This window comes from Longibacter salinarum, from assembly GCF_002554795.1.
GTDB classification, from domain to species: domain Bacteria; phylum Bacteroidota; class Rhodothermia; order Rhodothermales; family Salinibacteraceae; genus Longibacter; species Longibacter salinarum.
Genome location: NZ_PDEQ01000002.1, coordinates 576,714 through 692,056, shown reverse-complemented (window position 1 = coordinate 692,056; position 115,343 = coordinate 576,714). Strand labels below are relative to the sequence as shown.

At 58.2% G+C, this 115,343-nt stretch carries 79 protein-coding genes and 1 other RNA gene (1 of these 80 only partly in view); 32 read left to right on the top strand and 48 right to left on the bottom strand.

The features are described 5' to 3' along the window. Nucleotides 1-3,398 carry the 5' portion of a sensor histidine kinase gene (locus tag CRI94_RS06130; protein ID WP_098074770.1) on the bottom strand. Its footprint begins 229 nt before the window's first position, so 3,398 of the gene's 3,627 nt are visible here — the first part of the coding sequence; it begins with the start codon at nucleotides 3,396-3,398; the stop codon falls past the left edge of the window. 471 nt (nucleotides 3,399-3,869) lie between these two features. On the opposite strand from CRI94_RS06130, the gene CRI94_RS06125 reads away from it, so the two are divergent. From CRI94_RS06125 to malQ, 3 genes are all read left to right on the top strand, one after another. After that, nucleotides 3,870-4,394, top strand: a complete 525-nt coding sequence (locus tag CRI94_RS06125) for a PH domain-containing protein (protein WP_098074769.1) — start codon at nucleotides 3,870-3,872, stop codon at nucleotides 4,392-4,394. Nucleotides 4,395-4,470: 76 nt separating this feature from the next. Beyond that, a complete protein-coding gene (locus CRI94_RS06120) occupies nucleotides 4,471-6,309 on the top strand; it encodes a PH domain-containing protein (protein ID WP_098074768.1) in 1,839 nt (612 codons plus the stop codon). A gap of 154 nt (nucleotides 6,310-6,463) precedes the next feature. Beyond that, a complete protein-coding gene (malQ, locus tag CRI94_RS06115) occupies nucleotides 6,464-7,972 on the top strand; it encodes a 4-alpha-glucanotransferase (protein ID WP_098074767.1) in 1,509 nt (502 codons plus the stop codon). Nucleotides 7,973-8,057: 85 nt separating this feature from the next. Here the strand turns inward: malQ and pyk are convergent, their stop codons facing one another. The 5 genes from pyk to CRI94_RS06090 form a co-directional block, all read right to left on the bottom strand. Then, nucleotides 8,058-9,488: a pyruvate kinase gene (pyk, locus tag CRI94_RS06110; RefSeq protein WP_098074766.1), complete on the bottom strand. Its 1,431-nt coding sequence runs from the start codon at nucleotides 9,486-9,488 to the stop codon at nucleotides 8,058-8,060. 259 nt (nucleotides 9,489-9,747) lie between these two features. Next, nucleotides 9,748-10,899 (bottom strand): site-2 protease family protein, encoded by a 1,152-nt coding sequence (locus tag CRI94_RS06105; RefSeq protein ID WP_098074860.1) that lies wholly within the window; start codon nucleotides 10,897-10,899, stop codon nucleotides 9,748-9,750. A 172-nt stretch (nucleotides 10,900-11,071) separates the two neighbouring features. Next, nucleotides 11,072-11,866, bottom strand: a complete 795-nt coding sequence (locus CRI94_RS06100) for a TerC family protein (RefSeq protein WP_098074765.1) — start codon at nucleotides 11,864-11,866, stop codon at nucleotides 11,072-11,074. Between the two features lie 185 nt (nucleotides 11,867-12,051). Next, nucleotides 12,052-12,774 (bottom strand): GvpL/GvpF family gas vesicle protein, encoded by a 723-nt coding sequence (locus tag CRI94_RS06095; protein WP_098074764.1) that lies wholly within the window; start codon nucleotides 12,772-12,774, stop codon nucleotides 12,052-12,054. An 824-nt stretch (nucleotides 12,775-13,598) separates the two neighbouring features. Then, nucleotides 13,599-14,036 carry a hypothetical protein gene (locus CRI94_RS06090; protein WP_098074763.1) on the bottom strand — a complete coding sequence of 146 codons (438 nt, stop codon included), beginning with the start codon at nucleotides 14,034-14,036 and terminating at the stop codon, nucleotides 13,599-13,601. A 515-nt stretch (nucleotides 14,037-14,551) separates the two neighbouring features. On the opposite strand from CRI94_RS06090, the gene CRI94_RS06085 reads away from it, so the two are divergent. The 3 genes from CRI94_RS06085 (at nucleotide 14,552) to CRI94_RS06075 (ending at nucleotide 19,061) form a co-directional block, all read left to right on the top strand. Further along, nucleotides 14,552-17,791 carry a coiled-coil domain-containing protein gene (locus CRI94_RS06085; RefSeq protein ID WP_098074762.1) on the top strand — a complete coding sequence of 1,080 codons (3,240 nt, stop codon included), beginning with the start codon at nucleotides 14,552-14,554 and terminating at the stop codon, nucleotides 17,789-17,791. A gap of 126 nt (nucleotides 17,792-17,917) precedes the next feature. Next, on the top strand, nucleotides 17,918-18,445 hold the full coding sequence (locus tag CRI94_RS06080) for a PAS domain-containing protein (protein ID WP_098074761.1): 528 nt from the start codon (nucleotides 17,918-17,920) through the stop codon (nucleotides 18,443-18,445). A 124-nt stretch (nucleotides 18,446-18,569) separates the two neighbouring features. After that, nucleotides 18,570-19,061 carry a PAS domain-containing protein gene (locus tag CRI94_RS06075; RefSeq protein WP_098074760.1) on the top strand — a complete coding sequence of 164 codons (492 nt, stop codon included), beginning with the start codon at nucleotides 18,570-18,572 and terminating at the stop codon, nucleotides 19,059-19,061. 166 nt (nucleotides 19,062-19,227) lie between these two features. On the opposite strand, the gene CRI94_RS06070 is transcribed toward CRI94_RS06075, so the two are convergent. Both CRI94_RS06070 and CRI94_RS06065 read right to left on the bottom strand, forming a co-directional pair. Then, complete coding sequence (locus tag CRI94_RS06070; RefSeq protein WP_098074759.1) at nucleotides 19,228-19,911, bottom strand: response regulator transcription factor; 684 nt, start codon at nucleotides 19,909-19,911, stop codon at nucleotides 19,228-19,230. 413 nt (nucleotides 19,912-20,324) lie between these two features. Next, nucleotides 20,325-23,912 (bottom strand): PAS domain S-box protein, encoded by a 3,588-nt coding sequence (locus CRI94_RS06065; RefSeq protein ID WP_143815317.1) that lies wholly within the window; start codon nucleotides 23,910-23,912, stop codon nucleotides 20,325-20,327. A 698-nt stretch (nucleotides 23,913-24,610) separates the two neighbouring features. On the opposite strand from CRI94_RS06065, the gene CRI94_RS06060 reads away from it, so the two are divergent. From CRI94_RS06060 to CRI94_RS06040, 5 genes are all read left to right on the top strand, one after another. Continuing rightward, nucleotides 24,611-26,278 carry a coiled-coil domain-containing protein gene (locus tag CRI94_RS06060; RefSeq protein WP_098074757.1) on the top strand — a complete coding sequence of 556 codons (1,668 nt, stop codon included), beginning with the start codon at nucleotides 24,611-24,613 and terminating at the stop codon, nucleotides 26,276-26,278. Nucleotides 26,279-26,417: 139 nt separating this feature from the next. Beyond that, nucleotides 26,418-26,891 (top strand): PAS domain-containing protein, encoded by a 474-nt coding sequence (locus CRI94_RS06055; RefSeq protein WP_098074756.1) that lies wholly within the window; start codon nucleotides 26,418-26,420, stop codon nucleotides 26,889-26,891. 415 nt (nucleotides 26,892-27,306) lie between these two features. Beyond that, nucleotides 27,307-28,743: an AMP-binding protein gene (locus CRI94_RS06050; protein ID WP_179862184.1), complete on the top strand. Its 1,437-nt coding sequence runs from the start codon at nucleotides 27,307-27,309 to the stop codon at nucleotides 28,741-28,743. Nucleotides 28,744-28,752: 9 nt separating this feature from the next. After that, nucleotides 28,753-30,300, top strand: a complete 1,548-nt coding sequence (locus tag CRI94_RS06045; protein ID WP_098074754.1) for an HAL/PAL/TAL family ammonia-lyase — start codon at nucleotides 28,753-28,755, stop codon at nucleotides 30,298-30,300. Between the two features lie 38 nt (nucleotides 30,301-30,338). Next, the gene (locus tag CRI94_RS06040) at nucleotides 30,339-30,830 is read left to right on the top strand and encodes a DUF427 domain-containing protein (RefSeq protein ID WP_098074753.1); all 492 of its coding nucleotides are present in this window, start codon (nucleotides 30,339-30,341) and stop codon (nucleotides 30,828-30,830) included. Nucleotides 30,831-30,860: 30 nt separating this feature from the next. Here the strand turns inward: CRI94_RS06040 and CRI94_RS06035 are convergent, their stop codons facing one another. Further along, the gene (locus CRI94_RS06035) at nucleotides 30,861-32,033 is read right to left on the bottom strand and encodes a cystathionine gamma-synthase (protein WP_098074752.1); all 1,173 of its coding nucleotides are present in this window, start codon (nucleotides 32,031-32,033) and stop codon (nucleotides 30,861-30,863) included. Between the two features lie 236 nt (nucleotides 32,034-32,269). Continuing rightward, on the bottom strand, nucleotides 32,270-33,490 hold the full coding sequence (locus CRI94_RS06030) for a tetratricopeptide repeat protein (protein ID WP_098074751.1): 1,221 nt from the start codon (nucleotides 33,488-33,490) through the stop codon (nucleotides 32,270-32,272). A gap of 540 nt (nucleotides 33,491-34,030) precedes the next feature. Here CRI94_RS06030 and CRI94_RS06025 point away from each other — a divergent pair. Together CRI94_RS06025 and fahA are read left to right on the top strand one after the other, a co-directional pair. Further along, a complete protein-coding gene (locus CRI94_RS06025) occupies nucleotides 34,031-35,038 on the top strand; it encodes a hypothetical protein (protein ID WP_098074859.1) in 1,008 nt (335 codons plus the stop codon). Between the two features lie 63 nt (nucleotides 35,039-35,101). Beyond that, nucleotides 35,102-36,385, top strand: coding sequence for a fumarylacetoacetase (fahA, locus tag CRI94_RS06020; protein WP_098074750.1), 1,284 nt, complete (start codon nucleotides 35,102-35,104; stop codon nucleotides 36,383-36,385). 470 nt (nucleotides 36,386-36,855) lie between these two features. Here the strand turns inward: fahA and CRI94_RS06015 are convergent, their stop codons facing one another. From CRI94_RS06015 to fsa, 7 genes are all read right to left on the bottom strand, one after another. Further along, nucleotides 36,856-37,503, bottom strand: a complete 648-nt coding sequence (locus tag CRI94_RS06015; protein WP_098074749.1) for an NUDIX hydrolase — start codon at nucleotides 37,501-37,503, stop codon at nucleotides 36,856-36,858. A 191-nt stretch (nucleotides 37,504-37,694) separates the two neighbouring features. Beyond that, complete coding sequence (locus tag CRI94_RS06010) at nucleotides 37,695-38,141, bottom strand: Hsp20/alpha crystallin family protein (RefSeq protein ID WP_098074748.1); 447 nt, start codon at nucleotides 38,139-38,141, stop codon at nucleotides 37,695-37,697. Nucleotides 38,142-38,458: 317 nt separating this feature from the next. Further along, complete coding sequence (locus CRI94_RS06005; protein WP_098074858.1) at nucleotides 38,459-38,887, bottom strand: SufE family protein; 429 nt, start codon at nucleotides 38,885-38,887, stop codon at nucleotides 38,459-38,461. Between the two features lie 97 nt (nucleotides 38,888-38,984). Continuing rightward, nucleotides 38,985-39,857, bottom strand: coding sequence for a sulfurtransferase (locus tag CRI94_RS06000; RefSeq protein ID WP_098074747.1), 873 nt, complete (start codon nucleotides 39,855-39,857; stop codon nucleotides 38,985-38,987). A gap of 394 nt (nucleotides 39,858-40,251) precedes the next feature. Continuing rightward, nucleotides 40,252-40,962, bottom strand: a complete 711-nt coding sequence (otsB, locus tag CRI94_RS05995; RefSeq protein WP_098074857.1) for a trehalose-phosphatase — start codon at nucleotides 40,960-40,962, stop codon at nucleotides 40,252-40,254. A 110-nt stretch (nucleotides 40,963-41,072) separates the two neighbouring features. Next, nucleotides 41,073-42,437 carry an alpha,alpha-trehalose-phosphate synthase (UDP-forming) gene (locus CRI94_RS05990; protein ID WP_098074856.1) on the bottom strand — a complete coding sequence of 455 codons (1,365 nt, stop codon included), beginning with the start codon at nucleotides 42,435-42,437 and terminating at the stop codon, nucleotides 41,073-41,075. A 283-nt stretch (nucleotides 42,438-42,720) separates the two neighbouring features. After that, nucleotides 42,721-43,398 (bottom strand): fructose-6-phosphate aldolase, encoded by a 678-nt coding sequence (fsa, locus tag CRI94_RS05985; protein ID WP_098074746.1) that lies wholly within the window; start codon nucleotides 43,396-43,398, stop codon nucleotides 42,721-42,723. A 315-nt stretch (nucleotides 43,399-43,713) separates the two neighbouring features. On the opposite strand from fsa, the gene CRI94_RS05980 reads away from it, so the two are divergent. After that, nucleotides 43,714-45,003: a GlmU family protein gene (locus tag CRI94_RS05980; RefSeq protein WP_098074745.1), complete on the top strand. Its 1,290-nt coding sequence runs from the start codon at nucleotides 43,714-43,716 to the stop codon at nucleotides 45,001-45,003. Nucleotides 45,004-45,057: 54 nt separating this feature from the next. Here the strand turns inward: CRI94_RS05980 and CRI94_RS05975 are convergent, their stop codons facing one another. The 4 genes from CRI94_RS05975 to CRI94_RS05960 all read right to left on the bottom strand — a co-directional run bounded on the left by CRI94_RS05975 (nucleotide 45,058) and on the right by CRI94_RS05960 (nucleotide 50,266). Then, complete coding sequence (locus CRI94_RS05975; RefSeq protein ID WP_098074744.1) at nucleotides 45,058-45,828, bottom strand: J domain-containing protein; 771 nt, start codon at nucleotides 45,826-45,828, stop codon at nucleotides 45,058-45,060. Nucleotides 45,829-46,229: 401 nt separating this feature from the next. After that, nucleotides 46,230-47,780, bottom strand: coding sequence for an NADP-dependent isocitrate dehydrogenase (locus CRI94_RS05970; protein ID WP_098074743.1), 1,551 nt, complete (start codon nucleotides 47,778-47,780; stop codon nucleotides 46,230-46,232). A 383-nt stretch (nucleotides 47,781-48,163) separates the two neighbouring features. Further along, nucleotides 48,164-48,529 (bottom strand): Na-translocating system protein MpsC family protein, encoded by a 366-nt coding sequence (locus CRI94_RS05965; protein WP_098074742.1) that lies wholly within the window; start codon nucleotides 48,527-48,529, stop codon nucleotides 48,164-48,166. A gap of 150 nt (nucleotides 48,530-48,679) precedes the next feature. Then, nucleotides 48,680-50,266: a phytoene desaturase gene (locus CRI94_RS05960; protein WP_425437375.1), complete on the bottom strand. Its 1,587-nt coding sequence runs from the start codon at nucleotides 50,264-50,266 to the stop codon at nucleotides 48,680-48,682. A 429-nt stretch (nucleotides 50,267-50,695) separates the two neighbouring features. On the opposite strand from CRI94_RS05960, the gene CRI94_RS05950 reads away from it, so the two are divergent. Together CRI94_RS05950 and rnpB are read left to right on the top strand one after the other, a co-directional pair. Further along, on the top strand, nucleotides 50,696-51,472 hold the full coding sequence (locus tag CRI94_RS05950; protein WP_098074739.1) for a zinc ribbon domain-containing protein: 777 nt from the start codon (nucleotides 50,696-50,698) through the stop codon (nucleotides 51,470-51,472). A gap of 102 nt (nucleotides 51,473-51,574) precedes the next feature. Further along, an RNA gene (rnpB, locus tag CRI94_RS05945) (RNase P RNA component class A) lies at nucleotides 51,575-52,034 on the top strand. A 388-nt stretch (nucleotides 52,035-52,422) separates the two neighbouring features. Here the strand turns inward: rnpB and groL are convergent. Continuing rightward, nucleotides 52,423-54,090, bottom strand: coding sequence for a chaperonin GroEL (gene groL / locus CRI94_RS05940; protein ID WP_098074738.1), 1,668 nt, complete (start codon nucleotides 54,088-54,090; stop codon nucleotides 52,423-52,425). Nucleotides 54,091-54,200: 110 nt separating this feature from the next. After that, entirely contained in the window at nucleotides 54,201-54,491 is a 291-nt protein-coding gene (groES, locus tag CRI94_RS05935) for a co-chaperone GroES (protein WP_098074737.1), read from the bottom strand. A gap of 242 nt (nucleotides 54,492-54,733) precedes the next feature. On the opposite strand from groES, the gene CRI94_RS05930 reads away from it, so the two are divergent. Together CRI94_RS05930 and CRI94_RS05925 are read left to right on the top strand one after the other, a co-directional pair. Continuing rightward, the gene (locus CRI94_RS05930) at nucleotides 54,734-55,348 is read left to right on the top strand and encodes a DUF2085 domain-containing protein (RefSeq protein WP_245846093.1); all 615 of its coding nucleotides are present in this window, start codon (nucleotides 54,734-54,736) and stop codon (nucleotides 55,346-55,348) included. A gap of 238 nt (nucleotides 55,349-55,586) precedes the next feature. Continuing rightward, nucleotides 55,587-56,060, top strand: coding sequence for a DUF4199 family protein (locus CRI94_RS05925; RefSeq protein WP_098074735.1), 474 nt, complete (start codon nucleotides 55,587-55,589; stop codon nucleotides 56,058-56,060). Nucleotides 56,061-56,253: 193 nt separating this feature from the next. Here CRI94_RS05925 and mutY read toward each other — a convergent pair whose 3' ends face one another. Together mutY and CRI94_RS05915 are read right to left on the bottom strand one after the other, a co-directional pair. After that, the gene (gene mutY / locus CRI94_RS05920) at nucleotides 56,254-57,378 is read right to left on the bottom strand and encodes an A/G-specific adenine glycosylase (RefSeq protein ID WP_098074734.1); all 1,125 of its coding nucleotides are present in this window, start codon (nucleotides 57,376-57,378) and stop codon (nucleotides 56,254-56,256) included. A gap of 99 nt (nucleotides 57,379-57,477) precedes the next feature. Continuing rightward, nucleotides 57,478-57,882 carry a hypothetical protein gene (locus CRI94_RS05915; protein ID WP_143815315.1) on the bottom strand — a complete coding sequence of 135 codons (405 nt, stop codon included), beginning with the start codon at nucleotides 57,880-57,882 and terminating at the stop codon, nucleotides 57,478-57,480. Between the two features lie 28 nt (nucleotides 57,883-57,910). Between CRI94_RS05915 and CRI94_RS05910 the strand changes: the two genes are divergently transcribed. From CRI94_RS05910 to secG, 4 genes are all read left to right on the top strand, one after another. Next, nucleotides 57,911-59,722, top strand: coding sequence for a BamA/TamA family outer membrane protein (locus tag CRI94_RS05910; protein ID WP_098074732.1), 1,812 nt, complete (start codon nucleotides 57,911-57,913; stop codon nucleotides 59,720-59,722). A gap of 58 nt (nucleotides 59,723-59,780) precedes the next feature. Beyond that, complete coding sequence (locus CRI94_RS05905) at nucleotides 59,781-60,554, top strand: RsmE family RNA methyltransferase (protein WP_098074731.1); 774 nt, start codon at nucleotides 59,781-59,783, stop codon at nucleotides 60,552-60,554. A gap of 63 nt (nucleotides 60,555-60,617) precedes the next feature. Further along, the gene (locus CRI94_RS05900) at nucleotides 60,618-61,199 is read left to right on the top strand and encodes an NUDIX domain-containing protein (RefSeq protein WP_098074730.1); all 582 of its coding nucleotides are present in this window, start codon (nucleotides 60,618-60,620) and stop codon (nucleotides 61,197-61,199) included. A gap of 105 nt (nucleotides 61,200-61,304) precedes the next feature. Beyond that, nucleotides 61,305-61,691 (top strand): preprotein translocase subunit SecG, encoded by a 387-nt coding sequence (gene secG / locus CRI94_RS05895; RefSeq protein WP_098074729.1) that lies wholly within the window; start codon nucleotides 61,305-61,307, stop codon nucleotides 61,689-61,691. A 113-nt stretch (nucleotides 61,692-61,804) separates the two neighbouring features. On the opposite strand, the gene CRI94_RS05890 is transcribed toward secG, so the two are convergent. From CRI94_RS05890 to glmM, 3 genes are all read right to left on the bottom strand, one after another. Further along, nucleotides 61,805-64,213 (bottom strand): sensor histidine kinase, encoded by a 2,409-nt coding sequence (locus tag CRI94_RS05890; RefSeq protein WP_098074728.1) that lies wholly within the window; start codon nucleotides 64,211-64,213, stop codon nucleotides 61,805-61,807. Nucleotides 64,214-64,461: 248 nt separating this feature from the next. Next, the gene (locus tag CRI94_RS05885) at nucleotides 64,462-67,194 is read right to left on the bottom strand and encodes a bifunctional acetate--CoA ligase family protein/GNAT family N-acetyltransferase (protein ID WP_098074727.1); all 2,733 of its coding nucleotides are present in this window, start codon (nucleotides 67,192-67,194) and stop codon (nucleotides 64,462-64,464) included. Between the two features lie 75 nt (nucleotides 67,195-67,269). Continuing rightward, nucleotides 67,270-68,652 carry a phosphoglucosamine mutase gene (gene glmM, locus CRI94_RS05880; RefSeq protein WP_098074726.1) on the bottom strand — a complete coding sequence of 461 codons (1,383 nt, stop codon included), beginning with the start codon at nucleotides 68,650-68,652 and terminating at the stop codon, nucleotides 67,270-67,272. 269 nt (nucleotides 68,653-68,921) lie between these two features. On the opposite strand from glmM, the gene CRI94_RS05875 reads away from it, so the two are divergent. From CRI94_RS05875 to CRI94_RS05845, 7 genes are all read left to right on the top strand, one after another. After that, nucleotides 68,922-69,944, top strand: a complete 1,023-nt coding sequence (locus CRI94_RS05875; protein WP_098074725.1) for a COX15/CtaA family protein — start codon at nucleotides 68,922-68,924, stop codon at nucleotides 69,942-69,944. A 45-nt stretch (nucleotides 69,945-69,989) separates the two neighbouring features. Beyond that, nucleotides 69,990-70,955, top strand: coding sequence for a heme o synthase (cyoE, locus tag CRI94_RS05870; protein WP_098074724.1), 966 nt, complete (start codon nucleotides 69,990-69,992; stop codon nucleotides 70,953-70,955). A gap of 181 nt (nucleotides 70,956-71,136) precedes the next feature. After that, nucleotides 71,137-72,087: an ABC transporter ATP-binding protein gene (locus CRI94_RS05865; RefSeq protein ID WP_098074723.1), complete on the top strand. Its 951-nt coding sequence runs from the start codon at nucleotides 71,137-71,139 to the stop codon at nucleotides 72,085-72,087. A 49-nt stretch (nucleotides 72,088-72,136) separates the two neighbouring features. Then, a complete protein-coding gene (locus CRI94_RS05860) occupies nucleotides 72,137-72,919 on the top strand; it encodes an ABC transporter permease (protein ID WP_098074722.1) in 783 nt (260 codons plus the stop codon). A 161-nt stretch (nucleotides 72,920-73,080) separates the two neighbouring features. After that, complete coding sequence (gene rlmN / locus CRI94_RS05855) at nucleotides 73,081-74,181, top strand: dual-specificity RNA methyltransferase RlmN (protein ID WP_098074721.1); 1,101 nt, start codon at nucleotides 73,081-73,083, stop codon at nucleotides 74,179-74,181. 206 nt (nucleotides 74,182-74,387) lie between these two features. Next, nucleotides 74,388-76,679 (top strand): amino acid permease, encoded by a 2,292-nt coding sequence (locus CRI94_RS05850; RefSeq protein ID WP_098074720.1) that lies wholly within the window; start codon nucleotides 74,388-74,390, stop codon nucleotides 76,677-76,679. Nucleotides 76,680-77,246: 567 nt separating this feature from the next. Beyond that, complete coding sequence (locus CRI94_RS05845; protein WP_098074719.1) at nucleotides 77,247-77,531, top strand: FmdB family zinc ribbon protein; 285 nt, start codon at nucleotides 77,247-77,249, stop codon at nucleotides 77,529-77,531. 440 nt (nucleotides 77,532-77,971) lie between these two features. On the opposite strand, the gene CRI94_RS05840 is transcribed toward CRI94_RS05845, so the two are convergent. From CRI94_RS05840 to CRI94_RS05785, 12 genes are all read right to left on the bottom strand, one after another. Next, nucleotides 77,972-79,237 (bottom strand): fasciclin domain-containing protein, encoded by a 1,266-nt coding sequence (locus tag CRI94_RS05840; RefSeq protein ID WP_098074718.1) that lies wholly within the window; start codon nucleotides 79,235-79,237, stop codon nucleotides 77,972-77,974. A 94-nt stretch (nucleotides 79,238-79,331) separates the two neighbouring features. Beyond that, the gene (locus CRI94_RS05835; RefSeq protein WP_098074717.1) at nucleotides 79,332-80,858 is read right to left on the bottom strand and encodes a SusD/RagB family nutrient-binding outer membrane lipoprotein; all 1,527 of its coding nucleotides are present in this window, start codon (nucleotides 80,856-80,858) and stop codon (nucleotides 79,332-79,334) included. A gap of 102 nt (nucleotides 80,859-80,960) precedes the next feature. Further along, nucleotides 80,961-84,224, bottom strand: coding sequence for a SusC/RagA family TonB-linked outer membrane protein (locus CRI94_RS05830; RefSeq protein ID WP_098074716.1), 3,264 nt, complete (start codon nucleotides 84,222-84,224; stop codon nucleotides 80,961-80,963). Between the two features lie 907 nt (nucleotides 84,225-85,131). After that, nucleotides 85,132-86,187, bottom strand: coding sequence for a beta-ketoacyl-ACP synthase III (locus CRI94_RS05825; RefSeq protein WP_098074715.1), 1,056 nt, complete (start codon nucleotides 86,185-86,187; stop codon nucleotides 85,132-85,134). Nucleotides 86,188-86,617: 430 nt separating this feature from the next. Then, a complete protein-coding gene (gene tpiA / locus CRI94_RS05820) occupies nucleotides 86,618-87,388 on the bottom strand; it encodes a triose-phosphate isomerase (protein WP_098074714.1) in 771 nt (256 codons plus the stop codon). Between the two features lie 103 nt (nucleotides 87,389-87,491). After that, nucleotides 87,492-88,046: a class I SAM-dependent methyltransferase gene (locus CRI94_RS05815; RefSeq protein ID WP_179862183.1), complete on the bottom strand. Its 555-nt coding sequence runs from the start codon at nucleotides 88,044-88,046 to the stop codon at nucleotides 87,492-87,494. 436 nt (nucleotides 88,047-88,482) lie between these two features. Further along, nucleotides 88,483-89,874: a TlpA family protein disulfide reductase gene (locus CRI94_RS05810; RefSeq protein ID WP_098074712.1), complete on the bottom strand. Its 1,392-nt coding sequence runs from the start codon at nucleotides 89,872-89,874 to the stop codon at nucleotides 88,483-88,485. A gap of 194 nt (nucleotides 89,875-90,068) precedes the next feature. After that, complete coding sequence (gene gatB / locus CRI94_RS05805; protein WP_098074711.1) at nucleotides 90,069-91,595, bottom strand: Asp-tRNA(Asn)/Glu-tRNA(Gln) amidotransferase subunit GatB; 1,527 nt, start codon at nucleotides 91,593-91,595, stop codon at nucleotides 90,069-90,071. Between the two features lie 137 nt (nucleotides 91,596-91,732). Next, on the bottom strand, nucleotides 91,733-92,218 hold the full coding sequence (gene bcp, locus CRI94_RS05800; RefSeq protein WP_098074710.1) for a thioredoxin-dependent thiol peroxidase: 486 nt from the start codon (nucleotides 92,216-92,218) through the stop codon (nucleotides 91,733-91,735). A gap of 275 nt (nucleotides 92,219-92,493) precedes the next feature. Next, nucleotides 92,494-93,081 carry a GNAT family N-acetyltransferase gene (locus CRI94_RS05795; protein ID WP_179862182.1) on the bottom strand — a complete coding sequence of 196 codons (588 nt, stop codon included), beginning with the start codon at nucleotides 93,079-93,081 and terminating at the stop codon, nucleotides 92,494-92,496. 854 nt (nucleotides 93,082-93,935) lie between these two features. Next, nucleotides 93,936-98,186 (bottom strand): sensor histidine kinase, encoded by a 4,251-nt coding sequence (locus CRI94_RS05790; RefSeq protein WP_098074708.1) that lies wholly within the window; start codon nucleotides 98,184-98,186, stop codon nucleotides 93,936-93,938. A 51-nt stretch (nucleotides 98,187-98,237) separates the two neighbouring features. Further along, complete coding sequence (locus tag CRI94_RS05785) at nucleotides 98,238-98,687, bottom strand: DUF4783 domain-containing protein (protein WP_098074707.1); 450 nt, start codon at nucleotides 98,685-98,687, stop codon at nucleotides 98,238-98,240. A 552-nt stretch (nucleotides 98,688-99,239) separates the two neighbouring features. On the opposite strand from CRI94_RS05785, the gene CRI94_RS05780 reads away from it, so the two are divergent. Continuing rightward, a complete protein-coding gene (locus CRI94_RS05780) occupies nucleotides 99,240-100,202 on the top strand; it encodes a 2-hydroxyacid dehydrogenase (RefSeq protein ID WP_098074706.1) in 963 nt (320 codons plus the stop codon). A 30-nt stretch (nucleotides 100,203-100,232) separates the two neighbouring features. Here the strand turns inward: CRI94_RS05780 and CRI94_RS05775 are convergent, their stop codons facing one another. After that, complete coding sequence (locus CRI94_RS05775; protein ID WP_098074705.1) at nucleotides 100,233-102,740, bottom strand: endonuclease MutS2; 2,508 nt, start codon at nucleotides 102,738-102,740, stop codon at nucleotides 100,233-100,235. Nucleotides 102,741-102,964: 224 nt separating this feature from the next. Then, nucleotides 102,965-103,972, bottom strand: a complete 1,008-nt coding sequence (locus CRI94_RS05770; protein ID WP_098074704.1) for a sugar phosphate nucleotidyltransferase — start codon at nucleotides 103,970-103,972, stop codon at nucleotides 102,965-102,967. Nucleotides 103,973-104,663: 691 nt separating this feature from the next. Between CRI94_RS05770 and CRI94_RS05765 the strand changes: the two genes are divergently transcribed. After that, on the top strand, nucleotides 104,664-105,347 hold the full coding sequence (locus CRI94_RS05765) for a YiaD family glycine zipper/OmpA-like lipoprotein (RefSeq protein WP_098074855.1): 684 nt from the start codon (nucleotides 104,664-104,666) through the stop codon (nucleotides 105,345-105,347). Between the two features lie 337 nt (nucleotides 105,348-105,684). Beyond that, nucleotides 105,685-106,572: a tetratricopeptide repeat protein gene (locus CRI94_RS05760; RefSeq protein WP_098074703.1), complete on the top strand. Its 888-nt coding sequence runs from the start codon at nucleotides 105,685-105,687 to the stop codon at nucleotides 106,570-106,572. A 179-nt stretch (nucleotides 106,573-106,751) separates the two neighbouring features. Here CRI94_RS05760 and CRI94_RS17640 read toward each other — a convergent pair whose 3' ends face one another. The 6 genes from CRI94_RS17640 to CRI94_RS05735 all read right to left on the bottom strand — a co-directional run bounded on the left by CRI94_RS17640 (nucleotide 106,752) and on the right by CRI94_RS05735 (nucleotide 114,585). Then, complete coding sequence (locus CRI94_RS17640) at nucleotides 106,752-106,919, bottom strand: hypothetical protein (protein WP_179862181.1); 168 nt, start codon at nucleotides 106,917-106,919, stop codon at nucleotides 106,752-106,754. 141 nt (nucleotides 106,920-107,060) lie between these two features. Then, entirely contained in the window at nucleotides 107,061-108,452 is a 1,392-nt protein-coding gene (locus CRI94_RS05755; RefSeq protein WP_245846091.1) for a nucleotide sugar dehydrogenase, read from the bottom strand. Between the two features lie 315 nt (nucleotides 108,453-108,767). Continuing rightward, nucleotides 108,768-110,624: a hypothetical protein gene (locus CRI94_RS05750; RefSeq protein WP_098074701.1), complete on the bottom strand. Its 1,857-nt coding sequence runs from the start codon at nucleotides 110,622-110,624 to the stop codon at nucleotides 108,768-108,770. Nucleotides 110,625-111,155: 531 nt separating this feature from the next. Continuing rightward, entirely contained in the window at nucleotides 111,156-112,136 is a 981-nt protein-coding gene (locus CRI94_RS05745; RefSeq protein ID WP_098074700.1) for an NAD-dependent epimerase/dehydratase family protein, read from the bottom strand. Nucleotides 112,137-112,191: 55 nt separating this feature from the next. Continuing rightward, nucleotides 112,192-113,289, bottom strand: coding sequence for a non-hydrolyzing UDP-N-acetylglucosamine 2-epimerase (wecB, locus tag CRI94_RS05740; protein WP_098074699.1), 1,098 nt, complete (start codon nucleotides 113,287-113,289; stop codon nucleotides 112,192-112,194). 51 nt (nucleotides 113,290-113,340) lie between these two features. Beyond that, entirely contained in the window at nucleotides 113,341-114,585 is a 1,245-nt protein-coding gene (locus tag CRI94_RS05735; protein WP_179862180.1) for a glycosyltransferase family 4 protein, read from the bottom strand. Between the last annotated feature and the right edge of the window lie 758 nt (nucleotides 114,586-115,343).

The window sequence follows — 115,343 nt, the reverse complement described above, 5'->3', positions numbered from 1 at the left end:
TCTGCTCCCAGGCCAGGCCCTTCGTCCTCCACGCAAAAACAAATTTCATCCCCCTGGCGCTCGACGCGAACGAGTATTGGCGCTCCGTGCGGCGAGTACTTGATGGCGTTACTGATCAGGTTATTCATCGCCTCACGCAACTTCCGCTTGTCGGCCTCGACGATGCATGGCTCCGAGGGTACCGCTGCCGTCAACCGTTGCTGCTTCCGATCCGCCTGGTGCTGGAAGCTGTGCGTCACCCACTCGGCAAGAGCAGCGGCGTCAATCATCTCCATCTCCGCCTGAACCTGGGCCGACGATGCCGCAGATGCCAACAGATCATTGATCAGCTTGAGCGTGTCGTCAGCGGAGCTTCGAATCAGGTCCAGCTTTCGCCTCGCGGTCTCATCCACGTTGTCACGCTCAAGAAGAACCTCAGAGAGCGCTCGGATTCCAAACAACGGGTTCTTCAGGTCGTGCGCTGCAACGCCCAGAAGCTTCGACTTCTCCTCCACCGTTTCCTGGAGGACCTCGTTGCTTCGGACCAGCTCCGTGTTGTACACCTCCAGCTGTCGAGCCTGCTCCTTCACCTCCGCCGTGCGCCGCTCGATCACACGCTCTAGCGCCATCGCACGCCGTTCGAGCTGCGCGGATCGCCACTGAACAACGCCAAAGACGAGGCCGCCCATGAGGAAAGCGTAGGCTGCATACGCCCAGATGGTTCGATACCACGGTGGAAGCACCTCGAATGCGAAGCGGGCCGTGGACGCTGTCCATACCCTCGGATTCCGCGCTCTCACATCGAACTGATACCGACCGGGAGGAAGGTTCGTATATTCCTTCTTCGTTTCGCTCGTCCACGCCGACCAGTCCGCATCAAACCCGTCCAGTCGGTACTGATACTCCACGCTTTCCTCGTGCCCGTATCCCGGTGCAGCAAATTCGACGCGTACGGCATTGTCCGAGTATGGAATCTGCGTCAGACTCCGATCAGACCCACCGTCCGTCTCCTCATCAACCACAGATTTGATGGTTTCACTCGTGCCGGGTGCTAGCTGCTCCGGCTGAGTTTGAAGATCGCTGTCCCCGACAGCAGGAGTCTGTGTCGATCGGGTCGGTTTTACGCTGGCGAGCATGCCCATCTTCGGCGACGCCCCTTCGCCGCCAGGTACCTCTTCGAGTGACGGCAGATCCAGCTTTGCATCGCTAACCAGCCCAGTTTGCTGCTCATCGTCGGACAACCCAGGACGTGCGCCCGTCAGGCCTACCGAACCAACCCGACTCATCGGTTCTATATCGAGCGGTTCCGTTCCCCCGAACAGGACGGAGTCGGTTCGAATGAGCGATACACTTCGAATTAGTGTGCGAACCGCATTGTCTTTTCTGGGAACGTCGACGGGACAATGCGAAACGACTCCCTCCTCGCCGACTACCCAGAAGCGACCCGCGGATTCCGCGAGAGATGCATACGCATTGAACTCCGGCATGTACGCAAAGGGCATCCGGAGCGATGTCTCCGACTCGTCCTCTCGGTCGAGCCAGTAGGTGTCGGACTCGGCCGTCACCCAGAGATCGCCATCCGGGGCGGCCGTCAAACTCAGCACACGACCAGCGCTCGACGGTAGCCGTGACGCAATGCTCGTGTCGGGTTCGAGTGAAATGTGCCCCATCTCATCCCGGACCGGGCGCGTCACACCGCTTCGCGATACGATGTGGAGGCCCTCGTTCGGCACGTAGGCCATCCGGAAAACGTGCTGCGGATGCTGACCTTCCGATGCGATTTCGGTGACCATCGGTTGATTCTGGAGCCCGTCTGACGTCGACACATTCCACAACCCACCGTAGGCCGAGGCCGCCCAGAGGTCTCCCCTCGCATCCTCTTCAAGAAAGAAAATGCCTCGATCGAGACCCGGGATCGACGACTGGCTCTTCCATTGCCCGCTCTGGTACTGCATCGTTCCAACGCCGTCAATATACCCGACGTACACGAGGCCGTCCGTATGACGCGACGCGTGTAGGCCGTACGCTGTCTGGCTTTCCGCCACGGAACGAGCTTGTCCGTCGGCCAGCAAGAATACGCCACGGTCCGTTGCTGCGAGCAAACCACTCCGATGCGACAACAGCGAAAATGCCTGCGCACGAAGCGAACTCACCCGCTGGAATACGGGGCGCAAGGAGCCGTCGTCCGTCTCCTGTCGAGACAGACGGAAAACGCCAGACGTCGTCCCTACGTGCAACGCGTCGTCGTGCCGAACAATGGACATGGCAACGCCATCCAGCCCCGTTCGGTCGTCGAACATGCTGATGGGAAGCGTGATCTCTGCGCGAGCAATTCCACTCTCGTACGCCATCCAGAGGCCGTCCTGCTGATCCACGAACAGCGCCCGCACATCGTCGCCGATTAACCCTGCTCGTTTATCCAGGATGCGACGCGTACGTCCAGCGGGATCGGTAATGACCACGCCCCCCCAGAGCGTTGCGAAGGCATAAGAGCCATCGGGAAGGGCGGCGGCCGTGTACAGTTCGTTCGCGGTCAGAAAGCGGTCGATCTCAGTCGGAAATCGCTCAATTTCGCCGTTTCGGCGCAGATACAGCTTACTGTCGACCGTTCCTATGAGGAGGTCGTCATTCCCGTAAGGAAGAATAGCCGTGACGCTCGTGCCAGAGAAGGCCGTTCCTCCTGGCACCGGTTCGAGACGTTCATCCACGATGCGGTGCAGGCCAACGGACTCGCGTGACACATATACGGTATCACGCACGGCGAATACGCGGAAGAAGCGTGATCCATCGGATGTTGTCCACACATCCATCTCTTCGCCATCCCATCGGTAAATGGCGTTACGCGTCTGGAAGTACACGCCGTTGCTGACGGAAACGCCGCTTGCGGTATGACCAAAGTCCCGTAGTAACGGGGGAATCTCCCCTTCCAGCGAGACGAATTGCATCTGCCCCGCCGCGTCAGGGGCAAGGTAGCCAACCTCTCCGTACGCGCCCACGTAGATCCGACCGTCGGTGCCGCGGAAGACGGTCCGTACGAGCGTTCGGTCGTCCGTCGGGATGAGACGCCAGTTCGCGCCATCATACGACAACACGCCCGCGGGGTTACCGACGTATATAATGCCGCGATCATCTTGGGTGATCGCCCAGTTCTGGCTGGGCAGATCCGGGCCGTAGTCATCCGGTACGTAGTTCCGAAAAAGCGGATACCCCGGGATCTGGTGCGACGATGGTGCTTCATCCGCGGAAGCCGCCGAATCGAGGGACGCTGCCTCGATGGTAGCATCACGATCCGACGGTGCCACACGTTGCCCCTCTCTTTCAAACGCGTTCGTGTTCGCTGGCTGCAGGACAATCAGCAGGGCCACCAACGTGATGACCCCACGAACGCTTGCAGCAATGTAGCCTCGGGCAATGGGCATGAGCGAACGCTAACTTAACACGTGATCGGGCCGGACGCGTAGATCCACTTCCCACAAATATTGGCTTGTGGCGAACGAAAGGAGAAGAGACAGGGCAGATCGCACCCAAAAATATCGAAACGGATATCGAAGAAGCGATATATGGTGACGAAAGTACACGGAAGACGCGACAACGCCGCGTGCTCCTTTGGATAATGTTAAATACTCCAGTTGTGAATTCTGGTTGCATCCAAGTACGTAAACGTCCCTGTGTAAACTCATACGGTATTTCTTTCGCGAAACTGTCACCGATCGCGCCGACTCACACAATATTCTAATTATGAGTTGTTGACTGAGCGTCCCATCGATTCCGGCAGGCCACCCGGAAGTAGACCGCTACGTAGAAGTTGGTCTCCATCACCAACAGGGAAACCTCTGCGCGGTCGTCGTTTTCAACAACCGCACTGTTGCCTTCCCATCTCAGTCCATCGAATGGAGACTGACTCGCCGCCCCCTGAGACAACATCTTCCGACAACCTTCGGTCGCTCGAACCCTCGATGCGAACGGTCTGGGCGATCAAGCGAGGTGTTTTTGTTGCCTTCGTATCCTTTGCGGTTTTCTTCTACGATCTCGCGCATCTCTTCGGCACGAGCGCTCTTCCATTCGGAACGCTCACGGGCATTGTCGTCGTCCTCGGCACGGCGTATGCCCTTTTCTGGCCGCGCCTGCTGTATCGATCCTGGGGGTTCTCAATTCGGTCGGAAGAGATTTACATCGAACATGGCGTGCTGAACCATGTGCGGACCGTCGTTCCGCTCCGTCGTATCCAGCACCTCGACGTGTCGCAGGATCTTCTGGAGCGTGAGTTTTCGCTTGGGCGTCTCGTTGTCCACACAGCAGGGTCGCGATCGAGCGACGTCGTCATCCCGGGGTTGAACCTAAAGGAGGCCGAACGCATCCGGGATCGCGTGAAGCAGTTCATTCTGGAAGACCCACTTATGGAAGATCCGGTCTAGACAGAATCCGGTTCGACCCCTGCACCGGCGGTTTTAGGCCGCCGATACGTTCCAATCCCTGTGCCGCACTGCTGTCATGTCTTCGCCCCCTTCGAACGGTCCGAATCCGTCCTCCTCGGACGCTGCCGACCCACCTGACCATCTGTCGTCGGATACAGAGCGCGATCCTCAAACGTCCAGCAGGGACGCCATCGACGACCGCCCCGACGAATCGGCGTCTGCATCGATTGAGGAAGCCAACGATGCGGGCGATGCAGACGACTCGGATGGTAGGGAGCCCGCCACCCTCGGCGCGCTGCAGGAACCTCAGCGCCTGCATCCTCTCACGCTTCTGCAACGGTTCCTGGCCAGTCTCCCGGCCCTCGTGCTGCTTCTGCTCCCCGTGCTGATGAACCCCAGCTCGGAGAACGTCTTTTATCTATTCATGACGGCGGCCTTTGGACTTATCGCGCTACCGTCGATTCTCCTGCAATACTACCGGTTTAGCTACCGGCTGACCGAGAAGCAAATCATCATTCAAAGCGGGGTCTTCAACCGGCAACATCGAAGCATCCCGATCGAACGCGTTCAAAATGTGCAAATCGAGCAGAACCTCCTCGCTCGAATTGCGGATATCGCGAAAGTGAAGATCGAAACCGCCGGCAGTTCGGGTACGGAAGGCGTACTTGAGTATGTGAGCCTCAAGGAGGCCCACCGCATCCGACACGCGATCCGCTCCTTTCAGCGGGAAACCGTCGGGGAAACGGCGCCGATGGTGACGCCCGACATCGATACAGAGGACGGAGCGGGCGAAGTTGCCGCCGAAGAGATAAGCGATGAAGCAGAGATCCTGTTTCAGATGCCGCTGCAACGCGTTTTGCTTAGCGGAATGTTTCGGTTCTCGCTGATCTACATCGCGGTTGTCTTCTCCGTCTTTCAGTTCTTCGAGCCAGATACGCTTCTCAATTACGTTCTGGCGTCGCGATCCCAATTTCAGGCGATCGTTGATGCCGTGTACGCATCCCCGTTTTTTGCAGCGGTTATGACCGTGATGTTCGCCGCTCTGTTTGGCTGGCTGACGGGTATTGCAATTAACCTCAATCGGTACTACGGCTTTCATCTGTGGCTCGAGGGAGACAAACTCCGCAAGCGGCATGGCCTCTTTACCGTGACCGAGGGCACGATTCCACTCAAGAAGGTGCAGGCACTCATTCTGCACACCAACCCGCTGATGGAAGCGTTCGGGTGGTTTGCCCTCGAAGCGCAAACCATCGGACTCAACGTCGACGAGCAGGGACATCGCGTGATCGTCCCGTTCGCTCAACTCGACCAGGTGCGCCAGATCGGCAAACGAGTTCGCGATTTCGACCTGCAGGAACCGTTCGAGCGCGTGTCCCCACTCACGATTCGCCGGTCGTTCGTTCGTTATCTCGTAGGACTCAGCGTGATCGTGGTGCCGGCTGCTTACTTTTGGCCGCCCGACTGGCTGGCGCCAATGGGCGTGGCGCTACCCTACTGGGCGTATGCACTCACTCCGCTTCTTCTGCTCTGGGCCTACCTCCAGTACACCCATCATGGATACGCCGTCGATGACGAGGCTCTGTATGTTCGCCGCGGGGTCATTGGCCGCTACATCTGGATCCTCCCGACGGAAAAGCATCACGTCTTCTATACCCGAGCATCGGTCTTTCAACGACGACTGGGCTTGAAGTCCTTTTTCGTGGACACGGCCGGAGCCGCTAGCTTTGCGTATCCGGAGGTCATCGACGTTCCCGAGAATACGGCCGATAAGGCACTCGACCAATTAGATGACCAGTTCCACACCCTCTACGAAAACCGTATCCGCGCCGCAACGGGCTCCGCAGATACGCGGCTTTCTGCCGACGAGAGGCCCCAACTTCCCGACGACGCGCATAGCACCTGGGCCGACGAGTAGCGGTCCGGCTCGTCCAGCTAGCGCACCGTTGCTTCTACATCCAATTTCCCGGTATCCCGTGTGCGCAAGACCCGCGACGGTTCGGCATGCGGATTCGAGCGTCCAGTCTGCATCCTGCTCATTCACCGATTTGCTCACCTAACTTCCATCCACCGTGGACTCGCGACGCGTCAGCGGAATCCTCTTGCACGTCACTTCCCTTCCCGGCCCATACGGTATCGGCGACCTCGGCACATCCGCCCACCGATTCGTCGACCGACTCGCAGAAACGAATCAGCGAATCTGGCAGATCCTGCCGCTTGGCCCCGTGGGTCACGGTGCCTCTCCGTACTCTGCCCTCTCCACGTTCGCGAATAATCCCCTCCTGATTAGCCCCGAGCCGCTCCTGCGTGACGGAATTCTTGCAGAGGCGGACGTGGCTCCTCTCGCCGAACTCCCCCGGGACCACGTCGACTTCGAACGACTGCTTCCACGAAAGCGGCGCCTCCTGGAAACCGCCTATCAACGATTTCGGCAACAGCAGGGAGATACCGACGCATTTCGAACGTTTCGGGAGGAGAACGCAATCTGGCTGGATGACTTCGCGCTGTTCATGGCGCTCAAAGACACACACGACGGCGCGCCGTGGCACCAATGGGAGAAGGGCCTCGTCCACCGGGACGCCGACGCCCTGTCGCTCGCACGGGAACGGCAACAAGAAGCGATCCGCATGCACGCCTACTGGCAGTTTCTCTTCGACCGCCAGTGGTCGGCATTGCACGACCATTGCAAGCAGCAAGATATTCGCATCTTCGGCGACATTCCGATTTACGTTGCTCACGATAGTGCTGACACGTGGGCAAACCAGGACCTCTTCTACCTTGACGATGACGGTCAGCCGACCTCCGTCGCAGGGGTCCCGCCGGACTACTTTTCTCCCGAGGGACAGCGCTGGGGAAATCCGCTGTATCGCTGGGACCGCATGCAAGAGAACGGATTCAAGTGGTGGATCGCTCGCGTCCAGCAGATCTTGCAAAACGTAGATCTCGTGCGTATCGACCACTTCCGCGGCTTTGAGGCCTACTGGGAAATTCCAGCCGAAGAGCAAACGGCGATCAACGGGACGTGGGTCGACGGTCCAGGCTCTGACATTTTTGACGCGCTCAAACGTGCCATCGGGGACCTTCCCGTTGTTGCGGAAGATCTTGGCGTCATCACTGATGACGTCCGAGCGTTGCGCGACGAATTCGAATTTCCGGGCATGGCGATCATCCAGTTTGCTTTTGGAGGGGAGCCAGACCACAGCTATCTGCCCCACAACTACCCCCGAAACGTCGTCGCCTACACGGGTACGCACGACAACAACACGCTCCGCGGATGGTGGAACGGAGACATGCCGGAAAACGAGCGAGATTTTGCCCGCCGCTATCTCGCGACCGGAGGTGAAGACCTGGTCGATCGGTCGCTCCGCGCCCTTCTCAGCTCACCGGCCGACCGCGTCGTCACACCACTCCAGGACGTGCTGGAACTCGGTGCGGACGCTCGTATGAACACTCCTGGCGACGTGGGTGAAAACTGGCGCTGGCGCTGCACCGAGGATCAACTCAAGGACCCCCGCCTCGACAAGCTGGCCGAGCTCTGCTGGCTCTACGGACGAACCGAAACGGAGGAATCGGACGCATAGCATCGAAACCTTCGGACTAAAAAGGGACAGGAGAACGCCGTAGCGCTCCTGTCCCGCGGTCGTACGTGTCGAATGAGAGATTGCGCTACTGCACCCGGCTGACATGCACCATGTTCGTGCGGCCTCGTGCTGGCAAGGGCATCCCCGCCGTGATCACGACGTGACTTCCCGGCTCCACGAGACCCTGATCGCGAAGAATGCTGTGCACCCGAGCGATTCCTTGATCCGTATCCTGCTGGAAGGGAATGTGAAACGACTGGGTACCCCACAGCATCCCGAGCTGCCCGACCACGCGCTGGTTGTCGGTGAAAGCATAGATCGGCATGCTCGGGCGATGTCGTGCGATCGAGCGGGCAGTTGCCCCCGAGTTCGTCAGGCAGCAGATCGCCGCTGCGTTGACCTGCTCAGCGAGCCGACAGGCTGTAAAGCTCACGCTCTCCGTCACATTCTCGGTGCGCTCCAGGTGCCCCGGCGTCATCGACAGCGTCTGCCGGAAGTCGGTCCAATGCCGTTCCGCCCGGCGAATAATCTTGGTCATCGCCTGAACGACGCGAACGGGATCCGTCCCGACCGCCGTTTCCGCTGACAACATCACCGCGTCGCTTCCGTCGAGCACCGCGTTCGCCACATCGCTTGCCTCTGCGCGGGTCGGCCGCGGGTTGTCGACCATGCTCTCTAGCATCTGGGTCGCCGTGATGACCGGGCGCGCGGTCGCCATGCTACGGCTGATGAGCATCTTCTGCGTGCTCGGCACCTCCTCCATCGGCATTTCTATGCCCAGATCGCCCCGCGCCACCATGATGCCGTCGACGACCTCCAGGATCTCCTCGATATTCCGGACGGCCTCCGGCTTCTCGATCTTGGCGACAATGCTTACGTTATTCCCGGCATCCTCGATGAGGCCGAGCAGTTCCTCAACATCGGAGCGCTCCCGAACGAATGAGAGGGCCACGACATCCACATCCATCGAGAGCCCAAACTTGAGGTCCTCCCGGTCCTTCTCCGTGAGTGACGGGGTCGAGGTCCGAATATTCGGGAGGTTGACCCCCTTTCGCGACCGTAGCGGTCCTCCCTCCACCACCTCTGTGATGAGGTCGGTCCCCTGGATGTCGGTGACCTTCAATTCCAGGAGGCCATCATCGAGAAGGATGCGTCCGCCGATGTCTGCATCTTCGGCGAGCGTTGGATAGTCGATGTGAACTCGCTCGGCAGTCCCCTCCTCGACCGGATCGGGCGTAATCACGAGCGTCTGCCCCTCATCCAGCATTACGCTCCCGTCCTTCATCTGCCCGACGCGGATTTTCGGTCCCTGCAGGTCCTGCAATATAGTGACCGTCTTGCCCTGTCGCTTAGCCGCCTCCCGTACGGTGTGTATCCGCTCGGCATGGTCATCGTGACTGCCGTGGCTGAAGTTCATCCGCGCTACGTTCATCCCCGCCTCAATGAGGTTCTCTATGGTTTCCGAGTCGGACGAGGCAGGGCCAAGCGTGCAGACGATCTTCGTGCGACGATTCATAAAACTCAGGGACTAATCGGGAGAGCGAAGGGCGATGGCGGAAAACCAATCCGAAAGATAGTAGGCACCAACCAGAAATGCGTGCCCACACCGTGACTTCGAGTTAACAATGCGGGAAGTCGGAAGAAAGTCTTGATGCGACTGCGGGAATACAGCCGATCGTGTCGGCGGAGTCGCGTCAGTTCGACCCCGACCGATCCGACGGCGCAGGAACGGTGTTGTCATCGGCTTCGCCTCCGTTTTCTACGAGCGAGGCCGGTTATTCGCGTGCGGCCTGCGGCTGCGGTGCCATTTTTTTCCGCACATCCGCCGCCTCTCGCTGTTCCATAGCCGAGGCAACCATCACCAACTCGCCCACATTCTCGAGCGTCAACAGCCCGACCAGGTCGCCGTTATTCAAGACGGGAACTGTCGAACACTGCTCTTGACTCATCTTGGTGAAGACCGTATCGAGCATCTGGTCGTCACTGACCGTAAAGCACGGCTCTTCGGCAATCGAATCAACCGTGTCGGCAGCATCGTGTGTTGACAGTGCGCGGATGAGGGCCTGGCGGGGCAGGATGCCGACCAACCGTGGTCGCCCATCGTCGCCCGCCTCGACGATGGGGAAGTCATGGTCGCTGCCCGCAAGGAGTGCATCTACCGCATCATCCAGCGTCGCATCAATGGAGAGAGTGGTGAACCGCGTCATCATCGCGTTCCGAACGGTCGCGCCGTGCGTGAACGAGCGAAACATCGCCTGCTGCGACTCGCGCTGTGCACCGGCGTACACAAACAAAGCGATAAAGAGAAGGACCGGATTGAACGTGAGGACACCGAGAAGACCAAAGAGTATGGCCATGCCCTGCCCGATATTGGCAGCCGTCTGTGTCGCCTGCGCGTAGTCGGTGTTCAGAGCCAACAGGGCCCGCAGTACCCGTCCGCCGTCCATGGGGAATGCCGGCAACAGGTTAAAGACCGCCAGTCCGACGTTCAGCCACGCGAGCGTCGTAATTGGATCTTGCATTGGCTCAGCCAGCACGGACGGCGATAGCGGGCGTCCCGTGGCAAACACCAGGGCGCCGAGCACCACGGCGATCACGACATTGACCGCCGGCCCAGCCACCGCAATCCAAAACTCCTTCATCGGATCCGAAGGAATTCGTTCGAGCCGTGCCAGTCCCCCAATCGGGTAAAGCGTGATGCTCCGCGTGGGCACATCGAACGACCGTGCTGCAAGCGCATGACCCAATTCGTGAAGCACGACGCACGCGAAGACACCGAGGATGACACCGATGCTAGTCGCGGCAGATGCGGTCGGCCCGCTCTGCACGATAAAGAAGACGACGATGCCCACCACCAGTAACAGAAATGACCAGTGGAGGAAAATTCCAATGCCGAAGACGGAGCCGATCCTCAGGGACGTTTTCATATCCACCCGCAGGACTCTTTGAGAGAGGCAAGTATGTCTTAAACGAACGAAGAAAGGATCTCAGTTCCGCCGCATCACCTACTTTTGCAAACCGCGCCGAAAATAGTGCCCGGCTGAGTCGATTGCCTCGTCCATTTCGCATGCTCGCTACGATTAAACAGCAAACGGACGCTCACGTCTGACCCTCCTCTTGAAGGAGACGATGCACCGCTTTTCTCAGACGCGGCTGGTGAAGGTGAACCGGTTCTGGTTTTTTGGTTTTCTTTCCATTGGCACGCAGGTTCAGCATCTCCACAATAAGCGAGAACCCCATGGCCGAGTAAATATAGCCTTTCGGGATGTGCTCATTCATTCCTTCCGCGACGAGAGTCACACCGATCAGAAGGAGAAAACTGAGGGCAAGCATCTTCACCGTTGGATGCTCACCAATGAAGCGCGAGATCGCAGATGCTGAGACCAGCATAATGAGGACGGCGATCGTGACGGCAATGATCATGACCTCAACGCGCTCCGCCATCCCCACGGCCGTGATCACCGAATCCAGGGAAAAGACAAGATCCAGCAGAAAGATCTGCGCGATCACACTTGCAAACGAGGCGGCGTGTACGGCCGCATCGCTTTCATCATCGCCTTCTAGCTTCCCGTGGATTTCGTGCGTTGCCTTCGTAATCAGGAAGACGCCGCCGGCCAACAGGATCAGGTCTCGACCGCTAATTGCCTCTGCGAAAACCTCGAAGAGCGGCTGCGTGAGCGTCATGATCCAGCTAATGGATAGCAACAGCGCAATGCGCCCGAAGAGGGCCAGGCCAAGCCCGAGTCGCCGGGCCAGGGGACGCTTCTCTTTGGGCAGCTTGTTCGACAGAATGGAAATGAAAACGATGTTGTCGATCCCGAGGATGATTTCCAACACCGTCAGTGTGCCGAGGGCGATCCAGGCCTCCGGCGAAGATAACCATTCGAATGACATGAGCAAGTGAGCCTGGCGAAGAAGGGCATATGATCGCCTACCCGAACGGCTCTGCGATACCCGCCGGTTCCTTTTTAATCCGAATCTTGGTCATGGGAAGCGGCAGGATGATTTAAACGGATCGACGACCCCTTCCCCCGCCCCGCTTCAGCACGCTATGCGCAGTGCGTTCGGGATTGCCATTCTCACACGAACGAATAGGGCGCCCAGGGCCCGACGACCTCAACCGAACGGGCGGCTGGCACCGACACCTCGCCGGCAATTTCGCGAAACCGATCGACGTTCTTCCGGGGTACGAGAAAGGCAATCGAAACCGATTCTTCCGCATCGTGGCGAGGAGACGTTGAGACCGATGTGGCTAACGATCCCAGCGCTTCCCGGAACGGGGCGACAAGGGCCTCGGCCCGCTGTCGTTCACGCACGAGGCTCTGCTGTCGGGCGAGCAGGTACGCCGTCCCCGGACGATCACCGCGATACGATGGAATGCGGTCGTTTTCACCGTTCCCCTCAGACTTGAGCGAGAGACATATGCCCATTTCAGCCTGCCCGTCAAGCCGACCCAAAAGATCGGCATATAGATGTCCTTTTTCCTGCAATACGATCTCAGCCTGACCGTTGGAACGGACGAGGGTGCCGAAACGAAGTGGGATTAGCGGCCCACCCTGAAATGCCGTATCTACGACACGCTTGAAGGCCAAGACCTCCCCCATGGATGGCGACGAGATCACGGAGGAATCCTCTACCGGTGACGCGAGAACCGACAGGTCTTTTCCGGGAATGGATCGAATCGGCTGATCCTGCACGCCGGACATGTCGAATACATCTCGCAAGGTTCCTGCATCGGTCCGCTCCGGATCAAACATCGCGTAGAGCAAGAGTTGCGGCGCTTTTGTGGCGACGTCGGTCATACTGTATCTGGGAGAGGTCGAGGGGTAGAGAGAGGACACGTGCGAATTGAACGTGTTGCCTGGACGAACAGGCTTCTGGCGCTCCGTTGGTACCGCTTCCGACACGTGCAAACTTGTTACGTCCAACTCTCAGGGCATTGAGTCATGTACATGACGAGTGGCCTATTCTCATCCGCGTTGTCGTCAGACGCACACCGACACGACCGCTTTGCAGGGACGACCGGTTAGGACGGTGCAAACTGCCAAGAATCAGGATGTGGCCATTTTCTAAAGTGATGTCCACCACACCTTGAACCCAAATAAGACGCGAGGCATCCGAGGTATGCCTCGACATACGAACATCGGTGCGCGCGCAACAAAACGAGCCCAGCACTTCTATTCACGTGTGGACCGCTTTGTACAACGAACCCCAACGGGGAATACCGTGGGGTTGCGCAGGAGAAGCGGAACGCGCCCGGAAACGACGGGCCGTACCGTCTCAGCGGCGTGTGGTCATCATAGACCAGGTCTTCCGTCGATTGGCTAGATCGAACCAATTCCGTGCCACCTGATCGCAGGGTAAGGCTCGAGCGCGACTCGTGTCCGTCAAGGATCGATCGCCGGCAACACATCGGCGTTTCTCGTCAATAGTCGGGGATTCCGGCGCTACCTGAGGTGCCGAGACGTGATTAGACGTGGGCGCAATCTGTTAACCAACCGGGCTAGAGACATCCAGACCGGCAACCGGATAGCATGTTCTACCCAGCCCGTGACGTAGATACCCGATAGGTAGCGTGCACTTGCGCGAGTGCGTATCATGCTTCGACCGCTTGGCCGCAGAGTCCTTACTCATCGAACGGCTCGGCGAGAAAGTTCGTCAGGGAGTCGACGCGTGTCTGAGTGAGAAGCGGCTCGAGCGCCTGGACGATCAGACTGACGCATGTCGCGCGGTAAATCAGATCGTCCGCCGCACGTCCGTCGCGATCCGTCTGATGCTGAATTTGCGTGTTCAACATCATCCAGTGTGCCTTGACCTCAACGTACTGGATGGCGACACCGCGTTCCAACTCTTCGATCGAGTCGATCTCCATCAAGGTCCGGTACATCCGGTTTCGCAGGCCAGACACATACGCTCGCACCGCCTTTCGCTGCGATGGTGCGGCAGAGGCCCAATCGTCCAGAACGATGTCCCAATTATCATCGACCTCGCCACGAAGGGCCGACTCAATCTTCGAATGAATGGTTGCTACTTTTCCTTTTGAGTCGACTGCGGCTGCTGACATTTTGAGTACAGGGTATCGAATTGAGTGCGCGGTGCCAGAGAGACAAATCTGCCTTCTGTTGCTATCTGTCAAATCCAGGCCAACAAACACGGTCCGCGTTGTGCAAGATTCTACGTATTCTCTGCCCAGAGCACACATACCGACTTAATTACAGTCCATCGTCCGATCCAACATCGAAGAAGACCGTAACGGATACACCTGGATATAGCGACAAATCCGCGCGTTGCTAGACATCATTCAATCGTTACTCTGGCATCGGGCATGTTTTTTGATAAAAATGTACCCTACGCGTAGACGTCAGCCTGATTCTGGCGTCTCGGGATCGACCTCACTATCGAACCATTTGAGGAGTATCCCACCGGATGCTTGGATTGACGGCGTAGCCCATTCGCGTGTCGTCGCGAAGCCTGGTCGCGCGCCCTGATCCAACGCATTCGTCTCTGTTCTTCTATACCGCAGGGTGCAAGTCGGCCCCTGACCTCCCACCTACTTTCCGCGCACCTCTACCGAATCTGATGGCTGAACGACAAGATTCTGACGCGGCGGCATCCTCCCCTCCCCCCGAGTGGCTCGCCAACCAGTGGTCTTCGCTCTGCGAGGTCCTCGGCACATCTGACCCTAAAGAGGTCCTCCCTCGGGTGCAGACGTTGAAGAAGAATATGGACCGCATCGATGAAGAGTCGACGCGTCCGCAAGAAAGCTTCGTCACCATTTCGGAGGTGGAGGAAGTCTTTCGCGAGATGCACGAGCGTCTGCAGAAACTCCGCGACCGCAATGCTCAGTTGGTCGAGCAGCTTGAGGGGCAGGACGAAGGTGGAGTCGAAACGGCATTCAAGGAACTCCACCGCGAAACTGAAAAATTACTCGAAGCACTGGGCGTGACGAGCGTCGAAGAAGGCGTCCAGCGCGTTCGGGGGATGAATCGACAGCTGGAAAACCTCTACCACGAGAAAGAGGCCCTGGTGGAGGCTGGGTTCAACGAGGCATCTGAAGCCCTCGACGAAATAAAGGTGCTGCAGGAAAAGATCGAGGAGAGCGACTCGAAGCCCGACACGTCGGTCTTCCATGCCGCAACCGCCATCCGCAACATCGTCGGCGTCGCCTCGATTGGCGAAGCCGAAGACCTCGTTCAGTCCGTTCAGGATATCAATCTTCGATTGCGCGACATCCTGAACACAACCGACACCCCTGACGTCGCAACCGACGATCCGGAGGACCTCGCAGACCTGTTGTCCATCATCGAAGCCAACGTTGTCTCTCTCCAGAACGCGTTGGACGAGTGGTTAGAGAGCGCGGAGGTACAAGACATTCCGCAAGAAGTTACGGACGTTCTTGGAATCCAGACGGTCGATGATGCACGAAGCCTGGCAGAAATGGTGACGTCGCTCGGCGATCGTGTCCAGGCCTATCACGCGGAGCGGGAGCGCCTTAGCGAAGAAACCGGTTTACGTAGCGCCGACGGTCTGCTGGAGATGATTTCCAGCATGGAGAATCAGCTTGTTGACCTTTACGAACATCTCGAAGCATCCGGCTCCGATAGCATCGGATCCATTCTGGGCATTGAGACGGAAACGGAAGCGCGCGAGCTCGAAGCGGCCGTTCGCTCGATGGGTAAGCAAATCAGACAGTATCAGGCTGACAACGACCGCATAGAAAATGAACTTGCCGTACAGGATGTCGCCAGCCTCCTCGACCTGATTTACAGCATGGAGGAGCAGCTCGTTGATCTCTACGAGGCGCAGGACGCGGACCCTACCGCTGAGAATGGGCGCGAGAACGACACATCGGCCCCCATCGGGAAGGTCCTGGGGGTCGACTCCGTCGATGAAGCCGAAGAACTCGCCGGACTGGTCGAGAACATGACGGACCAACTTGAGCGGCTTACGGAAGAACAGGAGACGCTCGACGAGGCCGGCCTGACGGCCGAGCAGGCTGTCGCCATGATCGACACGATGGAAGAACAGCTCGTTGACCTCTATCAGGACCGGGCGGAAGGACGCGTGGACGCCGACATCCTCGCTGATCCGACGTTGTCTGCTTCTGGCGACGGAAGCGTCAGCACCGTGAAGGACGAGGCCGAACGCGAAGTGCTAGACATCCTCGGCGTCGAGACGCCCGAAGAAGCGCACGACCTTGCCGATCTGGTTCACTCTATGAGCAGTCAGCTGGAACGCTTGACTCAGGAGCAAGAGCGCCTTGTCGAAGCGGGTCTCACGGTTGACTCAGCCCTCCAGATCATCGACAGCATGGAGGAACAGCTTGTCGATCTTTACGAGAATCGAGATTCCACGAGAAAAGCTGCCGACGAGTACGAATCCGTTCAGTCAATCCTTGGCGTCAATACACCGGACGAGGCGCGAAAACTGACTGCGTCCGTTCGAAGCCTGCATCAGGAGATGAGCGAGCTCTTGTCAACGGAGTCGGACATGCCAGGAGAGACCGCGATGTCCTCCTCGCGCGATGTACTCGCGATGATCCGCAGCATGGACGAGCAACTCGCCTCCCTCCACCAAGAACGCGACGCGTATGGTGATGCCTCTAAACAGTTGGATGCCATCGAAGAAGCGCTCGGCGTTCGTACCCGGGAAGACGCTGAGCAGATTGCCGAAATGGCTCGCGAAATGAATGCTGAGATCACCCGCTTCGAGCAGGATCGCGAAGCTCTGGACCAGATCGGCGTCGAGAGCGTCGATGACGCAGCGTCTATGATTGCGAGCATGAAGGAGCAGCTCGAAGAGCTATATCAGCAACGAGAGAACACCACAGTGCGCGCCAATGCGCTCGACGACGGTCAGGACACCTTCCAGCAGCTCGAAGCGCTGTATGCTGAACGCGAGAAGCTCGATCGCGAACTTGGCGTTTCGACAGCAGATGACGTCATCGAAATGGTCGAAGGTCTGGCAACACAGCTGGATGACCTGTATGGTGACCGGGCCTCCGTCGAAGATATGAACGACGACATGCAGGCCTTCATTGAGGAGCACACGGCCGAACAGGACGCTACGACCATGCTGGAGAGCATGGAGCAACAGCTCCGTGATCTCTATGGAGAGAAAGAACGTCTCTTCGAACTTGGCTTTGGGAGTGCGGATGAAGCAGCAAATCGAATTCAGCATCTCGAGCAGAAGCGGTCCGAGCTTGCCCAGGCCTCTGCCGCGTGCCGACAACGCTTCGAACGCCTGGAGCGAGAACTGGGTGTCTCCGACGTCGACGAAATCTTGTCCCTCGTCGCCCGCCTCGAATCTGCGCACGCCGATGAGTCCGAGCCGGACGACGAGCCAGCCGCACGCTTGACGGATCCGGCCAGTTCGGCGCCTGCCGGCAGACAAGAGGCCGAAGAGGAGCAAACCCGATTCTTCATTGACGCCGCTCCCGCCTTTGTCCCCCAGGACGTTATCGCCGGGCTTGAACATCTTGGCAGTGAGCAGCTTGACGACCTGGATTTTGGTGTCGTTCGCTTGAGTGAGACGGGCGTCGTTCAGTTCGTGAACCAAGCTGGGCTTGCCTTGCCTGGCCTCAAAAAGCACGACAGCAAGACGGCGATCCTCGGCAAGAACTTTTTCTTCGACCTCGCGCCCAGCACGAACAATAACCTGTTCTTTGGTCGTTTCAAGGAGGGTATCAGTCAGGGTGCGATGGACGCCCGGTTCCCGTACACCTTCATCAGCCCGGGTCAGGGTCCGAAGGTGCTCGTGGTTCACCTGCACTCTAAGCCCAACAGCGACGCCCACTGGCTTCTCTTTCGAGCGATGTAGCTCGAGGACAGGGGGAATTCCCGTACCGTGCCGACTCCGCCCCTGCTTTCCTCGCCAGACGATGTCTTCTTTTGCTCCCGCTGTTCACTTGTTCGCGCCCTTATCCGCTCAAGCCCCCGACCAGAAATGCCCGACCCCTCTAGCGATCTGTACTCGTTTTTGCAATCAAAGGAGTATATTTCTGAGGACGAAGAGTCATCCGATTCGGAGGAGAACGGCTCCCACCTCCGCGCCGTAAACGACTTTGAAGACGACGCTCAGTCCGCGGCGAAAGAATCGGACTCGAACCTGTCCTTCGATACAGACGACGTTGGAGAAAAGCTTCGGCACACCGACCCAGATGCGCTGAACGACGCCGACTTTGGTATCATCCGTATCGACGATAACGGCGTCGTGCAATTTTTTAACCAGTACGAGTCGGAGTTGAGCGGCGTGGCCCCAAGCGATGCAGAAGGGCAAAACTTTTTCAGCGAGCTTGCCCCTTGCAGCAATAATCGACTCTTCCGCGGACGCTTCAAAGAAGGGATCCGAAAAGGCGAGTTGGATGAGCGCTTCACCTATACCTACACGTACAAGATGCGTCCGACCTTGGTAGACGTCCGTCTGTATCGAGATGACGACGGTCAGAACTGGATTCTTGTTCAAAAGCAGTGACGCGGTCGCTCACGATCTGGTGTAGTGTATCGGACCCGACTCGCGCGTCGTTCGTCCGCTCATGCAATATCTCTACGCCTTGAAGGAATGTTGAGCTACCCTTTTTGATCAACGTCTACGTCCCATGACGAGCCCTTCATCGCAAGACCTCTATTCCTTTCTAAAAGATCGTGGCCTCACTCATTCATCCCCGTCGAAGGATGACCGATCGGACGAGACATCAAATGAAGGCTCTGGGTCCCGATCATTTCTGGACTTCGACAACGATGATATCGGGGAAAAGCTGCACGAGGCGGATCGCGATCAGCTCAATAGCGCTGATTTTGGAATCGTCAAGGTTGACGACGAGGGGTACGTAGAGTTCTATAACCGCTACGAGTCTGGACTTTCGGGCGTCGCGCCAGAGGACGCACAGGGCCGAAACTTCTTCACCCATCTGGCTCCATGTAGCAACAACCGCATCTTCCAGGGCCGCTTCAAGAAAGGCGTTCAGTCCGGCTCCATGGATGAGCGGTTTACCTATACGTTTACGTACAAGATGCGGCCGACCCTCGTCGATGTGCGGCTCTATCGCGACGCCCAGAACAATAACTGGGTCATGGTCCAGAAGCGATAGTATCTCATTTTCGTCATCTGCCCCCACTTCCACAACGGTAGATTTCTCACGGGTTGGGCCAGGTACCGGGACAACGTCTAACTGCCCAGAATTACTGTCATAAAAAAACCCGCAGTCGGCTGTCAGCCGGCTGCGGGTTCGTTCTTTGATGCGGGACGAGAGCGGTTTACTCCGCGTGAAGGCGGTATCCAACGCCTCGGACCGTCTCTAACCGGATGTTTTCCTTTTCCTCCTGCGCGTCCTGGATGTTATGACGCAGCCCGGAGATCGTTACGTCGATCGCATTGTCGGATACATACTCAGATCCCCAGACCCGCTCAGCAATCATGGTCCGGGAGACGACAGCCGGTGCCCGCTCAACGAGTAGCCGAAGCAAATCGAATTCCTTCTTACGCAGCTCGACTGGTGCGTCTTCAATCGCCACCTTTCGCGTGGCCGTGTCGATGTGGAGCGGACCAATCCGCAATTCATCGAGCGCAGACCACTCCGACGGACGTCGAAGGAGCGCACGGACTCGCGCGAGCAGTTCCTCAAAGGAGAACGGCTTCGTCAGGTAATCGTCCGCGCCGCTTTCGAGACCATGCACGCGATCCTCAATGCTATCACGAACCGTTAACATCAACGCGGGAGCAACATAATCCTTCTCACGGAGCTCCTGAATGAGCTCTGGGCCGTTCATCCCAGGTAACATCCAGTCGACAATCATGGCGTCATACCGATGGACGGCCGTCTGGACCAGGGCCTCCTCTGCATCCTCGGTATGGTGCACGCGGTAGCCGTGTGTTTCTAACCCGTCGACCAGCGTGTCAGCAAGTTCGGGCTCGTCTTCTACAAGAAGTATAAGTTTCATGCGAGGGGAGCGATCATCTGTAAGGAAGGGCGTGCATCTTCACCCGGCGTGGGAATCGCCGGCCCTTCGTCCGATGGGGTCAGAACATAATACCAGAAGAGCAGAACACAACATCGTACGACGATCTGACCTAGCTCTGAGTAGGGTTTCAATACCCCAGTAGTGGGACAGAAATGAAGGACGGGCCGGTGGACCGTTGAGTGGCGATATTTAAGGTAAGAACGGAAACGAATTCCGCATTTTCAATACGGATACCCACGAAACGCCAGAATTCCGCCGCGAACGTGTGTTCAGTTGTTCGATCGAAAATAATGTCCCGTCACATGGCGGTACACATCCCGATGTTACGATTATTCGCAGCGCCAACGAATCAGTGCCGTCAGTATACAGGGCAAGGCATCGGGGGCTCATGGTTAATCGACCTCCTGTTTTCCATCCTCGCATTCGGGTGTCGACATCTCATGTTTTTCAGAATCGCTCCGTGAGCCAGATTCCGGCTCTTCGGCAAGGGGAAGTTCGACGACAAACGTCGTCCCTCCTCCTGGCGCGTCAGCCCAGCTAATGTTTCCGCCGTAGACATCGATGGCCCGCCGTACGATCGTCATTCCGAGGCCCACGCCTTCTTTTTTACCGACGTTTTCGCCACGGTAGAACGCCTGAAAGAGGTGCGGCTCATCGGCGGCCTGAATCCCGATTCCCCGATCTCGAACACGAACCAGTAGACATTCGTCTTCCACCGCCAGGTTCACAACGACGGGCTCATCGTCGGGGCTGTATTTCAGAGCATTTGAAATTAAGTTGCCAGCGATATGGTGGAGAAGATCCCGGTCGACAGGCAACCGATCTGGAATGTTGCTCCACTGGATGTTGAGTTGACGATTCTGACCGAAGTGCGAGCGCATCTCTTCCCCGATCTCCCGCATGAAATAGCGCAGATCCGTCGGATAAAGGTCGGGGCCGTTGTTTTGCGCGTCCAATTTACTCGTCGTTATGACATCTCCGAGCAAGCGGGTCATCCGATCCACCTGGCGACGAATTCGAGATAGATACTTGTCGCGCTTCTCATCTTGTTCTTGCTCGATAAAGCGCGCGATCATTTCCGACGAGCTTCGAATCGTGGAAAGCGGCGTCCGAAACTCGTGCGACACCATGCTCACGAAACTGGACTTCAGCTTATTCAATTCTCGCTCTCGCTGAAGTGCCTCGCGCGTCTTCCGCTCCATCTCTTTCCGTTCCGTGATATCATGGAGCGTTCCCGCGACGCCCGATCGATTCCCGTCTTCGTCGTAGAGGGCTTGAGCAAAGAGGGCCATCCACCGCGTCCCCTTTCGACCATGCAACTTCACTTCGTAGCGCCCCTCCTCCTCGCCCATCAGTATCGACACGGTGTCGTTTCCTTCCTCCAGGTACTCGCTTTCAATCTGCTCATCGAAGTGCTGCCCGAGGCTCTCCTCCACGGAAAACCCGGTCGCGTCTTCCCAGGCTGGATTCAAAAAGGTCCATCGTCCGTGCGTATCCGTCTGGAAGACGATGTCCCGCACATTCTCCACAACCGATCGGTATTGCGCCTCTCGCTCTCGAAGGGCCTGCTCTGTTTCCATCCGGGCGAGCGAGTTCGCGAACGTATCCCCGAGCACGCGGAGGAGCATGATGGTCTCTTCTTCCCAGGATCGCGCCTGCTGAACAGCGTCAAATCCGACAAACCCAGCCAGCCGGTTGCCGTCCGTCATCGGGACAACGACGAGCGATTCGATGTTCTGGGGCTCAAGCAGACGACGAAACGCACCGGCCTCCGGCGGTAGCTCGTTCACACGAGGGATGTGGACCGGTCTCATCTGACTGAGTTGCTCGTGAAACCAGGGGTACTTCTCAACCGGGACGTGGGGAGCCGTTTCCTTCTGCGCCGAAATGCCAGGAGCGCACCACTCATACACATAATGGAAGTCGGTGCCATCTTCCGATGCGAGGAATACATAGCTCCGATCCGCACCGACGAACGGACCGATCCGGCCAAGGGCATTTTCGATCGTCTCGTCCGTGATCTCCGACCCGGTGTCAATCAACCGCGTCGATAGATCGACGATCAGGTTTTCCATCAGCACGCGGTACTCGAGCTTACTCTGAGCACGCCGCCAGTCCGTCACGTCACGCACCACAGTTTGAGCCGCCGGCTGACCGTCATACTGGATCGCGACGGACTGCGCAACCACAATTCGCACATCTCCATCCAGTCGCCGAACGCGATGCTCGAACGGTTCTGTATTCTGGCCGGCGTACACGTTTGCCGCTCGCTTCGTCACTTCCTCTCGAAAGGACGGCTCCACCAGGTCAATTAAGTCGTAGCCAATCAGCTCGTCTGGACGTCCACCGAAAAGCTCTGCACCACTCGGGTTAATATAGCGGATCTGTCCGTCGATACTGATCATGATCGGATCCATGTGCGACTCTACGAGCCGGCGCCAGCGCTCCTCACTCTGGCGTGTCGCCTCCTCCTGCGTCTTCTGCTCTGTGATATCCACCGCGTAGCCGGCGAAGCGGTCCGGACCGACGCTCATGGGCACGCGGGAGCAAACCGATCGAATCCATCGGACCTCGCCGCTCGGATACACGATCCTGAAATCCGTCGAGAGTGATTCGTCAGGCTCTAACTCCCAGAGATCGTGCAATGCCTTCCAGACTTGGTCGCGATCATCCGGGTGCACCGGCTGAATGAACGATAACGGCTGACGATGAAGTTCATCGGTCGAGCGGCGCCACACACTTTCGTACGCGGGATTGACGTACAAAAACTCGTATCTCGTTGAGAGGAAGAAGACGCCTTCCACGTTCTCTGCCATCTGGCGAAAGCGAGACTCGCTTTCCTGCAATGCTTGCTCGGCATGGACGCGATCCGTTACGTCGCGTGTGGACGCGATGACATCGAGTGGAGCCCCCGTCGCGGGGTCGAATCGTAGTTGACTGGTGACCTCGACCCAGATATAGTGCCCTTTCGCATGACGAAGACGGAGTCGGTCAATTACGACCTCCCCGTCTAAAACCGCCGAAACAATCTTTCGAATAGTGGACCGATCCTCGGGATGGACGAGATCCACGATCCGCCGGCCCACAATATCTTCCGGGTCATATCCGACGAGCGTGGTCGTAGAGGGTGAAGCATACAGACACGTCGTATCGGGAGCGTGTCGGGAAATGACGTCCGCAACATGCTCAGCAATGAGGTGATATCGTTCCTCGTGTTCACGCAGTGCCTGGCGCACAGCGCTCTGCTCGTCGAGGCGGGTCCCGGTGACGCTTACGCGGTCCTCCGTGTCCACCACGCGCGTCGCGGCCAGAACGTAGGGAACGGGACGATGGGGCCGTAACGAATGTGCTCGCCGACCCGTGTTTCCCACCAGTTCGGCCTGCATCGTCGCCCGCCCCTCGGCCATGGCCCGCTGTACGATCACATCGAGACGCCGCCCCACTTCGGGAAACAGGTCATTCAGCGAGCGCCCGCGAAGACGATCTCCATCTCGACCCGCTGCACTCGCAAAGGCCTCATTCCACCGAAGCACCTCCCCACGACCGTTCACCATCACAAACAGGCCGTCCAGGCTGCTTACGATCCCCTGCGAAAGTGATCTCTCACGTCGAAGAGCCGCCTCCAGCTCGTCGCGGCTCAACGTATCGAGATCAGTCACCTCGTCGTCGTTGGACGGTCCCGATTCGCCGTCCACTCCACGTCCGGGAGCAGGGTACGGTGTCATGCGACCGGACCGGACCCCATCGCCGCTTCGATCAAACTGATCGTCACCCGCACTCGCACAGAGACCGACCATCGCGAGCATCGACAGGCCGAGATGTTCGATTCCGTCCGGCGCTAACACCAGAAAGCACAATGTCGCCGCAACAACAATAACACGTGCAACGAGAGAGGCCGAAAGGCCAACGTCGCTCTCCTGATACCGAGAACGCTCGTCCAGATTCGTATGAGACGGAATTACAACGTCCAAGTGTACCACGGGCGGGAGAGAGAAACGAGGCAGAGCAAAGGAAAAGGACGGAACGGAGACTGGACGTTTAATTTAAGGCCACTGGCTCAGAACCGCTAAAAGAAAGGTGAATGGGCAGGGCTACCTACCGGACACGTTCATTGGAGCGTGTGTCATTTCAGCATTCCTAGGCGCGGCTGCTCTGAGATGGATGGGAGTATGTGGGTATGGGAGTTTGTGAGTGCGTCATGTTCGACGATAACGTCTCGTTTCCAGGACGCATGAGACGCACGAGATCCGTTTTTCGTTGACCTACGAAGACATTCCGGTTTGAAATCCAAACTGTCCGGGAGCTAGTGGGCAGGGTTAAACCCAATATCAGCCCGACACGTGGAAAGCACTGAATCAGGTTAAAAGCCCTAACAAAACGTGCTTCGATGATAGAGAGCGAGCGAACCGGGCGGGATTCAGGCGCGTGAAGCAGGTGAACCCGACGCGGTTGAGCGACGCAGCGACGCGAATGGGGGGCCGCTCGCAGCTCGAATGAGGTATTGTCAGGGCCTCTACGTCTCCACATCGCCAGGAGCCGAACAACGGACTCGGGTGTAACGGTTGAGAAATTGAATTGGTGTCCGGGGAACGGCCATTTTTGGATGCGAATACGAACGGCTTGCAAGTTGTTCGCACCATCTCCCGATGGCCGCTCGCTCACAGCCTCTCTCCGCTCCATGTCCTCTCACGACGCCCATTCATCCGATCTAGAACGTGACGCACGGTGGGCCGAGCTCTGCGATATCCTGAACGTCGAAAATGCTGCCGCCGCGATGGAGCGCGTGCAGGAGTTACAACTCGACTCGATGCAAGAGACGGCCGAGGTTGCGGCGCGCTCACTCGACACAGGTGAAGCCTTCGACCTCCTCCAGAAAATCGACCGTCGCGTCGACCAACTGCGGGATCGCGTCGCCTCATGGGAGCCGACCCTCAACCTCCTGCAGGTCGACCAACCGCAGGAAGTCCCAACAGAAATAAAGCGACTCCTCTCCCGGATTGAAGTTCTGGAGACGCAGCACGAAGCACTCGTTGAAGCGGGCCTGACGAGTGTGGATGACGCGTTGTCTATGGTCGATAGCATGGAGAAACAACTCGACGAGCTGTACGAGGAGAAAAAGGCGCAGGAACGGCTTGAGGAGCAGAGCTCCGGACTCGAAGACGAGGATACGTTCGATCAGTTGCAGCGCCTCCTCGCCCGGGAAGAGCGGCTACAGCGCGAACTCGGAGTAACGTCGTCGGAGGAAGTCATCGAAATGGTGCGTGGGCTGGCCTCGCAACTCGACGAACTGTACGCCAACCGAGATGCCGAACAGTCTGCGTTACCGGTCGCTTCCGGCGATGGCAGTCGAGCGCTATCAGAACGAGAAGAGAAGTTGCAGCGTGAGCTTGGCGTATCCGACCCGGGCGATGTTGTCGAAATGGTCAACGGCCTCGTCCGCCAGCTAGAAGAATTGTACGAGGCCCGCGAACGACTTACACGCGTCAATCTCGACGACGCGGAGAGCGTCATCGGCATGATCTCCAGCATGGAGCAGCAACTGGAAGCCCTGTACGCCGATCGTGAGAAGATGTCGCAGCAGGGAATCGAGAGTATCGATCAAGCGATCTCCATGATCGAAAGCATGGAGTCGCAACTGGATACGCTTTATGAGGAACGGGAGCATGGCTTCTCTGACGACCGCGACGCCGAGGAAGCTACACGACTGGCGGAACTGGAAGACAAATTGGACGAGCTCGCCAAAGAGAAGATCAATCTAGAGAAGCGGCGCGATGCGATGTCGTCCGAGTCGGCCACGGACCTGTTTCAGAATGAACTGGGCGTATCCGATCCTCAGCACGTTGTCCAGCTGGTACAGAGCTTGGAGGAACAGCTCAAGAATGTATATGCAGAACAGGAAGAACCAGGGAACGCCGGTCGTAGCGATGAGCAGGCGAACACAACCGCCGACGAGGGCGCGCCCCACGTAGTCGACCCGTCGCTCCTCAACCGTCTCTCGGATTTACCCCACAGCGAGCTGGACCGTTTAGACGTTGGAGTTCTGCGCTTGAATGACGAGGGGCGCGTGCTTTACGCGAACGATGCCGCCAGCAAGACGCTTCCGGGCATACATGGATCACGCGGCGAGTCTCTGGTCGACCGAAACTTTTTCTTTTCGCTTGCGCCCGGAACGAGCAATTCGCTCTTCCGTGGACGGTTTAAGTCCGGGGTGGAAAACGACGACTTAAATGTACGTTTTCCGTATACCATCGTACACCCGACGGAGCCGAGCATCAATCTTGCCGTCCACCTCTACCGTACGGGAACTGGCAACAACTGGGTTTTCCTTCGCCGCTTAAACAGCTAGCGCTCGGAAAAAATACCTCAGATCAAAAGTCTATTGATGCACGTGCACTTGCGGCTCCCCACCTTCCTCCGTTGATTACATAGCGCAAAGACGAGGTCTGCCGCACCACCGGCAGCCTTTCTATCGACCGATTTAGACCATGGCAGACGATAAAAACAAGAAATACCCCTTCCTCGACGCAGATACTGACGAATCTATGAATGCCTCGAACGGACACGCGTCCGATGATACCGTGAATGACACCGAACTCCACTTCGAAGACGATCAGCTCGGCGAGAAACTCCGACATCAGGACAAAGACACCCTGGACCAGACGGACTTCGGCGTCATCAAGGTAGATGACGAGGGCATCGTCGAATTCTTCAACCAGTGGGAATCTGACCTCAGTGGTGTAAAAAAGGAAGAGGCGGAAGGACGCAACTTCTTCACGCAGGTCGCGCCGTGCACAAACAACCGACTCTTCCGCGGGCGCTTCAAGAAGGGCGTGCGGCGGGGCGAGTTGGACGAGTCGTTCACATATACCTACACGTACAAGATGCGTCCGACGCTCGTAGAAGTACACATGTATAGGGACGAAGAAAGCAACAACTGGATCATCGTCCAGAAATTCTGATCGTCGTCAGCCAGGAGCCCGCTCGTCTCTCATTGCTCTGACAAACTGCTGTAACAGACGAGAGGCGCAACGAAAACGACGAATCCTAAACGGCACCATCGTCTTCAACGCATGGACGGAACGGTGCAGCCGAACTCGTTCTGTGGCACCCGCTCGGCAGCCACTCGCCACGCTCACGTCACGGACTCGACGGGTTGGATACCGTGCCGCGACGACAGACTTTTCGTTCACCACGCAGATGATCGGCCGAAACGGATCCATTAAGCCTTCTTCAGACTCTTGCTGGGGTCGCCGTACGCCATCTGAATGCGATGGTGATACCGGTGCGATCCGTTCCGCATACGAAGCGGCTTGCTCATCGGCTTCTTCTGCGGAGGGTGCATCGAACCCGTGGCACGAGCTACTTTATGACCGGTTGCGCGACCGTGCTCTGCCTGCACTCATAGCGGACGAGACGATCACGCCAGCTGCGTCCCTGTGGACCGGATCCCGACTCTGGCTTGACTCCTTCCGTGAGGCGGGACTTCAGCGGGGCGATCGCCTTCTGATTTCGCTGTCGCCCTCCGCTGCGTTCGCGCAGGTGGTTGTCGCTGCGCTCTGGCAGGGAGTGACGCTCGTCATGCTCCCCCCGGAGGCCGATATCGATGCGCACCTGGCGTCCATGGATGCCCGCGCAGCGGTGACCGACCAGGGCATGCGGTGCGGTGTCCCTACGTCGGCCTGTGCAACACCGCACACATGGCGTCCGGAAGGCCTCACCGGGCCAGCCGAACCACCGAAGTCTCTCCGTGACGTGACCGGCCCGCGGACCCCGGACGTGCGCTTTCTTCTCAGCACGTCGGGCACGACAGGATCGCCAACCTGGGTCGCCCTCTCGGACCGAAACGTGCTATCGGTTCTCGCGACTCACATGCCGCTGCTCGGCCTCCGGAATGCACGGACGCTTTCGGTTTTGCCGTGGGATCATGCATTCGGTCTCGTTCTCGACTTCCTGCCGGCCCTCCTCTCCGAAGCGGAAATCATACGCGACCCCAATGGTGGCCGAGATCCCGAGGAATTGCTACGCCTCGCCCGGGCCTGGGGAGCCACGCACCTCACTGCCGTTCCCCTCGTCATCGACCGCATCGCAGACGCAGATGGCGGTCCCGGCATGTTGTGCTCACTCGATGGCGGCATCGTCGGCGGAGCTCCGGTCTCCGGATCCCTGGCTCAACTCCTCTCCGGAACGTCTCTTCGCGCTGGCTACGGGCAGACCGAAGCATCTCCGGGGATCGCACTGGGTCCACCCGGACACTGGGCGGCGAATTACCTTGGACAACCGCTTGGCTGTTGCGTCGACATCGCGGATGACGGCGAGCTTCACTTTTCCGGCGACAATGCCTGTATCGGGGTCTGGCGAGAGGGTCAATTAGAACGTGAGGATCCGGACCGTCGAGTTGCAACCGGAGATCTCGCCCTCCGGAAAGGCGATGACCTATTCTTCCGGGGCCGAACGGACAACACGTTCAAGCTCTCGAACGGTCGCCTCGTCGCCGCGGGTCACGTGGAAAGCGTCGTCAAGCAGCGGTTCACTTCGATCGAAGAAGCCTTCCTGTTCAGTCCAGACGGTGATAACGTCGCACTCGCCATTCGACTAAAAGAACCGAATTCTACGGCTCCATCCAGAGAAGCCATTTGTAATGCGATCGGTTCGATTAGTCAGCGCTTAATCGAGGTTCGGTCTATACCTGAAAAAGACTGGCATCGCACCCCGAAAGGAACCGTTGCCCGTACAGAAATGGACGCCTTCTTACAACGAACGTTTTCGAAGGAAGCGTCGTCTTCTTCCTCCGCTCCCTCTTCTTCGTCTTAGTATTTCCGCATGTCGACCGGTGCCTCTCCCGCGGATCTTCATTCTCTTACGCTCGGCCCTGATGTCTCGTTGACGTGTGAGGAGCTGGAGTCGGCCGCGCAAACGAAGCGCCTGACTCTACAGCTAACCGATGCGGCACAGCATAGCCTTCGCGATGCGCGGGCGGCGCTGGAGAGCGCCCGTGAGCGTGGCGACGAAGTTTACGGAGTGACGACGGGCTTCGGCCCCCTCGTCGATTTCCAATCGGCTGAAAGCGGCGGCACGCTGCACGGCGCAGGCCTTCTGGCTCATCTGTCGACCGGCTCGGGTGCGCTGGCCTCCCGCGAAGTCGCTCGGGCGATGTGCATCGCTCGGCTTCAATCGCTCGCGCAGGGATATTCTGCGATCCGACTCACGGCTCTGGAGCGCTTCGCGTCTCTGATCGAACACGGGATCACACCTGCGATCCCGGAGATCGGCTCCGTCGGCGCGAGCGGTGACCTGACGCCCCTCGCACACGCTGCACGGGTCATGACCGGTACAGGCCGGGTGCTGCGTGCAGATGGATCGATCGAACCGGCTGAGAACAGTCTAAACCGTATAGGCATCGAGCCGCTCGATCTCGACGGTCGTGATGCGCTGGCATTGGTCAACGGTACAGCATTCATGACGGCGTACGCGGCCCTGGCGCTCGCACGAATGCGGCGCATCGTCCGCCACCTCGAACGTCTAACCGGCTGGATGTACCGCCTCCTCGGATGTGAACTGCAGGCGCTCGACCCGCGGCTTCACGCGGCCCGTGGCCACAACGGACAGTGCGATTCCGCTGCCTCTATTCGGACCGAAGCTCTCCGCCATGGACCGTTTCAGCGTTCCGATAACCGACCGCTGCAGGAGCCATATTCGATTCGTTGCGCCCCTCAGGTCATCGGTGCCTGTCGCGATCAAATCGCCTACGCCAAGAACATCATCGAGACCGAACTCAACGGGGTGAACGACAACCCCGTCGTGATCAGCGGGGACGACCCCGCGGTCCTTCACGGCGGTAACTTCCAGGGACAGCAGATCGCCCTGGCTGCCGACGCTCTCAACGCAGCGATAACACAGATGGGGGTGCTCGCAGAGCGACAAATTGACCTGCTCCTTACGCCGGCGAGGAACGGAGACGCCCCTCTCCTTCTGGCATGGACACCGGGCGCAACCAGTGGTCTTGCAGGCGCACAGATTACCGCCACGGCGCTCGTCTCGGAGCTTCGTCATCACGCGCAGATGACCGCGACGAGCTCCATTCCGACGAATGGGGATAACCAGGACGTCGTGTCGATGGGCACGTTATCCGGTAGAACCGCGTACGAGCAGACCGAGCGACTCGCGCCAATTCTGTCGGTTCTCGGAATCGCACTAGCGCAGCTCACCCACTTGCGTGACGCCGATCGTGCAACCGGACCTGCGTCACCGGTTCCCCCCTGGATGCCCAGCGTCGAACCCATCGTCGAAGATCGTCCCCTTCGCGCAGAAATCGATCGGCTGGCGCAACACTGGCTCTCCGTGAACGCCGACGAGGATTCGCCGGACTGAACTTTAGAACGCTCGCTTGACTCCTTCGACCGACCGTCATGACTCGCCGAATCGAACCCGGGCCGAATCAGGAATCGGTTTGGGATTATCCCAGACCACCGGCTATTGAGCCGGTCGAACAGCGTCTCCGTGTCGTCTTCAACGGCGAGACGATCGCGGATACGACGCAGGCGTACCGAATCCTGGAGACCAGCCACCCGCCGACATACTATCTCCCTCCCGGAGATATCGAGATGGACTACCTCCATCGCCTCAATCGCACATCCATGTGCGAGTACAAGGGTCGGGCAGTCTACTACGACATCACCGTCGGGGACCGGACGGCCCGGCAGGCCGCATGGGCATACCCGTCGCCTCGTTCGCCGTATGCGGTCCTCGAAGACCACGTCTCCTTCTACGCCAGTAAAATGGACGCGTGCTTCGTCGGCGAAGAGGAAGCACGCGCCCAGGAAGGCGATTTCTATGGCGGATGGATCACCGACTCCGTGGTGGGGCCGTTCAAGGGCGGTGCAGGTACCATCGGCTGGTGATCTCTCGCCGCACCGGATTCTTCCAGACGGTCACACGTCCTGAAGTGCAGCATCGAGATCGGCTTTCAGGTCGTCGAGTTCTTCGACGCCCACGCTAATGCGGATGAGCGAGTCCGTTAGACCGATCTTCCGTCTCTCTTCTGCCGGGATCGACGCGTGCGTCATCGACGCAGGGTGTTCGATAAGGCTTTCGACGCCTCCAAGGCTTTCGGCAAGTGTAAACACATCCGTGCTCTTTAGCACATGGACGGCCTTCTCCATGCTGTCGTCGGCAAGCTCGAACGAGATCATCCCGCCGAAGTCATCCATCTGTTTCTTGGCGATCTCGTGACCCGGATGGCTCTCGAGTCCAGGATATAGAACCCGTCCGACCTTCGGGTGATCATTTAGAAAGCTTGCCAGATGTCGGGCATTGTGGCAATGCCGATCCATGCGGAGATGGAGCGTTTTCGTGCCCCGCAGGACGAGGAAGGAATCCATCGGTCCCGGATTCGCCCCCGTGCATTTGATCTGGAACCGGAGCTTCTCCGCCCACTCATCGGAGTTCGTGCATACCGCCCCGAGAATCAGATCCGAGTGGCCGCCGAGGTATTTCGTTGCAGAGTGAAGCACGAGATCGGCACCGAGAGCAAGCGGCTGCTGCAGGTACGGCGATGCGAACGTATTATCAACTGCGACATCGATTCCGCGAGCGTTCGCGCGCTCGGTGATGGCCTCGATGTCGACGATCCGCATCAACGGGTTCGTCGGCGTCTCGACCCACACGAGCTTTGTGTCGTCGGTCATCGCCGCTTCCGTTGCGTCCAGATCCGTCATGTCGACGAACGAGAACGAGAGGCCGAACGGCTCGAACACCTGACGGAAGAGGCGGAAGGTGCCACCGTACAGGTCGTCCGAGGCTACGACGTGATCGCCCGGACGAAGACTTTTCATGATTCCATCGATCCCGGCCACTCCAGAGCTAAATGCGATACCATGCTCTGCATTTTCGAGTCCGGCGAGGTTTCCTTCAAGAGCCGACCGAGTCGGATTCGTCACCCTCGAATATTCGTGGCCCTTGTGCTTGCCCGGTGCTTCCTGCGCATATGTGGACGTCTGGTAGATCGGGGTCATCACCGCCCCGGTTGACGGATCCGGCTTCTGGCCGGCGTGGACCGCGCGAGTACCAAAACCGAGAGAGCGAGGGGAGGAGTCGTCAGCCATGCGAATGGGAGAAAGTCAGGTCGAGAAGAACGGTTTCGCCCCAGAACATATGTTGGGGCTGTCGGCGACGGAGGAAAACGTTGCCCCGGTCAAACGTTCCGGAAGCAACATGTCGCCGAGACGGTGCGACGACGAACGCGCAACCGATGGATACAAAAAAAACGACCCGGCCCGTAATTGGAGCCGGGTCGCAAACCTATCCAGTCGGACTGGACGGGTGATGTGAACACGTCGCGTTACTGCGTCGACCCATTCGAGCTATCACCCATTCCGGCGCAGGACTCAACCTGTGAGGCTTTCTCCTGCTGATCCGTGTTGACGTATGCCTGGAAGAGCGCGCGGCAGATGTCCTGACGGTACTCATCTCCCTGTGCTGTTAGCTGGTACGCTTTCTCCAGCGGCTGCACAGCGCTCTGGAACTGCTGCCCACGCTGCTCGACGAGTTCGTCGAGGGTGCCCTCCTCGTCGCTCGTGAGCTCACGGTCTGCTTCGCGTGCTCGGTCTTCGATCGTGGTGATGCTGTCATCGATCGCCGCGGCCTGGTTGATGTAAGCCGCCCCGAGGTTGTAGAAGATCCGCGGGTTGTCGGGGTCGAGTTCGGCTGCTTTCGACAGCTGCTCGACGGCACCTTCGTAGCGATCGGCCGTGAGAAGCATCGAGCCGTAGTTGTACCGGAACTGCGCATTCTCCGGATTTCTCTCGATCTGCTCCCGGTACGCCGACATCGCGCGCTCCTGATCATCGATCCGATTGAACGCATTGAGCATCAACGACTGGAGCTCCGCGTTTTCTGGGTACTGCTCCGTACCCTCACGCAGCACTTCAATGGCTTTTTCAGGCTGATCATTCGTCAAGTACACCTGACCGAGGATCGTGTACGGGCTTTCGCCGACACTGTCGGCGCGCGAAACGTACGTTTCCAACGGTGCGAGAGCTTCCTGCTGCTGACCAGCGTTCAGGAGGGCGTATGCTTCGTTGAGGTGAGCATCTAGTGAGTCCGGCTCAAGTGCATTGGCACCGCCGAAGTAGGCCGCTGCTTTCGCGTAATCCGTAGTGTCACCGGACTCACGTGCCGCGTTGAAAGCCTCGACGCCGAGGCGCATTTCCTGAATATAGGCGAGCTGCCGTCGACTCTGGATGTCGCCGCGCAGGCTGGGATCCATCTCAACCGCCTTTTCCTGTGCCTCACGTGCTTTCGTAAAGAACTCAGAACGCTGGTTCGGATCAGTCGTCTCATCCCCTTTCAGTACGTACGCCTGGGCGATGAGCGAGTAAGCCTCCGCGTTCGTTGAGTCCGTTTCGAGTGCGGTCTGAGCGCTTTCGATCGCCTGATCGGGATTACCCGCCTCAATGGCGTCCTCAGCGGCGCCGATGTTCGGGTTTCCACCCGAGCAGCCACTCAGGACGAGCAGCCCAGCAACGAGCAGGGCGAAGAATGCAGATAGTCGCGTATTCATTCTGTACCGTATGGTTTGACGAATCGGTCGTGGGGAAAGAATGCGTCGTATCGGGTATCAGTCATGCGTCGTCGGGTTCGCCTGTGGTGCGTACCGACAAATGATACCGAGTGTCGTGCGTTCGGCACAGGCGGTACCTCGCGAATGCTCCCGGAGGCGACCGGGAGGTGCCATCAAGCTGACGGCACCGTGCCATTGGCATACGCAGCGGAGGTAACACCTCTACTGGCACACCAGCGCCCTGCTGACGGTCGGTTGCACGTCGCGGACCGTACGCGACCTTCTCGCTGTCTGCCGCATTCTACGAAGGCGGCACCGATGCTGCAAGAAGGAAGGCAAGAACAACACAGCGCTCGATTCTAGCATGTCAAGGTAAAGGCGCCCCCGGGCGCATGCAACTGTTTTCCTTCATACCTTCGTGAAGTCCCCCCGCCCATTCGTTGAAATCGGCCCCCTTGTTTTCCTTCTTACTGGAAGCGCTCCCGCTCGATCGGACGCGTCGTAGTGGATCTCGCGTTCTTCCCTGTCTACCCTTCTGCCATGGAAACCACCGAGTCAGCCGCCGACTCTCTCATTAACCCGAGCCTGCGTGCGCTCCTGCACGACATTGTCGACTACGCGGGCCTCTTCCCACCGGCCGACCTGCCGCTCGATGAGGCCATGCACAACTACATGCAATACCGCCATGAATATGAGCGGTGGATGCTCAACCGATTCGTGATCCCGGTCAAGCGCCTCGACGAGCTGTCGACCTACGCCAAACAGTTTCGGCAGGGAGAGCCGTTCTCCTTCTCCGTCCTTGGCACAGGAGGGGCCACGGAGGGCGACTTCCTCGCCGCCTTTGACTCCGACTTGCAGGCGATCGACGCATTCGACGAGTATCACGCGGGAGCTGCACAGGCCGAGGTCATGGAGGTGCGCCTCCCCGCGTCTCTCTTTTCTGCAGCGGCCTCGGACATTGAGTCGTTCTTCGATGCGATCGACGCGGCATCAGCACGCGCCGGCATCGCAAAGCTCGACCTGTTTCTTGAGATTCCACTCGCTCCGCAGACACACGAGGCAATCGAACGGTTTGCCGCAGCCGCGGCGGAATTTAACAGTCGTCAGTCGCTGCCTGCTCGCACGACGATCGGGCTCAAAATACGCTGTGGCGGGGTGCACCCGGAGGAGGTCCCAGATGTTGAACACGTTGCTCATGCTATCACGACGTGCCGGAATGCCGGGGTTCGAATGAAAGCCACGGCGGGTCTCCATCACCCCGTCCGCCACCATGACGATGACGTCGGCACCATGATGCACGGCTTTTTTAACGTCTTTGGCGCCGCCGTCATGGCATCGGAGCACAAGCTGGACAAGGCAGGTGTTCAAGCCATCCTGAACGAGGACAACGCCGAGAATTTCCAATTCCTCAAGGACTCGTTCGCCTGGCGGGACGTGCGATGCCCCATCGCCGGTGTCGACCATGCGCGCGAGAATCTCATCACCTCATTCGGAAGCTGTAGCTTCGAAGAACCGGTGGACGACCTTCAGGATTTGGACCTGATGTAGTCCACGTCTGAGACTCTTTTCCATCCCGTACTTGCTTTCTCTCACGCACTGCGAACTGCCTATATGTCTGACCCCACGACCGATCCGTCGATCTCTTCTTTTGTTGATGTCGACGCGACGAGTGACTTTCCCATCCAGAATCTTCCCTATGGCATCTTCCGCCTCGATAAGGCCGACCGGCCCCGCGTGGGCGTTGCCATCGGAGATCGAGTGCTGGACCTAGCCGCGTGCTTCGATGCAGGGTTGTTCGATCATCCCGCGCTGGAAGCCAGCATGCCCTTCCACCAGTCCACGCTGAACCCGCTGATGAGTCTCGGAAAGGAGGCTTGGTCGGCCGTGCGCACTCGTGTCCATGACCTCCTCCGGGACGATACACCCGACCTGCGCGACGACGCAGACCTGCAGAAAGAGGTCATGGTCGACCGCGATCGCGTCGAGATGCTGATGCCGGTAGACATCGGCGACTACACCGATTTCTACTCCTCACGCGAGCATGCGACCAACATCGGTACGATGTTTCGCGGCCCGGAAAACGCGCTGAAACCGAACTGGCTGCACCTCCCGGTTGGTTATCACGGACGTGCGAGCTCGATCATCCCGAGCGGACAAGACGTGCGGCGGCCGAGTGGTCAGTTGAAGCCGGACGAGGACAAACCACCGATTTACGGTCCGAGCAACCTCCTCGACTTTGAGCTTGAAGTCGGCGCCCTCGTCGGCCCGGGCAACGAACTGGGCTCGCCCATCGACATCGACGACGCAGGCGACCATGTCTTCGGCCTCGTGCTCGTCAATGACTGGAGTGCGCGTGACATTCAGAAGTGGGAATACGTTCCGCTCGGGCCGTTCCTCGGGAAGAGCTTTGCCACCACGATCTCCCCGTGGGTCGTCCCGATGGCCGCGCTTGATCCATTCCGCGTCGACGGACCGGAGCAAGATCCGGAGCCGCTAGAATACCTGAAGCAGAGCGGCGCTCAGAACTTTGACATCGAGCTGAAGGTCGGTCTCCAGACGGAGTCGATGGACGCACCGCATACGATCTGCGAGACCAACTTCAGCTACATGTACTGGAGCGTCGCGCAGCAGGTGGCCCACCACACGGTGAACGGCTGCAACCTCCGCCCTGGTGACATGCTCGCGTCCGGGACGATCTCCGGCCCCACCGAGGATAGCTACGGCTCGATGCTGGAGCTGTCGTGGCGCGGAGAACGACCGCTCGAGATGCCGTCGGGCGAGACGCGCTCCTTCCTGCAGGACGGCGACCGGGTGGTGATGTCAGGCCACGCACAGGGAGACGACTACCGCGTCGGCTTTGGCACAGCAGAAGGCACGATCCTTCCCGCCAAGTAATGCCGTTTCGACTTTAAAATATCGGTATCTCCAACGGCTTCGATTCGGCAGACGCGCCACATCCTAGCCGAAGAACGTTTGAGAACCTGTTTGGTGGATGAATCGGTAGCCGACACGAGCGAAGCGACTGACGCAGTAAACACAGTGGGCGAAGCCCCTGTGGAGCGCTCAAGCGAGTCATGTAGCAGAGCTACCTGGCGAGTGAAGTAGCTGCACAGGGCGAGATCCACGAAGTCGCAGACCAGAGACCGTCCGACAAACAGGTTGTGAACGTATATCGTTGAAACGTTTTTCTTCCCAACGCAGAGCCGCTGCGAGGACACGGTTCGGGCAATCCCGACAATATCATTCGGAAAACGTATAATTGCGATTCCGCGTGAGCCGTACCGGTACGTAGATCGACCGCAGCTTCCGATTGCCGGAGGCTGCGGTCTTTTTTTTGACCCATGCCGGCGATAACGCTACACGCTCTACACCACGTCTCGCACACAGGCGAGCAACTCGGACAGCATCATCGCTGTCGCCCCCCAGACCGTGTGCCCCTCGACGCGGTAGTATGGAACGTCGATCTGCTGCCCATGCAGCGTCCAGGTTTCGACCACGCGCGTCTCCGGGTCCAGTAGATGGGAAATGGGCACGCGGAGAATGGCACCGACCTCTCGATCCGTCGCGCTGAGACTCGGACGGTGATCCAGCACGCCGACGAACGGATGCACGCAGAAATTCGACGGCGGCACGAACAGGGGCGTAAGCGCACCCAGTACCTCAACGGGATCAGTCGTGAGGTTGACCTCCTCCTTCGCCTCACGTAGCGCCGTTTCGGGCAACGTTTCGCCCGCCTCTCGCTGTCCGCCTGGGAACGACACCTGTCCCGGGTGATCCGGCAAATCATCTCGCCGGACCGTAAGCACCAGGTAGGGATCGTCATCCGGATACAGGAGAGCAAGCACGCCTGCCTCTCGGCAATTTCGCCCTTCCACCGACAATGCATTCTCTCTCGCACTGTATCGAGGCGCCATCTGAACCTGTGCTTCGGTTCCCGGCAACGCGTGGCCAAGACGATCGCGAAGACGAATCGCCAGGTTGTCGAGAGAAAGATTGAGCGAGGATGTGGACATGTGAGTCACGGGAAAGAGAATGCTCCGGTAAGCAGGTCGCTTTACACGAACGGCAGCCGGTAGATCCAGCACCGCTCGCTCACCTGTACTTTCGCACCGATGGTAAGCGCACAAAATGAAAACGCCCCGATCGAGACCGACCGGGGCGTAAACGATGTATCCGTATGTCCGACCGGCTCGGTCGCGCCCACCTATTTGATCTCGATGCGTCGGGGCTTGCTCTCCTCAGCTTTCGGGACGGTGATCGTCAGCACACCATTCTCATGCTGTGCTGAGATTTGCTCCGCACTAACCGTGCTGGGGAGCGTGAACGAGCGGAAGAAATTGCCAAAGGTGCGCTCGACGCGAACACGCTCCTCGTTCTCCTCGCGGGCTTCGTGTGCACGTTCTCCGCTCACCGTAAGACGATCATCCTGGTAGCTGATGTGGATGTCATCGCGGTTCATTCCTGGAACGTCGAGTTCGATGCGATACGCTTCCGGCGTCTCGATCAGGTCCGTTCGAGGCGACCACATGGACGCATAGCGCGAAGCGTCTTCATCGGAGGAACGCGTCGGGAAGAAGCCCTCAAAGAGGCGGTCGATTTCCTGCTGAAGGGACGAGAGGTTGCGATTTGGAGTACGGATCAGCTTTGTCATGGTCTTAGATATTCAAGCTGTGCAACATCAGGGATATGATTGCAATGGCCTCGTACGCGATAGTCTACACTGGGCATACGAAGCTTGATAGGTCTACGAATCCCCCAGACAACTCTCGTACCAGCGCCGTCCTGGATCGCGTTCTCTGCCACTCTTTCCGACCCTTCAAAATCGAAGGGTGACGCCGTGACGGACCGATCGCGTATCGATCTGTCGATTCGACAAACCCCGTTCTTTGCCTCTGTCCGTCCGACAGGTGCCTGCCAGCTTGACCTCTTTAGGTCTATTCGCGGGGCCATCGCGGATCTGAATGTGCGTTACGCTTGACTCTGCGATTTCTCTCGGACTTGCTTGCGAAGTCGGCCGTAGATGGCGCTAAGCCCCTGCGTGCGTTGCATACCCAGCAGATCGGAGAGCCCGAGGACGCGAAGGGCATCAGCGGGCGCGTCCAGGACCTCGCTCGGCGGCTCGCCATCAAATGCGTCGCGCAGAATGGACACAAACGCCCGTGCGGTCGGCGCCTCACGGGGCACGTCGCCAATAACGCGCACGGTGCCATCCTCAACTTCTGCCATCAGGAAGACCGGAGACTGGCACTCATGCACCATGTTCATTCCCTGATCTCGAAGCTCCCTGTAGTCATCAGGCAGCTCCGGCAGCTTGTCGGAGTATTCGAGCAAGAGCTCCAGACGGAAATCACGATCGGCCATCTGGAACGGTTCGGCGATCTCTTCGAGACGATTCATGCGGGATAGAAGTAGGAAAACAGAAACCGAAATGCTTGCGCCGGGGACGACCGTCATCGCCCCCGGCGCAAAGCCAGTGCAAGCAATCGGGCCGTCGTTATGCCTCCACGGGCTGCGCATCGCCCCGCTCGATCGGCATACCGACCAGGTTGCCCCACTCGGTCCAGGAGCCGTCGTAGTTACTGACGTTGTCAAACCCGAGGAGATACGTTAGCACGAACCACGTATGGCTCGATCGCTCGCCGATACGGCAGTACGCGATCGTTTCCGCCGAGCGATCGAGGCCTTCGCCCTCCTGGTAGATCTTCTCCAGCTCCTCGCGGGATTTGAAGGTACCGTCCTCGTTCACGGCCGTAGACCACGGCACATTTCGTGCGCCGGGAATGTGACCGCCGCGCATCGAACTTTCCTCCGGAAGATCCGGAAGGTGCGTGATCTCGCCGCGGAATTCCTCTGGAGAACGCACATCCACCATCTGACCCCTCCGCTTCTGGTGCTCCAGCACCTCGTCTCGGAAGGAACGGATCGACACATTCGGCCCGTCCGGCGCGGTGTACTCGGCCCGCGAAAAGTCCGGCTTCTCTCGCGTGAGATCTCTGCCTTCGTCGACCCACTTCTTCCGGCCACCATCCATGATGACGGCGTTTTCGTGACCATACAGCCTGAACACCCAGAAAGCGTAGCAGGCCCACCAGTTATTTCGGTCGCCGTAGAAGACCACCGTGGTATCGTTGGAAATACCATTTTCGGCGCACAGTTCGGCAAATGCCTCCGCATCGATGAAGTCGCGAACCGTGTCGTCCTGCAGATCCTGCACCCAGTCGATCTTGACGGCGTTCTCAATGTGACCCGTCTCGTACAGGAGAACGTCTTCGTTCGCTTCGACGAGTCGGACGTTGTCCGTGTTGTGCATGTGCTCAGCCACCCAATCGGTGGAGACGAGCACGTCGGGATGTGCGTATTCGGCCATAGCCTGAGTATTGGTAACGTTGAAAAACGATGTTGGGATGAGACCCTGCGGCATGTGTTCACCCCAATGTCGAGGGGGAATCACCGCGAACGGCTATAGAAAAGCCCCTCGCGGTCATGCCGAGAGGGGCAACAAACGCTGCAAATGCCACGACGAAACTCAATGCGAGCACGTCATGAACCAGGCAGACCGTCCCCTCCCGGCGGACACGCAACAACAACAGGAAGTGCGGGCGGGGGATGTCATTCTGGCGTCGAGATACCTTCTCTGAGTTTCGTTATAGAGTACCACGGCGGATGAAGGCGATTGTTCACGCTGGAGAACTTCTTTACGAACCGGGTGCACTCTTTCATTGCAGGGCTCTCTCTCCATTCATGCGAGGCCTGGGGCGTTGCTATGAGGACGCAGAAAGATACGACCGGAGGTATTCGACCACCTCGTCGGGATCACGCAGACGATGATGTGCCGCAGTCGCATCGTTTCCGACCTTGATGGTCACCGTGTCGCGGTCGAATGTATGCAGCTCCTCGAACGCGTCTTCGTCCGTAACATCGTCGCCAAGGTACACGGGCGTGTGATCCGGATAATCCGACGCAATGCGCCGAACCGCGGTCCCCTTCGTCCACCCTTCCGGCCGGAGCTCGACCACCTTTTTCCCCCAGATCGCCTCCAGAATCTCCGGCATCGTGTTCGTCCAGGCTTTGAGCCGCTCACGGGCATCTTCCTCGTCCGTCGCATTCCGGTAATGGACAGCAAACGCCTGGCTCTTGTCTTCGACGCGTACGCCGTCGATCGACGGCACGCTCTGGCGGAGGGATGAAATCGCCTCCGCCGCCTCGTCCGGCACGAGATACTTGGTGTCTCCACCGATGGTACCCGCCTGAGACCCGTGAAGACCGATGGCCTGAAGGGGAAGATCAATGAAGGCCCCGAGCTGAGCAATGTCGCGACCCGTCACAATCCAGACGGGATACCTGTCGCTCAACCCTTGCAATATCGGTGGGATATCTGGGTGAGGAACGGCTTTCTCCGGGTCATCTACGATCGGAGCTAGTGTGCCGTCATAGTCGAGAAAAAACAGCGGTTTATCAACAACAGGAGGCATGAAAGAAGACCGGTTGATGAAGCGAGATGAATGTATCGGAGAGACCCCAAAATCAGCCGTGATGCCTCCTCCCTGCGCAACGCACATGCACCCGGCCGACAGATGTCGTCTTACCGATCGAAAGAGTCGAGGAAATGTTGAGCCCACTTGTGAACGTCCAGCTTCTCGACCGTCGACTTCAACCCCTTCAATCGGCTTCTACGCTCCTCATCAGGCATCTCTAGTGCCACCTTAATCGCGTCCGCCAGCCCTCCCTGGTCGTACGGGTTAACCTGAATCGCTTCGGGTAGAAGGTAGGCGGCACCCGTGAGCTCTGACAGAATAAGCGCACCGTTCTGCGTGGCCGTGATAAACTCCTGGGTGACGACGTTCATCCCATCTCGGAGCGGCGTAATCAGTGCCGCGTCGGCGGCACGATAGAAGGCGCACAGCTCGAACTGGGTGTACGTTCGATATCGGTAATTGACCGGCACCCAGTTGTCGCGGGCAAACTGACCGTTGATGCGCCCCACGGCCTCATCCACCTCCCGCTTGAGCTGCTGGTACGACTCAACCTTCGTACGACTCGGCGTCGCAATCTGGTAGAAGCTGACCTTCCCGTGGTAGTCCGGATTCTCTTCGAGAAACTGCTCGAATGCGGTCAGTCGGGACAAAATCCCTTTCGTGTAGTCCAGACGGTCAATGCCAATGACGATGTTATCCGTCCCGAGACGGTTACGGAGCTTGTCGGCTTTCTCCTTCACCTCTTCGGTCGCCGCCATCTTCTTGAACCGGTCGACCTCGATGCCGATCGGATGCGCCTCAACCCTTGTGGTGTGCCCATCGAGCGTCACCGTATTTTCCGTCACGTCCGCACCGAGAAGGACTTCCGCGCTCTCGATGAAGTTATCAACGTACTCGTCGACGTGAAAACCGATCAGGTCGCAGCCGAGCATGCCTCGGAGTAGTTCGCGTGACCACGGCAAAATTCGAAACACCTCCATCGCCGGCCACGGGATGTGCCAGAAGTGCCCGATCACAGCATCGGGACGCGCATCGCGAATATGTCGCGGGGCAAGCATGAGGTGATAGTCCTGAATCCAGATAATCTCATCTGGATCGTCCGGACTCTCATCCAGCACCGCCTTGGCGAAGCGCTCGTTCACGCTCCGGTACGTGTCTATGAATCGCTCCCTCAGTTCGAGATGCTGGATGAGGTAGTGGGAAACCGGCCAGAGTACGCGATTGGCCATCCCGTAATAATAGTTGTCAAGCTCCTCGTCACTCAACGGGACGCGTCGAACGAGAAAATCAGGATCGTCTTCAGGATATTGCTGACACTCCGGGAGGTCAGGATCTTCGCCCATACCGACCCACACGCCTCCCTGCTCTTCGAGGACGGGAAGCAGGGCCGTTGTAAGTCCACCGACGGAGGTCTTCCATCCATCATCGGTCTTCCGGATCGGGACACGATTCGCAACGACTGTAAGACTCAAGGTCGTGAGTACGGTAAGGAGTAAGGACACGAAACCGTTTGACACACAAATCCTATTTCGCCCACGCGGATCGGTTCGACGCTAACCCCTACGTCGATTCATCTTTACAATACTGCACGTTTTCCCGGCACTGGACTTGGGGTCCACTCCACGAGACTATCGCGGCACAAGCCGGGATACCGCGATACGATCGCCCCACGTGGCCATAGTTTAGACGAGAAGGCCCAGAGCGAGGTCGCCCCGGGCCTTCCGACACCGATCTGCAAATAGTCGATACGACGCGCTAGTTCGCCATTCCGGCTTCGGCTTTCCGGGATGCTTCGTATTCCTTCCAGTCGTCGAGGAAGCGCTCGAGCCCGCGGTCCGTGAGCGGGTGATTGAGAAGCTTCATCATCGTGTCAAACGGCATCGTGGCGACATCCGCTCCGGCGAGGGCGGCGCGCTTCACGTGTGTGGGATGCCGAATGGAGGCGGCAAGCACCTCCGTCTCGAAGCCGTAGTTGTCGTAAATCTGGCAGATCTCCTCGATCAGTTCCATCCCGTTGGACGAGATGTCATCGATGCGGCCGATGAACGGGCTGATGTAGTCGGCCCCGGCTTTCGCAGCGACGAGCGCCTGTGTTGGGGAGAAGCAGAGCGTGCAGTTGGTGCGGATGCCTTCCTCATCGCACGCCTTCAGCGCCTTGATGCCCTCTTTGATCAGAGGAATCTTGACAACCACGTTGTCGGCGATCTGTGCCAGACTCCGCGCCTCCTCCATCATGCCGTCGAACTCTGTGGCCGTCACTTCGGCGGACACGTCCCCGTCGACGATCTCGCAGATTGTGAAAACATGCTCGTGGAAGTCAATGTTGCCCTCCTTCTTGACGAGCGAGGGATTGGTGGTGACGCCGTCGAGGACGCCCATGTCGTTGGCCTCCCGAATCTCTTCGAGGTTCGCCGTGTCGACGAAAAATTTCATATCTGTCGGTCCGTTCGTTGGATAAATGCGTCCGGTGCGGAAGCATGACGAGTGCCTACAACATACGTACGGAGAGTCGACCGGGAGGTTTTTTGGAAATAAAGTGTGTTTCTACCGTTCGCGTAGTCGCTTACGCTCAACGATGCAGTTGCCGTCTGAGATAAACTTTCTTGCCGTCCGAACCCATGGCCGAGAAGGTCCTGTACCAGCCTATTCCTCTCGCGCGGAACCATCCCCGACGGTTGAGCGCTCACCTTGAAGGTAGCGCACCGTCGCGCCGCATTTCCTTCCCTCCCGACCGACCGTCCTCTCCTTATGCATCTTTGTTTGTTCGAAGACGATCGCGTGCATCACCTTCGGCCGCTCGTCGAAACGCGCGCGGCCTTCGACCTGCGTCTCGGGATTCGGTCGATCCTCGAAACAACATGCGATGCCTTCGATGTTGACCCGTCGGATGTCACGCTTCACACGCGACGCGAGGTCGCGGCCGTAACAAAACGTGAGCACCCACATGTGGCCGTCCCACAGTTGGGCGATTCGACACCGTCCACCGGGAACGATCTTCTGTTCGTCAATGCGCGATTTATCGCCGATGGTGAGGTGCTAACGGTTCTGAAAGAGGCGATCCGGCTGCGTGACCGGGCCTGCGCATTCACAGCGGGCGATGTGGTCGTCGCGGCGTGGATGCCTGGCGCCTCGCTATCCGATGAGGTGTTCGGACGCGACGACCTGACGCCGCACCTGGCCGACCTGCCAACCGAGGCGCTCAAGAACGCACAGATGGTCGAGCATGTCTGGGACCTGCTTGGCACGATTCAGCCCGCCATCGAGCGTGATTTCGACGCTCTTCTCCCCTACAACATTCTGGAGGACATCCACAATCGAACCGAAGCAGATGTCCATCCGAGCGTGATCGCCACAGCCCCGGAAAACATCTTCATCGCTCCCGGCGCAACAGTGAAGGCCGGCGCGATTCTGGACGGCTCCAACGGACCCATCTATCTTGATAACGACTCCATCGTCTACGAACAGGCCGTCGTCAAGGGGCCACTTTATCTCGGCGCGAAGTCTCAAATCAAGGTGCAGGCCGACGTCGCGGCGTCGGCGATCGGCTACTGGTGCAAGGTCGGTGGCGAGGTCCACGACTCGATTCTGCACTCCCTGTCGAACAAGGGCCACCAGGGATTCCTCGGCCACTCATATCTCGGCCGCTGGTGCAACCTCGGAGCCGACACGAACACGTCGAATCTGAAAAACGACTACGGCTCCGTCAGCGCCTACGACGCGGCCCTCGGTGGTTTCGTGGATACAGGACGCCAGTTCGCCGGGCTATTCATGGGCGACCACTCGAAGTGCGGCATCAATACGATGTTCAACACGGGAACCGTCGTGGGCACGGGATGCAACATTTTCGGCGGCGGCTTTCCAAGCCGGTACGTCCCCCCGTTCTCGTGGGGCGGCGCAGACCGGGGCTTCGCGCCGTACCGAATCGACAAGGCACTCAAGGTGGCGGACACCGTCATGCGCCGACGCGAGACGCACCTCGATGAGGCGGAAGAGACGCTCCTTCGTACGCTACATCGCGACACCGCCGACGAGCGTTGAGTTTGTGGCGCCTCTCCTCCGCCTCGACCCGGTTTCATCGTACGTCCGACCGTCTCACACCACCGTTGCCCGCACACCTGAGATTCGGTGGGCAAAGCGGTGCACGGTCGTCGCCGGAAGATCCGTTCCGGACAGGTCGAGTAGAACGCGAACTTCGCCGCTCCCGGGCGAAACGTACCGGATCACCGGTTTTTGCGCCCGTATGCTCTGCGCGGCTGAGGGTGCCACCCGCAGCTCGACCGTGTTTTTCTCCGCATCGGCGACCAGGCGGTGGACGTGTTTCCACCGGATGCGTGCCCACGGATGGCCTTCGACGTACACGGTCACATCTTCTTCTTCGAACCGAACCTCGTAGTCGGAGGCCTCGTCCTCGAATGATCGGGCGGCGAGAAACGCCAGGGTACTTGCCACAGCGATCGCACCGACAATCACCCACGTCGTGGACTCCGCGTCGTTTAGCTCCCAGAGACCCGCCATTTCCATCGCGACGAAAATGAGGGCCGCGATCACGCCCACGAGCACCCGCCACGCGGCGTAAGCCATGCATCCGACATCGAGACGAGGTGCAGCGGTTAAACCGGTACTTCGGACCGTCGATGTTCGCTGCCGGTCGTAGTCCGCGCGGGCCTCGTCGTCCGACAACACCTCATAGGCCTCCCGAATCCGTTGAAACCGGTGCGCGGCTCGAGGATCGTTCGGGTTCCGATCGGGGTGTGTCTTGCGCGCCACCGAACGATATGCCTTCCGTATCGCTTTCCGAGACGCCGAAGCGGAGAGTCCCAACCGCTCGTAATAGTCGGACGATGAAGGGTCGAACTGGGACATTGCGTCGATTGGAAATCGGCAGCGGACTCGTATACATGGCTCCTACGAGCAACGCGACCGTAGGATCAGTCCTGAAGACGAATCTATCATCGTCCGCACATTTCCGGCAACACCGTCACTTCAACGATCATTTGTGATATCCCATTCCGTACAGGAGTCCGTCTATACGTTTTCCGAATGATACTGTCCAGATTACCCAAACCGTGTCGTCGCAGCGGCTCCGCGTTGAGAAGTGAACCGGTTCAACGGTTTTTCTGCTGGCGGTTGACGTATCACCGGAATCGAAGCCGTTGGAGACGCAGATATTTTGCGCCTAAACAATATTAACCAACGCAAAGACGCCCCCGACCGATCGGCCGAAGGCGCCTTGTGAAGCCATTTGTTGGGAGAAACGAAGGCGTTTACTCACCCTGACCGAGCGAGTAGGCACGCTCTCCGTCAAACGTGTACAGATGTTCGGTCTTGATTACGTCCCATCCGTCTCCATGCAGAACACCGAGCAGTTCGAGAACGGAGTCGAATGTTACCGTACCCCCATTCTCTGGCAGGAAACGGCACCGCCAGTGATCGGTCCAGAACGTTTCCGGCAATCCGTCCGGGAAGACTTTCACGCCGCGGTTCGTGATCATTTTGAGCGTCCACCCACACGTCTTCGCCGCCATAGACAGACCGTGCCCGATCGTGTCCGGATCCCGATCATGCTGATCCCAATCGATGAACACGTCGACGCCCTGCAGCTCTTTCTTCTGGTTCGGCCGCTCGGATAGCGAAACCCGGATGCCGCAGGACTTGAACCGTACGGGTTTGAGGTGCTTCGGAGAATCACCGAGCCGGTCGATCACTGCATTCGTGAAACCTTCGGACCCGACCTTCTGCTTCGACACTCCTTCCCGGTAGATGTCCGCGGGGTGAATGCCGTCCTCCAGCGTCCTCAACCACGCGTTCCGGATGGTCTGCGCCACCTCCGATGCACCGATGTGAACGAGCATCTGTGTCGCTGCTACCAGGAGCCCCGACGGGTTGGCGATCCCACGCCCTGCGATATCCGGCGCCGAGCCATGCACCGCCTCGAACATGGCGACCTGTGCGCCGACGTTCGCTGAGCCAGCAAGACCAACGGACCCGGCAATCTGAGCGGCGATGTCGGACAGGATGTCCCCGTACAGGTTCGGTGTGACGATGACATCGAAGGCCTCGGGCTGTGCTGCTACGCGGGCCGCGCCGATGTCGATGATCTGGTGGTCGCTCTCAATGTCCGGGTACTCTCTGGCCACCTCACGGAAAACCTCGTGGAAGAGCCCGTCCGTCTGCTTCTGGATGTTATCCTTTGTCATGCACGTCACGTTCGTCCGGCCATATGCCCGTGCATATTCGAACGCGTACCGAACGATGCGCTCGGATCCCGGACGCGTGATCAGTTTCAGAATCTGATGCACCTCCTGGGTCTGACGATGTTCGATTCCGGCGTAGAGGTCCTCTTCGTTCTCCCGGATGATGACGAGATCCATGTCGGGATGCGGAGACGCAACATATGGCGCGTACGACGTCGTGGGCCGGACATTCGCGAACAGACTGAGCGCCTTCCGAATGGTAACGTTCAGGCTTTTGTATCCACCGCCCTGTGGCGTGGTAATTGGGCCTTTGAGGAAGACTCTATTTCGGCGTATCGCGTCCCATGCCTCGTCGGGGATGCCGGACGTAATCCCGCGCTCGTAGGCTGAGCGGCCTACTTCGATGACATCGTACGATAAGGGAGCATCGGCGTGATCGAGAACGCGAAGAACGGACTCCGTAATCTCCGGTCCAATGCCGTCTCCGTAGGCCACAGCAATCGGCACAACGCCCGTTTCTTCGAGACGTCGCCGTGGAGTCGGTGATAGCTGGACCTGTGCCGAAGCTCCATCGGATGAGGTATGAGTTGTCGGCTCAGGGGATGCAGGGAAAGCGTTCATAAGAATGATCGTGCGGAGAAAAGATCAGTTGAGGATGAACTGGCCTTCAGCAGTGAGTCGCACGTCGCGGCGAAACTCCGTAGCATAGAAAAAGGCCGCCCTCGATACACGAGTTGTGTATCCAAGCCGGCCTGCCATCTCAGCGACCGCGTCGACGTTCGGGCCAAACCCGATCCCATCGCCACGTTCGCCTCGCTCGAAGGCGCAGTCAATATGTTGGGACGACCTGATCTTCTAGCTCGGCAACCGCCGCTCCGCAGATCCTGTCGCACGGCCCTAATCTACTCGGAATCCAGATTCATATTCCAGACGCCAACCCCGGCGCAACACATTTTCACAGTTTGTGCACGAAGAGGAACCGAGTCGTCAATTTCGGTAGCGAGTCATCGCCACCGAGCACCCAGATCCCCGTCCACCACAAAAACGAACACCCGCTCGCCGGTCTGTGCGCTGATATCTGTATGCATGCTCACGACATTCAGTCCTGTTTCTTCTTCGATAAGGGCCTCCAGATCATCGCTGCAGCTCTCCACGAGACGGGAGCGCATCTGCTTGATCATTTCGATGCCGTTCGGCTCGCTACTGAGCTGACGCTCGGCCGGACTTAGAATGCCTGTGAGTCGAACGAGCACCATATCGTCAAGGATGTAGGCTTTGGCCTCGCGCGGGCCCCTGCCCAGGTATTCACGTTCAAATCGCGTGATAGCCTCGGTGATTTCAGCTTCGACCTGTCCTTTCGTTCGATTCATCGGTTAGAAGAATGTCTAGACTGGAGGCAAGTAGGTAATAACCGTATTCGCCAACCAAATCGGACAGACAAAAGTTTGCCCCCGACAGCAACCATGCTATCGGAGGCATAAATGAATGCATCCTTCCTGGCGCAATAGTACCCAACAGTGTTAGACCGTCACCTCTTGCTGCGGTGCGCGAGTCGGGCTGAATGCATCCGGGTTGGGCACGGTCGTGTCGAGCACGCGTGCCGTCGAGAGGACGCCCGGCATGCCAGCTCCGGGGTGTGTTCCTGCTCCGACGAAGTAGAGGTGCTCCACGTCTTCGCTCCGATTGTGCGGACGGAACCAGGCGCTCTGCTGCAGAATCGGCTCCACGCTGAAGGCAGCGCCTTTTAGACTCTTGTAGTCCGTCAGGAATTCTCGCGGCGTCAGCATACGCGACGTCACAAGGTGGTCGTCGAGGTCGGGCAGGATCGTTTGCTCCAGATAATCCGAGACGGCTTGGCGGTACGGCTCCGCCTGAACGCGCCAGTCGACGCCGCTCTCCAGGTGTGGGACGGGAGAGAGAACGTAGAATGCGTCGTGCCCCTCCGGCGCCATGGACGGGTCGGTCTTCGTCGGACGATGGAGATAGAGGCTAAAGTCCTCGGCGAGTTCCTTGTTGTGGAAGATGTCGTCCAGCAACGACTCGTAACGCTCCCCCATCAGAATGGTGTGGTGTTCGACGTCCTCATATTTCCGGTCGGTGCCGAAGTACCAGACGAAGAGGCTCATCGAGTAGTTCATGTTTTCCACACGCCGATCCGTCCAGGTGTCGCGGTCCTCCGGGTGGATCATATGGCGGTAGGTCCAACCCACATCGGCATTGGAAACGACGAGATCCGCATTGATCACCTCGCCGTCGGCCAACCGCACACCGCTCGCCCGCCCGTTGTCGACGAGGATCTGCTCGACATCCGCGCCATAGCGCTGGGTTCCCCCAATTTCATCGATGAGATCCGAAAGACCAGACACCAGCGAACCCGTACCACCCATCGAATACCAGACGCCCCACTTGCGCTCGAGGAACGCAATGAGAGTATAGATCGAGGTCGTCGTGAACGGGTTTCCTCCCACGAGCAGTGGATGGAAGGAGAGCACCTTCCGAACTTTCGGATGCTCGACGTACTTCGACACGAGGCTATACACCGTGCGATGACTCTGCAGCTTTACCATCGCCGGGATGATTTTCAGCATATCGGTCAGGTCGTCGAACGGAACGTGTCCGAGTTCCTCAAACCCGATATCGAAGATCTCCTCACTCTTCTCCAGAAATCGCTTGTAGCCGTCCACGTCCGACGGGGCGAACTTGCGGATCTCTCGCACCATATCGTCCATGTCACCGTTATAGTCGAAGTGCGTCCCGTCATCGAATCGGATGCGATAAAATGGATCGACCGGGACCAGTTCGACGTCGTCGGAGAGGTTTTTCCCACAGAGGGACCACAGTTCTTCGAACAGAAACGGGGCGGTCACCACAGTCGGGCCCGCATCGAAGGTGAATCCATCCTGTTCGAATACGCGCGCTCTGCCGCCTGGCTGGTCGAGGCGATCGAGCAGAGTTACGCGAAAGCCGCGGACACCGAGACGAATTGCCGCAGCGAGACCGCCGAATCCGGCGCCAATGACGACGGCATGCGGGGCATCCGGTCCGGCAGGAACGGGCTCTGTGCGCGTATTCAACGACACATTCTCCCGGCGAACCATCTTTTGCATCCAACTCATATTTCTCCACGTCGAGTGTGAACCGTTTGTGCGCCTCTGCCAACGCCGCCCCGACCAGCCAGGTTCACCTCAACCGCGACGCTTCGGTTACACCCGTTCGAATGCGAAGGGCGAAATGGGAAGTGCGAAATGCGACGCCGAACGAACCTGCTACCACGTTGCGCCCGCTGCCGACTTCCATACTTCCACACTTCCCCACTTCCACACTTCCACACTTCCATACTTCCACACTTCCACACTTCCATACCTCCCCACTTCCATACCTCCCCACTTCCATACCTCCCCACTTCCCACGTCCCGCCCGTCTTCTTCGCAGGAAATCGAAGTGCCTACACATCATAAACTGAACTTCCCGTGCGGCCGGGGGTTTGCACCTACTGCCCGCTCCCGAACATCACGACCATAGCCGAACACTTTTACATGCCGACGGCGGAAACCAAAAAATCGACGGTAGAGGACCAGCTCCGCGCCCTGGTTCGTCTCCAGCACATCGACAACCGCATCGACCAGATCCAGAAGCTCCGCGGGGATCTTCCAGACGAGATCCAGGATCTCGAGGACGAGAAGGCCGGACTGGAGACGCGCCTGGAGAAGTTTGAGCAAGAGCTCAAGGACAAGAAAGTCGCGAAGCGCCAAGCGGAGCTTGACATCAAAGAAGCTGAGCAGCTGATCGAGAAGTACGAGCAGCAGCAGCTCCAGGTACGCAACAACCGCGAGTACGATGCGCTGACGAAGGAGATTGAAGCGCAAAAGGAGCGCATCAAGAACGCGAAAGAGACGATCGAGGAGTCCGACCGGACGCTCGAGAACAACGAAAGCGCGATTGAGGAAACGCAGTCCCGCCTCGACGATCTCCGCGATGTCCTGTCGGAGAACCGGGATAAACTCAATGACGTCCTCCAGGAGACGGAAGACGAGGAATCCGCTCTCAGTTCGATCCGCGAGGAAGCTGAGGAGCAAGTTGATACTCGCTACCTGAACGCCTACACGAAGCTGCGCAACCGTCTCCGCGACGGTCGTGCGGTCGTGCCTCTGAAGCGAGGCGCCGCAGCCGGGTTCGCCGTTCCGCCCCAGCGTCAGGTTGAGATCCGCCAGCGGAAGCACATCGTTGCCTGTGAGCACACCGGTCGCATCATTGTCGACCAAGATCTCTACAACGAGACGGTGGATGAAATGAAAGAACGTCTCGACCTGTAGGCATCCGTCCACGAAGGTCCATTTGTGGACCTTTCTGCGTCTCGCAGCGTCAAATGAAGTACACCAACGGAGCCTGGCGGGCACGGCTCGCCGGGCTCTCTGCGTGCGGACCGGATTGTCGCTCCGTCGGCCTACGTCGGCGGTGAGGAAAGTCCGAACACCATAGGGCACCGTGCTTCCTAACGGGAAGACCCCGATTGGCGCATCCGACTGGATGAGCTGCCGACTCGGGTATGGCACGTGCAACAGAGAGAAGTCCCGCCGATGACTGCGCCTTCGGGCGCGGCACAGGTAAGGGGTGAAAGGGTGCGGTAAGAGCGCACCGGCGCTCTCGGGTGACCGGGGCGGCCAGGCAAACCCCACGGGGTGCAAGACCCAGCAGCACCGCACGATTCGAAAGGTCCTCCTTTCGGGTCGATATGGCGGCCCGTCGAACCGCGGTGCGGGTAGGTTGCTCGAGATGTCCGGCGACGGGCGTCCCAGATAGATGATGATCTCCTTCACGCGGCACGCGGCGGCCCGCAGAAGAAGACAGAATTCGGCTTACAGGTTCGCACGCGCCGCACATTTTGGTGCCGGTCCCTACCGGGTCGGTATAACCGAGAAAAGCAGCCTCCATTCAAGGGGGCTGCTTTTTTCTCTACGTGCTTGTATTTATGGAGTGACGATAGTCCGTACACCGCCACCAAATTGTCAGCGTCGCACGGCCGTGCGACGCTGTCAGCCGAAGACGGGTCGTGAGAGATGTCTCCCCACGCTGCACGCGTGCGACCGGCCGATTCAGGACCCGCCATCACGATCGTTAAACCGCACTCCGTAATCCACCATCCATCACGAAAAAGCGCCACGCCTCCCGCTGATGGGGAAGCGTGGCGCTTTGTTGTCACGTCGCAATGCGTGACGGCTCGGGCGTGAGAGTGAGGCTCACGCACCGAACACGGGGCTGTGGCTTACATCATGCCGCCCATGCCGCCCATGCCACCCATTCCGGCAGGCATGCCGCCGCCGGCCGGGGCACCGCCACCGCCGCCGCTGTCATCTTCGTCTTCCTTCGTGACGATGACAGACTCGGTGGTGAGCATCAGTGCTGCAACGGATGCCGCGTTCTCGAGTGCGGAACGCGTGACCTTGGTCGGGTCGATCACGCCTTCGTCGAGAAGCTTGCCGTATGTCTCCGTGCGGGCGTTGTAGCCGAAGTCGCCGTCTTCGCTGAGCACCTTCTGGACCACGATGGATCCTTCGGCACCTGCGTTCTCCGCGATCTGGCGGAGCGGCGCTTCAACGGCCTTCTTGATGATACCGACGCCAATCTCCTGATCTTCGTTCTCAACGTCGAGGTTGTCGAGCACGTGGAGGGCGCGAAGGTAGGCAACGCCGCCACCAGGCAGGATGCCTTCTTCAACCGCTGCGCGCGTGGCGTGCAGAGCGTCTTCAACGCGAGCCTTCTTCTCCTTCATCTCCGGCTCGGTTGCAGCGCCAACTTTCAGCACGGCAACGCCGCCCGAGAGCTTGGCGAGGCGCTCCTGCAGCTTCTCACGGTCGTAGTCCGACGTGGAGGAACTGATCTGCTGCTTGATCTGGTTGACGCGAGCGTTGATCTGCTCTTCCTGGCCGGCACCGTCAACAACCGTGGTGCTGTCCTTGTCGATCGTGATGCGGTTGGCCTGGCCGAGCATGTCGAGCGTAGCGCTCTCCAGCTTGTAGCCTTTCTCTTCCGAGATGACCGTACCGCCGGACAGAACGGCGATGTCTTCGAGCATGGCCTTGCGGCGATCGCCGAAGCCCGGAGCCTTCACGGCTGCGACCTTGAGCGTTCCGCGCAGCTTGTTCACGACGAGCGTCGCGAGCGCTTCGTTCTCGACGTTCTCCGCGATGATGAGGAGCGGCTGGCCGGTCTGGCTGACCTTCTCCAGGATCGGCAGCAGGTCTTGCATCTTGCTGACCTTGCCGTCGATCACGAGCACGTATGCGTCTTCGAGTACCGCCTCCATGTTCTCGGAGTCGGTCACGAAGTACGGCGAGAGGTAGCCGCGGTCGAACTGCATACCTTCGACCACGTCGAGGTACGTCTCGATGCCGCGTGCTTCTTCTACCGTGATCACACCGTCTTTCCCGACGCGATCAAAGGCATCGGCAATCAGGCTACCAATCTCGTCGTCGTTGTTGGCCGAGATCGTGGCAACCTGCGAGATGCGGTCTTTCCCTTCAACCTCGTTGCTCTGGGCGCGGAGGTCAGCCACAATGGCGCGCACGGCGGCGTCGATGCCCCGCTTGAGGTCCATCGGGTTGGCGCCCGACGTCACGCTCTTGAGACCTTTGTTGATGATGGCCTGCGCCAGCACCGTAGCCGTCGTGGTACCGTCACCGGCGACGTCCGAGGTCTTGGAGGCAACCTCCTTGACCATCTGGGCGCCGACGTTCTGCATTTTGTTCTTCAGCTCGATCTCCTTCGCGACCGACACACCATCTTTGGTGATCGTCGGGGCGCCGAAGGATTTCTCGAGGACGACGTTTCGTCCTTTCGGCCCGAGCGTCACCTTGACGGCGCGAGCCAGCGTGTCAACACCCTCCTTCAGGGCATTGCGCGCTTCTTCTTCGAACTTGATGTCCTTGCTCATAAATCAGTGTTGGTTCGATTCGATTGTGTCGCTGAGTACGAGCCTTGCCCTTCCGCCGGACAAGACCGGTCCAACTCAATACTGCAAGTACGTCTGCCGGAGCAGCGGGCTTATCCTTCGATCACGCCGAAGATGTCACTCTCGCGCATGATGAGGAAGTCCCCACCGTCGAGCGTCACTTCGGTGCCGGCATACTTGCCGTAAAGAACCTCGTCGCCTTCCGACACCGTCATATCGACCTTGGTGCCATTCTCGACACGACCCGGCCCAATCGCCACGACTGTTCCTTTCTGTGGCTTCTCCTGTGCCGAATCGGGAATGTAAAGACCGCTTTCCGTCTTCTCATCCGCCTCGAGCGGCTGGACGACCACGCGGTCACCAAGTGGTTTGATGCTCGCCATGATATCCTCCTTGATTAGTGAGCAGTGAGTGCAAATGAACCTACATTTTTTGCTGTTAGCACTCTCCAATGGCGAGTGCTAATAATTCCATGGGCGTGTACATGAGCGTTGGAACGCTGTTCCTATTTTCGGCCCGCAGGACGGGTGAAGATTGCTTAACCGATCGCGAACGTCGCAGCACGGGACGCGTAACCAGTTTTTGCCTTTCAACCAGTTCACTATCGCCACTCTGGCCCCTCCCCATGCCCGACCCGTCGTCTCCGTTGCCGTGGGACCAACGCATGTCGTTCCTCTGGCTGGGTTGCGTTGCCGGAAGCCTTCTGCTCGTCGGGTTGGCAGTGATTCCTCCCTGGCTGCCGGAGGCAACAAGGTGGCTATTGATGCAAGCCTTTGCTCCCCTCTGCCATCAAATCCCTGCCCGCTCTCCGACAATCGATGGCGTCCACCTGGCCGTATGCGACCGATGTATCGGTATCTACTCCGGGCTCGCGGGCGGAGTTGTGCTGGCGGCAGCCCTTCGTGCTACGGCGGTCCCAATCGTCAAACATCTGCAGCACGTCCGGACGCTCTCCTGGGATCGTGTGCTATCTGTTCTCCGGCTTGCCCTGGTCGGGGTCCTCATCCCGCTGGCGATCGACTGGCTCGGCCCATTCGTTGCTGAATGGACATCCCTCTCCGGCTGGACCAATTCAGTGGAGAGCCGCTTCGCGACCGGACTTTTGCTCGGTGTGGTCGCCGGACTCTTGCTTATCGTTGTTATCGCGAACTCCCGAGCACGCACGCGTGCACACCCGAATGAAGATGTATCATCGAGCGAGGGGACCTCGACCCGCCGGACAACCGATGCTGATGTTTGACAATCAAACCACGTCGGGGTGTGACCTCGACCTTAACAAGGAAGCAGAGCGTCCCCTCCTCATCTCCATGCGTAAATGTCTCAAGCGATTCCCGTGGACAGGTCGTTTTAATTTTGCGCTGCTGTAACTACATTTGCGCGTACGTCGTGACGAATATCCCGGCCACGCCGTAGCATTTTCTTTGCCGTGCCTGCGCGGGATTCTTCCTTTTTATCTGCGCTCACTCACCCAGACCACTATGTCATCCAAGCAATCGTCCATCCTCGTCGGTGGACTTGTCGGCGGAATCCTCAGCACCTCGCCGATCAGCGTCATCAACTGTCTCTGTTGTCTCGGCGTCATTATCGGCGCCATCGCCGGCATCTGGTACTACACCGACCAGGAACAAACGAGCGTTGAAACCGGCAATGCGGCCGTTATGGGCGCGGGTATCGGGGTTCTCGCAGCCGTTCTGAGCGCACTCTTTACATTCATCCTCGGCTCCATCGGCCTCGTTCCAACGAGTGAAGAGCAATTTCGCGAGGCGATGCAAATGGAAGGCATGACCACAGAGGGTCGAGAGGCCCTTCAGAATATTCAGAACTACATGACCAGCGTTGGTGGCATGATCGTGATCACTGGCGTCTCGGCCGTGGTTTATGCGATTTTCGGCGCGATCGGTGGCGCCATTGCCTCAGCGATCTTCAAAAAGAATGACGAGACACTGGGCTAATCGAACCAACGCTGCTAATTTCACCAGCCCTATTGCTCACAACGGGTGCCTGGCCTCGCGCCGGCACCCGTTTTTACGTGCTCACATGCGTCCCGAACGAGCTGGGCAGTTTAGCAAAAGAATCACCGTCTCCATCCTCAACCCGTAATCCTCAACCCGTAATCCCCAATCCGTAATCCTCAATCCTCAATCCTCAATCAAACAGTGAAGGCTCCTCCTGTCGGCGCTCCAGCTCTTCAATCAGCTTTCGGTTGGCGCGCGGAAATGCGTACTCGTCTAGATCGGCGACCTTAACCCACCGGATGGGTTGTCCCTCCTCAGATGTCGGCTCGCCGTCGATCAGGCGACACCGAAATGCGTAGAGGGTAATTTTAAAATGCGAGTACGCATGAGAGAGCGTGTAAAACGGCGCATCGACTTCGATGTCAATGCCAACTTCTTCCCGTAACTCACGGATGCAGGCTTTATCCATCTCCTCGCCCTCTTCCGCTTTTCCTCCCGGGAACTCCCAGAGGCCGCCAAGGAGCCCATCTTCGGGCCGCCGCTGAATGAGTATGCGCCCGTCGTCGTCAAACACGAGCCCAACGGCGATGTCGTGGTGCGGGACCGGCTTCGACTCGGGCGTCACCGGGTACTGCTCGGGCTCACCTTCGGCATACGCCGCACACGCGTCCTGGACCGGACACCGACCGCACGACGGAGAGGTCGGCGTGCAAATCGTTGCTCCGAGTTCCATCATCGCCTGGTTGAAATCACCCGCGCGCTCTGGATCGAGAAGTTCGCCGGCCAGCCGACGGAAATGCCGCTGCGTCTTCGCCTTCTTTATGTTGGCGTCGGAAGCAAAGACGCGACTGACGACTCGCATCACGTTTCCATCCAGAACCGGGTGCGGCTCGTTGTACGCGATCGACAGAACCGCTGCAGCCGTGTACGGACCGATGCCTTTCAGATCCCGGATGTCGTCGTAGTCCCTCGGCACCGTCCCCTCATGCTCGCGTACGACCTGCTGGGCGGCATCGTGAAGGTAGCGGGCGCGCGAGTAGTAGCCGAGCCCTTCCCAGAGCTTGAGCACTTCGTCCTGTTCCGCATTTGCCAGATCGCCAACCGTCGGGAAAGCTTTGACGAAACGGCGGTAATACTCGCGCACGGTGTCGACCCGCGTCTGCTGGAGCATGATTTCCGAGACCCAGATACGGTACGGGTCGCCGGTCTTTCTCCACGGCATCTCGCGCTTGTTTTCGTCGTACCACTCCATGAGCGGCCCACGGAACGCGGCGATCTGCGAGTCCGTCGCGGCAAGGGTGTCGAGCTCTGCCATAAACAGGAGGTATAAAAAGGAAGGGGCGTGGGTGGAGGCAAACGACAGAATGACACCCGGGAGCAGACCGGATGAGGTCTGCGCTCGCGACGTGAGAGGCTACTGCACGTCGACGTTCACCCAGAGCGTGTCGACATCCCCGCCCTGCATGCGTGCCGACAGGATGATCTGGTGCGATCCGGTATCCCCGGCGCGCGTGACCCAGAGCAGCGATCGTCCCGCCACACTCGCTAGTGCGGGCGCTTGGTGGATGCGGTACTCCTCGGCCGGACGCTCTCCCACCGTTTCAGGAAGAACCACGATGAGCGCTTCGCCCGCCTGCACGGATTCCGCGAGTGTGTCGACAACTGCAACAGGAGGCGCGGAAGGTCGTTGGCTGCAGGACTCACAGTTTGATAGTGGGTCCATGGCCGAAAAAACGACCAGCGCAACGACCGAAGTCAGAAGCGTGAGTAGTGTACGATTCCACATCGGTACGTCGCGCATCGAGAACAAAGCGACCATTTAGAAAACCGAAAGGGGACTCCGCGGCATGGCGGGTAGGACCAACATCCACAGGCTGTACTTCACGCTCCGGGCAGTGTTGCTGCTCGCGAGTGGATGCCTGTACGTATTTATGTCATCTGCGTACGCGAGCCCGTCTTCCGCTCTCCACAGCACATCGCGAGATACGACAACGACCTGGACCCTGTTCGTCGACGGTGCCGAAACCGAATGGCCGACGCCGCCTCCCAACATTCCGGTCGACAGTGCCGGCATTGCCGGAACGCAAGTCGTTGAATCGATGCGCAAAGATGGATTCTACACCGCGCGCCTCGACTCCGTGATCGCGGATACAGGTACAACCCCACCGGAGATTGCCGTCTACGTACGGCGCGGCCCGGAGGTCGTACTGGGGACCGTCCTGGTGAGCGGCGGCGACTCCCTAGGTCGCGGTCGGGTGCAGTCGATGCTGGATATCCCGACCGGGCGCCCACTCACGGAAGACCAACTGCATGCCCGGATCAACCGTATCCTGACGGCCCACGAAGAGATCGGGTATCCGCTTGCGGAAGTGCGAATCGACAGCGTGTGGATCGACGAGTCGAAGCGTCCGCCCGAACTCGGTATCGGGGTCACGGTCGAGTCTGGCCCGCAGCTGTGGCTCAAACGGATCGTCCTGCCCCCAGGGACACGGACGTCCCCCCGCTTCGTTGCGCGCCTCGGTGGACTTCAACTGGGAGATCCCTTGCGCAACTACGACCCCGTCGGATTGCGAGAATCACTCCAGCAGACGGCCGTATTCGATTCCGTCGGGACCCCGCGCCTCCGAACGGATGCGGACGGGGGAGCAACACTCTTCGTCCCCGTCCGCGACATGTCGCCCGGCACCTTCGATATCCTACTTGGCTACCTGCCGGGATCCGACGGAGAGGGGCAGCTGATCGGAACGGGTCGACTCGCGCTTCGCAACGTGTTTGGCGCAGGTCGGCAACTGAGATTGTCTCTGGACCGCCGACCGGAGCAGGTCAGCCTCCTCGACGTCCGCGGCATCGATCCGTTCGTGGCGGGACGCCCGATCCGCGTGGAACTGGCGTTCAAGGGCGAGCAACGCGACTCTACGTTCAGCGAGCGCGCGTATCGAGCCTCCGTCGGTCTGCAACCAAAACCAACGTGGAGCCTGTCCCTCACCGGCAGCCGAGAAGTACTGCGTCCCGGCCAGGGTGGCACCACAATCGTCCGAGGTGAGCAACAGATTCCTCGCGCCACGTCCCTCTTCTACGGCTTGAGCGCACAGATACAGAAACTCAACGATCGACAGAATCCACGCCGGGGCGTCGAAGCGGATATCCTCGTCGAACAGGGTCGCAAACGTCGCTCTCTTCGCCAGGTCGTCGATGCGGACACGATCGCGCAGTCCAAGACGTTGCGACAGGAGCGCATCATCACGACGGCTCGGCTTTACGTTCCGACGTTCAAACGGCAGGTGGTCGCCCTCGGTGTCGATGCTCAGCTTCTCCGAAGTGACGAATACGACGGCAGCGACTTATTCCAACTTGGTGGCTCGCAATCGCTTCGAGGGTACGACGAAGATCGCTATGCCGGACGCATTACCCTCCGGAGCCTCGTCGAATACCGAGTCCAGATCGACCCGTCCTCCTACGCCTTCGCTTTCCTGGATCTCGGCTTCGTTGACACGCCCGATACCGCTGAACTGAATGAAGCTCAGCGCGTCCTTCCGGGTTACGGCGTCGGACTTCAGTTTGGGACACCACTCGGGCTCGCCAACGTAAGCTACGCGCTTCAGCCTTCGGAATCGCCCGCACAGGGACGGGTTCACCTGGGGCTGTCCTTCGGACTATAACACCCGCGAGCCCGACCATCCGAAGATCTACCGCTCCCTCGCAATCTCTCTTCTCCGAATGACAACGCAGTTCTACGCTCCTCCGTCAGCCTTTCGCCACCAGCGCCTGATTCTGAATGGTGATGAGGCGAAACACATTGCTCGCTCCCTCCGGAAAGAACCGGGGGACGTAATCTGGGTTGTCGATGGAGAAGGGCATCGGCATGAGGTGGAACTCAACCACGTTCGCCCCAAGCAAGTCGTGGGCACCGTCCAATCGACGGAGCATCACGCGGGCGAGCCTCCCTACCGACTGACCGTGGGCCTTGGACTGCTAAAAAATCGGAATCGGTTCGAGACCTTCCTCGAAAAAGCCGTCGAGTGTGGTGTCTCACGTATCATACCGCTTCAAACCGAGAGAACGCACGTGGAGAGTCTGAGGGAAAAGCGTGCGGAAAACATCCTCGTTGCCGCAATGAAGCAGAGCGGGCGCTCTGTCCTCCCGGAACTAGACGAGCCAACCGAACTGCCTGACGTGCTGAGGGAAGCGAATCCTGACGGGTCCTGGATCTGCCACGAAGCTGCGGCAGCTCCCCCTCTTCCGGAGGCCGTCCGACACGTTCGGGACAAATCGTCGGACGAATCGACCGCTCCCGCCGAGCTTTTATTGCTTGTTGGCCCAGAAGGAGGATTCTCAGAAGCAGAAGTACAGGAGGCCTCAGACGTCGGGGTCCAACCCGTCCGGCTCGGACCGCACCGGCTGCGCGCTGAAACCGCCGGGATTGTCGCGACCTCGGCCATTTCGCTGGCGTATGCGGATGCTTCCCCGTCCGACGCCACATCTTTTCTGTGAAGATCCGTCTGGTCCGCTAAATCCGGGGAGCAACCATCATGTAACCTACGTTGCTGACATGCTATGCCTTCGACCGACCTACATCTCGATTCTGACGGAACCCGCGACCTGACGGAAGAACAAATATCTTCTGATGAACTGGTCGATGGCGTTCTGCTCAATGTGTACCGCGACAAGGTTCGCACGCCGGATGGAGAATCGTCCGTCCGTGAATGGATCGACCATCCGGGAGCATCCGCCATCGTGCCGGTGTTCGAGGACGGTAGCACGATCTTGATCCGTCAGTTTCGCTATCCCGCCCGCCGCACCTTTCTTGAAGTGCCGGCAGGTAAAATTGATCGCCCAGACGAGGATCCGGCCGACGTAGCGGCACGAGAACTCGAAGAAGAGACGGGATGGAAAGCGGATACGTTCGACCACCTCGCCTCGTCGTACCCATGTATCGGTTACAGTAACGAGGTCATTCACTTTTTTCTGGCCACGGGCTTAACGCGTGGCGAACAGGACCTGTCTGACGGGGAGTTTGTTGATGTCGTGCAGATGCCGATCGAAAAGGCAATTCGATTGGCTAAAAATGGCGAACTGCGCGACATGAAAACAGTTACGGCACTTGTATATGCAGCCGCCCGACTGTCGGAGGACTAGGACACAGCCTTTTACTCACACGGAATTCTGACGACGCGCTTGCTCACTTCCCTTCAGGCGCGTATCGTTTCGATCTGACCTTCCACGAATCGCACCCGCACACGGATGTTTACGGCACTCGTTGTTTTCATCGCAATCATCGGCGTCATCATGACTGGCGTCATCCTGATGCAAAGTGGACAGGGCGGTGGCCTTGCCGGGATCGCGTCGGGTGGAGCCACTCGCGACGTGCTCGGCTCCCGTCGCGCGCCTGATCTGCTGGAGCGCGGCACCTGGATTCTCGCCGGGATCTTTATCGCGCTCTGCATCCTGAGCAACTTTGCGATCGGAGAAGAAGAGCGCGAACCCGTCATCCCGAGCTCGACGCAGCAGGCCCCGGGCAACAACTCTCAGGGCCTGAGCCCGTCCGGTGGCGAAGGAGCCATGAACGGCAACGCCCTTCCTGGGGACAATAGCGGTGGTGGCGGCACCGATAACTCGGGCGGCAACTAGCCGAAGCGCGAAGCAGCACATCCAGAGCAAAACGTATCCCCTGAGGCTCCACCTCTGAGCCTCAGGGGATTTCTTTATGGTGGCAGCTACGACTTGCCGATAGCGAACGATTCTTAGTCGTCGACAGAGATTACCGGGAAGGTGATCGTCACCTCCGTCCCCTGTCCCTTCGCACTCTCAATGAAGAGCTCTCCGTCCATACATTCGACGATGCGCTTGGAAACCGTCAGCCCGAGCCCGCTTCCCTGGTGAGATCGAGTATTACCCTCGCTCTCTTGGGCAAACGCATCGAAAATGCGCGTCTGGAATGACTCATCGATGCCCGGCCCGGTGTCGCGCACACGAATCGTGAGATCACTGTCGACTTCCTCAACAATGACCTTGATCGCGCCTTCCGTCGTAAACTTCATTGCGTTGTCGACGAGGTGGTTCATCACGCGACCGAGAAGCTCGAAGTCAAACTCGGCGAACACGTGCATATCCGGCACATCGACCGCGAACGACAGATTCTTTTCCTCAGCGATCTTGCGGTGGGACGCTGTCATTCGAGTGATTGCGTCCGATACCGATTGAATTTCCATGTCCGGCTCGAGCGTGCCTGCCTCCAACTGGGCGAGATCGAGAAGGGAGTCGAGGGTCAGCAGAAGCCGGCGGCCGCTCCGCTCGATCAGGTTTACGAAACGCCGATAATCTTCGCTCACGCCTTCGCTCAGAATCGACGTAAAGCCCAGGATCACCGTAAGCGGCGTGCGGACTTCGTGCGTCATATTCGAGAGGACGGTCGACCGGAATTGAGCAATCTCTTCGGCCCGCTCTTTCGCCTCAATGAGCGCCTGTTTCTTCTCCTCCCGCTGCGTGATGTCCGTCATCACAGCAAGAACGCATTCCTCCCCCTCGACGGAGATCCGCTGAAACGACGATAGCGTCGTCACCGTGCTGCCATCCGAGCGCCGAAAGCGCGCCTCGAAGTCGTAGACAGCGTCCTGTTCGCTCAAACGCTCCGTGAGATCGTCTTCGCAATCGCTGTCTACCCAGAGACCCAGATTGCCGGGCGTATGGCCGACGATCTCGTCGTGAGGAAACCCGATGAGGCTGCACATCGCGTCATTCACATCGAGATACTGCCAATCGTCGAGCCGGCAGATTGCTATTGGTGCAGGGCTCGCCCGGAAAATTTTATCCAGAAGCGTTCGGCTTTCTCGAACGGCAACGGCTGCTTTCTTCCGCTCGGTGACATCGACCAGACTGACGAGTGCACAGACGGCATGGTCGATTTCCGTGAGGCGAGCGCTGAGCAGAACCACACGCGACCGTCCATCCGGAAGATCGACCTGCAACTCCCGATCATGGATCGCTCCCTCCCGGATCAGTTCTCTTGACAGATCCTTTAGCGATGCGTGCGGAAGCGAGACCTCCGTCTGTGCCATCGCTCCTCCGAGCAAGTCGCGCGCATCCTGACCGGCGAACTCCACCATCCGGTCACTTACCTCGAGAATCATCCCGTCTCGCACGCGGACGATCAGAAGCGCCGACGGGCCGAGGTGAAATGCCTTGTCGAACAGGTCGAGCGTATGCTGAATGGTCTCAGCCATTCGCTGCCGACCGGCGAGGTCCCGAACAGCGATAAGCGCAGCTCGCTGCCCCCGATAGACAATCGGCACCGACGCCGTTTCGACCGGGCGCGACGAGCCATCCTGGCGAATCAGCTTGTGCTCAGCGAAGTCGATCGGCGCGCCGCGGCGAATCCGGTCCTTCCACTTGCGCGTCCTGGCTCGACTGCCCGGGTGAACGTGATCCCAGATTTTCGTCCCGTGAACCGCGTCCTCGTCGGACGCACCGACCATCTTCAGCGCTGCAGAATTGGAAAAGAGAATCCGGTCGTCCGACCCAACAATCAGAATCGCATCGGGCAGGAGCTCAACCAGTTCGTGCTGCAAAGCGTGAGATTCCCGAAGGACACGCTGCCCCGCCTGTGCTGTGGCCGTCCGAAGGATGCCTCGAACGTAAGACGCACCGTCGACGATGCCTCCATCCCCCTGCGACAACGGCAACTCGAACAGGCTCGCCTCCGCGGCACGTACCGAAACCAGAGTGACGTCCCATGCCTCAACGCTCGCATCGAGCGTCGTTTCCTCGGCTCCCATGCCACTCGTCGTTGCATCTCCCGAAGGTGCATCCACCGTTCCGTTCGAGTCCGAGCCATTTGGCTCAACGAGAAAACGCACCGGACGACCCGTATTCACAACGTGACGGCAGTGCGCGGGCACGGGTTCGGACTGCAAGACAGACTGCAACACGTCCCGCTGCACGGGCATGGATTCATCCACCCAGACGCTGATGATTCGCCCCTGCTCATCGACCTGCGCTGTAAATGCACCGTCGGCCGCCCGGTCCAGCAGCGACTCACTGGTCTCTCGAGCAACACGTTCACGTTCAACCTCGTCACGCAGCGCTTGGACACGCTGCTCGAGTTGATGTACCCGATCTTGTAACTCCGCCTGAGATGTGGGAGGATCGGTCATATTGAGGGCAGTGCTGCGAGTCCAGCGTATCGCAAAGAAAGAAGAATCCCGAGAACGACACGTCTGTGCCAGGCCCGAATCGAGTAGACTATTCTGCGCAATGACAGCGGGCTTCAGGTTTCGTCGTCTTGTTGTAGACTCGACCCCTTCGGACGTTGCAGAATCCTGCCGTCCTCGTCGTTACCATCTTGCCAATAGGATCGAGCCTACGTCACAGCGCGTGGGAAAAGCGTGGTTCGGAGAGCTGATCAAAGCTCTTTGACCGCCTTCACCATCTCCTCGGCCGGATCGTTTGAATGCAGGATCTGGAAGCCGATCTTCTCGCAGACGCGCTGCATCGCCCGATTCTGACGCAGAATATCCGCTGTGATGCGGTCAAGCCCTTCATCCTCGCCAACCTGAACCAGGCGACGGAGTAGCTCCGTGCCGATTCCCTCGCCCTGATATTCATCAATCACGAGCATAGCAAACTCCGCCTCGTTTCGTCCCGGCGGCTGGGTCAATCGCCCGATTCCGATGATTTCCTCATCCTCGGTTTCGGCGACCAAAGCCATTTCACGGGCATAGTCGATGAAGCAGATGCGTGCGAGCCGCTCGTGTGCAACTCGCTGCTCCAGCTTCATCAGACTGGCGTAACGAAGGTAGACGCTCCGCTCGGAGAGCTCTTTATGGAACTGGACGACCTTTGGCTCATCCTCCGGTCGGATCGGTCGCACGGTGACCTCTTTACCGCTACGCATCGTGTGCTGCCCGACGTACTGCCGCGGATACGGCCGAATTGCAGGTGACGGAAGATCTGCGTCATCAACTTCGTACGGGTGGAGAACGACCCGTGCATCCAGAGCGAGGAGTCCTTCATCCCCGGGCTGCGCGAGAAGCGGATTGACGTCAATCTCCTTGATGCGCGGCTGCTCCGCAACGAGTTGACTGAATCGAACCATCAGCTTCTCGAGCGCATCCATATCGACCGGCTCGCGACCGCGCACGCCCTGAAGTGCCTCGTAGATTTTCGTCTGCTCCATCATTCGGCGCGCCAGAGTCGTGTTGAGCGGCGGAAGGCCGAGCGCGCTATCCTTCACCACCTCGACGAGCTGCCCTCCGGACCCGAAGAGCAGAACCGGACCAAACTGATCGTCCATACTGCTCCCGACAATCAGTTCGTACGCATCGGAAAGGTCGACCATCGGTTGAACGGTCACGCCGTCGAAGCCATCGGCAGGGACGCCACCTTTGACGGCGTCGAAGGCGGACTCGACCTCCTCGGCATTCTCAAGGTTGAGCTTGACGCCCCCCACGTCCGTTTTGTGTGTGATCGACAGCGAATGGAGCTTGACGACAACCGGATAACCGATATCATCTGCTGCTGCAACGGCATCGTTTTTTGTCTCCGCGATCCGCGTCTCAACTGTCGGGATTCCGTAGGCTTTCAGCAGCCGTTTCGACTCTGCTTCTGTGAGCAAAACCCGACCATCTTTGTGGGCGCTCTGAACGATGGAGTTGGCGTCGTCCCGGGCCGGCAGCCCCTCCTCGTCCTGCGGCAGGCTAGGGGTTTCGTATAGCGCCTTGAGGTTGTAGCTGTACCGCCACATGTTGTTGAACGCGCGCACCGCGGTATCGGGATACGCGAAGGTGGGCAGGCCCGCCTCGTTCAAGATGTTTTCTCCCGATTCGATCGCTGCGCCTCCCATCCAGCTTGCGAGCACCGGCTTGCGATTATTGCGCGCATACGGCCGGAGATGCTCGGCCGTCTTCGTCGGCTCCGTCATCGCCTGCGGCGTCAGCACGACGAGCAGGCCATCCGAGTTTTCATCCTGCGAGGCGATTTCGAGCGCCTGCGCATACCGCTTCGGATCGGCGTCACCAAGGATGTCCACGGGGTTGCCATGGCTCCATGCCTCCGGCAGAACAGCATTAAATTGCTCCATCGCGTGGTCCGAGATCGGCGTAAGCTCCCCACCGCCCTCGATCAGGGCATCCGTCGCCAATACGCCTGGCCCACCCGCATTGGTCAGAATCGTGAGACGTGGTCCACGCGGACGTGGCTGCTTGGCCAACACCTCCGCCATGTAAAACAGATCGTTGATCCGATCGACACGGAGGACGCCCGTACGCCGGAATGCGGCATCGAGCACAGCGTCCGAACCGGCGAGCGTTCCCGTGTGGGAGGCGGCAGCCTGCGCAGCGGCTTGTGTCCGCCCGGCTTTGATGACGATGATGGGCTTCGACTGCGCCACGTCACGAGCCGCCGAAATAAAGGACCCGGCGTCGCCAATCGATTCCATGTAGAGAACGATCGCTTCCGTCTTGGGATCGTCCCCCAGATAATGGATGACGTCGCCCCAGTCGACATCCAGCATCGAGCCGATGGAGACAAAGGCGCTGAACCCGACGTTTTCGCGGAAGCTCCAGTCGAGAATCGAGGTGAGGAGCGCACCGCTCTGACTGACGAACGCCACGTTACCCGGGCGAGCCATGGCCCCGGCGAACGTGGCGTTGAGGCCAGACGGCGGTCGCATCACCCCGAGGCAGTTCGGCCCCACGATGCGCACACCCTCGCGCTGCGCGATGTTGAGAATCTCCTTCTCTAGCTCCGCGCCCTGCTCACCGATCTCACGGAAGCCAGCCGAGATGATGATAATGCCACCCACACCGGCATCCGCACACTCTTTTACGATCGACGGAACCGTATGCGCCGGCGTCGCGATCACCGCAAGATCAACGTCCGAATCGATCGAACCGATCGTATCGTGCGCCGTGATTCCCAATACACTGTCCCGGTTCGGGTTTACGGGAAAAACGGTTCCCCCGAACGGGTTGCTGATCAAATTCCACAGGAGCGTTCGCCCCACGCTGCCGGGTTGTTCACTCGCGCCGATGACGGCGACATTCTTCGGGTTAAAAATAGCGTCGAGCGGCTGACGCCGTGAGGATATGAGGTCATACGATGGGTCGACCTGCGTTGAGGCGTTTTCGTCGGGCATATGATTGAGACCAGAAATGAGTGTCGAAGAACGGTCGATGAGAAATGGTGATGCCGACTCGAGCGAGCGGACGGGCTAGCCGATCATGTCGGATAGTTCCTGTTTGAAGCGATCCGCCAGGGCCTGTGCTTTCGCCACGGTGGACGCTTCGGCGTAAACCCGAAGGATGGGCTCGGTGTTGGAGGGTCGCATATGAACCCACGAATCTGGAAAGTCGATCTTGAGGCCATCAACGGCGGAGAGATCCTCTTCCTCATACTTCGTCGCCATGCGTGTCAAAAGCGCATCCACATCCAGATCGGGAAGCGGAAGCTTGTCCTTGGCGATCTCGTACGATGGCATGCTATCGTGAATCTCGGCGAGCGTTTTGCCCGAGGTGGCGAGATGCTGCAGGACAATCGCCGCTCCCGCCAGGGCGTCCCGACCGTAGTGCAGGTCCGGTACGATGACGCCGCCGTTGCCTTCGCCCCCTAACACGGCCCCGCTCGTTCTCATCGTCATCACGACGTTGATCTCTCCAACCGCCGAGCGATGTACCTCCTGGCCGTATTTCGTCGCGACATCTTCAATTGCCCGGGAGGACGACAGATTCGTCACGAAAGGGCCATCGTGATGCTGCCACCAGAAATCCGCTGCGATAACCTGAGTCAGTTCTTCCAGAATGAATCGACCCTGATCGTCAACAAGTGCAAGACGGTCTGCGTCGGGGTCCACGGCGAGGCCAATGTCGGCGCCTTCCTCTTTGACCTTCTGCGTCAACCCTTTGAGATGCTGCGGTCGCGGCTCGGCGGGATGTGCGAAACGGCCGGTCGGCTCACAGTTCAGTTCGATCACCTCCACACCGAGCTCGTGAAGCAATCGTGGCAGCGCCACGCCGCCGACAGAGTTGACGCCATCCACAACCGCCGTCAGGCCCGCTCCGGCGATCACATCTGCGTCAATGGCGTCCAGATCAAGGATCCGGCTCACGTGCATGTCGAGGAAGTCGTGCTCCCGAAGCGTGCCCAGCGCGTCGACCCCGGCGGGATCTGTATCCTCTCGGTCGGCGATCTGCATGACCGCTTCTCCTTCGGCCGGCGTGAGAAACTCCCCACGCTCGTTCAACAGCTTGAGTGCATTCCATTCCTCCGGATTATGCGAAGCCGAGAGAATAATTCCTCCCGCTGCGTTTTCCTCAATGACAGCCATCTCAACCGTCGGAGTGGTCGCTAAGCCGGCATCGATCACGTCGCAGCCCATCCCTTGAAGTGTAGACATGACAATCGAAGCACATACCGGACCCGAGCGCCGGGCATCTCGTCCGACGACAATCAGGGGCGAGCGACCATCCGCCACGGCCCGCCGGTGGGCCCACGTACCGTACGCCGACGCGTATCGGACAAGAACCGATGGGTCGAGCCCGTTACCGACAATGCCACGAATTCCAGAAATGGAGGCGATCAGCGTACCGTTTGACATGCGTTGGAAATGTATTGGCAATTCTGAGTGGGCGCGCAACAATTCTCACACGGCGTCGTGCGCGAACCCGTCGTTCTATAAAACGACCGGTCACGGGGGAATGTACAATTCGAATCGGTGGATATCGAACACGACACGGCCTCCGTTTCCAGGTTGTTAACCGACATCCACACAGGCTTCATTCCCACCGCTTCTTAACGAAACCGGCAGGTAGCGCGGTCGGTTTTCTTTGTCCTGGTTACTCTATCTTTCAGGTCGCCTTCGGCATCATGGACCTTTCTCTTGACGATCGAGCGTGGAAGGCGCGGCGACGGTTCGCCCTTCTCGCTCTGGCCGTTACGGCTGTGCTGATTTCCTGGGGCGGATGGGTCACAAGCATCAACGCCGGCATGGCCGTCCCCGATTGGCCCTCTTCGTTCGGCTCGTATGACCCGTTTCGAACGGGGATGCCGGGATGGTATGAGTACGCTCCGGTGCTTGCGGAACACGGACATCGCCTTCTTGGCGCTCTCGTCGGTTTTCTGACACTCATCCTGGCGGTTTGGACGTACCTGGCCGATTCGCGTCGATGGGCGCGACGTCTCGGTATTGCCGCCCTCGTGCTGGTTTCGATTCAGGGTCTGCTTGGCGGCCTCCGCGTGACCGAGAACTCGCTCGCTCTCGCGGCAGTGCACGCCTGCACGGCACAGATCTTCGTCGCCGTCCTCGCCGCGCTGGCGCTATCAACAACGAAGACGTGGCGAAGCATTTCATCGCGCCTGCCGGACTCCGATGCTGCTCAGACGCTACGTCGGACTGCCTACGCCACGGTCGGACTTCTGTACCTTCAGATCGTCCTCGGTGCGGTTCTCCGGCAATTCGGTCACGGCATCCACGGATTCTATGCCGCTCTCCACATTGCAGGTGCCCTGATCGTTTCCGGACTCATCATTGCTACGTTTGTCCTCGTCCAGAAGCATTTCGACGGCTACCGCGGTCTCAACCTCAGCGCGTGGGCCATGGTACTAACACTCGCCGTCCAATTCACTCTTGGGCTCGCCGCATACGTCGTGCTAGTGACCGATATGGCGGCATCGACCCGTTCAACGCTACAAATCGTTCTCGCGTCCAGTCACGTATTGGTGGGGGCGATTCTCATGGGAACGACAACGGCAACGACGCTCCTCGCCGCCCGCCGCCAAGCTCCGCAGCGCCGCGTAACGGAACTGCTGGACGAATCGAGGCGATCCACAGGCGACCACAGCCAGTCAAAACCTGTGCTCGCTTCCACGTCGCCTAAGGCAGACGCGTAATTGCGGCCCCTCGGCTCTTCCCCTTCTGTTCTAACTTCCTGTTGCATGTCTACTTCCGACATTGACGTTTCTCCGCGTGAGACGCCCGCCGCGGTCGCCCGTGCCGATCGGCCCGTTCACTCGGCCGTTGCCACGGAAGAGCGAACATGGCAAGACGTGCTGCGGGATTACCTGGAGCTGACGAAGCCGGAGATCTCGTTCCTCGTCACGGTCTCAGCGCTTGCTGGCTTCCTCCTTGGATCACCGGACTCCGTCGACCTCCTCATCCTCGGCGTCACACTCGTAGGTACCGCCCTCTGCGCGGGGGGAGTCGGCATGCTAAACCATGTGATCGAGGAGCGCTACGACGCTCAGATGAAACGGACGGCGAACCGTCCCATTCCCGATGGCCGAATTTCTGCATCCGCCGCCCGGCCCGTTGGCATAACAATGGTCTGCGTGGGCGTGGCCATCATCTGCCCCATCGTGAACCCGCTCACGGCTCTCCTGGCGATGGTGACAGCGGTTCTCTACGTGTACGTCTACACGCCATTGAAGCGAACCACCAAGTGGAATACAGTGATCGGTACCATCCCTGGAGCTCTGCCGGCGCTCGGCGGCTACACGGCCGCAACCGGTGACCTCGGCGCCGGCGGCTGGGCAATATTTGCCATCCTTGCTTTCTGGCAAATGCCCCACTTCCTTTCGCTCGCCTGGATGTATCGAAAGGACTATGCACGAGGGAATTACGCCATGCTCCCGGTCCTCGAGCCAGGCGGCACATCAACCGCCGTGCAGATGATCGGCTCTACGGTTCTCCTCTGCGTTGCGAGTGTCACCCCATTCGTTTACAGCACCGCCGGCTGGCTCTATCTCGCCGTCGCTGCACCGCTGGGTATCTGGTTTCTGTGGACGACGATCGATTTCGCCCGAGCCAAAACCGGACAGGCCGCTCGCCGGGTCCTCAAAGCGTCGATCGTCTACATCCCCGTTCTCGTCGCCGCCATCGGCATCGACTGGCTGGTTGCATAAGCTGCACCTGCCTGCATGCATTCCATCCTGGCAGAACATGATGCGACGTGCCGTCCAGTCCAATCGCTTCTATGTAGTCGAAACATTGGAAAGGTCAGCATGAACCTCACGACCGGACGGTCCGTTTTGATCGTTACGCTTCGCTGGCTTCTCTGCCCCCACCGCTTCTTCGCTTCCCCATATGCCCGCTCCCGCCGTCGCCATCGAGGGCCTGAGCCACCGTTACGGCTCACATGAGGCCCTGTCCGATCTCTCGCTTCACATCGAGGAGGGTGCATTGCACGGGCTGCTCGGCCCAAATGGAAGTGGCAAAACAACGCTCTTTCGCATCCTGTCAACCCTGATGCCTCCCTCGGAGGGACAGGCCAGCGTCTTCGGCCTCTCGACAACAGATGAACCCTCCGCTGTTCGTGCACGGCTCGGGTCTGTCTTTCAGGATTACGCGCTGGACGAGAACCTATCGGTCCGCGAAAACCTGCGATTCCAGGGTGCACTCTACGGTCTTCGTGGCGAGGCTCTTCAGGAGCGCATCAAACATTTGCTCACCCTCTTCGACGTCTACGACCGAGCTGACGACCGCGTCGATACGCTTTCGGGGGGCCTGCAGCGTCGCGTCGATCTCGCTCGCGGACTGCTGCACCGTCCCGAGCTCCTCCTCCTTGATGAACCGACCACGGGACTCGACCCGATGGCACGGCGCACCTTCTGGCAGGCGATCGATCGTCTTCGCGAAGACGAAGGCACGACGCTTCTCGTTGCCACTCACCTGATGGAAGAAGCGGAGCGATGCGATCAGGTGGCTATTCTCGCAAACGGGCGCCTCGTCGCCAACGGGTCACCGGATGCCCTCAAGGCCGAGCTCGGTGGGGAAATGTTGTGGATTGAAAGCGATGATCCCTCCGCCCTGCGCGACCATATCGAGTCACAGTTCGGGATTCGAGCGGACATAGCCGGCGAATCACTCCAGATCGCCCACGAAGACGCACCGCAGCTTCTCAGCTCACTGTACGAGGCGCTCGGAGATCACATTCGAAGCGCCACCGTCCGGCAGCCAACACTGGAAGATGTGTTCGTTTCACGGGCCGGTGTACAGCCGGACGACGAGCCGAAGGGAGTGCTGCGCAACTCCTGAATCGTCCACCGCGGCGCCTCGCTCTCTTGCCCTGAAATCGTATCACCGCATGCAGGCCCTCACTACCGTCTTTGCCCTAACTGGCCGCGAGATTCTGAAGTTCGTCCGCGACCGTAGCCGGCTTCTCGGCGCGTTCACCCAGCCGATTGCCTTCTGGCTACTACTTGGGCTCGGATTTCAGGACACGTTTCAGATGCCCGGCTCGACAGCAGGCGTTGACTACGTGGAGTTTCTGTTCCCTGGCGTGATCGCCCTGGTTCTTCTGTTTACAGCGATCTTTTCCACCATCTCCATTGTCGAGGAACGGACATCCGGATTCCTCCAGGCCGTGATGGTCGCGCCAACGCCTCGTACGGCACTCGTCTTTGGGAATGCGCTCGGCGGTACCATTCTTTCAACAGTGCAGGCACTTCTTATCCTTCTTGCACTACCGTTTATTGGGATTTATCCAAACGTAGCCGGCGTAATTCTCATCCTCGCTATCTGCCTGCTCACGGGCCTCTCGTTCACCGCCCTAGGGTTCACAATCGCATGGCGCATGGATACCACGCGCGGTTTCCATGCCGTGATGAATCTCTTCCTGCTGCCGCTCTGGTTCCTGTCCGGTGCCATGTTTCCTTACGAAGGCGCCGCGCCGGTTCTACAGTGGCTCGTGTGGATCAACCCGGTGTCGTACGCAGTCAGCGGTATTCGCCACGGCATGTACGGCCTCGCCTCTGCTCCCGGTACGCTCGCCTCACCTCTGACAAGTATCTCGGTCAGTCTGGGCTTCGCCGTCCTGATGATCGGCGTCGCCGTCTGGACTGTGCGCCGCCCGTTCTTTTCGGACTGACCCCACTGGGATCTGACGCGTGGAGCGCGATCGCCTCTTTCACGAGTGGGTAAAGTCCCGGACGTCAAACGTTTTCGCGTCATCTCACGTACATATTATCTACGCGGGCCTGATAAAACGCCGATTCGGCCCGACCTCTTTTGCAAACGGAAGCACGCCGGATGATCGACCTCGACCACATTCCCCACCACGCAAAAGCCGACGACGGACGCGTGAACCTGAAAGCGATGGGCACGGATGACCTGGAGGCGTTCGTCACCTCCATCGGTCAGCCGGCGTACCGCGGCCGACAGCTCTTCCACTGGATGTACGGAAAGGGCGCGGCGAGCTTCGAAGAAATGACGAGCCTCCCCAAAGATTTTCGTGCGGCTCTGGAGAAGCATGCGACGATCCACAGCTTCGACGTGGACACGATGCAGAAAGGGGGCGACGGTACGATGAAGGCGCTTTTCCGTCTTCCCTCGGGTAACCGGGCGGAGACGGTACTCATTCCGGACATTGATGAGCGTGGAGACGCTCGACGTCTGACCGTCTGTGTGTCCAGCCAGGTTGGCTGCGCGATGGGTTGCACCTTCTGTGCGACGGGCCAGATGGGCTTTCAGGAAAACATTTCTGCCGGCGGGATCGTCGATCAGGTGCGGCTGATGAACGACGCTGCGCTCGAGCATTTTGGCAAACCCATTTCGAATGTCGTCTACATGGGCATGGGCGAACCTCTTCTCAACTACGACGGCGTCATGACGAGCATCGATATTTTGACGCACGAGAAAGGCCTCGACCTTTCGCCGCGTCGGATTACGGTGTCAACGGTCGGGCTCGCACGTCGGATCAAGGACATCGCCGATGACGAGCGGCGCTTCCACCTCGCCGTCTCGCTACACGCGCCGACGAACGAGAAGCGAAGCTCCATCATGCCCATCAACGAGGCGGAGAAAACGAGTCTGCCGGCGCTGAAAGAAGCGATCGAGTATTACGCAGCTCATACCGGCCGCCCGATCACGTACGAATACTGCATGTTCGACGGGGTCAACGACTCCAAAGAGGATGCCCGAAAGCTCGCAGAGATCACGCGGTGGGTGCCGAGCAAGGTCAACCTCATCATGTACAACCCGGTCGATGGACTCGGCTTCGGTCGAACGCCCGAAGATCGGCTCGATGACTTCATTCAGGTTCTCATTAGCGAAGGCGTGACCGTTACGGTGCGTCGGAGTCGGGGTCAGGATATCGACGCCGCGTGCGGACAGCTTGCCAATAAAGAGTAAACGCACAATCCTGGACTGTATTCAAATCACGGATAACAACGCCTGTTATCCCGTTTCCCCGCTGGAGAATCCCAATCTCGTTGTAGTAACAAAACCGGGCTCTCACTTCTCCCCGGTCGTTGGACACGTCACCGTGTTCATTCATATGTTGGAGAAACTTTGTCTCGCGAATACATCGCGCTGTTTCTCCCGAACCTACTCGTCTCATGAACGAGTCCAACGCAGCTGGCTCCGTCTCGTCCGAGCAAACCGCTTCAAATGCCTCTACGTCCGATCGTCGTGAGGGCATCTCGGTCGGAGAGGATGTCCAGGCGTCCGTTGAAAGCACACCGACGAAGGGTCGCAAGAAGTTTGGGACGTTCGGCGGCGTCTTCACACCGACGCTCCTGACGATCCTCGGCGTCATCATGTACCTCCGGGAAGGCTGGGTGATCGGCAATGCCGGGCTTCTCGGCGGGCTGATGATCATCTTCCTCGGGTTCGGTATCACGCTCTGCACGGCCCTCTCGATGTCGTCCATCACGACGAACATCCGAATTGGGGCCGGTGGAGCGTACGCGGTCATCGCGCAGTCGCTCGGTCTTGAGGTCGGCGGGAGCGTGGGGATCCCGCGCTACCTTTCGCAGGCACTGGCGGTGACGATGTACATTTTCGGCTTTCGCGAAGGCTGGCTCGCGATTTTCCCGGGGCATAGCGCTATGCTCGTGGACGCCGCGGTTTTCGTCACGCTCTACGGCATTGCATATGTTAGCGCCGACTTCGCCATCCGCGTCCAGTACCTGATTATGGCTATCATCGCGGCATCGCTCGTCTCGATCGGTCTGGCGGCAGGCACCGGCTCAATGCAGTACGATCTTGGCGAGATAAAACTCTGGGGCGACTTCGCTACGGCCGCCGGGGACGGTTCGGGATTTTGGATCGTCTTTGCCGTCTTCTTCCCCGCGACCACCGGAATCATGGCCGGGGCGAACATGAGCGGTGACTTAAAGGAGCCCCGCAAAGCCATCCCGATCGGCACGCTTGCTGCGATCGGCGTGGCATTCATTATCTACGTATTTCTTGCCATCTGGCTCGCCAAGTCCGCGACACCGGAAGAGTTGAAGACGAACTACATGGTCATGGCGGAAAAGGCATTTTGGAGTCCGGCCGTGCTTGCAGGGCTTCTGGGCGCAACCTTCTCCTCCGCCCTGGCGTCCTTCGTCGGAGCGGGCCGTATCCTGCAGGCCATGGGGGCGCACGAGGTCGTCCCAGCGAGTAGCTGGCTGTCGCGTCGCGCGGACAATGGCGAGCCGAGGAACGCGATGTGGGTTACCGGCGGCATTATCGTTCTCTCGCTTCTGGTTCGCGACCTCAATGCCGTCGCTCCGCTCATCACGATGTTTTTCCTGGTCACGTACGCGATGATTAATGCGGCCGTCCTGATCGAGCAGAGTCTCGACCTCGTCAGCTTCCGACCGAAGCTCCGCATTCCTCGCTGGGTGTCGCTCCTCGGCCTGCTGGGATCCCTTTTCGCTATGTTTATCATCAACCCGACCGTGAGCCTGATCGCTGTCGTGGCGACCATAGCGGTCTACGGATGGCTGGCGCGGAGACATCTCGATGCACCGTTCGAGGACGTTCGCAGTGGGATGTTCGTCTCCGTAGCGGAATGGGCGGCGAAGAAAGTGGCAGAGCTGCCGACGATGCAAGAACGTGCCTGGAAGCCCAACCTGCTCGTTCCCGTGGAAAATGCGAGCGACCTCCGAGGCACCTTTCTGATGCTCGAACACGTCACCAAGCCTCAGGGCTCCGTAAAGATCGTCGGGATCACCGACGAAGACAGCGACCATCTCAATCAATCGCTGGAACCACTCACCCGCGCCTTCCGAGAACGCGGCGTGTTCGCTTCCCACACCGTTCTCGATGCAGGTGGATTTGCGGACGGCCTCAGCGCGGGCATGCAGGCTCTCCGGGGGGCTTTCTTTCGACCCAACGTCGTCTTTCTTCGCATGCCGGAGCCGAACCGGGAGGAGGACTATCGACGCATTATCCGTGAGGCGGATCGTGAGAAGGTTGGGACGATGCTCTATGCCCCCCACCCGCGGGCCGCACTCGGGCAACAGCAGACCATCAACGTTTGGATTCGGGACCGCAGTCCCGAATGGAATATCTCGATGGATATCGGCAACCTGGATCTGGCCCTTCTCACCGGGTACAAGCTGTCGCAAAACTGGGACGCACGTCTACGTGTGCTCACGGTGACGAACGATCCCAAAGAGGAAGCACGAGCCCAAGAGTTCCTGGACACGCTGACGGATCTAGGCCGCATCCCCGACCCCGAGATTGTGGTCCGCTCGGGCGACTTCCGTGATCACGTTCGCGATGCACCGCAGTCTGACCTCAGCATCTTCGGACTGGATCCGAACATCGACTTCGCATTCTCAAGGGCCCTCGTCGAAACGACCGAATCTACGTGCCTCTTCGTCCGAGACTCCGGCCTCGAAAGCGCTCTTGCGTAAAGGCTAGTATCGAACGGACACTTTCATTAGAGCGTGTGTCATTTCGGCATTTCCAGCTCGGCTGCTCCGAAATGCACGGGCGTATGTTGGCATTGGAGTGTGTGAGTGCGTTATTTCTCGACAACGCCTCTTTTCCAAGACGTATGAGACATACGACGTCCGTTTCTCAATAACATATGGAGACATTCCAACATATGGAGACATTCCGGTTTGAAATCAAAACGGTTCGGTAGCTAGGGCGATTACAACAGTTGCTTGTGCGTCGAGCGCGAACGAGACGATCTCTGACACGGCATGCGAAGCAGGCGTAGCGTGGCCTTAGGAGATGCAGCGAGGCCAGGCTAGTGCCTCTGGTGCAGAAGGCCGCGCGCCCCCCACGCAGCCGGAAACAGTCCAAATGGAGTTCCAATAGCCTTCAGTTGATCCCCGAATGTTTTCTGCCATATAGGCAGTCTAAGAACTCGGTCTTCGCATGGAACATCCTTTGCGAGAGGGACGTGATGGATTTCGCGCTTCAACCGCGTGTCCGATGAAATATGTCCGTTTCACCGATCTCCCCCCTTCAGCATGCCTACGTACGTATACCGCCGCGAGGATGGTACAAAGTTCGAAATTAAGCAGCGGATCACGGATGAACCGCTCGAAGAATGCCCGGAAACCGGGCAGCCTGTAGAACGAATTATTGCAGGCAGCGCCGGACTTATCTTCAAGGGAGACGGTTTCTACATTACAGACTACAAGGACGGATCGAACGGGGGCGACAAATCGTCTACAAGTCCATCGGCGACTGAGTCATCCAGTGAGACCGAGACATCTGAAACGGCCTCAACGGAGGCATCCGCATCTGAGTAATTGTTCGCGAGTACAAGGTGTCTGGGACGCGTGCTTTGCTCCCGGATGTCGATAAAACGGTTCGTCGAGAAACACGTCGACGAAATACGCTTCCTCAAGACGCCCAATGGCTCTGTTGTCAGCCGCTGGGCGTTTCTATTTGCGTTGATAGTCTTTTTCCATCGATCGTCAATATAATACGGGATCGGCACCCGGTTTGACACCTCACATGCTCACGTGACGGCAGCAGCTCCGTCGATGTCAGCCCAACCGTATCCTGAGGGCTGATCATATTTGCACTGCGTCGCAGATACGTGATTCCAATTTATAGGTGAGGCCAGGATGTCCGGCGTTACAGCCGAATCGGACCAGGTTGACATAAAAAAGAGCCGACCCCATCGCTGGGATCGGCTCTCGTTTGATAACTATCGCCGCGGCTTTCGCCACGATGCGATGTCTCGTTAGTTGGCTGGAGGTGCGATCTCCGCGTTGTCGATCACAGCTGCTCCATCGCGCGTGTACGGACCGTCTGCAGTACCACCCGATATCTGGAAGTCGTACTGCTGGTTATCGTTGGTGTCCTGGTGCGCCATGGCGCCAACGACCGCCGTGCTCGACACATTATCGATCGGCACCGTAACATCGGTGCTGATGCCAGCTTCGACGTAATCGGAAACGCCGACGATACTTCCCAGCGTGTTACCGGCGGCGAGCTGCGTGCTATCGTGCAGCACGACGAAGCCACCTTCCGGCAGGAACGCGCCCTGCACGGTCACGGAATCGGCCGGTGTGTAGATGCCGCTACCTGGTGCTGTTTCGACCGAGTCATCCATCACCGTCTGATCGGTGAAGTCAATCGAAGCAATCGGGGGAACGAGCACTCCATCGATCTTGTGGAGAACTCCATTCGTCGACATGACATCCGTCTGGGTGACGGTGGCGTTTCCGTTGATCGTGACGGGGCCACTGGCGTCGACCGTGATGGTCGCCTGCGAGCCGGCGGTTTCACCGGGCAGCAGCGTTTCATACGTCTGCGATGCCAGATCGGCCGCTTCGGCACTCGTGCCGAGGGCGTGATACTTCAGGAAGTCAGCAAGCATGCCCGAGTCGACCGGCTCGTCCGCATCGACAGCATTCGTCGGCGCGGTGTCAAGTGCGTCAAAGGCATTATTGTCCGGAGCAAAGAGCGTCGCATCCGGTGCATCGGTGAGGAGACTATCCACATCGGTTGCACCAACAGCACCGCTCAGAGTAGCGAACACGCCAAAGCGGTTCACCTGCTCAGCGACATTTGCCGATACGCTTGCCGTAATCGAGTCGACATTTGCGTTAATGTCATCTCCGGTCGCATCCATCGAAATCGCGTTAAGCGCGCTACCGGTGGCGATCGGGTCGGCATCAGAATAGATGACCGTGACGAACTCACCGTTGCGGGATTCCCACACGTGGGTTTCCGTTGCACCGGGGTGCGCTGCCACTGGCGGCTCCGTGCCATTCACTGTCCAGGTGTACGTTTTGTCAACCGTATATCCCTGGACGCGATATGTTACGGTGTCGGGCGTTACAACCTCAGACTTGGTTGCATCGCCGCCTGCAGAGGAGACCTGCGTGGTGATATAAGAATCTCCGGTTTCAAAGTCGAGCCGCTGCTCGCTCTGGTCGCAGCCAGCCGCCACGAAGGCGACGGCCAATAGTAGTAGAAGCGGCGTTCGTAGTTGAACGTTCATAGGTATGATTGCAATTACAAGGATAGACCGATGCGGCGCGTGCGTACTCACGACGCACGCGCCGCGACAACTGAGCTAGAGGGAGTTCGCCCTATTAGTTAGGGACGTTTACCTCAGACGGCGGCGGATTGGTATCCCACCAGATGCGCCCGATTGGCGTCTCCGATTGCGTACCTCCGAACTGGGACGTCGCAGCTTCGGTGACATTGTCTCCGTTGAGGGAGAACTCGCTCTGCGGGTAGTCGTAGCGCAGCGGCACGCCGCTCTCGCCTGCTGTCGCGTATGCACCCTGGTTTCCACCCGTGGGCGGGAGAATCCAGCCTTCGAAGTCGAGACGGCGCCACGTGCTCCAGCCCTGGACACCCTGGAAGTAGAAGGCAATCCACTTCTGCTCACCGAGCACCTGGTCAAAGCCATTGTTACTGACATCGCTCATGACTTCAGCGATGTAGGCATCTGCCTGCGCAGAGTTCGGGTCGAGATCCCAGCGCGCAATGCTTGCGCGAATAGCATCTTCAAACACTGCGTCCCGATTGCCGCTGATGTAGCCCTTATCGATCGCTTCCGCTTTGATGAAGAGCGTCTCATCGTAGTTCATCCAGAGACCTTCTGCAGCATCCGCGGAAAAACGGTCTCCGGGGCGCGAGAAGGTCTCCGACGGGAGGTTGCTTGAGTACAGATCCTGAGCAGCAGGCTGCTGGAGTCCGTACGGGAAGCCGGTGTATCCACCGTTGATATCCGTCTGGAAGTAGACCTCAGCGCGCGGATCGGTCGTGCTGTACTGCTGCAGCGCGTTCACGAAGCGATCCGAGGCGTCGAAGTCGTCTCGTCCGGCAACGAACCGGTTCTCGTAAATGTCGCTACGATGCTCGGCCGACGTCGTGAACTGAAAGTACGCGTTGTCATCATTGCTCTGCATTGCGTTGTCATAAACCGACTGGGTGTCAAGGACACCCGAGGCGCCGTTCTGACTTTCCATACGCATTGCAATGCGGAGCTTCAGGGAGTTGGCGAACCGCTCCCATTTCTCCATGTCACCACCAAAGATGACATCACCTCCCGGTCCAGGTGCGCTTGCGTCGATATTCCCAATCGCCGTATCCAGCGAATCGAGAAGGGAGGGATAAATCTCCGACTGCGGCGTGTACGCCGGAGCGAAGTTCTCCTGCCCAGCCAGCGCTTCATTGAACGGAACATCCCCGTAGTAATCCGTGAGGACGTGGAACATGAAGGATTGCGAAATCTGCGAGACCGCGATGTAGTTATCGGGGCTTGCCGAAATCGTCGGGTCCTCGCGGTTCAACTCAATAACCGTTTTCAGGTCGTTGAGCGGGTAATAAATCTCGTCCCAGGGCCGAGGGAAGGCAGCGTACGTGCTCTCCGTCGGGTAAAAGTTCTGGGTCGTGTACTGCGCGAGCAGGTTCGACCCGCGCATCGTGAATTCATCGTCGTAGTAGAAATTCGAGAAATCCCTCATGGCATTGGCCATGAGCGCATCCACATCAGGAGAAGTGGAGGCGTTTGGGTTCTCATTCATCTTCGTTAGGTCGCATGCGCTGACCGTAACGGCCAGGACAAGCGCCCCGATGATGAGATGTAAGGGAGTCGTAAAACGTCTCATATCAGTGATCTTGCGTGTAATGTGCAGAACGGTCCAATCCAGCTTCAGGGCCTCTCGGTCTCCCGGCGACCGGAGCCGCCGGGAGCGAGGCACTCAACGTTCCTAGAACGTGAGGTTGAAGCGCATGCCAAGCTGACGCTGCGGCGGAATCTGCCCGGCTTCAAAGCCCTGGAAGTTTCCGGTCGACATTGTCAGCGACGGATCGATGTTCGGCGCCTTCTTATAAAGGATCGCCAGGTTACGTCCCGTCACAGCGACATTCAAACGCTGAATCGGAGTGTTTGCAAACCAACGGCTCGGGAAGTTATAGGCGAGGACGACTTCCTGCAGCTTGATGTAGGAAGCGTCGTACAGGAAGTTATCGCCAAGCGGGCCGAAGAACTGATTCTTCCAGAAACCGGCGGCGCTAATGCGTCCGACAGCTTCGCCAAACGGAATTCCTTCCGTGGTAGCTGCATCGGCACGATCCACGCCACTCGGCAGCACAACACCGCTCGGAATGACGCCGGTTTCGCGCTGGTTACCTTCAACAGTTTCCTGGAGGAGACCACTGTAGGTGCCGAAGGCGTTGGAGAGCGACCAAATCTTGCCCCCTTTCTGTCCTTCGACGAGAACGCTCAGCGACGCGCCTTTGTAGCTCAGGTTTGTCGATGCGCCTGCGGTCCAGTCCGGAAGGAAGGATCCAAGCGACTTGCTCTCACCCGATGCGACCGGGACACCCGAACGGTTGTAGACGATCTGGCCGTTGGCGTCGCGGATGAAACTCGATCCGAACACCGTACCGTACGACTCGCCCACCTGTGCAACCGTGGGAGGAGCGAAGACACCGTCGCCGATCACATAGGTGTTGATCCCTTCTGCGAGTTCGACGATCTCGTTGTTATTGAGTGCCCAGTTCACGTTGATATCCCAGTTCACCTCTTCGGTACGAACCGGCGTGACACCAAGCTGCGCCTCAACACCCGTGTTGAGCACCTCACCAGCATTCACGACCGTTCCACCAAAGCCAGAGGCCGGCGAGACATCCGTCGAGAGAATCTGGTTACGCGTGACATCGCGGTAGTACGTCGTAGCAAGCGATGCACGGTTGTTGAAGAACTCAAGGTCCAGTCCGACCTCAACACCCGTCGTAATTTCGGGCTCAAGATTGGCGTTGTTCAGAACGCGATCAACGCGCTGAATCGACTGACCGGCGTACGGGATTTCGACCGGGTAGACAACGTCGAGCTGATACGGGCCGGTGTCATCACCGACACGCGCCCAGCTCGCACGCAGCTTACCGTACGACAGAACGTCCTGATCTTCGAGAGCCTCGAGAGAGGAGAAGACGAACGACGTCTGAATCGACGGATAGAGGTACGAGTTGTTGTCTTCGGGCAGCGTCGAGGACCAGTCATTACGCAGCGTACCCGTCATGTAGACCAGGTCGTTGTATCCAACGTTGACCGATCCGTACGAGGAGTACACGGCATTCTGCTGGAAGTAGTCCGTAATCTCCGGACGACCGACCGAGTTTTCAACCGTGTAAAGCTGCGGAGCAGCAAGCCCGTTGGAGGTCGCCTGGCGGTTCCGCTCAAACGTTTCCCAGCGAATTCGACCCGCAACAAAGGCATCGAGGTCGAAGTCATTGGCGAACTGCGTTTCGTAATCGAACTTCAGCTCGGTGTTGATTTCCTGAGCTTCGATGACATCTTCCGTGTAGCTCGACTGCTCGGAAGAAACCAGCGAGACGCGCTCACCACGACGCTCCGTTCGATGGTCATTCGTGACCATGAAGCTACTGCCGATGCCCTCGGCAATGTCGTAGTTCAGCTGCGCCTTACCAAAGAAGCGCTGCGAGTCATCGGTCTGAAGGTTCTCGTACCGACCGACGTAGGGGTTATCCGTATACTGGAACGTCCCCTGCTGCGCACCTTGAACACCGGCCCAGTTCCAACCGCGCTGCTGGCGGCCCGGGCGCAGGTAGTCGCGCATGTAGCTGTCCGGTCCGAGATCAAGTTGACGCTGACCGAAGGTGTTAAACTGAGCGAAGGCGTTTTCTGCAAAGCCGTAACCCGTTCCCGAGCGGCCCTGAGCCTCCTGGTAGTTGTACTCAGCAACAGCATTCGCCGTCAGACTCTCGGATACGTCAACCGTACCGTTGACCCCAAAGCGATACCGATCCATTTCACTGTTCGGCATGACGCCCTTCATGTTCACGTTGCCCATGTACAGACGGTAGTTGTACGACTCTGCACCGTCAGACACCGCGAGGTCATTGGAGTACCGCGTTCCCGTCTGAAGGAAATCCTTCACGTTGTCCGGGTGGGCTTCCCATGGCGTGGCGACACCGTTCAGATCGTTCACGTCGTCCCAGCTGTACCACTGGCGCACGTTACGTCCATCAAGGCGTGGGCCCCAGGACTCATCCGTTGCGTAGTCGGCAACATACTGGTCACTGCTTCCATCCAGGACGAAGTCATTACCCTGGAGCGTACGGAACGTGCTCCCAGCAGCACCACCGCCGTACGAGTTCTGGTAATCCATAAACTGGTACGCGCGCTGGACCTGGACACCGGAAGAGAAGCTCACTCCGAGTCCGTCAGAGTCTTCGCCAGATTTCGTCGTGATCTGAATCACGCCGTTTGCACCACGCGATCCGTACAAAGCCGCGGCAGCCGGCCCTTTCAGGACGGAGAGCGACTGGATGTTGTTGGGATTGATGATCGACGCGGCGTTCCCGTAGTCGAAACCACCAAAACCTCTTTCCTGGCCGACATCGGTCCGCTGCGTGCTGTTATCGATCGGAATACCGTCGATCACGATCAGCGGCTGGTTATCACCGGTCAGCGAGTTGAAGCCGCGGAGGGTGATGTTCGCCGAACCGCCCATCGTACTCGACGTCTTGATCGAGGCGCCGGACACACGACCCGCGAGGGACGAAACGAAGTTCTCGTTTTCGACCTGCGCAAGTTCCTCACCGGTCACCTGCTGAACGGAGGCACCGACGGAACGACGGTCTCGCTCAACACCGAGCGCCGTCACAACGACGTCGCCCATTTCAACGGTTTGCGGTGCGAGTGCGAAGTCAAGCGTCACCGTTTCTCCTGCTTCCACGGCGACCTCTTGAGATTTGGCCACGTAGCCGACGAACGACGCCGTAACCGAGTATTCACCGGCAGGAACGGACGAGATCTCGTAAGATCCGTCTGCACCTGTCGCGGCACCCATGCTGATGCTTCTGATGACGACGTTTGCCCCTGGGATGGACGCGCCGGCTGTACTATCGGTGACAACGCCTTGAATGGTACCGGTATCTTGAGCCAGTGCCCATCCAGGCGCCACCAACGACAGCACAAAGGCTGCGGTAAGTAGCTTTCGTAACATAATCTAGAAGTCTCACTAAACGAGGAGTCGGAACGAGTGAACTCCGAATCAAACAAATTTACGCCCCCACAATGGATCGGAGTTCATAGAATGCACCGCGTAAGACGTGCGATGCATTGAGCGCTTCGCGCAGAAGTCTTGTAAAACGTGCCAATCGCGGTCGAACGACGGACGCAAGAGTACAAATCTGCGGAGGAAGCGAGGGACGGCAGTACTAGAAGGCGCTACAGCCACCTAAACAGGCAACGTACGACGTGCGCCAACCGCGCTCTTGTCCCGGCAAAGACGTCGCCGAGATAAAGCGCTGGAAGGACCAGCGAAACAACGAGTGAAAAGCACCTGGGAGTGCAATCAGTGTAGTAATCACGCGTCTTGGCCCTGTGAAAAAACCTGAGTATGTCGGAGTGCTCCTTTCCGGCCGTGCCGGCAATCACCGCGGCGAGGAAAACCACCGCGGGGAATCGCCACAAGCGCAGGATTCAGAGCTCGACAGGTTCGCGTAACGCAACTACAAGCACCTCGCGTTACAACTTTGGGATATAGTTCCCGGTCCTGTCGTGTCCAACACCTATTTCAACGTAACGCCCCCTTAACACAACATCAAAAGATTTTTGCCCTTTCCCCCTATCGGCACCGAGTCACGCCTATACCGAATTCGAAGAAAACCGGTCTTATCGGACGATACAGGCTATTCCGGGCGACGATTCGAAATATTCGTCGACATTGTTTTCTTTTCTTAACACGGGCTTCAACGACCTGTCGCTGACAGGTCGCCTCTAAACGGCACTCGCTTCTCAAGAAACAAATCACCCTTGCCATCTGGAGATGACAAGGGCCGAAGGTTCAGGGCGTAAAGGTCAACTGAATGATCCGCTGCACAAGGTCCGTCCGCGGCTCGCTGTAGTCGCTACATCCGAACTTTGGTCCGGGCTCGTGTTTCAGCCGGGTGTTCCGCCACTTCCTGAAGCGCAGGAAAGGACGCGGACAGCTGTACAATCGCAGACGCCCACGTCAACCCGGCACCGAATGCGACCACAGCAATCGTATCTCCTGGTTGAGCTCTGCCCTCGTCAAATGCCTCGGACAGCGCGATGGGCACGCTCGCTGCAGACGTATTACCGTAGCGATCGACGTTCACAACGACCTTATCACGAGGCAGGCCGGCGTCCTTCGCCGCATACTCGATGATGCGCGCATTAGCCTGATGAGGTACGAAAAGGTCAATATCATCGACCGTCCGCTCTGCACGATGCAAAGCTTCTTCCAGCGCCGTTCCCATGATGCGCGTGGCGAAACGGAAGACCTCCCTCCCGTTCATCTTGATGTTGTACTCATTCGCATCAAGCCGCTCATGTGTGAGAGGCTGCGCCACGCCTCCACCGGGTAAAATAATGTCTTCTGCCCCACTGCCATCCGAACCAAGTACGTGACCAAGGATGCCCGCCGGCTCATCAGAAGCCTGGACGACGACCGCCCCCGACCCGTCGCCGAAAAGCACCGCGGTGCCACGATTCTCCCAGCTGAGCCAACGGCTGGTCAACTCCGTGCCGACAACCAGAATGTTTTCGTAGGCCCCCGTCCGGATGAATTGTTCTGCTGTTACCATCGCGTACACCCATCCCGTGCAGCCAACGGTGAGTTGCATGGCACCCACGTGCTTCGCACCGAGCCCTTCCTGAACCTGACTCGACACTGGAGGCGTCAGGTAGTCCGGCGATGACGACGCGACGAGAATCAGATCCAACTCCTCGGGTGAAAGATTGGCGCGCTCAAGCGCTCGCTTTCCACTCTCGATCGACATCGTCGCCGTCGTTTCCCCCTCTTCAGCAAATCGCCGCTCTCGAATCCCTGAGCGCGAGCGAATCCATTCATCGCTGGTCTCCATGTGCTGGGCCAGGTCGTCATTCGTCACGACGTTGTCGGGAGCGTAATGGCCCCAGCCGGTAATGCTCGCGTACGGCATAGAAGTCTGTCAGTCTGAACGAAATTGTAAATACATCGGAGCCGAGTTCCTGTCGGCGCAAACAGTCACATCACGGACCATGCCGGACGTATTATCAAGTATGCAGCAGGAGCCGAGGTCCGCCATCAAAACAACTGGACACGATTCCGCTGTATACGTTCGGTCCTGTAACGCCTGTATAAAACGTCGTAATGCAAGGTTCAATCGAACCGTGAGTCTTCTGCTACAATCACGGCGTTGTGCAATGTTCTCAACCCATCTCAATTCGGCCACACGATTTCCAACCACACCTCCGAACCATAAGCCTGGCCCTATTCAGAACTGTCCATCCCATTGGCTGAATCAAAGAGCGCCGCTTCGGTTACGAACCGAAACGGCGCACGGGTCACAGAACCCAATACGTTATCGATACTACACCGAGAATGTCGTGTCAGGCACCGGCCTGAATGGACGCGCCGTGCTCTGCGATTGCAATGAAGCTCTCGGCGTCCAGGCTTGCGCCACCGACCAGCCCACCGTCCACATCCGGCTGGCTCAACAATTCCTCGGCGTTATGTGGCTTCATACTGCCGCCATACAGGATGTGCACGTCATCGGCAAACGCGCTGCTGTACAAATCATCGAGGAGGCCACGGATAAACGCGTGCATTTCATTCGCCTGATCCGGCGTCGCGGTGTCCCCCGTCCCGATCGCCCACACTGGTTCATACGCAATCACAAGGTCGTCGGGAGCGCCGAAGTCTACGCCGGCCAGCCCACCGCGCAATTGCTGTTCAACAACGTTCTTTGCGTCCCCCGCGTCTCGCTCCGCTTTCGTTTCCCCCACGCAGAGGATGGGTACGAGGCCGTTCGCTCGTGCCTGAGCAACCTTCTGCTGAATATCCTGGTTCGACTCGCTAAAGTATTCCCTTCGCTCGGAGTGGCCGACAATAACGTGACTACAGCCGGCTGAAAGCAACATCTTCGCCGACACCTCACCGGTAAACGCACCCTCGTCCTCATGATGCACGTTCTGTGCTCCTAAGGCGACGCTCGTTTCGCCAAGTGCCTCTCTGACAGACGTCAGGCTAACATATGGCGGACACACGGCGAGGGCGACCGTCCCAAGGTCGCTTTTTTTCACAGCGGCGGCGATATCAGCGGCGAGCTCCGTGCCGCTGTCGACGTCGGTATTCATCTTCCAGTTTCCGGCAATCAGCATAAGTAGTAGAAGGCAATCGTCGAACGGTTATCGAGACGTCCCCGTGAGAGGGCGGTAGTTGGTGAAGCCCCCGACCGTACGACCGGAGGATCCGTCGATCCTGCTACTTCAGTGCTTCGTACGCGAACATCGGAGGTACATTCAGCAACTCGTATTCACGTTTTACCGTGTCGAAGTGCCGCCGAAGCGGCTTCTCCATGTGGTTGTAATTTTGGTAGACGAGAAACTTCCCGTCATCCTTTAGCACATCTTTCGTCCGGCTAATCAGCTGATGCTTGACGTCGTCGTCCAGAAAGGAAAACGGAATACCAGAAAGCACATAGTCGGCATATTCCAGCCCTCGATCGTCCAAAATCTTACGGACGTTCTCGGCTCGATCGTGAACAACCACCGCACGAGGATCCGGCTCCGAAAATGCACGCAGAGATTCAACGAACGAGGCGTTCCCCTCGATCATAATCAACTCGGAGTCCTCATGCATGTGTTCGAGCAGGTACTTGCTGAATACACCGGTACCTGGCCCATATTCTACGATCCGACGCGGGGTGTCGAAATCAATCCACTTGCACACGCGCTTAACGAGAAACTTCGAGGACGGTGTGATGGCAGCGACATCACGGTCCCGGATGAAGTTCTTGATGTAGGCGAGTGTACCCATGTTGCAAATAGAATCAGATTCGGAAGTCGTAAATGCGAAAGTGCCCCCACGCCAATAGCAGGTCGGCATCTCGAAAAAGGATGCACGTGCGAATCGCCGAAAAGAGCGTCAAACAGAATATAAGTTACGAAACAATGGACCCGGAGATCAAGAGATTACCGCGGCCCGATCGTTACTTCTCCGGCATGGCCGTACGTATCGAACCGGATTCGTAAAGGGTTCATAACCTGTTTGCCGGATGGATCGCGAAAACGTACGCGCCGGCGTTCATGCCGATCAGAGGCATGACGTTTCTCTTTTCGAAATGGTGCTTTAGACATGGTGCGAAAGACTAACCAAGCCTCGTGTGGCGAGCGTCGCGAAGACCGACCGTTGGGAGGTCCGTCCCGTTGGGTGGCCGAAGGCTGTTCGCCAAACAGGTTCTTATCGATTGAGCTTAGCGCGAGGCCGGAGGAGACGAGGTTGCCGAGGGCGTTTGGGGACTAATTCGTCGATTGGGACGAGCGCTCAATCGCTCGGTGATGGCATCCTGTAGAGAGAAGAACGTTGCCCCCGGGTATTTATCAACGATTGAACCATCTCGATCGATGAGGTAGCGCGTGGGCACCGTGCCAATGTTGTACGACTCGACGATCGGGTCTTCTCCCCCATCGCCCGCAATAACATGTTTGCCGGGAAGGGTTCGGCCGTCGAAGAATGCCCGATTCAACAAAGAGTCTGGTTCGAGCGACACCGAGATGAAGGCGACAGAATCGGTTCGGGTTGCTTCGTACAGCGCATTGCGCGTCGGAATCTGCCGCTGATACATATCGTCCGACGGATGATAGAACTCGAGTACGACGAGATATCCCTCGTAATCGTCGAGGCGGAGCGACTCGCCCTGAACGGTTCTCACATCCATGTCCGGAGCGGGCTTGCCAGGCAACAGGTTTTCCACCTCGTAGCGAGCTCGGTCAGCCCAATCGGCCCACTCGGAATCGTCAAACTCATCAGCGAGGTCGTCGGCAGCCGCAAGCGCTTCTTCTTCTTGGAGGCTATCGATGTACGTCCGCACGAGTTCAGCTTGCAGAGCGGCTCGCTGCTCGTCCGTCGAGGCCCGCGTTTTGAAGTCGCCCAGCAGCTTTACGGCCGCCTCCTGCCCGTTACGTCGCGCCTCTGCCCGGCGGGCGATGCGTCCTGCGGTCACGAACCGCGGATTGGCCGGCTCGATCTGTCCTGCCCGAACGACGACGAGCGAGTCATTCCACGACTCGAGTAGTGCGAGCGACTCGACCGAGGCGATCTGCGCGGCGTAGGTGCCGGAATAGTTCTCTCGCATTCCCCAGAGAATACTGCTCGTTTGACGAACGTTCATCGAGACATTGTTCTCCGAATACGCGTCGTTCTGCAAACGCTGCATGAGACGCTGCCGATGAAGCCCCATCGTGTTGCGGTACGCAACAAGAGCGGAGTTTTCTACCGAGCGAATGGGAACGTAGTTGCCCGTAAACGGAAAGGCGATGTTCATCGACGCCGTGTCCTTGTCTGCAACAACATAGTCGGTGCGCAGAAGCACGTTGCCCCGGCGGCGTATGACGAGCGGGTAGATGCCACGCTCCGGTGCTGTGACCACGGCCGAGTACGCGCCATCTCTCGCTGTTTCCGCCCGCCCAAGAGTATCCAGAGACCGACCGTCCGGGCGAACAACCAGAATCTCGAATCCACTAAAATCCGTTGCTCCGCTAACGTTCGCATCGACGGTAATGTGACCTTGAATCACGCTCTGCACCGGCTTGGAAGCAGACGATGATTCGCCGCAGGCAGAAATCGATAGCGCCAGCGCGATCACGACAACGGTAGCAAGTAACGGGTACCGTATCGGGAGAGGGAGGGGAACACCGGCGGTAGGAGCGCCGGTCTTTGTTATCGAAAAGTGGTTCACGAAAAAGGTGCCGCCGATGCGGCGTAGTGATCAAGGGGATGGTGCGAAAAACAATCTTTGGGGCCGGCCCACGTACGGACCGAATCATCACGACTGAACCATCAATCAGAGCGGCGACCGTTCAGCTTTTCTTTCAGTACGTCACGGACGACTTCCGGATTGGGGGATCCGTCGAAGGTACGCATGACCTGACCGATAAAGAAGCCTAAAAGCCCCTCCTTTCCACCGAGATATGCGTCGACCTTGTCCTCGTTATCCTGCAGAACGCCGTCCACGACCGGCTCGATTGCGTCACGGTCGGACACCTGGATCAGGTCATTTTCGTCTGCAATCTTGCCCGCAGAGGAGTCCGTATCGGTACGCATTTTTTCGAAAACCTCCTGCGCTCCGCTGGAGCTGATCTTGTCTTCCACGCGAAGGTAAATCAGTTGCGCAAGGCGTCGGGGCGTAACAGCAAGATCTCGAACGGAGATACTGTCTTCGTTGACGACGCGGAGCACATCCGTCATCACGAAGTTCGACACGAGCTTCGCCTGCGTGCGAGTATCGCCTCCCTTCGTCCGCTTGAACAGGGCGCGGAGGGCATCTTCGAAGTAATCCGCCACCTGACGCTCCTCGGTCAAAACACCGGCATCGTACGGGGGAAGACCAAAATCGGTCTCAAACCGCTCGCGTCTCTCGTCCGGCATCTCCGGAAGACTCGCCCGGACCGCCTGGATGTCGTCGTCATCGAGCTCGACGGCAACAAGATCAGGGTCGGGAAAATAGCGATAGTCCTGTGCATCTTCTTTCGAGCGCATCATCCGCGTCTCGCCTGCATCCGCGTCCCATAGCAGAGTGCACTGCTCAACGGGCGTTCCCCGCTCGACACTCGCGATCTGGCGCGTAATCTCATATTCCAGCGCCTGTTCGACATGACGCATCGAGTTCAGGTTCTTCAGCTCGGTGCGCGTACCAAACCGATTCTGCCCACATGGACGTACGCTCACATTTGCATCGCATCGCAGCGACCCCTCCTCCATATTTCCGTCACTAATTCCGAGATAGCGGACCAGCTGGCGGAGGTTTTTGAGGTATAGATAGGCCTCGCGTGGCGAACGGAGATCCGGTTCGGAGACCACCTCAAGCAACGGTACGCCGCATCGATTGTAATCGACGAGCGACCCATCATCCGTATGCGTTGACTTTCCGGCGTCCTCCTCGATGTGAATTCGGGTTAGCCCAACTCGCTTTGTCGCGTGATGGGCATCGGGCGCCTCCCCGGTACCATTCGTTTCTCCATCTTCTGCCTCGAGGTCGATCTCTACGAAGCCATCGTAGCAGATTGGCGTGTCGTACTGTGAGATCTGATATCCCTTCGGAAGGTCCGGGTAGAAATAGTGCTTGCGGGCAAAAATCGATTGGCGCGAGATCTTGCATCGCGTCGCAAGACCCAATCGCACCGCGTACTCCACGACGCGCCGATTCAGGACGGGCAGCGTGCCAGGATGGCCGAGAGATATGGGATCGACTTGCGTATTCGGTTCGGCGCCGAAAGCCGTCGAATCTGGACTGAACACTTTCGACTCGGTGTCAAGCTGGACGTGGACCTCCAGCCCAATCACGGGCTCGTACTTGTCGTGAACCATGGAGCAAGGTCAGGCGGTCGATCGAGAGTAGCACGGAAGCCGGCAGGGATCCAATTGGTGGAGCCAAGACGCGTCCTCCGAACTGGAACTGCGCTAGCCCCCTACTTCAACCCTACCGAAAATGTTCATCCAGCCGTCTACTTCAATCCCTCAAGCTTTTTCAGAATCTCTTCCGTATGGGCGCTCGTCTTCGGACGCTTAAACACGTGCCGAATGACGCCATCAGGATCGATCAGGTAGGTCGTACGTGCGGTACCTAGAAACGTATTGCCGTACATATTTCGCTCACCGTAAACGCCATATGGATCGAGAACGTCGTGACCCGGATCCGCTATGATCGGAAATGGCAGGTCGTGCTTTTCGGCAAAGCTTTCGTGCGACTCAACGTCGTCCTCTGATACCCCGATCACCTTCACTCCGTGCTCTTCGAGCTTGGAGAGGCCATCCCTCAGGTTACACGCCTGCTTGGTGCAACCCGGAGTGTCGTCCTTCGGGTAAAAGTACAGGGCAACCCACGAACCGCGATAATCGCTGAGGGTAAGGGGCGTCCCGTCCTGGGTCGGAGCGGTGAAATCGGGTGCGGTTTCGCCCACTTCGAGGCGGTCAATCTGCGGATTCGACATCTTCGGTCCTGAGGTTGGGGACAAGTGGAGCTATTCCGATACCGACACCAAAACAGCGCTGGTAGCATCGGGTAGGGAACAGCATACAGGATCTGACCCCGAGCAATCAATTCCAACGCCCGGCTTCTAAGATCGCTTGAGTTTCGCCGTCGCCAGCAGACACACCCGGCCCTATCGATTTTCTGGAGTCGACGCCTGCTCGTTCATGCACGACGGTGCACGCGTGGACGAACATCTGCTGGGTTGGTGATCGCGCACCGCCGTCGACCAGCGGCCTAAGACCCCATCGTCGCAGCGGCCGATGACACGTTGTCAAATCCCTCCCTGGATTCGGCGCTGTTGCAACGGGACGACCAGTACACTTTTTCGATTTCGTACATTCCGAGCGAGTCGGTATTGTCCCATTTCGGGAAAACGTTCTCGACGACGTCAACAAGATCGAACCCGAGCTTATCCAGCACGCGGCAGGATGCAGCATTGCGGAGGAGCGGTCGGGCGTAAATTGTATCCAGACACACCGACTCGAAGGCAAACTCAAGCACGAGCCGATTTGCTTTCGTTGCATATCCGTTTCCCCAGTACGGATATCCGATCCAGTATCCCAATTCGGCCTCGCCCTGCCCCACGTTCATCAGTGACGTGACCCCGACGAGGGTATCATCGTCTTCGCGCATGATGGCAAACGAGTACTCAACCCCCGCCATCTGCCGCGGCATTGCAGAAATAATCCAGCTCGCCGCTCCGTCCTTGGGGTACGGCTGGGGGATATTTGTTGTCTCTGCAATCTTCGGGTGAGATGCCAGACGCTGAATCGCGCCTGCGTGGTATAATCGAACAGGGTCGAGGGAGAGAGAGTCGCGCACGCCAAAACAGTGGGATGGGTAATATCCAGTGCGGCGGTTGGCAGAGCCGAACCACTCCACGAATCGGTGAGGAACCGGCACAAGGCCTTCCTCAACGCCGTCGAGCCAGTTTCCGTAGCCCTGCGAACACTGTGAAAGCGTGACAGATCACGCGCTACAATCGCGCATCCAATCCAAACAAATAATATTCTCGTTTGAGAATACGAAAAGGGTGTCAGGGGATGCGATAGCAGCACTTAAGCAGGGTCGAGTAAAATCAAAACCAACCACACGAAGTGCGCTCCCATCCGCTTCGGGAGGCACTCTAAAGTGATTTGGTTCAGACGACATCTGCAGACCGACAGCCACTTTCACACGAATGACAATTTAGACAGCTGATGAAGAAAATCAACTGAATCGAGCCGATCCGTGAACAGGATCTTTACAAAAACCTCGATTCAGGAATATAGAAGATGGCACTCGCCAGCATTTCCCGTTACAAATAACAGACAATAATCATCTCTTCGCGGATAAAATCATAAATATACCGCATTAAAGGACGGTGCAGCACGCCTGATGCCCACCTTTAACTGAAATCGAGTTGCCTCCCTCCAAGACAACTGAAACAAAATGTAACCAAATTGAGACGACGTGAATTCCCCCACACTGAAAGACCGCAGTCAACCCTTCACTATATGTGACAAGGGAATATTGATGGTATCACTTAATTGCATGACACCCTGAGGAAAGCACGAATACAGAGCGAAATATTGAATGTAATACCTTACATATACGTCGGCATGCTTTCACAATACGCAGACTCGAACTCCCCGAATCCATAGCATGGGGGGAGCGACATGCATCGTCAAGCCTGGCTAGGCTTCTACCGGCGCCTCTTCGGAAAGGGGAAGGCGAATCCGGAATGTTGTCCCTTCACCTTCAACCGTCGAGAAGTCGATCTGGCCGTCTAGCTCTTCGATGCTTTTGCGCGCGATCGCCAACCCGAGCCCGGTTCCACTCGTCTTCGTTGAGAAGTTTGGCTGGAAGATTTTGTCTCGTAGCGACTCCGGAATTCCTGTCCCATTGTCTTCAATCGTGCACTTGACGGACGGTAATGCGTCCCCTTCCCCCTGCGTTGGTAGCGTAGAAAGTACGATTTCCCCTTCGCGGTGCTGAGGAATGGCTTGAATGGCATTCTTGATCAAGTTGATAAAGATCCGCCGCAACTCTTCTCGGTCGGCCTCAACGACCAGAGGGGCATGGTGTAGGTCCAAAATGAGATCTACATCGTTATCTTCTTCCCTCATCAACCGGGTTGCCTCGCGAATGACCTCATTCAAATCTAGAGGCTCGGGGACCCGAGTTGGTAGGCGGGCAAACGACGAAAACTCATTTGCGATGCGTGCAAGTGCTTCAATCTGCTCGATAAGTGTCCCAGTGATCCGCTCGAACATCTGTGCAAATCCACCGTCGTTCGATGTCGAATCATCCGATAGATGCTCCCGCTTGTACGCACGTCGAAGGTGCTGAATCGACAATTTCATCGGCGTCAGCGGGTTTTTGATCTCGTGTGCTACCTGCCGCGCCATTTCACGCCAGGCGAGTTCGCGTTCCTGCTTGGCTAGCTTCCGCCGGCTCTCTCGCAATTGCTCCCGCATTTCGTTGAACGTCCGAACGAGATCACCAATCTCGTCGCGTGTGTTCACGGGAAGAGCTCGGGCGAATCGACCCTCGCCAACAGCTTCCAGCCCCTCGCGAAGCTGGGCAATCGGGCGTGCAAGAGCATTTGCGAGCAATAGTGCCGTCAACATCACCACCACGACCAGGATGAGGAGCGCACCAAACAGATACGCGAGCGTTCGGGCCTGCTCCTCTTCGATGCGCTCCTGCTGAGCGAGTGTCGGCACCGCCAGCACGTATCGCGGCGACCCATCCTCTCCCGGAAGCGCCTGATATCCAACAACGTACCGGAAGCTTCCGACATAGCTGGGAGCCGTCGCAAAACGATAGCGATCATCGTACAGCGCTCGATAAACGTCGACCGGGAGACGGTCATCTACGAGCCGATCACGGACCAATCGGGCACGACTGGTACCCTGAAGTTCGGCGCCGTCGTACAAACGGAGATCGAGTCCAACCCGGGCCGCGAGAGAGTCGAGATCGATCCGTTCCGCCACCCGATACATCATCTCTCCCGGTCGCGCTTCGAGGGCAAGCGTCTCCTCGACCCGATTCAGATGATCATGGAGTCGACGTTGAATGACCCGCTCATTTTCACTCGTCACAACCTGTACACCGACAACACCGACCGCGATCATCGACACGACGCCCACGGCGAGAAACGCGCTGAGAACCTTGTCTCGAAATCGGACTGTCGGTGCGGGGAGAAGGCCACGCTGATAGCGACCATATAGCCCCAAAAGGTAGAACAAGAAGGTGACGAACAGCCCGGCGATCGTCAGCCGCAAGATGTAGTACAGATGATCAAATGCGAGCACCGAGGGAATCCGAACGGCAATGGTGCGCTCTTCCGCTGTCTGCGTCCCGCCTTCTCGCGTTGGAGCCGCCGATGCGTTTCGGTATAAGGTGAGATAACGGGCCCCTCGAACGGATTCGCTCTTCCACTGAAGCGAGTCCGCATCCAGCGATGACCGGAGTTGAGCCTGAAGGCGCGCTCGACCGAAATCGCGTCCAAGGCTGCGAACCAGAGCGCCGTCACGAAATTCGGCGAGGGACAGCTCAGCATAGAGATCGGAGTACGATCCGTCCGGAAGCAGAACCGCCGGTACGCCCGTTCCAGCCCCCGGTAAGAGAGATCTAGGTTCGGCTCGAACGAGGATCCAGCCGCTTGCCCCCGGACCTTCCTCGTCACCGTCTGCTGAAGGCTCGACCGGAATCAAGCCGGCGTAAAGCAGATTAGGCGTACGCTTGTCACCTGCCATACCCTCAAGCTGTTCAACCAGTGGGCCGGAAGGCGACTGAATGCGATAAAGGCTCCGCAGCCGCTGAAAGGCACTGAGGTCGCTGGGCCGAGGCGATGTCCGGCGCGCCCGGACCCCCGATGCGGTATACCGCCACTGTGGAGTCCCGGCCTCATCGACATAAATCAGACTCGCCTCGTACGTCGTAAGAGACGCAAGCAGGGACCGCTGCACGAGCCGAGTGGCAACCGAATCGATCGTGGTGGCTGGAGGCCGGTCGGATTCGCGAGAAGCTGTGGTTACCTGCAAAGGCGCGGCGGCACCACCGGGCGTCCGAATTCGATCCGAGAATGAAGCAGACAGCTCCTGTCGAGACGATTTGAGCATCTGCTCGATTGAATACAGAACACGGGGATCTCGCCCTTCCTCGAACGACATCGCGGCCCCACGCATCCGATCCCGGCGCTGCGTATCCATGCCCATATATAGCATGGGGTACAGCAACAACGTGAGCGCCAGAACGGACGGAAGAAGCCCTCTCAACGTGAGCTGCCCGACTCCACCGTGCGGCCAGAGAACTCCCAGCGTTGCGGCAACCAGGACAATCCCCGCAAATGTCATCACAACGGGAATCGGCACGGCCGGACTGGCAACCGGAAGTACATAAAACCCGGCAATTACGCCCGTAACGACGAAGGTGATGCCGATGATCGTCAACCCACGGGGCCAACGCGAGGGCCGATGCTCAATTGCCACACGAGTCGCCATCCAAGCGACGGCTGTCCCCGCGAGAACGGCGGATACGGCGAGCAGAAAAAGCGAGCAGAGCACGATCATCACAAGCGGCTCTGGAAGGACCCCCGTCCGCGAGAAATAATCGAGTGTGCTATCGAGGACCGCCCGCCGGACAACGTTCGAGAGCATCACCACAAGGCCCATGATCAGACCGGTAGCCGCAGCGATCGTCAGAAAGAAACGTAGCGGTCGCGGGTCATCCGATTCGGTTTCGCTGAGACGTTCGGCAAGCTCTGCGAGTGAATCGGTCTCGGGACGCGTTCGGGATGCGAGGTGAAGAAAAGCTGTCGCACTTACGATCGCGAAGATAGCGGTGACGAGAAGATCGCCGGTTGACTGCAGAGCGCCCCATCCAAGAGTAGAGGCTAGATGCGTCGGATCGAACAACGCCGCCAGTCGCGATGACATTTCCATCCACCGCCCCGGCACATCCAAATCAACCATCACGTACCGCAAACCGACCCATCCGACTGCAGCCAGGAAAAACCACAGAAGACGTAGCGCGGCTCGATCACCATCTGCGTTCTCCGTTGACCTCCCTTGTGCCTGATACGCTACCCAACATCCTGCGACCGAGCAAAACACCAGGAGGCAAATCCACAGCACAATCAGGTCATCGAAAATCGCTGTCTGGACTTCGATGAGGCGATCCCCCGACGGAGGCCGGACCGTCACCACAGCCAGGGACTCTCCACTCACACCTTTCAGAGTGTGCTGTGCACGGTTCGACGTGTCCGTCCGGGCTGTTGCGAGATCGCCGTACGTAATCTCGATCGCTTCGTCCGTGAGTGTCCGCCACTGCGACTCGAGGTCAAACGTCTCAATGTATCGGTTTTGAACGGGCGGATGAAACTGGATGAGCTCGACCGCACGAACGGCACCTATAACGAGCCCCTCGTGCTCCACCGGCCACCAAACGGCAAGGGCCCGCCGCACGTCACTGTCGGTTGCTATCGTCGTCCGAGGCGAAACGATCCGTGATGGCGTCGAGAACGCGATGGATTCACGCGCCGGAATCGATGCCCCCTGCCAGGCAAGAAGAGCTCCGGACGCGGATCGAACCTCGACGCCCGTGCGCTCCTCTAAACGAAGCGAACTCACCCGGCGTAGCAGACGGGTTGGGCGTTCACCGGCGACGTTCCATGCGGACAATGCCCGAATGACCGTCGAATCTCGCGCCATCGAACGAGCACGTCGAACAAGCCGGCTGTGCCGTTGCTCGAAGTCTTCTTCGATCGTGGCGAGCGCCTCGGTGGCAATTCGCTCTTGCCACTGCGATTCGGACGTGCGTACGGTTGCTTCCGTAACCCGACGAAGTTGCCATGTCAAGGCAAGGGCAACGATGAGCGCCAGGCCAACACCGAAGAAGAGGCCATATCGTCGCCAGAACCGGGAAAAACGAGAGCGCATGATGGAGGCAAGAGTCGCAGAGCGTTTGCGCGAACAGGCGCAGACCGACAGCTACCGGAGCGGCTCAACGCGGATCTCGTACAGCTTGTGGCCACTGCGGCTTACAAACCGAGTGTAGACATGCATCGGCTGCTCACTCCGTGAATACCAGAACCGACCGGTCACAAAATAACTTGCACCAGCCTTCGACACGTCCTCGATCTCGAAGCGAGTGGGGTCATGCTCCTGAAAAAATGCTCGTAGAACGTACATAGCCTGCGACCGGCTATAATATGCCCTCGTTCCTGGCAAGCTGACCTCGATTCGGTCTGCGGTCTGTTCGAGAAGCAGATCAGCATCTCCGTTTTGAAACGAGTTCGAGACTCGAGTTATCACCTGTTCTGGTACGCCGGACGTGCTGTCAGCAGATTCAGATGACGTATCTGCCTCCTGGGCACTCGCCACCGTACTCCCCATTGCAGCAAAAACCAGCATGCAGACCATCACTTTGAGGAAACGCATACAGTGAGGGTGGTCCGAAAGAGAAAAAGAATGACGTGGAAGAAGAGGATACGGCTCGTTTAACCATTACACAAAAGTAGGGCCATCAGCTTTTTGAGCTCGTTACGAACGGTCGTCCCCTGGACCGTCCACTATCGTATACGACCCGTGTCCACCCTGTTGGACGCCTGCTTCGGTCCCAGCGACAACAAACATCGGCGCGTACGGGAAACAGCTCAAGCATCGGCCCTAGGTACCGGACAGTTTGGTTCCACCACGGAATGGTTCCGTGCGACTTCGAGAAACGGACCGCGTCAGCCCCACACGTCTCGGAAACGAGGCGTTATCGTCGAGAAATGACGCACTCTCACACTCCCATACCCACATACTCCCGTCCATGTCGGCGCAGCCGCGCCGGGGAATGTGGAAGTGACGTGGGTACCAGTGAAAGTGTCCGGTAGCTAAGCATCGGCCTTTACCTCGCCGCTTTGACATTCAAACCCGCCGCCCGCTCTATAGTAAACGAACGCGGATCAATTTCGTCCTCCCATCCACGCCTCTCCCACTTCTGTCATGGCCCAAATTGTCGTTACTCGTCCTCTCGTCGACGGTGCACTCGAAGGCCTCGCTTCGCATCACGATGTTACCGTCGGCTCACCACCGTCTGGCGATGGACTCAGCGAGCAGTCGTTGATCGATCGTATTGGAGACGCACGTGCCATAATAACAACGGTTGCCGACCCCATCACCGCTGATGTTGTCGCCGGCTGCCCTGGCCTTGAGGTGATCGCCCAGTATGGGGTAGGACTTGACAACGTAGACCTCAATGCCGCCGCAGAAGCCGACATCACAGTAACACACACACCGGGTGTACTCACGGACGCGACAGCTGATTTTACGTGGGCGCTGCTTCTTGCTGTTGGACGCCGCGTTCTGGAAGCGGACGCATTCGTACGAGAGGGTCACTTCGAGCGGTGGGAAACGAGAACGATTCTGGGCATGGAACTCGCTGGCAAAACGCTCGGGATCATTGGTCTCGGGAGAATTGGGGCGGCGGTCGCCCGCCGGGCATTGGGCTTCGGCATGGACGTCATCTTTTATAACCGATCGCCTGCCAACCCTACGGTGATCCGTGAATCCGGGGCAACGCCCGCTTCTCTCGAAACCGTTCTTACATCGAGCGATGTGGTCTCACTTCACTGTCCGCACAATGAAGACAGCCATCACCTTCTCGACTTGGAGGCGCTGAATATGATGAGACCAGAAGCTCTTCTGATTAACACGGCACGCGGGCCGGTGATCAAAGAGGCTGATCTCGTCGAAGCGCTAGATGCCGGCATGATCGCTGGTGCCGGCCTCGATGTATTTGAGGAAGAACCCGATGTCCACCCGGGCCTCATGAATCACGACCGCGTCGTGCTCGCTCCCCATCTCGCCAGCGCAACGGTCGAGGCTCGCATCCGCATGGGTCAGATGTGCGTCGAGTCACTACTCGCCTATTTTGACGGGGAGGACGTGCCGCATCGAGCCCGGTAATTCGTATGCGCGTGTGGCCCGCCAGCCGTGCTACGCCAGATCCGCCAGCGTGACGCCTGCCCCGCCCTGTTCGATCGGAGCTTTGCGAACGTCCTTCACGTCGGAGCGGGAACGCAGATCGTCGTGAATTGCCTGCCGGAGTGCTCCTGTACCTTTTCCGTGGAGGATCTCGACGGTATTGAGTCCAGCTGCAATAGCGTCATCGATAAAGTGTTGAATCCGCTGACGCGCCTGCTCCACGCGTTCGCCTCGGACGTCGATCGTCGGGCTTGCCTCAAGGGCCGTCATCGAAATGTCGGCCCCGTACCCTGTTTCAGGCTCCTTCCGCGGACCGCCGACTTTCGTAAGCCGGTCGAGGTCCACTCGCATGTGCATCGCTCCCATGACAACAACCGCTTCATCATCCTCAACCTCCTGGACATCCATCGTCGTCGAGCCGTTGTCGAGCACGACGCGATCGCCCTCCCGAATCGGACCGCCTTTTTCCTTCGGGGTGGAAGAACGTGACGCGCCATCTCCGGATGTCGGGCGGGTGGCACTGGACCGATCACTCTTGGATGGTTTCTCCGAAGGTTTTTCGCTCGCGCCGCGAGCTTCGTCAACATCCTCTCGCAGGTCCTTCTTGTAGGCTTCAAGTTTCTCGCGGGCGTCCTTCGTAGCCTCGCGTTCGGCCTCCGACTCTTTGATCTCCTTGATCGTCTGCTCTATCCGAGCATTCGCGTCTTGAACAATCCGCTCCGCTTCTTCAAGTGCCTGCTGCCGAAACGAGTCGCGCTCCTTCTCGATTTTGCGCCATTTCTGCTCGAAACGCTCTTTCTCTTTTTCGGCGTTTCGCTTCTCCGACTTGGCCTTGTCGAGCGTTTCTTCGAGCTCCTGATTCCGTCGCTCGAACGTCGTGATCAGGTTTTCCATTGCCGTCTTCTGCTCACCGGCAAGGTCACGAGCACGATCGAGAACCCGTGTCTCAAGCCCCATTCGCTGGGCAATCTCGAAGGCATACGATGAACCGGGTACCCCCTGCTGATATCGATACGTCGGACGCAGGGTATTTTGATCGAACTCCATCGACCCGTTTTCTACGCGGTCGGCCTCATGGGCATATACCTTGAGGGTGCCGTGGTGCGTCGTCACGATGGTACTCGCTTCCACAGACGTGAGGTGTTCGAGCACGGCTTGAGCGAGCGCGCCCCCCTCGTCTGGGTCCGTCCCCGTACCGGCCTCATCGATCAGGACGAGCGTATTCGAACCTGCGTTCTTCAGCATGTGCCTGAGGTTCGACACGTGCGAACTGAACGTTGAAAGGTCTTCTTCAATCGACTGCTCATCGCCGATGTCCACCATCAGCTGGTGGAAGAGCGAGAAGCGGGAGTGCGGCGCTACGGGAATCGGCATGCCATACGCCAGCATCAACGACAGCAGACCGACCGTTTTCATTGCGACAGTCTTACCGCCGGCATTGGGCCCTGTAATCACCAGCGTGTTGAATTCATCGCCGAGACGCAAGTCGAGCGGCACAACCTCCCTCGGTCCGTCTTCATCATCCGCCACAACGGGATTTGACGCTCCCTGACCTTTTTTCTCCGCTTCAAAGTGAAGCTGAAGGACCGGATTGCGACCGTCTTTCACATCGATAATCCCGTCATCATTCAATTTCGGGACAACCGCTTCGAGGTGATTTGCCAGACCTGCTTTCGCCTGAAGCAAGTCGAACTGCGCGAGTGCTTTCAGGTTGTGTCGCATCTCCTGACTATGACGACTGAGATGAGACGTCACCTTGCGTAGAATCCGCTGCACTTCTCGCCGCTCGTCACTCTTGAGCTCATTCACCTCATTGTTGAGCCGCATACAGGCCGACGGCTCGATGTACACCGTCTGCCCCGTCGCGGAGGTGTCGTGAATGAAGCCGTCCACCTTTCGCTTCGCCTCCGCCCGGACGGGGATCACCATCCGCCCCCCGCGGATCGTCGCCTGCTCTTCCGTCGCCCAGCCCTGATTCATCGCTTCGCGCAGGGCGCTATCTAAAGCCCCCCGGAGCTCGTTGCGTCGCTTCTTAATCTGACGCCGCAGTCGTCCCAACTCCTCCGACGCATCGTCGCGGACCCCTCCCTCCTCGGCAATGACCGTGCTGATATGCGTCTCGACATCCTTGAGCGGAGTGATTCGCTCCACCGCAGACGCCAGACTCGGATAATCGGAGCGGCGTCGGTCGAAGTACGATTTCAAGCGTCGGAGCGTAATGAGGACCAGACGCACGCGCCGCAAATCTTCCGGGTCGACATACGCATCTTCCGGCGCTGCCCGCTTCATCACCTGGCGAAGGTCGAAGATGTGATTCAGCGGAACGTTTTCGTCGTACTGAAACGCCGCCTGCAGCTCCTCAACGCGCACGAGTTCATCTTCGAGCCAGCCCATTGTTCTGGCCGGCTGCATGCGGTCAAGCCGTTCCTGCCCGAGAGGACTCATCATTCTGTCGGACAGGCGCTGACGAAGAATGTCGAAGCCAAGCTTCTCTTCAATCGAAGCTGGATAGGTTTCCATCGGGGAACGGCGCTAAAAAAGCGATTCGTGTTCGTAGAAGGATCAAATTCTGCTGCATACGAACGATCTGCCGGTCTGCTTGCTCCGCCACAGGTGGATGTGGTCGGGAAACACACACGGTGTTCGTCTCAAAACGCCAGATTCCGAGCAAAATAAAACGACCCGACGCAGCGTGGTCGTACACGCCGATTCGGGTCGTTCCCATGCTACAATGTCTTCAAGACTCAGCCGGTAACCTCAGAATGGTCACCGATATTCACTGTGCCGGTCATCGCCTCGACGACGGCGTGACGTCCAACAATCGAGTCTGACAACACGCTCACCTCGACGTGAGCATTGGGATACACGATGCTATCGCGCACCACGGCATCCCGGACTGTCGCGCCTGCTTCCACCGATACGTTCGGTCCAACGACCGCGCCGTCGATCGTTGCCCCAGGTCCAATGTATACCGGGTCGTGAATGATGCTGTCTTTCACGGTTCCCTGATGGAGGTCGCCTTCCTCCTGGTGGAGAATCCGCTTCGTCGTTTCCAGCAGTGCGGGAATCGTTCCGCAGTCCATCCATGCGTCGACCCCCTCCGTCGTAAAGCGTTTTCCATTCTGGAGCATGCGATCGAAAGCATCGGTCAACTGCAACTCCCCACCTTTGCCCCGAATCTCGTTGTCGATCAGGTACCGGATCTCGGTCTGCAGATCCGCGAGCTGCTTGACGTAGTAGATCCCGATGATGGCTTCGTTCGAGATCGGCTCATCGGGTTTTTCCACCAGACGCGTAACCCGGTCCCCTCCCTCTCCGCGAACCGCGACACCAAAGCGACTCGGATCATCGACGTGCTTGACCCAAACGACCACATCTGAATCGCCCAGGTCGACGTCGTCGTCAATGCGGAAGAGCGTATCGGCGAATACGACGATTCCCTCTCCCTTGAGATGTTCACCCGCACATCCGACCGCGTGTGCCGTCCCTTCGGCGCTCTCCTGCACGGCAAACTCAGCCGTCATATCACGCGCCTCGCAGATCTGCGTCAACTGATCTCGTATGTCCTGACCGAAGTCCGGTCCGAGCACGAAAACGCCTTCGTCTGGCACCTCGGGTAGGACACGAGAGAACGTGTCGACGATCCGTTCGACGATCGTGCGGCCCTTTACCGTGAGAAGCGGTTTGGGCGTAACATGCGAGTGCGGCCGAACGCGAGTGCCACGACCGGCCATTGGAACGATCAGCTTCATAGGATTGGGTGGTAGGAGTGAGGATCGTGAGTTGCTGCCGTTGCAATCGGGCCGGTGCGAGCCACTTGCTGGGCCACAACCGGATTGCCGTACAGAATACGCCGGGTGACCGCACGAATGCCAACGGGAAACGTGATCCCTGTGTGTATCCTTCCGCCGGCGTATGTCTCAGTAGACAGTTTTCTGACGGCTGTGTCTGCCAGAGTATACGTTCCCGCCAAACTGTCAAGCATATCTTCGGGTACAAGTCACGGCTAAGCCAGCATTCACACGATGATAAAAGTGTCGAGTATCGCCCAGCAACCCCTCCAGAGTCCGCTCCCGGCCGATTTCAGAATGATCCTGATGGTAATTAGACTTACCGCAACGGTACTGCGTGCTCCGACAGCCAAACGTTGGCACGTGCGTTGTAAAATGGAGGGGTGCAGTAAGATTACCGAAGTTTCCGGGATCATAAGTTCGGCGCGATTCGCTCGACGCGACTCATTCAGATGTGAGCACGGGTGCAGCGTAGGTACCGTGTAGGATGAAGACCGCACACGGGCGTATACGGCGGAAATGTACCGATCCTCTTCGCAGCGAACAGATGGATCTTCTACATACGTAAGGCTATCTAGCAATAGCCGAAGTTCGGTTGACACAACGAATGCTTCGGTCTCACCCAGACTTATTCATTATTCTGCACAGCATTATGCAACGACTGAAACGAACGCCCCTTTCCGCTATTCTCGTTCTGGCACTCGCCCTGGTCACCATGACCGGGTGCAAAAGCCTGAGCAACACGGAAAAGGGTGCTATCATCGGTTCGGGAGCGGGTGGTGCCGCTGGTGCAGCCGTCGGTAAAGCCGTTGGTGGAACAGCCGAGGGCGCCATCATCGGTGCCGTCGTTGGAGGCGCTGCCGGTGCAATTATCGGTCAGCGTATGGACAAAAAGGCCGAAGAACTCGAACAGGAACTTGCCAACGCAGACGTTGAACGGATCGGAGAGGGTATCGTCGTAACGTTTGATAGCGGTCTTCTCTTCGACTTTGACTCTTCCGCCTTACGTAGTGGCGCGCGCCAAGACCTTCGCGACTTCGCAAGCAGCATGCAGGACTACCCTGAGACGGAGATTCTCGTGGTCGGTCACACCGATTCGAAAGGCTCGGCAGATTACAACATGGGTCTTTCCGAGCGGCGTGCAGAATCCGCAGCGGACTTCCTGATCAATCAAGGAATCTCTGCTGATCGCCTGCGCACTGAAGGTCGCGGTGAGACCGAGCCCGTTGCAACGAACGATACGGAAGCCGGCCGTCAGCAAAACCGCCGTGTGGAGGTTGCTATCTTCGCGAGCGAAGAATACCGCGAGGAAGTCAAACGAGACGCGGGTAACTAGTAGATTCCGATAGACGGATGGATACAAGTGGTGTTATCGCAGGCCCCTCTGTGGTGCCTTAACCGAGTCGCCACCTCGCGCTCCATCCCATATGATTCTCTGGATCCCCCCGGTTCAAATTGGACCGGGGGCTTGATCCGGACGAAGGCGACGATGTACGATTCGTCAACCTTCAACCGTTCTTACCGTCGGATCCACTCCAGGGGCTTACACCCTCTTGGTTCCGGAACCCCGACGTGACTTAATCGCTACGAATCAGGGTCTCCTTGCAGCGCTGCCACGCCTGCGACCCATCACCCTGATTATCATTGTATTTACTCCCAGCGCCATCCCACCTATGAACGTGAATGTTCGACATATCGCACGGAGCCTGAGTCGCCGTGTACTCGTTCCGGTCCTCGCTCTCGCTCTTGCCCTTGTGGCAACCCCCGTCCTGGCTCAGGACGGAAGCCAGGCGAAAGTCGAGGAATTAAAGAAGACATATGCGGCGGCGATGCAGGCGGCCAAGCAAGGCAACGCTCAAGAGGCGTACCCAAAACTTGAACAGTCGCTCCAACTCGCCAACGAAGCCGAACAGTCCGGCGCTGCTTCTCAAATCAAGCAGAAGATGGTGGCGCTACCGAAGCAATGGGGCAACAAGGCGCTCAAGGACAAGAACTATGAAGAGGCGCAGATGCACTTTAGGAAAGGTGCAGAATATGCTCCCGACGACGCCTACATGCTTTACGGTATGGGCCTCGCTCAAATCAACCAGGAAGGTAAAACGACGGAAGCGATCCAGACGCTTCAGAAAGCCATTTCGGTTGCTGAGGAGAATGGCGATCGCCGTACGGCCAACACGGCTCGCGAGCGTATCCGCCAAGAGTTCGTCTCCCGCGCATCGAAGGCGCTGAACGTGCAAAATCCTGGTCCAAGGGCCGCACAGGAAGCGCTGGCAGCACTTGACGAGATGCGCAACTACGTGGACCCCAGCGCGAAGTCTTTGTTCTACCGCGCGACTGCGCAGTATGCAAACGGCAACGCCCAGGAGGCAATTGCCACCGCACAGCAGGGCCTCGAGATGCATCGCGGTAGCCGAACCTCGGCTGCGAAGTTTCACTTCGTGATCGCCGAGTCGCAACTCAAGAACGGCAACAAGGAAGCGGCCTGCGCTGAGTTTGAACAGGCAGCGTTCGGTGACTACAAAGCCCGCTCAGAGCACTATCTCGAAAACGAGTGTGAGTAACGCTTTACCTGAGCAATACCCGCCGGCTCGCTAACGCTCTGCCGGTGTAGACAAACGAAAGCGCCCGCGCTCTCTATCAGAGCACGGGCGCTTTTTTGTTGCTCGTCGTGGTCTCTCGGGAACGATGCCCAGAAACGGCACCGCTGCAGACATCATGAGCGACCCAATAGGGTCTCCGGTTAGCGCACCGTGGATTGGGTGCCGGCATAGAGAAGAGCCACGAGCAGAATCATCGGTACGATCACGGCGCTTATCGTCATCCACTCGAGCCCCGTGCCGGTGGCTTCGGGGATGAACGCCGATGTCGCCGACTGCTGTACAATCGTGAGAGCAAGAAGAGAAGTCATGGCTAGGCAAAAAGTCAGAGGGGAAAAAGGAAGGACGCTTGATCCGTATCACCGAGTCAAGCCAGCCTCAGCAAGGTGAGAAACCGTCAAATACGCAATGCGAGCAATAGAGGCTACTTCCCGGATCGTGGTGGTGTCTGATTACGCGTCGTCTGCAATCGGCTCCAGCGCCGTCATGGTGGAGTCTCCGCCTCCGAGGAGATGGATCCGTTCACGAAGATCCGGGTCCGTGATGTCCGCGAGCATATTGCGCGTATCCACGATCGAGCGAGCTGATGTCGCAATCATCTCTACATCAAATGCATCATGGTCCGTTACAACTACCACGACATCATGCTCGGCCACGGTTTCGGGCGTGCACTCGACCTTTTCGATCGCTCGCGACGAGCCGTCTCGATACCGTACGTGGTACTCATCGACATGTGGATCGGCGAACCGGATTGAGCCCACGTTTTTCTCTTCCAGCAGCTTTATGATTGTCTCTGCTGGAGAGTGACGCGTGTCATCAACATTGCCCTTAAATGCTACTCCGAGAATGAGAATGTTCGCGTCACGAAGTCGAATCGGCTGATCTGCAACAGCACCGATTATGGCCTCGGCCACGTAAAACGGCATGCTCTCGTTAATACGAGCGGATAGCGTGATGAAGCTCGTTTCGAAGTCGTATTTACGCGCCAACCAGGAGAGGTAGTGGGGATCAATCGGAATACAATGGCCGCCGAGACCGGGGCCCGGGTAGAACGGCATGAATCCGAACGGTTTCGTTGCCGCCGCCTGAATGACCTCCCACATCGATATTCCGCCAATCCGATCACAGAGGCGGGCCAACTCGTTCACGAGCGCGATGTTGACGGAGCGGAAGATGTTTTCCAGCAGCTTCTCCATTTCGGCAACCTTCGGGTTGGAAACCGAATAGACATGCTCGATGATCTCCTCGAGCGCAATCTGAGACACATGGCCGCACGTCGGTGTCGTCCCCCCCACAACAACAGGCGTGTTCGCCGTCGTCCACTCCTCGTTCCCTGGGTCAATCCGCTCCGGGCTAAACGCGAGAAAGTAGTCTGAGCCGAGCGTAAGACCTCGCGGATCTCCCTGTTCTTCAAGGATGGGCTTGACGATGCCTTCGGTCGTATCGGGGTAGGTTGTGCTCTTCAGGATGACGAGCTGGCCGGGACGCAGATGTTCTGCAATAGAAGCTGTTGCCGATTCGATGTATCCCGTGTCAGGGTCTTTGCTCGCCGTGACGGGCGTGGGCACACAGATAAAGAATACGTCGATGTCTCCACACGCGTCAAAGTTCGTTGACGCGGACAAGAGATCGCTTTCGACCAGACCTCGCACCTGGTCGTCGTCAAGATCATCGATGTAGTTATCACCGCGGTTGAGTCGATCGACGCGGCTTTCATCCAAGTCGATACCGACAGTCTTAAAGCCTGCAGATGCATATTCAACAGCCAGTGGTAGCCCAACGTATCCAAGGCCGATAACACCGATGGTTGCCTCGCCATTATCGATCTGCCCCAGTAAATTCAAAGCTGCCGGAGACAGGGATTCTGGTTTACGACGGGACTCATCGTTAGAAAGTCCATTGACCGAAGACTCACCGGAGGGTATAGATCCGTTGGAGTGCATAGATGAGGCAGAATGAGACGAAGACATTGTGCTAACGACGTGCAGAATCGGAAAGTAGAAGGAGATACTGTTGGACGCAACTCTGTTACAGAAGCATCCAAAGAAGGGGACGCTCACAATACGCTATGTGCAAATACGTTCCGTGGCAGCGAAGAGAGAAGTAGCCCCACGGTGTAGCCAGTTCCCGGATTGGTATACACCAACCAGCCCCATGATCTAGGCGGATATAGGGAGATTCGGACGAGCAGGGGCTGTGCTACGCACGTCAACTGATTCAAAGTCCACGTGTAGCCTCTTACAACTCACGTTCAGACGTTCCATGATATCCACCACCTCTCTCAGGCGATACGGCGGCAGGTCGGCTGTGATGAGAAGCACTTTGATGTCGTGATTCTTGCAGATCTGTTCTATGTCTTCGAACCCACCGAGGACCGGCAATCCCTGCACGGTCAGTCCGATTTTCAACGCATCGTCGTCGACAAATCCGACGGGGCGGAGGTCGAATTGGTCGTTGTGCCTGATCATGCGTACGGCCATAGTTCCGTCGCCCGCAGCACCATACAGAAGGGTCGCCGCCCCCGCTGCTCGCTTTGCTGCAAGGTACTGACGTAGCCCACGAAATCCAAAGCGGACCCCGGTTACAGCGATGGTTACCATCATCCAGTCAATAACAAGAACACCGCGCGATACGAGATCAGCCCCAAACATGAGGGCGATCATGCCCCCTGTACCGGCCGTCGCCGCAAGCGTTGCGAAACCGGTACGTAGAAGTTCGGGCGTTCCGGCATACCGCCAGATGCCTCGATACAGGCCAAATGCATAAAAGACCGCGATTTTGATGCTCACCACGAGCGGAAGCACCTGAACCATTCGATCCGCGTGTGCGGGCGGTACCCCAGATTCGAAACGGAGCGAGTGAGCAACGACGAAAACTGCACCAACGAGGACCGCATCGGCCAGGATACCGAACAGCGCTTTCCAATGGTGCCCCATCAGACGATGCAACACATGCAGCGGACGAACACCACGTGGTGGGGCACCGTCACCCGACACGTCACCATAAACGTTGGCCCGTCCAAGCTGTATTCCCAGGACGATCAGTGCGACAATAACGAATGCAGTCAAGGCAAAAAACAGCCGCTCACCTGCATAGAGAGCGGTAAGTGCTGCGATACCGGAAAGCAAGCTAAGCCCGTACAACATAAGGACGGCGTGACGCTCAGAAAGACCCAAGAATACCAACCGGTGTGACGAGTGGTCGCGTCCGCCCTGGGAGATCGGTCGTCCGGATAGCTTGCGGACTAACGTTACGAGAGTTGTGTCAAAAATCGGAACCGCCAGGACAGCAAGCGGCACGAGGGACACTGCGACCGGACCCGCCGTCACAGATTGGGCCTGGATAATGAGTCCGAGTGCGGCGAGAACATAGCCGAGGAAGAGACTCCCACAGTCCCCCATGAAGATTTTCGCCGGCTTAAAGTTATACACCAGGAATCCCAGCGCAGCACCAACGACCGGCGCACCGATCGTGATAGCGAGCGAACTCCCCGCCATAGCAGCATAGATAACCATGATAGCCGCAGCAATCCCCGCGATACCCGCAGACAGCCCATCCATATTGTCCAGCAAGTTGATCGCATTCGTCACCCCGACCACCCATACGAGTGTGAGAGGCAACGACAACCAGAACGCCCAGTCTTGGCCGAAGGAATAGCCAGCGTACAGAAGAACACTCGTCGCGAGCACCTGCGCAGCAAGCTTCGCCGCCGGCCGGATTTGCCACATGTCGTCAATGAGTCCGGTAACGAACATCAACGTCGCTCCGCACCAGAGAATCCATACATCGGCTACGGGTGCCGTTACGAAGACGGCTGCGGTTGCACCAACATATAGGGCAATGCCGCCCATAAGCGCCGTTGACGACTCATGCCACCGGTCCTCGCGCGGATGCGCGACCCATCCCAACGTACGGGCGAACCAGATAACGAGCGGCGTACACGCTACAACGGTAGCAAACGCAATAGCCCCACTCAGTAGCGGACCCTTGAATGTGTTTGTTAAAACCTCAAGCATAGGCTAAGACGATAAAACGGCGCTAATCATGCCACGAAAACAAGTTTGTGATTCGCTCTTGATCTTGAGACAAGAGAAACGGGCAATACTCACCCGGGCTGGTGTGATTTAGTATAACCAAAGTGCATGCTTAGATACCCAAAGCCCACCTTTCTTAAGCAAACCTTGACCCTTTCATCTTTTAATCACACGAAAACATATAAATACGATTCATGATTCCACGTTTTTGAACTCGGCAGAAAATGAACTCGAAGACAGTGACTTAAAATGATGGGCCCCGCGGCGTCGTGCATCCTCCGGATCGTTAATGTCGACGGCTTCAAACGTTAGAACACGTAAAGCCTGATCAGAACCCAGTGGGGCGACAAGAAAGCCGACGTGCATCAACGTAGCCGCGCATAAACTACGCCCCGTAACAACATCCCTAAATAAAAACTTCCGTCCCGGGATGTCTAGCCAAGCGGAATTACGGGATTAGCGACATTAATGCTGGGAATTTCTCGCAGGATGAACCAGCCCCGTGACCCATTTTCACGCCTCACGTACGGCTGCGATAACGTCCTGGAGTATTTCGTCTGTCGGTCGCCCTGGGATGAAGTCAATCGTCTCCCGCAGCTTGGTCACGTCCGGTGTACGACGTCGCATGTCTTCAAACCCAGCGCCGTAGACTTCTTCATACGGAACGTAGACGATGTTCGAGTCCGAGTCGGTGAGTGTACGAACACGTTCGGCCAGATTGCGAATCGAGATTTCGTGGCGCGAACCAACGTTAAACACCTCACCGCGGAGGTCGTCATCGGAGGCAAGGAGCCGCTGCACCGCCTCCACAGCGTCGAATACGTGCGTAAAGCAACGGGTCTGCTTCCCATCGCCGAACACGCGAATGTCTTCCCCTGCAAGAGCTTGACGGACGAAGTTCGGGATGACCATCCCGTATCGGCCACTCTGCCGCGGGCCAACCGTATTGAAGAACCGGAGCGAGATCACGTCGAGTCCGTGTTCGTCTGCATAGGCCTTGGCCAGAAACTCGTCCATGGCTTTCGAGCAGGCGTAGGCCCAGCGGCGTTTTGACGTGGTACCGAGCGTCCAATCATCCGTCTCACTGAGCGCGTCGAGTTCCTCGTCTTTCTGCATCGCCTTGCCATACACTTCAGAGGTCGACGCAATAGCGATCTTCTTATCGTGCTGGTGAGCCAATTCCAGTACCGTTTCCGTACCGCCGACGTTCGTCTTGATCGTCTCCACCGGCTTCTCCATTACGCGCTTCACCCCCACAGCAGCCGCCAGATGAATCACAACATCTGCCTTGGAGATTGCTTCATCGAGCCGAGACCGATCCAGAACGTCGCCCACAGCAAGAGAAAAGCGGGGGTTTTGTTCGAGATGGGCAATGTTGCCCCGTCGCCCCGTCGAGAGGTTGTCGTAAGCGAGAACCGAGTGATCGGCATCGAGAAGTGCGTCGGCAAGGTGACTACCAATAAAGCCGGCGCCTCCCGTAATGAGGTAGTGCATAAAAAAGGTGGTTATCGAAACGGAGTGTCAGAAGGCAGACGAGGACAACGAAGAGTTACTCGCTGGCGAGAAAGCCGTAGAGACGTTTGACGATCCGGTCCGCGGCCTGGCCATCCCAGTTGCGCGGCGTCTTCCCGCGAGTGTCTTCGTCTTGACGCTCTAAGACACGATCGACGACAGCTGCAGGATCGATGTCCATAAGCTCGTTGGTTCCCTCGTCAATCGTCACGGGCCGCTCTGTATTTTCGCGGAGGGTAATGCACGGCACTTTCAGAAATGTCGTCTCTTCTTGAATGCCGCCCGAGTCGGTCACCACCACCGAAGCCTCTTCCATCAGCGCCAAGAACTGCAGATATCCCTGAGGCGGTAGGACGACCAGCCGGTCAATAGAATCAAGCTCGTCGTCGAGCCCGAACTGTTCGAATCGGTTACGAGTACGCGGGTGCATCGGAAATACGACGCTGGTATGCTCAGCGAGGAGGCGCAAGAGCTCAAGTAAGGTTTCGACACCCTCTCTGTGATCCACGTTGGACGGGCGATGCATGGTCATCAGTACGTAGTCGTCGCTGGCCAGGTCGAGTTCTTCGACAATACCAGTGGCGCGAGCTTTTTCCCGAAACGACATCAGGGAGTCGATCATCACGTTGCCCACGAAGGCAATCCGCTCATCCTCTACACCTTCACTCCTTAGGTTTTCAACACCGCTCGGCTCGGTAACGAACAGCAGATCCGCGATGCGGTCCGTGACAATCCGGTTGATCTCTTCTGGCATCCGCCGATCGCCGCTTCGAAGCCCGGCCTCGACATGCGCGACCGGAATGTGCATCTTCGTTGCCACGAGACTGCAGGCGACGGTCGAGTTGACATCGCCAACGACATTTACCAAATCCGGCTGAACCTCCTTCACCACCTCCTCGAACGCCGTCATGATACGCGCCGTTTGAACAGCATGGGAGGCGCTTCCTACTCCCAGATAGCGGTCCGGCCTGGGCATTTCGAGCTGTTCGAAGAAAATATCGCTCATCTCCTCGTCGTAGTGCTGACCGGTGTGGACAATCAGCGACGACAGGGTGTCGTGACGTTCAAGTGCGCGATGGATCGGAGCCACCTTCATGAAGTTCGGGCGGGCGCCGACGACATTGATGATTTTCATGCCTGAATAGAGAAGCAGAGAAAAGAGTTGTAGACGGAGGAGAACACGAACTTATCCAGCAACGATCTGCTCGACGAAGTTGACAAGGCGATCTGCCTGTTCTCTACGTGTGCATTCGGAACGAGAAAACTGCCGGCCGGCCTGCCCCATGTCTTTGGCCCGCTCCCGGTCATCTGCAAGTTCGCAAATCGCATCGGCGAGCGCATGAGCATTCTCTGCAGGGTATGACAGACCAGCGTTGGCCTCATCCAGCAGGTCCCGGGCCTCTCCATCCACAGAGAGCAACACCGGACGACCGGCCGCCATGCTATCGAATAGCTTAGATGGGATAAACTGACGGTAAATGGGATTATCACCGAGCGGAACGAGGAGCGCATCAGAAGCGGCCATATGGGCAGCCGCCTCCTCCAGCGGGACTCGGTCGAAGAAGCGAACGTTGCCCCGTTCTTTCTCTCGTGCAAGCGTGACGAGCTCTTCCTTCACGGGCCCGCTTCCAACAATGTGAATCTCGATATCGTCTCGGTCGGCGAGATGGTCCGCTGCATTGATAATGTGCGGAAGTCCCTGCGCAAGACCAACGTTACCGGCATACGCGACCACAAACGTATCGTCTTCCACGCCGAGCGCTTCACGCATCGGTTTTCTGGCCTCCGGTCGATCAAATACATCAGGAACCGTTCCATTCATTACGCGCTGGGTTGGGGTCCCCGAACCTACTACTCTCGAAATGTGCTCACAAAAGCTATCCGTAACGGCGGTGATACCGTCTGCCTGGCTATAAATGAACGCTTCGATCTCCTCAGCCACGCGGATCATGACCGGATTGGTCAATTCCCCCATCGCAACGGCAACCTCGGGCCAGATGTCACGGACATCGAATACGAAGCGGGCGCCCTTGAGACGTGCCGCCGCCCAGCCGGAAAGCCCGACGAACAACGGAGGCGACGATGCGATCACTACATCGAACGATCCCCGCGCCTTTAGTGCTCCGAGAACCGATGTAATCATGAACGAGACGTAGAATAAAATCCGACTGATGAAGGTCTTTTCCGGCCGGGCCCGTACCCATGTGTAGATCACAGGGATGCCCTCGTATTCTCGTTCCTCGAAAAGCCCCCCACGGTACTCCGGTCGGATGATGCCTTCGGGGTGATTCGGCTTTTCCGCGACCACCACTACCTCATGCCCGTTTCGCTGAAATCCCTGCGCGACGGAAAGCATCCGATTCGATGTACCACCGGTCTCTGGCGGAAAGTACTGTGAAAGCAAGAGAACGCGCATGGTAGAGTCGGACACCGGGTTCCAGAAGAGATTGAGGCGAGATGCTGAGTCGTGATTTACCGCATTTACCGCGCCTAAGCCATGCGGCAGCCAACCGCGACCGCAATGTGCGTGCGGGCGAAGCATCGGACAAGTTGTACTGCTAGAACGGCCAGCGCACTCGTTGGACGCTGGCTCGTAGAATCAGATCGTTCGGACCTCCACGAGGTCAAGAACAGCAGATGTACAAAGTTTCCGCATATGAGCCGCCCTGATGGTAAAGGCAATCCTAGTAAGGTCCGAGGAAATGTCGAAGATCGTCGCAACCGTTTCTGCTATGCCGACTGGAAGCGACCAGAACGGTGGCGTCCGACACATTTCGTAGTAAACCGAACTGATCCGTCGGATCGTTGAAATGATTGGTCCGTCGACGTAGATGTAGTCCGCATGCTCGGGAACATCCAGTCGACCACAAACCGATATGTAGAAATTCGATTATCGACGTAATAACGTCAGTTTGCGAGCATTGTCGTAAGCAATCGTCATGCAATGCGGCTTGTAAATCGACTCAACCACACGATGAACGATCGTTCGCGATCGTGGGAGGCGGACGTGGATCGAAGATACGTGAAGAATGAGGATCCGAGCGTCTGGCACATCACTACTGAACGCCTGCTGCACGTGCTCTGCCTCTTGGCCGTATATGGAAACTCAAGAGACTACGGCGAAGACTCCAATTTAGGCTCTGGCTCCGTGCCATGTACAACAACCGTGCTGTAAAACACGTGATCTTT

Coding starts and splice junctions, on each gene's coding strand:
- CRI94_RS06125 (WP_098074769.1), top strand. CDS start 3,870: ATGGAGACTGACTCGCCGCCCCCTGAGACAACATCTTCCGACAACCTT.
- CRI94_RS06120 (WP_098074768.1), top strand. CDS start 4,471: ATGTCTTCGCCCCCTTCGAACGGTCCGAATCCGTCCTCCTCGGACGCT.
- pyk (WP_098074766.1), bottom strand. CDS start 9,488: ATGAATCGTCGCACGAAGATCGTCTGCACGCTTGGCCCTGCCTCGTCC.
- CRI94_RS06105 (WP_098074860.1), bottom strand. CDS start 10,899: ATGAAAACGTCCCTGAGGATCGGCTCCGTCTTCGGCATTGGAATTTTC.
- CRI94_RS06100 (WP_098074765.1), bottom strand. CDS start 11,866: ATGTCATTCGAATGGTTATCTTCGCCGGAGGCCTGGATCGCCCTCGGC.
- CRI94_RS06095 (WP_098074764.1), bottom strand. CDS start 12,774: ATGACCGACGTCGCCACAAAAGCGCCGCAACTCTTGCTCTACGCGATG.
- CRI94_RS06090 (WP_098074763.1), bottom strand. CDS start 14,036: ATGTCAGCAGCCGCAGTCGACTCAAAAGGAAAAGTAGCAACCATTCAT.
- CRI94_RS06085 (WP_098074762.1), top strand. CDS start 14,552: ATGGCTGAACGACAAGATTCTGACGCGGCGGCATCCTCCCCTCCCCCC.
- CRI94_RS06080 (WP_098074761.1), top strand. CDS start 17,918: ATGCCCGACCCCTCTAGCGATCTGTACTCGTTTTTGCAATCAAAGGAG.
- CRI94_RS06075 (WP_098074760.1), top strand. CDS start 18,570: ATGACGAGCCCTTCATCGCAAGACCTCTATTCCTTTCTAAAAGATCGT.
- CRI94_RS06070 (WP_098074759.1), bottom strand. CDS start 19,911: ATGAAACTTATACTTCTTGTAGAAGACGAGCCCGAACTTGCTGACACG.
- CRI94_RS06060 (WP_098074757.1), top strand. CDS start 24,611: ATGTCCTCTCACGACGCCCATTCATCCGATCTAGAACGTGACGCACGG.
- CRI94_RS06055 (WP_098074756.1), top strand. CDS start 26,418: ATGGCAGACGATAAAAACAAGAAATACCCCTTCCTCGACGCAGATACT.
- CRI94_RS06045 (WP_098074754.1), top strand. CDS start 28,753: ATGTCGACCGGTGCCTCTCCCGCGGATCTTCATTCTCTTACGCTCGGC.
- CRI94_RS06040 (WP_098074753.1), top strand. CDS start 30,339: ATGACTCGCCGAATCGAACCCGGGCCGAATCAGGAATCGGTTTGGGAT.
- CRI94_RS06035 (WP_098074752.1), bottom strand. CDS start 32,033: ATGGCTGACGACTCCTCCCCTCGCTCTCTCGGTTTTGGTACTCGCGCG.
- CRI94_RS06030 (WP_098074751.1), bottom strand. CDS start 33,490: ATGAATACGCGACTATCTGCATTCTTCGCCCTGCTCGTTGCTGGGCTG.
- CRI94_RS06025 (WP_098074859.1), top strand. CDS start 34,031: ATGGAAACCACCGAGTCAGCCGCCGACTCTCTCATTAACCCGAGCCTG.
- fahA (WP_098074750.1), top strand. CDS start 35,102: ATGTCTGACCCCACGACCGATCCGTCGATCTCTTCTTTTGTTGATGTC.
- CRI94_RS06015 (WP_098074749.1), bottom strand. CDS start 37,503: ATGTCCACATCCTCGCTCAATCTTTCTCTCGACAACCTGGCGATTCGT.
- CRI94_RS06010 (WP_098074748.1), bottom strand. CDS start 38,141: ATGACAAAGCTGATCCGTACTCCAAATCGCAACCTCTCGTCCCTTCAG.
- CRI94_RS06005 (WP_098074858.1), bottom strand. CDS start 38,887: ATGAATCGTCTCGAAGAGATCGCCGAACCGTTCCAGATGGCCGATCGT.
- CRI94_RS06000 (WP_098074747.1), bottom strand. CDS start 39,857: ATGGCCGAATACGCACATCCCGACGTGCTCGTCTCCACCGATTGGGTG.
- otsB (WP_098074857.1), bottom strand. CDS start 40,962: ATGCCTCCTGTTGTTGATAAACCGCTGTTTTTTCTCGACTATGACGGC.
- fsa (WP_098074746.1), bottom strand. CDS start 43,398: ATGAAATTTTTCGTCGACACGGCGAACCTCGAAGAGATTCGGGAGGCC.
- CRI94_RS05980 (WP_098074745.1), top strand. CDS start 43,714: ATGCATCTTTGTTTGTTCGAAGACGATCGCGTGCATCACCTTCGGCCG.
- CRI94_RS05975 (WP_098074744.1), bottom strand. CDS start 45,828: ATGTCCCAGTTCGACCCTTCATCGTCCGACTATTACGAGCGGTTGGGA.
- CRI94_RS05970 (WP_098074743.1), bottom strand. CDS start 47,780: ATGAACGCTTTCCCTGCATCCCCTGAGCCGACAACTCATACCTCATCC.
- CRI94_RS05965 (WP_098074742.1), bottom strand. CDS start 48,529: ATGAATCGAACGAAAGGACAGGTCGAAGCTGAAATCACCGAGGCTATC.
- CRI94_RS05960 (WP_425437375.1), bottom strand. CDS start 50,266: ATGCAAAAGATGGTTCGCCGGGAGAATGTGTCGTTGAATACGCGCACA.
- CRI94_RS05950 (WP_098074739.1), top strand. CDS start 50,696: ATGCCGACGGCGGAAACCAAAAAATCGACGGTAGAGGACCAGCTCCGC.
- groL (WP_098074738.1), bottom strand. CDS start 54,090: ATGAGCAAGGACATCAAGTTCGAAGAAGAAGCGCGCAATGCCCTGAAG.
- groES (WP_098074737.1), bottom strand. CDS start 54,491: ATGGCGAGCATCAAACCACTTGGTGACCGCGTGGTCGTCCAGCCGCTC.
- CRI94_RS05930 (WP_245846093.1), top strand. CDS start 54,734: ATGCCCGACCCGTCGTCTCCGTTGCCGTGGGACCAACGCATGTCGTTC.
- CRI94_RS05925 (WP_098074735.1), top strand. CDS start 55,587: ATGTCATCCAAGCAATCGTCCATCCTCGTCGGTGGACTTGTCGGCGGA.
- mutY (WP_098074734.1), bottom strand. CDS start 57,378: ATGGCAGAGCTCGACACCCTTGCCGCGACGGACTCGCAGATCGCCGCG.
- CRI94_RS05915 (WP_143815315.1), bottom strand. CDS start 57,882: ATGGTCGCTTTGTTCTCGATGCGCGACGTACCGATGTGGAATCGTACA.
- CRI94_RS05910 (WP_098074732.1), top strand. CDS start 57,911: ATGGCGGGTAGGACCAACATCCACAGGCTGTACTTCACGCTCCGGGCA.
- CRI94_RS05905 (WP_098074731.1), top strand. CDS start 59,781: ATGACAACGCAGTTCTACGCTCCTCCGTCAGCCTTTCGCCACCAGCGC.
- CRI94_RS05900 (WP_098074730.1), top strand. CDS start 60,618: ATGCCTTCGACCGACCTACATCTCGATTCTGACGGAACCCGCGACCTG.
- secG (WP_098074729.1), top strand. CDS start 61,305: ATGTTTACGGCACTCGTTGTTTTCATCGCAATCATCGGCGTCATCATG.
- CRI94_RS05890 (WP_098074728.1), bottom strand. CDS start 64,213: ATGACCGATCCTCCCACATCTCAGGCGGAGTTACAAGATCGGGTACAT.
- CRI94_RS05885 (WP_098074727.1), bottom strand. CDS start 67,194: ATGCCCGACGAAAACGCCTCAACGCAGGTCGACCCATCGTATGACCTC.
- glmM (WP_098074726.1), bottom strand. CDS start 68,652: ATGTCAAACGGTACGCTGATCGCCTCCATTTCTGGAATTCGTGGCATT.
- CRI94_RS05875 (WP_098074725.1), top strand. CDS start 68,922: ATGGACCTTTCTCTTGACGATCGAGCGTGGAAGGCGCGGCGACGGTTC.
- cyoE (WP_098074724.1), top strand. CDS start 69,990: ATGTCTACTTCCGACATTGACGTTTCTCCGCGTGAGACGCCCGCCGCG.
- CRI94_RS05865 (WP_098074723.1), top strand. CDS start 71,137: ATGCCCGCTCCCGCCGTCGCCATCGAGGGCCTGAGCCACCGTTACGGC.
- CRI94_RS05860 (WP_098074722.1), top strand. CDS start 72,137: ATGCAGGCCCTCACTACCGTCTTTGCCCTAACTGGCCGCGAGATTCTG.
- rlmN (WP_098074721.1), top strand. CDS start 73,081: ATGATCGACCTCGACCACATTCCCCACCACGCAAAAGCCGACGACGGA.
- CRI94_RS05850 (WP_098074720.1), top strand. CDS start 74,388: ATGAACGAGTCCAACGCAGCTGGCTCCGTCTCGTCCGAGCAAACCGCT.
- CRI94_RS05845 (WP_098074719.1), top strand. CDS start 77,247: ATGCCTACGTACGTATACCGCCGCGAGGATGGTACAAAGTTCGAAATT.
- CRI94_RS05840 (WP_098074718.1), bottom strand. CDS start 79,237: ATGAACGTTCAACTACGAACGCCGCTTCTACTACTATTGGCCGTCGCC.
- CRI94_RS05835 (WP_098074717.1), bottom strand. CDS start 80,858: ATGAGACGTTTTACGACTCCCTTACATCTCATCATCGGGGCGCTTGTC.
- CRI94_RS05830 (WP_098074716.1), bottom strand. CDS start 84,224: ATGTTACGAAAGCTACTTACCGCAGCCTTTGTGCTGTCGTTGGTGGCG.
- CRI94_RS05825 (WP_098074715.1), bottom strand. CDS start 86,187: ATGCCGTACGCGAGCATTACCGGCTGGGGCCATTACGCTCCCGACAAC.
- tpiA (WP_098074714.1), bottom strand. CDS start 87,388: ATGCTGATTGCCGGAAACTGGAAGATGAATACCGACGTCGACAGCGGC.
- CRI94_RS05815 (WP_179862183.1), bottom strand. CDS start 88,046: ATGGGTACACTCGCCTACATCAAGAACTTCATCCGGGACCGTGATGTC.
- gatB (WP_098074711.1), bottom strand. CDS start 91,595: ATGGTTCACGACAAGTACGAGCCCGTGATTGGGCTGGAGGTCCACGTC.
- bcp (WP_098074710.1), bottom strand. CDS start 92,218: ATGTCGAATCCGCAGATTGACCGCCTCGAAGTGGGCGAAACCGCACCC.
- CRI94_RS05790 (WP_098074708.1), bottom strand. CDS start 98,186: ATGCGCTCTCGTTTTTCCCGGTTCTGGCGACGATATGGCCTCTTCTTC.
- CRI94_RS05785 (WP_098074707.1), bottom strand. CDS start 98,687: ATGCGTTTCCTCAAAGTGATGGTCTGCATGCTGGTTTTTGCTGCAATG.
- CRI94_RS05780 (WP_098074706.1), top strand. CDS start 99,240: ATGGCCCAAATTGTCGTTACTCGTCCTCTCGTCGACGGTGCACTCGAA.
- CRI94_RS05775 (WP_098074705.1), bottom strand. CDS start 102,740: ATGGAAACCTATCCAGCTTCGATTGAAGAGAAGCTTGGCTTCGACATT.
- CRI94_RS05770 (WP_098074704.1), bottom strand. CDS start 103,972: ATGAAGCTGATCGTTCCAATGGCCGGTCGTGGCACTCGCGTTCGGCCG.
- CRI94_RS05765 (WP_098074855.1), top strand. CDS start 104,664: ATGCAACGACTGAAACGAACGCCCCTTTCCGCTATTCTCGTTCTGGCA.
- CRI94_RS05760 (WP_098074703.1), top strand. CDS start 105,685: ATGAACGTGAATGTTCGACATATCGCACGGAGCCTGAGTCGCCGTGTA.
- CRI94_RS17640 (WP_179862181.1), bottom strand. CDS start 106,919: ATGACTTCTCTTCTTGCTCTCACGATTGTACAGCAGTCGGCGACATCG.
- CRI94_RS05750 (WP_098074701.1), bottom strand. CDS start 110,624: ATGCTTGAGGTTTTAACAAACACATTCAAGGGTCCGCTACTGAGTGGG.
- CRI94_RS05745 (WP_098074700.1), bottom strand. CDS start 112,136: ATGCACTACCTCATTACGGGAGGCGCCGGCTTTATTGGTAGTCACCTT.
- wecB (WP_098074699.1), bottom strand. CDS start 113,289: ATGAAAATCATCAATGTCGTCGGCGCCCGCCCGAACTTCATGAAGGTG.